The 93,625-nt window shown below is 63.5% G+C and carries 83 protein-coding genes, 1 tRNA gene and 2 pseudogenes (1 of these 86 only partly in view); 62 read left to right on the plus strand and 24 right to left on the minus strand.

Annotated elements, in window-relative coordinates:
• The 3 genes from NCS03_RS06330 to def all read left to right on the plus strand — a co-directional run.
• A protein-coding gene (locus NCS03_RS06330; protein ID WP_250528939.1) for a cell division protein ZipA C-terminal FtsZ-binding domain-containing protein crosses the window boundary here: on the plus strand, nt 1-1,085 show its 3' portion. Its footprint begins 175 nt before the window's first position; 1,085 of the gene's 1,260 nt are visible here — the last part of the coding sequence; the start codon falls outside the window, past its left edge; the stop codon is at nt 1,083-1,085.
• Nucleotides 1,086-1,277: 192 nt separating this feature from the next.
• Nucleotides 1,278-3,356 (plus strand): NAD-dependent DNA ligase LigA, encoded by a 2,079-nt coding sequence (gene ligA / locus NCS03_RS06335; RefSeq protein WP_034471993.1) that lies wholly within the window; start codon nt 1,278-1,280, stop codon nt 3,354-3,356.
• On the plus strand, nt 3,353-3,886 hold the full coding sequence (gene def, locus NCS03_RS06340) for a peptide deformylase (protein WP_034471991.1): 534 nt from the start codon (nt 3,353-3,355) through the stop codon (nt 3,884-3,886). The genes ligA and def overlap by 4 nt, the downstream gene beginning before the upstream one ends.
• Nucleotides 3,887-3,958: 72 nt before the next feature.
• Here the strand turns inward: def and NCS03_RS06345 are convergent, their stop codons facing one another.
• The 4 genes from NCS03_RS06345 to map all read right to left on the minus strand — a co-directional run bounded on the left by NCS03_RS06345 (nt 3,959) and on the right by map (nt 9,749).
• Nucleotides 3,959-4,195, minus strand: coding sequence for a hypothetical protein (locus tag NCS03_RS06345; protein WP_008350092.1), 237 nt, complete (start codon nt 4,193-4,195; stop codon nt 3,959-3,961).
• Between the two features lie 216 nt (nt 4,196-4,411).
• On the minus strand, nt 4,412-6,283 hold the full coding sequence (locus tag NCS03_RS06350; RefSeq protein ID WP_250528940.1) for a pseudouridine synthase: 1,872 nt from the start codon (nt 6,281-6,283) through the stop codon (nt 4,412-4,414).
• A gap of 6 nt (nt 6,284-6,289) precedes the next feature.
• Complete coding sequence (locus tag NCS03_RS06355) at nt 6,290-8,875, minus strand: [protein-PII] uridylyltransferase (protein WP_250528941.1); 2,586 nt, start codon at nt 8,873-8,875, stop codon at nt 6,290-6,292.
• A gap of 64 nt (nt 8,876-8,939) precedes the next feature.
• Nucleotides 8,940-9,749: a type I methionyl aminopeptidase gene (gene map, locus NCS03_RS06360; protein ID WP_008350089.1), complete on the minus strand. Its 810-nt coding sequence runs from the start codon at nt 9,747-9,749 to the stop codon at nt 8,940-8,942.
• Nucleotides 9,750-10,133: 384 nt separating this feature from the next.
• Here map and rpsB point away from each other — a divergent pair, with 384 nt between their 5' ends.
• The 16 genes from rpsB (at nt 10,134) to NCS03_RS06440 (ending at nt 26,084) form a co-directional block, all read left to right on the plus strand.
• A complete protein-coding gene (rpsB, locus tag NCS03_RS06365) occupies nt 10,134-10,886 on the plus strand; it encodes a 30S ribosomal protein S2 (RefSeq protein WP_008350088.1) in 753 nt (250 codons plus the stop codon).
• 140 nt (nt 10,887-11,026) lie between these two features.
• A complete protein-coding gene (tsf, locus tag NCS03_RS06370) occupies nt 11,027-11,908 on the plus strand; it encodes a translation elongation factor Ts (protein WP_008350087.1) in 882 nt (293 codons plus the stop codon).
• Nucleotides 11,909-12,159: 251 nt separating this feature from the next.
• Entirely contained in the window at nt 12,160-12,873 is a 714-nt protein-coding gene (gene pyrH, locus NCS03_RS06375) for a UMP kinase (protein WP_008350086.1), read from the plus strand.
• Nucleotides 12,874-12,967: 94 nt separating this feature from the next.
• On the plus strand, nt 12,968-13,528 hold the full coding sequence (gene frr, locus NCS03_RS06380; protein ID WP_250528942.1) for a ribosome recycling factor: 561 nt from the start codon (nt 12,968-12,970) through the stop codon (nt 13,526-13,528).
• Between the two features lie 83 nt (nt 13,529-13,611).
• Entirely contained in the window at nt 13,612-14,394 is a 783-nt protein-coding gene (gene uppS / locus NCS03_RS06385) for a polyprenyl diphosphate synthase (RefSeq protein WP_034471985.1), read from the plus strand.
• Nucleotides 14,388-15,200, plus strand: a complete 813-nt coding sequence (locus NCS03_RS06390) for a phosphatidate cytidylyltransferase (protein ID WP_034471983.1) — start codon at nt 14,388-14,390, stop codon at nt 15,198-15,200. Before uppS ends, NCS03_RS06390 begins: the two co-directional genes overlap by 7 nt.
• A gap of 18 nt (nt 15,201-15,218) precedes the next feature.
• Nucleotides 15,219-16,436, plus strand: coding sequence for a 1-deoxy-D-xylulose-5-phosphate reductoisomerase (locus NCS03_RS06395; protein WP_250528943.1), 1,218 nt, complete (start codon nt 15,219-15,221; stop codon nt 16,434-16,436).
• Between the two features lie 7 nt (nt 16,437-16,443).
• The gene (rseP, locus tag NCS03_RS06400; protein WP_008350079.1) at nt 16,444-17,826 is read left to right on the plus strand and encodes an RIP metalloprotease RseP; all 1,383 of its coding nucleotides are present in this window, start codon (nt 16,444-16,446) and stop codon (nt 17,824-17,826) included.
• A gap of 77 nt (nt 17,827-17,903) precedes the next feature.
• Nucleotides 17,904-20,216 carry an outer membrane protein assembly factor BamA gene (gene bamA, locus NCS03_RS06405; protein ID WP_008350077.1) on the plus strand — a complete coding sequence of 771 codons (2,313 nt, stop codon included), beginning with the start codon at nt 17,904-17,906 and terminating at the stop codon, nt 20,214-20,216.
• 106 nt (nt 20,217-20,322) lie between these two features.
• The gene (locus NCS03_RS06410) at nt 20,323-20,829 is read left to right on the plus strand and encodes an OmpH/Skp family outer membrane protein (protein WP_008350075.1); all 507 of its coding nucleotides are present in this window, start codon (nt 20,323-20,325) and stop codon (nt 20,827-20,829) included.
• A 28-nt stretch (nt 20,830-20,857) separates the two neighbouring features.
• Entirely contained in the window at nt 20,858-21,949 is a 1,092-nt protein-coding gene (gene lpxD, locus NCS03_RS06415; RefSeq protein WP_034472149.1) for a UDP-3-O-(3-hydroxymyristoyl)glucosamine N-acyltransferase, read from the plus strand.
• A 147-nt stretch (nt 21,950-22,096) separates the two neighbouring features.
• On the plus strand, nt 22,097-22,555 hold the full coding sequence (gene fabZ / locus NCS03_RS06420; protein ID WP_008350071.1) for a 3-hydroxyacyl-ACP dehydratase FabZ: 459 nt from the start codon (nt 22,097-22,099) through the stop codon (nt 22,553-22,555).
• Between the two features lie 64 nt (nt 22,556-22,619).
• Entirely contained in the window at nt 22,620-23,408 is a 789-nt protein-coding gene (gene lpxA / locus NCS03_RS06425; protein WP_008350069.1) for an acyl-ACP--UDP-N-acetylglucosamine O-acyltransferase, read from the plus strand.
• An 11-nt stretch (nt 23,409-23,419) separates the two neighbouring features.
• Nucleotides 23,420-24,586 (plus strand): lipid-A-disaccharide synthase, encoded by a 1,167-nt coding sequence (gene lpxB / locus NCS03_RS06430; protein ID WP_008350067.1) that lies wholly within the window; start codon nt 23,420-23,422, stop codon nt 24,584-24,586.
• A complete protein-coding gene (gene rnhB, locus NCS03_RS06435) occupies nt 24,586-25,290 on the plus strand; it encodes a ribonuclease HII (protein WP_008350066.1) in 705 nt (234 codons plus the stop codon). The genes lpxB and rnhB overlap by 1 nt, the downstream gene beginning before the upstream one ends.
• Before the next feature lie 17 nt (nt 25,291-25,307).
• Nucleotides 25,308-26,084 carry a TrmH family RNA methyltransferase gene (locus NCS03_RS06440; protein ID WP_008350064.1) on the plus strand — a complete coding sequence of 259 codons (777 nt, stop codon included), beginning with the start codon at nt 25,308-25,310 and terminating at the stop codon, nt 26,082-26,084.
• Between the two features lie 6 nt (nt 26,085-26,090).
• On the opposite strand, the gene ppsR is transcribed toward NCS03_RS06440, so the two are convergent.
• On the minus strand, nt 26,091-26,909 hold the full coding sequence (gene ppsR / locus NCS03_RS06445; protein WP_008350062.1) for a posphoenolpyruvate synthetase regulatory kinase/phosphorylase PpsR: 819 nt from the start codon (nt 26,907-26,909) through the stop codon (nt 26,091-26,093).
• Between the two features lie 504 nt (nt 26,910-27,413).
• Between ppsR and ppsA the strand changes: the two genes are divergently transcribed.
• The 3 genes from ppsA to NCS03_RS06460 all read left to right on the plus strand — a co-directional run bounded on the left by ppsA (nt 27,414) and on the right by NCS03_RS06460 (nt 31,311).
• On the plus strand, nt 27,414-29,831 hold the full coding sequence (gene ppsA, locus NCS03_RS06450) for a phosphoenolpyruvate synthase (RefSeq protein ID WP_244808026.1): 2,418 nt from the start codon (nt 27,414-27,416) through the stop codon (nt 29,829-29,831).
• A 96-nt stretch (nt 29,832-29,927) separates the two neighbouring features.
• Nucleotides 29,928-30,359 (plus strand): NfeD family protein, encoded by a 432-nt coding sequence (locus tag NCS03_RS06455; protein WP_008350058.1) that lies wholly within the window; start codon nt 29,928-29,930, stop codon nt 30,357-30,359.
• A 25-nt stretch (nt 30,360-30,384) separates the two neighbouring features.
• Nucleotides 30,385-31,311: an SPFH domain-containing protein gene (locus NCS03_RS06460; RefSeq protein WP_008350056.1), complete on the plus strand. Its 927-nt coding sequence runs from the start codon at nt 30,385-30,387 to the stop codon at nt 31,309-31,311.
• A gap of 44 nt (nt 31,312-31,355) precedes the next feature.
• Here the strand turns inward: NCS03_RS06460 and smpB are convergent, their stop codons facing one another.
• Entirely contained in the window at nt 31,356-31,805 is a 450-nt protein-coding gene (gene smpB / locus NCS03_RS06465) for an SsrA-binding protein SmpB (RefSeq protein WP_008350055.1), read from the minus strand.
• Between the two features lie 119 nt (nt 31,806-31,924).
• Between smpB and NCS03_RS06470 the strand changes: the two genes are divergently transcribed.
• On the plus strand, nt 31,925-32,362 hold the full coding sequence (locus tag NCS03_RS06470; protein ID WP_008350053.1) for a type II toxin-antitoxin system RatA family toxin: 438 nt from the start codon (nt 31,925-31,927) through the stop codon (nt 32,360-32,362).
• Entirely contained in the window at nt 32,359-32,682 is a 324-nt protein-coding gene (locus NCS03_RS06475) for an RnfH family protein (RefSeq protein WP_008350051.1), read from the plus strand. The genes NCS03_RS06470 and NCS03_RS06475 overlap by 4 nt, the downstream gene beginning before the upstream one ends.
• A 6-nt stretch (nt 32,683-32,688) precedes the next feature.
• Here the strand turns inward: NCS03_RS06475 and NCS03_RS06480 are convergent, their stop codons facing one another.
• Nucleotides 32,689-33,648, minus strand: coding sequence for a DMT family transporter (locus tag NCS03_RS06480; protein WP_250528944.1), 960 nt, complete (start codon nt 33,646-33,648; stop codon nt 32,689-32,691).
• Between the two features lie 212 nt (nt 33,649-33,860).
• Between NCS03_RS06480 and guaB the strand changes: the two genes are divergently transcribed.
• The 23 genes from guaB to ltaE all read left to right on the plus strand — a co-directional run bounded on the left by guaB (nt 33,861) and on the right by ltaE (nt 58,331).
• Nucleotides 33,861-35,321 carry an IMP dehydrogenase gene (gene guaB, locus NCS03_RS06485; protein WP_008350049.1) on the plus strand — a complete coding sequence of 487 codons (1,461 nt, stop codon included), beginning with the start codon at nt 33,861-33,863 and terminating at the stop codon, nt 35,319-35,321.
• Between the two features lie 15 nt (nt 35,322-35,336).
• Entirely contained in the window at nt 35,337-36,137 is an 801-nt protein-coding gene (locus tag NCS03_RS06490) for a hypothetical protein (RefSeq protein ID WP_250528945.1), read from the plus strand.
• Between the two features lie 165 nt (nt 36,138-36,302).
• The gene (guaA, locus tag NCS03_RS06495) at nt 36,303-37,886 is read left to right on the plus strand and encodes a glutamine-hydrolyzing GMP synthase (RefSeq protein WP_008350045.1); all 1,584 of its coding nucleotides are present in this window, start codon (nt 36,303-36,305) and stop codon (nt 37,884-37,886) included.
• A 23-nt stretch (nt 37,887-37,909) separates the two neighbouring features.
• Nucleotides 37,910-38,470 carry an RNA 2',3'-cyclic phosphodiesterase gene (gene thpR / locus NCS03_RS06500; RefSeq protein WP_034473566.1) on the plus strand — a complete coding sequence of 187 codons (561 nt, stop codon included), beginning with the start codon at nt 37,910-37,912 and terminating at the stop codon, nt 38,468-38,470.
• Nucleotides 38,471-38,561: 91 nt separating this feature from the next.
• A complete protein-coding gene (gene ddpX, locus NCS03_RS06505; protein WP_250528946.1) occupies nt 38,562-39,125 on the plus strand; it encodes a D-alanyl-D-alanine dipeptidase in 564 nt (187 codons plus the stop codon).
• 13 nt (nt 39,126-39,138) lie between these two features.
• Entirely contained in the window at nt 39,139-40,722 is a 1,584-nt protein-coding gene (locus NCS03_RS06510; protein ID WP_008350038.1) for an ABC transporter substrate-binding protein, read from the plus strand.
• Nucleotides 40,723-40,793: 71 nt separating this feature from the next.
• The gene (locus tag NCS03_RS06515) at nt 40,794-41,768 is read left to right on the plus strand and encodes an ABC transporter permease (protein WP_235366356.1); all 975 of its coding nucleotides are present in this window, start codon (nt 40,794-40,796) and stop codon (nt 41,766-41,768) included.
• Nucleotides 41,769-41,787: 19 nt separating this feature from the next.
• Nucleotides 41,788-42,699: a nickel transporter permease gene (gene nikC / locus NCS03_RS06520; RefSeq protein WP_250528947.1), complete on the plus strand. Its 912-nt coding sequence runs from the start codon at nt 41,788-41,790 to the stop codon at nt 42,697-42,699.
• Nucleotide 42,700: 1 nt separating this feature from the next.
• Nucleotides 42,701-43,561, plus strand: coding sequence for an ABC transporter ATP-binding protein (locus NCS03_RS06525; RefSeq protein ID WP_244808030.1), 861 nt, complete (start codon nt 42,701-42,703; stop codon nt 43,559-43,561).
• Entirely contained in the window at nt 43,558-44,289 is a 732-nt protein-coding gene (locus NCS03_RS06530) for an ABC transporter ATP-binding protein (protein ID WP_008350032.1), read from the plus strand. Before NCS03_RS06525 ends, NCS03_RS06530 begins: the two co-directional genes overlap by 4 nt.
• 277 nt (nt 44,290-44,566) lie before the next feature.
• Complete coding sequence (locus NCS03_RS06535) at nt 44,567-44,959, plus strand: DnaJ family domain-containing protein (RefSeq protein WP_033537251.1); 393 nt, start codon at nt 44,567-44,569, stop codon at nt 44,957-44,959.
• Complete coding sequence (gene tadA, locus NCS03_RS06540; RefSeq protein WP_502801514.1) at nt 44,956-45,537, plus strand: tRNA adenosine(34) deaminase TadA; 582 nt, start codon at nt 44,956-44,958, stop codon at nt 45,535-45,537. Before NCS03_RS06535 ends, tadA begins: the two co-directional genes overlap by 4 nt.
• An 8-nt stretch (nt 45,538-45,545) precedes the next feature.
• Nucleotides 45,546-46,469, plus strand: a complete 924-nt coding sequence (gene ldcA, locus NCS03_RS06545; RefSeq protein ID WP_250528963.1) for a muramoyltetrapeptide carboxypeptidase — start codon at nt 45,546-45,548, stop codon at nt 46,467-46,469.
• A gap of 296 nt (nt 46,470-46,765) precedes the next feature.
• On the plus strand, nt 46,766-47,512 hold the full coding sequence (locus NCS03_RS06550; protein ID WP_034473574.1) for a GntR family transcriptional regulator: 747 nt from the start codon (nt 46,766-46,768) through the stop codon (nt 47,510-47,512).
• A gap of 364 nt (nt 47,513-47,876) precedes the next feature.
• Complete coding sequence (locus NCS03_RS06555) at nt 47,877-49,364, plus strand: NCS1 family nucleobase:cation symporter-1 (RefSeq protein WP_175979998.1); 1,488 nt, start codon at nt 47,877-47,879, stop codon at nt 49,362-49,364.
• A gap of 50 nt (nt 49,365-49,414) precedes the next feature.
• On the plus strand, nt 49,415-50,152 hold the full coding sequence (locus NCS03_RS06560; protein ID WP_008350020.1) for an aspartate/glutamate racemase family protein: 738 nt from the start codon (nt 49,415-49,417) through the stop codon (nt 50,150-50,152).
• 131 nt (nt 50,153-50,283) lie between these two features.
• Nucleotides 50,284-51,234, plus strand: a complete 951-nt coding sequence (gene puuE / locus NCS03_RS06565; RefSeq protein WP_250528948.1) for an allantoinase PuuE — start codon at nt 50,284-50,286, stop codon at nt 51,232-51,234.
• A complete protein-coding gene (gene uraD, locus NCS03_RS06570; RefSeq protein WP_008350016.1) occupies nt 51,231-51,755 on the plus strand; it encodes a 2-oxo-4-hydroxy-4-carboxy-5-ureidoimidazoline decarboxylase in 525 nt (174 codons plus the stop codon). Before puuE ends, uraD begins: the two co-directional genes overlap by 4 nt.
• Nucleotides 51,756-51,798: 43 nt before the next feature.
• Complete coding sequence (gene alc / locus NCS03_RS06575; protein ID WP_250528949.1) at nt 51,799-52,809, plus strand: allantoicase; 1,011 nt, start codon at nt 51,799-51,801, stop codon at nt 52,807-52,809.
• Nucleotides 52,809-53,312, plus strand: coding sequence for an ureidoglycolate lyase (locus tag NCS03_RS06580; RefSeq protein WP_033537260.1), 504 nt, complete (start codon nt 52,809-52,811; stop codon nt 53,310-53,312). The genes alc and NCS03_RS06580 overlap by 1 nt, the downstream gene beginning before the upstream one ends.
• 222 nt (nt 53,313-53,534) lie before the next feature.
• Nucleotides 53,535-55,247: a GMC family oxidoreductase gene (locus NCS03_RS06585; RefSeq protein WP_250528950.1), complete on the plus strand. Its 1,713-nt coding sequence runs from the start codon at nt 53,535-53,537 to the stop codon at nt 55,245-55,247.
• Between the two features lie 18 nt (nt 55,248-55,265).
• Nucleotides 55,266-57,200 carry an alkyl/aryl-sulfatase gene (locus NCS03_RS06590; protein ID WP_250528951.1) on the plus strand — a complete coding sequence of 645 codons (1,935 nt, stop codon included), beginning with the start codon at nt 55,266-55,268 and terminating at the stop codon, nt 57,198-57,200.
• Nucleotides 57,201-57,326: 126 nt separating this feature from the next.
• Nucleotides 57,327-58,331: a low-specificity L-threonine aldolase gene (gene ltaE / locus NCS03_RS06595; RefSeq protein ID WP_008350005.1), complete on the plus strand. Its 1,005-nt coding sequence runs from the start codon at nt 57,327-57,329 to the stop codon at nt 58,329-58,331.
• A 65-nt stretch (nt 58,332-58,396) separates the two neighbouring features.
• Here ltaE and NCS03_RS06600 read toward each other — a convergent pair whose 3' ends face one another.
• Together NCS03_RS06600 and uraH are read right to left on the minus strand one after the other, a co-directional pair.
• Nucleotides 58,397-59,590, minus strand: a complete 1,194-nt coding sequence (locus NCS03_RS06600) for a urate hydroxylase PuuD (protein WP_008350004.1) — start codon at nt 59,588-59,590, stop codon at nt 58,397-58,399.
• Nucleotides 59,591-59,652: 62 nt separating this feature from the next.
• Complete coding sequence (gene uraH, locus NCS03_RS06605) at nt 59,653-60,006, minus strand: hydroxyisourate hydrolase (protein WP_008350002.1); 354 nt, start codon at nt 60,004-60,006, stop codon at nt 59,653-59,655.
• A 463-nt stretch (nt 60,007-60,469) separates the two neighbouring features.
• Between uraH and NCS03_RS06610 the strand changes: the two genes are divergently transcribed.
• Nucleotides 60,470-61,840 carry an 8-oxoguanine deaminase gene (locus NCS03_RS06610; RefSeq protein ID WP_033537253.1) on the plus strand — a complete coding sequence of 457 codons (1,371 nt, stop codon included), beginning with the start codon at nt 60,470-60,472 and terminating at the stop codon, nt 61,838-61,840.
• Between the two features lie 109 nt (nt 61,841-61,949).
• Here the strand turns inward: NCS03_RS06610 and NCS03_RS06615 are convergent, their stop codons facing one another.
• Nucleotides 61,950-62,882, minus strand: a complete 933-nt coding sequence (locus NCS03_RS06615; RefSeq protein WP_008349998.1) for a LysR substrate-binding domain-containing protein — start codon at nt 62,880-62,882, stop codon at nt 61,950-61,952.
• Nucleotides 62,883-63,153: 271 nt separating this feature from the next.
• Here NCS03_RS06615 and NCS03_RS06620 point away from each other — a divergent pair, with 271 nt between their 5' ends.
• From NCS03_RS06620 to NCS03_RS06635, 4 genes are all read left to right on the plus strand, one after another.
• The gene (locus NCS03_RS06620; protein ID WP_250528952.1) at nt 63,154-64,728 is read left to right on the plus strand and encodes an ABC transporter ATP-binding protein; all 1,575 of its coding nucleotides are present in this window, start codon (nt 63,154-63,156) and stop codon (nt 64,726-64,728) included.
• Between the two features lie 7 nt (nt 64,729-64,735).
• Nucleotides 64,736-65,842, plus strand: coding sequence for an ABC transporter permease (locus NCS03_RS06625; protein WP_008349994.1), 1,107 nt, complete (start codon nt 64,736-64,738; stop codon nt 65,840-65,842).
• Between the two features lie 16 nt (nt 65,843-65,858).
• Nucleotides 65,859-66,788 carry an ABC transporter permease gene (locus NCS03_RS06630; protein ID WP_008349992.1) on the plus strand — a complete coding sequence of 310 codons (930 nt, stop codon included), beginning with the start codon at nt 65,859-65,861 and terminating at the stop codon, nt 66,786-66,788.
• Between the two features lie 112 nt (nt 66,789-66,900).
• On the plus strand, nt 66,901-67,986 hold the full coding sequence (locus NCS03_RS06635) for a BMP family ABC transporter substrate-binding protein (protein WP_008349990.1): 1,086 nt from the start codon (nt 66,901-66,903) through the stop codon (nt 67,984-67,986).
• Nucleotides 67,987-68,071: 85 nt separating this feature from the next.
• Here the strand turns inward: NCS03_RS06635 and NCS03_RS06640 are convergent, their stop codons facing one another.
• The 4 genes from NCS03_RS06640 to NCS03_RS06655 all read right to left on the minus strand — a co-directional run bounded on the left by NCS03_RS06640 (nt 68,072) and on the right by NCS03_RS06655 (nt 71,321).
• Complete coding sequence (locus NCS03_RS06640) at nt 68,072-68,278, minus strand: dodecin (RefSeq protein WP_008349988.1); 207 nt, start codon at nt 68,276-68,278, stop codon at nt 68,072-68,074.
• Nucleotides 68,279-68,513: 235 nt separating this feature from the next.
• On the minus strand, nt 68,514-69,005 hold the full coding sequence (locus NCS03_RS06645) for a hypothetical protein (protein WP_008349986.1): 492 nt from the start codon (nt 69,003-69,005) through the stop codon (nt 68,514-68,516).
• Nucleotides 69,006-69,327: 322 nt separating this feature from the next.
• Nucleotides 69,328-69,771, minus strand: a complete 444-nt coding sequence (gene mscL / locus NCS03_RS06650; RefSeq protein ID WP_008349984.1) for a large conductance mechanosensitive channel protein MscL — start codon at nt 69,769-69,771, stop codon at nt 69,328-69,330.
• 164 nt (nt 69,772-69,935) lie between these two features.
• Complete coding sequence (locus tag NCS03_RS06655) at nt 69,936-71,321, minus strand: DUF2252 domain-containing protein (protein ID WP_175980003.1); 1,386 nt, start codon at nt 71,319-71,321, stop codon at nt 69,936-69,938.
• A gap of 257 nt (nt 71,322-71,578) precedes the next feature.
• On the opposite strand from NCS03_RS06655, the gene glgX reads away from it, so the two are divergent.
• A complete protein-coding gene (gene glgX, locus NCS03_RS06660; protein ID WP_008349981.1) occupies nt 71,579-73,777 on the plus strand; it encodes a glycogen debranching protein GlgX in 2,199 nt (732 codons plus the stop codon).
• 344 nt (nt 73,778-74,121) lie between these two features.
• Here the strand turns inward: glgX and NCS03_RS06665 are convergent, their stop codons facing one another.
• The 3 genes from NCS03_RS06665 to NCS03_RS06675 all read right to left on the minus strand — a co-directional run bounded on the left by NCS03_RS06665 (nt 74,122) and on the right by NCS03_RS06675 (nt 76,756).
• A complete protein-coding gene (locus NCS03_RS06665; RefSeq protein WP_033537254.1) occupies nt 74,122-75,324 on the minus strand; it encodes a tetratricopeptide repeat protein in 1,203 nt (400 codons plus the stop codon).
• Between the two features lie 124 nt (nt 75,325-75,448).
• Nucleotides 75,449-76,129, minus strand: coding sequence for a PspA/IM30 family protein (locus NCS03_RS06670; RefSeq protein ID WP_034473631.1), 681 nt, complete (start codon nt 76,127-76,129; stop codon nt 75,449-75,451).
• 219 nt (nt 76,130-76,348) lie between these two features.
• Nucleotides 76,349-76,756, minus strand: a complete 408-nt coding sequence (locus tag NCS03_RS06675; protein ID WP_008349975.1) for a plasmid mobilization protein — start codon at nt 76,754-76,756, stop codon at nt 76,349-76,351.
• Between the two features lie 495 nt (nt 76,757-77,251).
• On the opposite strand from NCS03_RS06675, the gene NCS03_RS06680 reads away from it, so the two are divergent.
• Complete coding sequence (locus tag NCS03_RS06680; RefSeq protein WP_175980005.1) at nt 77,252-79,801, plus strand: penicillin-binding protein 1A; 2,550 nt, start codon at nt 77,252-77,254, stop codon at nt 79,799-79,801.
• Nucleotides 79,802-79,861: 60 nt separating this feature from the next.
• Here NCS03_RS06680 and NCS03_RS06685 read toward each other — a convergent pair whose 3' ends face one another.
• The 3 genes from NCS03_RS06685 to NCS03_RS06695 form a co-directional block, all read right to left on the minus strand.
• Complete coding sequence (locus NCS03_RS06685; RefSeq protein ID WP_008349971.1) at nt 79,862-80,293, minus strand: copper chaperone PCu(A)C; 432 nt, start codon at nt 80,291-80,293, stop codon at nt 79,862-79,864.
• A 7-nt stretch (nt 80,294-80,300) separates the two neighbouring features.
• A complete protein-coding gene (locus NCS03_RS06690; protein ID WP_250528953.1) occupies nt 80,301-80,663 on the minus strand; it encodes a copper resistance CopC family protein in 363 nt (120 codons plus the stop codon).
• A 71-nt stretch (nt 80,664-80,734) separates the two neighbouring features.
• A complete protein-coding gene (locus NCS03_RS06695) occupies nt 80,735-81,115 on the minus strand; it encodes a DUF2946 domain-containing protein (RefSeq protein ID WP_250528954.1) in 381 nt (126 codons plus the stop codon).
• A 146-nt stretch (nt 81,116-81,261) separates the two neighbouring features.
• Between NCS03_RS06695 and NCS03_RS06700 the strand changes: the two genes are divergently transcribed.
• Nucleotides 81,262-81,338 (plus strand) — tRNA-Met (locus NCS03_RS06700).
• Between the two features lie 271 nt (nt 81,339-81,609).
• Here the strand turns inward: NCS03_RS06700 and tssE are convergent.
• The 4 genes from tssE to tssC form a co-directional block, all read right to left on the minus strand.
• A complete protein-coding gene (tssE, locus tag NCS03_RS06705; RefSeq protein ID WP_200889159.1) occupies nt 81,610-82,038 on the minus strand; it encodes a type VI secretion system baseplate subunit TssE in 429 nt (142 codons plus the stop codon).
• 36 nt (nt 82,039-82,074) lie between these two features.
• Nucleotides 82,075-82,734, minus strand: a complete 660-nt coding sequence (locus tag NCS03_RS06710) for a DotU/TssL family secretion system protein (protein ID WP_244808039.1) — start codon at nt 82,732-82,734, stop codon at nt 82,075-82,077.
• Nucleotides 82,735-82,739: 5 nt separating this feature from the next.
• Entirely contained in the window at nt 82,740-84,086 is a 1,347-nt protein-coding gene (gene tssK / locus NCS03_RS06715; protein WP_175980007.1) for a type VI secretion system baseplate subunit TssK, read from the minus strand.
• Between the two features lie 64 nt (nt 84,087-84,150).
• Nucleotides 84,151-85,539 carry a type VI secretion system contractile sheath large subunit gene (gene tssC / locus NCS03_RS06720; RefSeq protein ID WP_284504305.1) on the minus strand — a complete coding sequence of 463 codons (1,389 nt, stop codon included), beginning with the start codon at nt 85,537-85,539 and terminating at the stop codon, nt 84,151-84,153.
• Between the two features lie 278 nt (nt 85,540-85,817).
• On the opposite strand from tssC, the gene NCS03_RS06725 reads away from it, so the two are divergent.
• The 7 genes and pseudogenes from NCS03_RS06725 to NCS03_RS06755 all read left to right on the plus strand — a co-directional run.
• Nucleotides 85,818-86,624, plus strand: coding sequence for a contractile injection system protein, VgrG/Pvc8 family (locus NCS03_RS06725; protein WP_250528956.1), 807 nt, complete (start codon nt 85,818-85,820; stop codon nt 86,622-86,624).
• Nucleotides 86,621-86,767 (plus strand): hypothetical protein, encoded by a 147-nt coding sequence (locus tag NCS03_RS06730; RefSeq protein ID WP_250528957.1) that lies wholly within the window; start codon nt 86,621-86,623, stop codon nt 86,765-86,767. Before NCS03_RS06725 ends, NCS03_RS06730 begins: the two co-directional genes overlap by 4 nt.
• Before the next feature lie 11 nt (nt 86,768-86,778).
• Entirely contained in the window at nt 86,779-89,547 is a 2,769-nt protein-coding gene (locus NCS03_RS06735; RefSeq protein WP_250528958.1) for an ImcF-related family protein, read from the plus strand.
• Between the two features lie 88 nt (nt 89,548-89,635).
• Nucleotides 89,636-90,215, plus strand: a pseudogene (locus NCS03_RS31260) (type VI secretion system protein TssA); the annotation flags it as partial.
• Between the two features lie 303 nt (nt 90,216-90,518).
• Nucleotides 90,519-92,339, plus strand: a complete 1,821-nt coding sequence (gene tssF, locus NCS03_RS06745; protein WP_250528960.1) for a type VI secretion system baseplate subunit TssF — start codon at nt 90,519-90,521, stop codon at nt 92,337-92,339.
• 26 nt (nt 92,340-92,365) lie between these two features.
• Nucleotides 92,366-93,382, plus strand: a complete 1,017-nt coding sequence (tssG, locus tag NCS03_RS06750; protein WP_250528964.1) for a type VI secretion system baseplate subunit TssG — start codon at nt 92,366-92,368, stop codon at nt 93,380-93,382.
• 22 nt (nt 93,383-93,404) lie between these two features.
• Nucleotides 93,405-93,625: pseudogene (locus NCS03_RS06755) on the plus strand (hypothetical protein); the annotation flags it as partial.

Raw genomic sequence — 93,625 nt, forward strand, 5'->3', positions numbered from 1 at the left:
AGCCCGTGCGTCAGTCGCGGCGCGAGCCCGTAGCGGGCGGCGCCGATGGCGCCGATGCCGAACCGCGCGATACGCGTGTCGAGCCGAGCTTCGGCACGGCGAACGAGTCGACGGCGGCGGCTCCCGTCGCGCCTGCCGATACCGCCGTCGATCTCCAGGCCGAGGCGACGTCCGCCACTGGCGCGTCCGAGGAAGCGCCAAGTGCCACCGAAGACGAGCGCACCGAACCGGTGATGCCCGCCGCGACGACGATTTCGCAGGCGCCGCCGGCGGTCGTCGATCGCCGCATCGATTGTGTCGTGCCGATTCGCCTCGCCGCGCCGGTTGCGGGCGATCGCGTGATTCCGCTTGCGCAGCGCCTGCGCCGCGCGGGCACGAAGCCCGTGACGATCGAAGGCAAGGCCGAAGGCGACAGCGCGTGGGAGTTGCCGCGAAACGGCGTGCGCTACGAGGAGTTGCGCGCGGCCGCCCAGCTCGCGAACCGCAGCGGCCCGCTCAACGAACTCGAATTCTCGGAGTTCGTGACCGGCGTGCAGCGGCTTGCCGACGCCATCGACGGCGCGCCCGAATTCCCCGACATGATGGAAACCGTCGGCATGGCGCGCGAGCTGGACGCGTTTGCCGCGCAATGCGACGCGCAGCTCTCGATCAACATCCTCTCCGACGGCGCGCCGTGGTCCGCGAACTACGTGCAGGCGGTGGCGTCGCAAGACGGCCTTTTGCTCTCGCGCGACGGCACACGCTTCGTCAAACTCGACGCGAAGCAGAATCCGGTCTTCATGCTCCAGTTCGGCGACACGAACTTCCTGCGCGACGACCTCACCTACAAGGGCGGCCAGATGATCACGCTGGTGCTCGACGTGCCCGTCGCCGACGAAGACATCCTGCCGTTCCGCCTGATGTGCGATTACGCGAAGTCGCTGTCGGAGCGTATCGGCGCGCGTGTCGTCGACGACCAGCGCCGGCCCTTGCCGGAGTCCGCGCTGCTCGCCATCGAGAAGCAGTTGATGACGCTCTACGCGAAGCTGGAGCAGGCGGGCATTCCGGCCGGCTCGCCCGCGACGCGGCGTCTTTTCAGCCAGTAACTTTTTGCTGCGCGCAGTCGGCAAGGCGCTCGCTTGCCAGGAGAATCGCGCCCCAGCCGGGGCGCTTTTCTTTGCGTGCGCGCCGCCGCACCGACGCCCGCACTTAGGCCGTTTGGCCGAGGCCACGATTTACCGATCTTCTGAGACAATCGAACGGTCGGTTGACTGACTTACCTACTTTCTCGAAGCCGCATGTCCGCAAAATCAAAAGCCGAATCCGCCGCGACCGCGAAGTCGGGCGCCGCCGTGCCCAGCGCCGCTCGTCCGGCCGAGCGCGCGGCGTGGCTGCGTTCGGAACTGGAACGCGCGAACTACGCGTATTACGTACTGGATCAGCCGGATCTGCCCGACGCCGAGTACGACACGCTCTTCAAGGAACTTCAGGGCATCGAGACCGAGCATCCGGATCTGATCACGCCGGATTCGCCGACGCAGCGCGTGGGCGGCGAAGTCGCCGAAGGATTCACGCCGGTCGTCCATGACGTGCCGATGCTTTCGCTCAACAACGGCTTCGCGGACGAGGACATCGCCGCATTCGACAAGCGCGTGTCCGACGCGCTGGGCCACGCGAGCGTCGAATATGCGTGCGAGCTCAAGTTCGATGGCCTCGCCATTTCCCTGCGTTACGAGGACGGCCATTTCGTGCAGGCCGCGACGCGCGGCGACGGCGCGACGGGCGAGGACGTGACGGCGAACGTACGCACCATCCGCTCGATTCCGCTCACGCTGAAGGGCAAGAACGTGCCGAAACGGCTCGACGTGCGCGGCGAAGTGCTGATGTTCAAGCGCGATTTCGAGCGCCTGAATGCGCGTCAGCGCGAAGCGGGCCAGCGCGAGTTCGCGAATCCGCGCAACGCGGCGGCGGGCGGCTTGCGTCAGCTCGATCCGAAGATGACCGCGCAGCGTTCGCTGTCGTTCTTCGCTTATGGCATCGGCGTGCTCGAAGGCGCGGAGATGCCCGCGACGCACGCCGCGTTGCTCGACTGGTACAAGGAAATGGGCTTGCCGGTGAATGCGGAGCGCGCCGTGGTCGAAGGCGCCGACGGTTTGCTCGCCTTCTTCCACCGGATCGGCGAGAAGCGCGAGAAGCTGCCGTACGACATCGACGGCGTCGTCTACAAGGTCGACCGCCGCGACGAGCAGGATAAGCTCGGCTTCGTGTCGCGCGCGCCGCGTTTCGCGCTAGCGCACAAATTCCCGGCGCAGGAAGCGCTGACGCAACTGCTCGCCATCGACGTGCAGGTCGGTCGGACGGGCGCGATCACGCCGGTCGCGCGTCTCGCGCCGGTGTTCGTCGGCGGTGCGACGGTCACGAACGCGACGTTGCACAACGAGGACGAAGTGCGGCGCAAGGACATCCGCATCGGCGATACCGTCACGGTGCGCCGCGCGGGCGACGTGATCCCCGAAGTCGTCGGCGCCATTCTTGAGCGCCGTCCCGCCGACGCGCGCGAATTCGTCATGCCGACGGAGTGCCCCGTCTGCGGCTCGAAGATCGAGCGCCTGCCGGACGAGGCGATCGCGCGCTGCACGGGCGGGTTGTTCTGTCCCGCTCAGCGCAAGCAGGCACTGTGGCACTTCGCGCAGCGCCGCGCGCTCGATATCGACGGGCTAGGTGAGAAGATCATCGATCAACTCGTCGAGCAGAATCTCGTGCGTACGCCCGCGGATCTGTTTAATCTCGGCTTTTCGACGCTCGCGGCGCTCGACCGTTTCGCCGACAAATCCGCGCAGAACCTGATCGATTCGCTCGAAAAAGCGAGGAAGACGACGCTCGCGCGCTTCATCTATGCGCTCGGCATCCGGCACGTGGGCGAATCGACGGCGAAGGATCTCGCGAAGCATTTCGGCTCGCTCGATCCGATCATGGCTGCTTCGGTCGAAGAGCTGCTCGAAGTCAACGATGTCGGGCCGATCGTCGCCGAGGCCATCCACAATTTCTTCAGCGAAGAACACAACAAGCATGTGATCGAGCAGTTGCGCGTCAAGGTGTCGTGGCCGGAAGGGCCGCCCGCGCCGAAAGCGCCGCAGGGCGTGCTGGCCGGCAAGACCGTCGTGCTGACGGGCACGCTGCCCACGCTATCGCGCGAGGAAGCGAAGGAAATGCTGGAGTCGGCGGGTGCGAAGGTTGCCGGTTCCGTATCGAAAAAGACCGACTACGTCGTGGCGGGCGCGGAAGCGGGCAGCAAGCTCGCCAAGGCGGAGGAACTCGGGGTTCCTGTTCTCGACGAAGAGGCCATGCGTAAGCTTTTGGAAGGAGTCACTCCATGATTCGCGAAATCCTGAAGATGGGCGATCCGCGGCTTTTGCGTATCGCGCAGCCGGTCGAGCATTTCGACACGCCCGAACTGCACGCGCTCGTGCAGGATATGTTCGATACGATGCGCGACGCCAACGGCGCGGGGCTCGCCGCGCCGCAGATCGGCGTCGATCTGCAGGTGGTGATCTTCGGCTTCGGGCAGAACGAGCGTTATCCGGACGCGCCGTCGGTGCCGGAGACGGTGCTCATCAATCCGATCATCGCGCCGAACGGACACGACATGGAGGAGGGTTGGGAAGGCTGTCTGTCCGTGCCGGGTTTGCGCGGCGCGGTGCAGCGTTTCTCGATGATCCGCTATCAGGGTTTCGATCAGTACGGCAAAGCCATCGAACGCCTCGCCGAGGGCTTTCACGCGCGCGTCGTGCAGCACGAGTGCGACCATCTGATCGGCAAGCTCTATCCGATGCGTATCACCGACTTTTCGAAGTTCGGCTTCACCGAAGTGCTGTTTCCGGGTCTCGATCCCGCGCGCGACGACTGACGCCGCGCGGTTGGAATCGCAACGAATCAGCCTGAATACGGAGAGCCGCTTTCGCGAGAAGCGGCTTTTTCTTTACGCCAACGTTTTCGGATTGCCGCTGACGTCGGGTTGACGAAACAGCGCGACATGCTCCGGATTCGCGGATGCCTGCAGGCGTCCGTCGGGCAGACGGGCGATCACCATTTCACCCACGCCGGGGCTCGTCACGACGACTTCGTCGCGCAGGGCGAGGAGGGCTTCGAGCCGTCGCCGGCCACTCACGATCTCCAGACCGGTTCCCGTCTCACGAACGATGATCTCAACTGACATGGCGATTCTCCATCAATGCCGTTCAATGCTGCTGATCCTGCTGTCTGGTTTATCGGATCGATGACTTATTTTCTTTAGCCAAAAAGCCGCCAAAAATGAAACGGCACGACCGGAATTGCGTCGTGCCGTTTTTTCTGCTGGAACGTCGCATTTTTGCGACGCAATACGGCGCCGCGCGAACGTTCGATCGACGTGCGCGCGAACTGCTCGGTTTGCTCAGAAAGTCTCGTTCGGGCCGAGATAGCGCCACTGGCCGGGGGGCAGCGCGCCGAGCGTCACGTGGCCCATGCGAATGCGCTTCAGACCGACCACTTCCAGTCCGACGAGCTCGCACATGCGGCGGATCTGCCGCTTCTTGCCTTCGCGGAGCACGAAGCGCAGTTGTTCGCCGTTTTGCCAGCTCACCTGCGCGGTCTTGAGCGGCACGCCGTCGAGTTCGAGGCCGTGACGCAGGAGCGCGAGTTTTTCGGCGGGGAAATGCTGATCGACATCGACCGTATGCTCGCCGAAGCGCACGCGCACGAGGTATTCCTTGTCGACTTCCGAGTGGCCGCCGATCAGTTGTTTCGCGATGCGGCCGTCCTGCGTGAGCACGAGAAGTCCCGTCGAGTCGATGTCCAGGCGGCCCGCCGGCGCGAGCGTACGCAGATGGCTCGGCGCGAAGCGCACACCCGAGTGGTCCTCGTTCCAGTGATTGGCCGGGTTGATGAGCGTGACCGCGGGCTCGTAGCCGTCTTCCGCCTGACCCGAGACGTAGCCGACCGGCTTGTGCAGCAGGATCGTGACGAGGCGCGCCTGCGCGGAATGCGCCGCGGGCAGGATTTCGATGTTCTGCGTCGGACGGATGCGCGTGCCGAGCGTGTCGATGACTTCGCCGTCGACGAGCACCCAGCCTTTCTCGATCCATTCGTCGGCTTCACGGCGCGAGCAGAGGCCGAGCTCCGACATCACTTTCGACAGGCGCACGAGGCCGTCGTGGTGATCGCGATGCTTCGGCGCGGACTCCGCGACGGGCGCGGCGGGCTTCGTCGCAGGTTTCGCCGCTGGCTTGCGCGTATCGCCGCGATCGTCGCGTCTGGCGTACGGACGGTCGTTCTCGTCGCGCCGTGCGGGACGCGCTCCGGGCGCGCGATCGTCGCGTGACTTGCGCGGATCGCGTTCGTTGAAAGCGGGACGCGAATCGTCGCCGCGCGGTTTGAAGGGACGACGTTCATCGGCGCCCGATGCGCGTTCGCCACGCGGCGGCCTGTCGTCGAACGACTTGCGCGGACCACGTTCACCGAAAGCGGGACGCGAATCGTCGCCGCGCGGTTTGAAGGGACGACGTTCATCGGCGCCCGACGCGCGTTCGCCACGCGGCGGCCTGTCGTCGAACGACCTGCGCGGACCACGCTCGCCAAACGCCGGACGCGAATCGTCACCACGCGGTTTGAACGGGCGACGTTCATCGCTACCCGATGTGCGTTCGCCACGCGGCGGCCTGTCGTCGAACGACTTGCGCGGACCACGCTCGCCAAACGCCGGACGCGAATCATCGCCACGCGGTTTGAACGGACGACGTTCATCGCCGCCCGACGTGCGTTCGCCACGCGGCGGCCTGTCGTCGAACGACTTGCGCGGACCACGTTCACCGAAGGCGGGACGCGAATCGTCACCACGCGGTTTGAACGGACGACGTTCATCGCCACCCGACGGACGCTCGCCACGGGCAGGCGGACGACCCTCGAACGACTTGCGCGGACCACGTTCACCGAACGCGGGACGCGAATCATCGCCACGCGGTTTGAACGGACGACGTTCATCGCCACCCGACGGACGCTCGCCACGCGCAGGCGGACGACCCTCGAACGACTTGCGCGGACCGCGTTCACCGAACGCCGGACGCGAATCGTCACCACGCGGCTTGAAAGCACGCGGCTCACGCGGCGCGTCGCTGCGCTTGTCGGCCGGCTGGCCCGATCGCTTCGGATGCGCCTCGTCCGGCGACGGTGCGCGAACGGGCTTGCGCCCGGTGGTCGTGCCGGCTCGAACCGGCGAACGCGTTGCCGAGGTCGGACGCGGATGTTTGGCTGTCAGTTTGACGCGCATAAAGTCTCAGGCTGCGATCGCGCGCAGCAGTTCGGTTTCCACCTGGATCTGGGTGCGGTTGTTCGACAGGCTCTTGCCGTCGAGCAGAAACACGTCTTCGACGCGTTCGCCGAGCGTGTTGATCCGTGCCGCCTGCACGCCGATCCGGTGTTGCGCCAGAACGCGCGCGATCGAATAAAGAAGGCCCTGCCGGTCGTTCGCCGACACGGACAGGATGTAGTACTGGCCGCGATCGTCGGGACGCAAGTCCACGCGCGGCGTGATCGGAAACGTACGCACGAGCCGCGACACGCGGCCCTTCGACGGTTCCGGGAGAATACGCTCGTCCGTGAGCAGCGTGGCCAGTTGCTGCTCGACGAGATTGGCGATGTCGCGATAACTGCCGTCGTGGTCCGGATGGGCCACGAGGAAGTTGTCGAGCGCATAGCCGTGGCGGGTCGTCGTCACGCGCGCATCGAGCACGGAAAGCCCGTTCTTGTCGAAATACGCGCAGATGCCGGCGAAAAGATCCGGCCGATCCTTCAGATAGACGAGCACCTGCAGCGCGGCGCCGATGGGCGAGGGCCGCGCCCGCACGATCGGCTCCTCGCTCGCGACGTGCCGATAGAGCACGCGCGTCTGCCACGCGATGTCGGCCGGATCGTGACGCAGGAAATAGCCGACGTCGAGCTGATCCCAAAGCCGCTTCTGCGCGCCTTCGGGAACCGTTTCGAGCCGCAGCAGCGCGAGCGCCGCTTCCTGCCGCGATTTGAGTTCCGAATGCGCGTCGGTCTGCGCACCGCCGAGCACGGCTTGCGTCGCGCGGAAGAGATCTTCCAGCAGCTTGCCCTTCCAGTTGTTCCAGACTTTCGGACTCGTGCCGCGGATATCGGCGACGGTCAGCAGATACAGCGCCGTGAGCCGGCGTTCCGTCTTCACGACGGAGGCGAACTGCTTGATGACGTCCGGGTCGCTCGTGTCCTGCTTCTGCGCGACCTGGCTCATCGTCAGATGCTGCTGCACGAGCCACACGACGAGCTCAGTGTCTTCCTCGCCGATGTCGTGTTCGCGGCAGAAGCGCCGGGCATCGGCCATGCCGAGCGTCGAATGATCGCCGCCGCGGCCTTTCGCGATATCGTGAAAGAGCGCCGCGACGTACAGCACCCACGGGCGCTCGAAATTGCCCATCAGCTGGCTGCAGAACGGATATTCGTGCGCGTGCTCGGCGATCGCGAAGCGCCGCAGATTGCGCAGCACCATCAGGATGTGCTGATCGACCGTGTAGACGTGATAGAGATCGTGCTGCATCTGTCCGACGATGCGCCGGAAGTTCAGCAGATAGCGCCCGAGCACGCTCGTCTGGTTCATCAGGCGAAACGCGTGCGTGATGCCTTCGGGCTGCTTGAGGATCTCCATGAACAGCCGGCGATTTTCCGGGTCGCGCCGCCAGTCGCGGTTCATCAGATCGCGCGCGTTGTAGATCGCCCGCAGCGTGCGCGCCGAAAATCCCTTGATGCCGCGCGTTTGTTCGTACAGCAGAAACGCTTCGAGAATGGCGTGCGGCTCGCGCTCGAAGACATCGTCGCGGGCGATTTCCAGCATGCCTTGCTTCTCGACGAAACGCCCGTTGACGACGCGCGTGATGCCGCTCGTCGACGGAAAAAGCTGCGCTTCGACGTTCTGGATCAGGATGGTCGCGAGCTGCGTGACGGCTTTCGCCGCCCAGTAATAACGGCGCATCAACTGCTCGCTCGCGCGCTTGGCGGCGGTCGCCTTGAAGCCGAAGCTTTCCGCGAGCGGCGTCTGCAGGTCGAAGACGAGAATGTCCTGACGGCGCTTCGCGATGACGTGCAGCCGCGCGCGCAGCGCCTTCAGGAAGCCTTCGTTGCGGCGCAGTTCGCGCGCTTCGCGTTCGGTGATGAGCCCGCGCGTGTCGAGTTCGCGCCAGCTGCTGCCGAAACCCGCTCCGCGCGCAATCCAGAGAATCAGTTGCAGATCGCGCAGGCCGCCGGGACTTTCCTTGATGTTCGGCTCGAGGCTGTAGGGCGTGTCCTGAAACTTCGCGTGCCGCTGGCGCATTTCCAGCACCTTCGCCTGGAAGAACGCGCGCGGATCGAGCGTCTCGTGGTAGCGCGCCGAGAAGCGCTGAAAAAGTTGCGTATCGCCGCAGATGCGCCGCGCTTCGAGCAGCGACGTCTGCACGGTGATGTCGTTGCCCGCCTCGGCGATGCATTGCTCCACCGAGCGCACGCTGCTGCCGATATCGAGCCCGAGATCCCACGCCATGCCGATGAAGCGCTCGACGCGGCCGTTGAGCTCCGCGTCGCTGCCGTGCGGCGATGCGTCGGGCAGCAGGACGAGAATGTCGACGTCGGAGTAGGGCGCGAGCTCGCCGCGTCCGTAGCCGCCGACCGCAACGAGCGCCGCGCTGTCCGGCATGTCGCAGGCGGACCACGCGCCTTTGAGGGCGTCGTCGGTGGCGCGGGCGAGCGCGCGCATCAGCGGTTCGACGTTCGAGCCGGACTGAAAGCGTTCGATGAGCGCCGCCTTCGCCGCCTTGTAGGCGGCGCGCAACGATTCACAGGGCGTGGCGACAGCGGCGGTGACGCTCATGGATCGACCAAAAAGGAGGTGGGGGCGCGCCGGCGGGAAAGCGGGCGCGCGGGGAGACGGAGAATCAGGCCGTTGCCGCGATCAGCTGCGACGGCGCCTGCGTGCCCGCCGAGACGGTCAGCACTTCGTAGCCCGTCGGCGTGACGAGCACCGTGTGCTCCCATTGCGCCGAGAGGCTGCGGTCGCGCGTCTTGACGGTCCACTGATCCGGCATGGTGCGGATTTCGCGGCGGCCGGCGTTGATCATCGGTTCGACGGTGAAGATCATGCCCGCCTCCAGTTCGATGCCCGTGCCCGCGCGGCCGTAATGCAGCACCTGCGGCTCCTCGTGGAACACCTGGCCGATGCCGTGGCCGCAATATTCGCGCACGACGCTGTAGCCTTGCGACTCCGCGTGCTTCTGGATCGCCGCGCCGATATCGCCGAGATGCGCGCCAGGGCGCACCTGATCGATGCCGAGCCACATGCAGTCGAACGTGGTCTGCACGAGGCGCTTCGCCAGAATCGAGCCCTCGCCGACGATGAACATGCGGCTCGTGTCGCCGAAATATCCGTTCTTGATGACGGTGATGTCGATATTGAGCGCGTCGCCGTTCTTCAGCACTTTCTCGCCGGGGATGCCGTGACAGATCACGTCGTTCACGGAAATGCACGTGGCCTTCGGGTACGGCGGATAGCCGGGCGGCTGATAATTGAGCGGTGCGGGAACGGTGCCTTGTTCCTTCACCATATATTCGTGGCAAAGGCGATCGAGTTCTTCGGTGGTCACGCCGGGAACGATATGCGGCGTGATGAAATCGAGCACTTCGCTGGCGAGCCGGCAGGCGACGCGCATCTGTGCGATATCGTGTTCGTTTTTCAGCGTAATGGACATGACTTGGCCCGGAATGCGTCAATGCGGCAGTGAGCCGCGAAAGCGGCATTATCGCACCTTAGGAAATGCGCCGCACCCGGATAGTTCGAGGCGGGCGGCCGCGAAACACGAAACGCGCGCGCAATTCGGATCGGTCGTGCTGCTTGAGCCGACCAATCCTCACATGCTATACTCGCATGCTAAGTCGTAATCCATATTGTCGTCACGATTTCATAAGACAATCGTGTCTGCAGGTGTGAAACGCGACTTAGTGTTAGTTGTTCCAGTCTGTTCAAGTCGATACGCAAGCCGGCGCACCCAGGGTGTCCGGCGTCCGGAAAGCAAAGATAACCGGGCGCGGGATGCGGCAGCCGGCTTAAGACCCAACCCTCGCGGAGAATTTTCATGGCAGTCACGATGCGTCAAATGCTGGAAGCCGGTGTCCACTTCGGTCACCAAACCCGCTTCTGGAATCCGAAGATGGCCCCGTACATCTTCGGTCATCGCAACAAGATTCACATCATCAACCTCGAAAAGACCCTGCCGCTCTACAACGACGCGCTGAAGTACGTGCGCCAGTTGGCAGCGAATCGCGGCACGATCCTTTTCGTCGGCACGAAGCGTCAGTCGCGCGACACGATCGCGCAGGAAGCAGCGCGCGCCGGCATGCCTTTCGTCAACGCCCGCTGGCTCGGCGGCATGATGACCAACTTCAAGACGCTGAAGGTTTCGATCAAGCGCCTGAAGGACATGGAAGCAGCGCTGGAATCGGGTGAAACCGAGCGGATGAGCAAGAAGGAAGCGCTTCTGTTCGAGCGCGAAATGGTCAAGCTGCAAAAGTCGATCGGCGGCGTCAAGGACATGGGCGGCATTCCGGACGCGATGTTCGTCATCGACGTCGGCTACCACAAGATTGCTGTCACCGAAGCGAAGAAGCTCGGCATTCCGGTCATCGCCGTGGTCGACACGAACCACTCGCCGGAAGGCATCGACTACGTGATCCCGGGTAACGACGACGCATCCAAGGCCGTCGCGCTGTACGCTCAGGGCGTCGCTGACGCGATCCTCGAAGGCCGCGCGAACGCGGTGAACGACGTTGTGCAAGCTGTCCGTAACGGCGAAGGCGACGAGTTCGTCGAGGTCAACGCAGAGGCGTAATCGAGCCCTGTGGCCGACAAAAAAGGGGGCTTTGCGAAAGGCCCCTTTTTTTTAGTCGGCGCGATAGAAATGCCAATTTTCCTGCCGTGGGCGGGCTGTAAAGCCGGCGGCACGTATCAAACAGACTCAAGGAGCGAATGATGGCGGCAATTACCGCAAGCATGGTGGCAGAACTGCGCGCGAAGACCGATGCGCCGATGATGGAATGCAAGAAGGCGCTGACGGAAGCCGACGGCGACATGGCGCGCGCGGAAGAGTTGCTGCGCGTGAAGCTCGGCAACAAGGCGAGCAAGGCGGCATCGCGCGTGACGGCTGAAGGCATCGTGACGGCGCACGTCGAAGGCGGCGTGGGCGCGCTCGTCGAGCTGAACTGCGAAACCGACTTTGTCGCGAAGAACGACGACTTCCTGGCTTTCGGCAAGACGATTGCTGAACTGGTCGCGAAGAACAACCCGGCCGACGTGGCCGCGCTGTCGGCGCTGCCGCTCGAAAGCTCGACGGTCGACGCAGTGCGTCTGGCGCTCGTCGGCAAGATCGGCGAGAACCTGTCGATCCGCCGCTTCGTGCGCTTCGACTCCGCGAACAAGGTTGCGTCGTACCTGCACGGCACGCGCATCGGCGTTCTGGTCGAATTCACGGGCGCTGACGAGCAAGTCGGCAAGGACGTCGCGATGCACGTCGCCGCGATGAAGCCGGTTTCGCTGTCGTCGGACGAAGTGCCGGCCGATCTGATCGCCAAGGAGCGCAGCATCGCCGAGCAGAAGGCTGCCGAGTCGGGCAAGCCGGCCGAGATCGTCGCGAAGATGGTCGACGGCTCGATCCAGAAGTACCTGAAGGAAGTGTCGCTGCTGAACCAGCCGTTCGTGAAGAACGATAAGCAGACGATCGAGCAGTACCTGAAGGCGGCCGGCGCATCGGTGCAGAAGTTCGCGCTGTTCGTGGTTGGCGAGGGCATCGAGAAGCGTCAGGACGACTTCGCGGCCGAAGTGGCGGCGCAAGTCGCGGCGGCCAAGCAGTCCTAAGGCACGCTAAGGCTCGTTTAAGACGCGTGTGCTGTCATGGCGCGGCCGCGCGTCGGGCCCGCAGTACCGCGGCGGATCGTCCCGCCGCAAGAATTCAGCGATCCGGTTCGCACGAAGAGCGGGCGCGGCAGACCAGGGAAAACCCTGATCTGCCGCGCCCGCCGCCCGATCCGGCCCGCTTGCGGTAAGTAATGTTTCACCCCTACAGTTCTACGTTGTTGCAACCCTCCTCGGCGCGATCGGAACCTCATATGCCCACAGCCTACAAACGCGTACTCCTCAAGCTCTCCGGCGAAGCCCTGATGGGCGACGATGCTTTCGGCATCAATCGCGCAACAATCGAAAGGATGGTGGCGGATGTCGCGGAGGTGGTGCGGATCGGGACGCAACTGGCCGTCGTGATCGGCGGCGGCAACATCTTCCGCGGTGTCGCGGGCGGCGCGGCCGGCATGGACCGGGCGACGGCCGACTACATGGGGATGCTCGCCACGATGATGAACGCGCTCGCGCTGCAAGACGCGATGCGCCACGCGGGCATCGAAGCGCGCGTGCAATCCGCGTTGCGCATGGATCAGGTGGTCGAGCCGTACATCCGCCCCCGCGCGATCCGTCAACTGGAAGAGGGCAAGGTCGTGATCTTCGCGGCCGGCACGGGCAACCCGTTCTTCACGACGGATACGGCCGCCGCGCTGCGCGGCTCGGAAATCGGCGCCGAAGTGGTGTTGAAGGCGACGAAGGTCGATGGCGTATACTCCGCCGACCCGAAGAAGGACCCGCATGCGACGCGTTACAGCACGATCAGCTTCGACGAGGCGATCGGCAAGAATCTTCAGGTGATGGACGCCACCGCGTTCGCACTGTGCCGCGACCAGAAGCTGCCGATTCGCGTGTTCTCGATCACGAAGCCGGGCGCATTGAAGCGCATCGTGCAGGGCGACGACGAAGGGACGCTCGTCCACGTGTAAACTCTCGCGGTATCAGGCGCCGCGCAGCGGGGCGGCAAGCCTCGCGCGACCGAGCGCCGCTATCGCCGGTAAAACTTAGGTTTGGAGGTTCAAAATGAGTGTGGCTGACATCAAGAAGAGCGTCGACCAGAAGATGCAGCGGTCGATCGAAGCGTTCAAGGCCGATCTCGCCAAGATCCGTACGGGCCGCGCCCACACCGGGCTGCTCGACCACATCCAGGTCGACTACTACGGTTCGAACGTGCCCATTTCGCAAGTCGCGAACATGACGCTCGTCGATGCCCGTACGATCGGCGTGCAGCCGTGGGAAAAGAAGATGCTCGCGGTGATCGAGAAGGCGATCCGCGAATCGGATCTCGGCCTGAACCCTGCCACGCAGGGCGACCTGATCCGCGTGCCGATGCCCGCGCTGACCGAAGAGCGCCGTCGCGAACTCACGAAGGTCGTGAAGAGCGAAGGCGAGACCGCCAAGGTCGCCGTGCGCAATCTGCGCCGCGATGCGAACGATCAACTGAAGAAACTCGTGAAGGACAAGGAGATTTCGGAAGACGACGAGCGCCGTGCGAGCGACGAAGTGCAGAAGTTCACCGACAAGTTCGTCGCCGAAATCGACAAGCTCGTTCAGACCAAAGAATCCGAAATCATGACGGTGTGAGGCCGTAGAGACGGTCCTGCCAAGCCCGGACGTGCAAGCTCCGGGCTGGCTCTCACTTCTTCAGATTCCCAGATTCAGCGGCCATGACCTATACCAGCTCCACCGTTGCCGTGCCCGATGTCGCGGCTGTCCCGCGTCACGTCGCGATCATCATGGACGGCAATGGCCGATGGGCGACCGAGCGGCGTCTGCCGCGCGTCGCCGGTCATACGCGCGGCGTCGATGCGGTCCGCGCGACCGTCGAAAGCTGCGCGCGGCGCGGCGTCGAATTCGTCACGCTCTTCGCGTTCAGTTCCGAGAACTGGCGCCGTCCGACCGACGAAGTGTCCTTCCTGATGCGCCTGTTCGTGACCGCGCTCGAACGCGAGATCGGCAAGCTGCATGCGAACGGCATTCGTCTGCGCGTCGTCGGCGACATTTCCATGTTCGACGACCGCATCCGCGCGCTCATCCAACGCGCCGAAACCAAGACAGCCCGCAATACGCGACTCACGCTGACCATCGCTGCCAATTACGGCGGGCGCTGGGACATCATGCAGGCGACGAAGAAGCTCATCGCGGAGTCTCTCGAGTCGGGCGTGCCCGCGCGCGTGGACGACGAATCGTTCGCCGAACATCTCGCGATGGCCTACGCGCCGGAGCCGGATCTGTTCATCCGCACGGGCGGCGAGCAGCGCATCAGCAACTTCCTGCTGTGGCAGCTCGCTTACACCGAGTTCTACTTCACCGACACCTACTGGCCCGACTTCGACGCCGACGCCCTGGACCGCGCGATCGCGTCCTACGGTGACCGCGAACGCCGCTTCGGGCGCACCAGCGCGCAACTCGCTTCCCAATCGCAGAAGGCCGACACCCTTTCATGCTAAGAACCCGTGTCATCACGGCAATCGTCCTGCTCGCCGTACTCGTGCCGATCACGCTGTTTGCGCCGATCGGCGCATTCGGAGCGTTGATCGGGTTCGTCGTCGTGTTCGCGGCGTGGGAATGGGGACGGCTCCTCAAGCTGAACGGGGCGGGGCCGGTCGCCTACGCGCTCGTCGCGGGCATCGCGCTCGTTCTGAGCACGTTCCTCGGGATCAAAGCCACGCCGCTCTACCAGATGGCCGGTATTTTCTGGGTGCTGGCGGGGCCTTACGCATTGCTTCGCAAGCCCACGCTGGCCGCGCACGCCTGGCGCGCGTTCCTGCTTTTCGCCGGAATCGTCGTGTTTCTGGCCTGCTGGCACGCGGTCGTCGACGCGCGCACGCGAGGCGTATCCTTCGTGCTATCGCTTCTGCTAGTAGTCTGGCTGGCTGATATAGGCGCATACTTCGCCGGAAAAGCGCTCGGCCGCCATAAGCTCGCCCCGTCGATCAGCCCGGGCAAGACCTGGGAGGGCGCCATCGGCGGGTGGCTCGCCGTTATCGTCATCGGCGCGCTCGCCGCCGCCACCGGCTTTTATGCGCCCACCGTATTCACCGCCTTCGTCGGACAGCTCGGCTGGGATCGCGCGTTCGTCGCGCTTTCCGTGCTGGTCGCGTTCAGCGTCGTCGGCGATCTGTTCGAGTCGCTGCTCAAGCGCCAGGCGGGTGTCAAGGACTCGAGCGGCCTTCTGCCGGGTCACGGCGGCGTCCTCGACCGCATCGACGCATTGTTGCCTGTATTGCCGATCGCATTGCTCATGCTTGGCTGATCGGCTAGAGAAGAATTTATGCAAACACGTCTCACACTGCTCGGCTCCACGGGCTCGATCGGCGATAGCACGCTCGACGTCGTGGCGCGGCATGCGGACCGTTTCTCGGTCTACGCGCTCACCGCTCACCGCAACGGCGACAAACTCGTCGCGCAATGTCTGAAGTTTCAGCCCGAAGTGGCGGTCGTCGGCGACGCCGAAACCGCCGTACGCGTCGCGGCTGCGTTGCGCGCGCAGGGTTGCAAGACCGAAGTGACGCACGGGCCCGAGGCGCTCGTCGAAGTCGCGCGCGCGGCGCAGTGCGATACGGTCGTCGCGGCCATCGTCGGCGCGGCGGGCCTGGCGCCCACGCTCGCCGCCGCACGCGCCGGCAAGCGCATCCTTCTCGCGAACAAGGAAGCGCTCGTGATGTCCGGCCAGATTTTCATGGATGCGGTGCGCGACAACGGCGCGATCCTGCTGCCGGTCGACAGCGAGCACAACGCGGTGTTCCAGTGCCTGCCGCCTTGCGCAGACAAGGAAGCGAAGCTGCACGGCGGCGTCTCGAAGATCATCCTGACGGCGTCCGGCGGTCCTTTCCGCACGCGCGAGCCCGCGACGCTCGTGAACGTCACGCCCGAAGAGGCCGTGAAGCATCCGAACTGGGCGATGGGCCGCAAGATCTCGGTCGATTCCGCGACGATGATGAACAAGGGCCTCGAAGTCATCGAGGCGCACTGGCTCTTCAATCTGCCCGGCTCGCGCATCGAGGTGCTGATCCATCCGCAGAGCGTGATTCATTCGATGGTGTCCTATGCCGACGGCTCGGTGCTCGCGCAACTCGGCAATCCGGACATGCGTACGCCGATCGCGCATGCACTGGCGTATCCTGAGCGTGTCGATTCGGGCGTCGCGCCGCTCGATCTCGCGCAGATCGCGACGCTCACATTCGAAAAACCCGACTTCTCGCGCTTCCCGTGTCTCGCGCTGGCGATTGCCGCGCTGGAAGCAGGCGGCATCGCGAGCGCGGCGTTGAACGCGGCCAATGAAATCGCCGTCGAGGCGTTCCTCGATCGCCGCATCGGCTTCATGGCGATCGGCGACGTGGTGGATCGCGTGCTGAACGCGCTGCCGAATACGAGCGCCGCGACCTTGGCCGACGTTCTCGCCGCGGATGCCGACGCGCGCCGTCTGGCGTCCCGTTTCGTCGCAGAGCTCACCGCGAGCGCGCCGGGCGCCGAACCCATCGCCCATTGAGGCCGTCATGAACTTTCTGACCGAAATCGTCGCCTTCGTTGTCGCGATAGGCGTACTCGTCGTCGTCCACGAATTCGGTCACTACAGCGTCGCGCGACTGTGCGGCGTGAAAGTGCTGCGGTTCTCGGTCGGCTTCGGCAAGCCGCTCGTGCGATGGGTCAGCAAGAAGACGGGCGTCGAATGGACGATCGCCGCGCTGCCGCTCGGCGGCTACGTGAAGATGCTCGACGAACGCGAGGTCGATCCCGAGAGCGGCACGACCATTCCCGCTGAAGACCTGCCGCGCGCGTTCAACCGTCAGAACGTGGGCAAGCGCATCGCGATCGTCGCGGCGGGGCCGATCGCCAATTTCCTGCTCGCAATCGTGCTGTTTTCCGCCGTGTTCGCGGGCGGCGTGACCGAGCCGGCGGCGATCGTTTCGCAGCCCGCTTCCGATACGGCGGCGGCGCAAGCGGGCTTCGAAGGCGGCGAAACGATTCTCTCGATGCGTGACGCGGAAGGCGGCGAGACGCATCCGATCCGCTCATGGTCCGACTTGCGCTGGAAGATGCTCGACGCATCGTTCGATCATCGGCGCATCGTGCTGACGGCGAAGACGCACGACGGCACCTTCGACTTTCCGGTGACGGTCACGGGCATCACCGATTCCGAAGCCGATCAGGATTTCATGGACAAGCTCGGCTTCACGCCGGGCGGCGGCACGCTGACGGTCGCGGGCGTCGAGGCGGGCAGCGCGGCGCAGAAGAGCGGGCTGAAGGCGGGCGACATGCTGCGCGCGATCGACGGCCGCAGCGTCGACAACGCGACGAGCTTCATCGACTACGTGAAGGCGCACGGCGGCAAGCCGGTGACGCTCGTGGTCGAGCGCAACGGCCAGCGCGATTCCGTGCAGATCGTGCCGGACGTGAAGCGCGATGCGTCGACGGGCAAGGACATCGGGCGTATCGGCGCCGCGCTCGCGAATCAACTGCCGACGGTGGATGTGCGCTACGGGCCGCTCGAAAGTCTGCGCCTCGGCGTGAACCGCACGTGGGACATCAGCGTGTACTCGCTGCGCATGTTCGGGCGGATGATCACCGGCGAGGCGTCGCTCAAGAATCTGTCAGGGCCGGTCACGATTGCCGACTACGCGGGCAAGAGCGCAAGGCTCGGTGCGACGGCCTTCATTTCGTTTCTGGCACTCGTGAGCATCAGCCTCGGAGTGTTGAACTTGTTACCGATTCCGGTATTGGACGGTGGGCATCTGTTATATTATTTGGTTGAGGCTGTTACCGGCAAGGCAGTATCCGATCGCTGGCAGCTTGTTCTGCAAAGGGCGGGCCTGGTCTGCATCGTCGCTCTGTCGATGATCGCGCTGTTCAATGACCTCGCGCGTCTGATTCGTTTTTGATCCACTTTGACAATTTCTGGCGGCGTCTTTCGAGCGACCGCCGGAACGAATGCAGCTTTAAATACTGGGGAAGCACGTTGTTCAAACCTCATCGCTTTGTTCCTAAGACGGCTGTGGCCGCGGCGCTCGCCGCAACGGGCATGGCGGCGCACGCCACCACGCCGTTCGTCGTGCAGGATATTCGGATCGACGGTCTCCAACGCATCGAGCCTGGCTCCGTGTTCGCTTATCTGCCGATCAAGCAAGGCGACACCTTCACCGACGACAAGGCCTCCGAAGCGATTCGCGCACTCTACGCAACGGGTTTCTTCAACGACGTTCAGATTGCCACCGAAGGCAACGTGGTGATCGTTCAGGTGCAGGAACGCCCGGCGATTTCGGCCATCGATTTCGCGGGCCTGCACGAGTTCGACAAGGACAACCTCACGAAGGCGCTGCGTTCCGTCGGCCTGTCGCAAGGCCGCTCGTACGACAAGGCGCTCGTCGACAAGGCGGAGCAGGAGCTCAAGCGCCAATACCTGACGCGCGGCTACTACGCCGCGGAAGTCACGACCACCGTGACGCCGGTCGACCGCAATCGCGTGCAGATTCTGTTCTCCGTCGCGGAAGGTCCGAGCGCGAAGATTCGCCAGATCAACTTCGTCGGCAACAAGGCGTTCAGTTCCAGTACGCTGCTCGGCGAAATGCAGCTTTCCACGCCGAACTGGTTCTCGTGGTACACGAAGAGCGATCTCTACGCGAAGGAAAAGCTCACGGGCGACCTCGAGAACGTGCGCTCGTACTATCTGAACCGCGGCTACCTCGAGTTCGCGATCGACTCCACGCAGGTGTCGATCTCGCCGGACAAGAAGGACATGTATCTGACGATCGCCGTGCACGAAGGCGAGCCGTACAAGATCAGCAGCATCACGCTTTCGGGCAATCTGCTCGACCGTCAGGCCGAGCTCAACAAGCTCATCAAGATCAAACCGGGCGAGCGCTTCTCGGCCGAAAAGCTGCAGTCGACGACCAAGGCGATCGTCGACAAGCTCGGCGAATACGGCTACGCGTTCGCGCAGGTCAACGCGCAGCCGCAGATCGATCAGGCGAACCACACCGTGGCGCTCACGCTGCAAGTCGATCCGAGCCGTCGGGTGTATGTGCGGCGCGTGAACATCGTCGGCAATACGCGCACGCGCGACGAAGTGGTGCGCCGCGAAATGCGCCAGCTCGAAAGCTCGTGGTTCGATTCGAGCCGCCTGGCGCTGTCGAAGGACCGTATCAACCGTCTCGGCTACTTCACCGACGTGGACGTCACTACGACGCCCGTGGAAGGCACGAACGACCAGGTCGACGTCGACGTGAAGGTGGCCGAAAAGCCGACCGGCGCGATCACGCTGGGCGCGGGCTTCTCGTCGACGGACAAGGTGGTGCTCTCGGCGGGCGTGTCGCAGGACAACGTGTTCGGCTCGGGCACGAGTCTCGCGGTCAACGTGAACACCGCGAAAACCTATCGCACGCTGACCGTGACGCAGGTCGATCCGTACTTCACGATCGACGGCATCAAGCGCATCACCGACGCTTACTACCGTACGTATCAGCCGCTGTATTACTCGACGGATTCGAGCTTCAAGATCATCACGATGGGCGCGGACACGAAGTTCGGCATCCCGTTCTCGGAGCAGGACACGGTGTTCTTCGGCGTCGGAGCCGAACAGAACACGATGGACGTGGACAGCAACACGCCGCAGTCCTACAAGAACTACGTGAACGAGTTCGGCCGTGTCGTGAACAACTACCCGCTGACCGCGGGCTGGTCGCGAGACAATCGCGACAGCGCGCTCGTCCCGAGCCGCGGCTACTACATCCAGTCGAACGCAGAATACGGCACGCCGCTCGGCAACACGACGTACGCGAAGTTCGATGCGCAGTTCCAGTATTACTACTCGTTCGCGCGCGGTTTCGTGCTCGGCTTCAATCTGCAGGGCGGCTACGGCAAGGGCCTGCAAGGGCAGACGTACCCGATCTTCAAGAACTACTACGCGGGTGGTATCGGTTCGGTGCGCGGTTACTCGCCGAGCTCGCTGGGTCCGCGCGACGCGAAAACCAACGACCCGATCGGCGGCTCGCGCATGGCGGTCGGCAATATCGAGCTGACGTTCCCGCTGCCGGGAACGGGCTACGATCGTACGCTGCGCGTGTTCACCTTCCTCGATGCCGGTAACGTCTGGGGCGATCCGGGTCAAGGCGGTACGAGCGGCGGTGCAAACGGCTTGCGCTACGGTTACGGTCTGGGTCTCGCGTGGATCTCGCCGATCGGCCCGCTCAAGCTGAGCCTCGGCTTCCCGCTGCAGAAGCATGAGGGCGACCAGTATCAGAAGTTCCAGTTCCAGATCGGTACGGCGTTCTAAGCAGCCCGCCGATGAACGCGAACTTCATTTTTTTCGACGTAACGTGAGGAACACTTTGGGAACCGGTAAGCATTCGAAACATAGGGCGCTGGCGCTTGCGTTGTCGATGGTTCTCGGCCTGGGCACGGCGATGTCCGCCAGTGCTCAGGAAGCGCGCATCGCGGCGGTCAATTCGGACCGCATCTTGCGCGAATCGTCCGCGGCGAAGGCCGCCCAGTCGAAGCTCGAGCAGGAATTCTCCAAGCGCGACAAGGCGCTGCAGGACATGGCGCAGCGCCTGAAGGCGATGTCGGACAACATCGACAAGAACGGTGCCTCGATGTCGCCGACCGACCGCGCGGCCCGTCAGCGCGATCTGGCGCAGCTCGACGCGGACTTCCAGCGCAAGCAGCGCGAGTTCCGCGAGGACCTGAACCAGCGCCGTAACGAGGAACTCGCGGCGGTGCTGGACCGCGCGAACAAGGTGATCAAGCAGATCGCCGAGCAGCAGCACTACGATCTGATCGTGCAGGAAGCGGTGTACGTGAGCCCGCGCATCGACATTACGGATCAGGTGCTCAAGGCGCTGGCGGCGGGCGCGACCGGCACGGGTTCGCTCACGAACCCGAACTGACGAGGACTGAGACGAGATGGCATCAGGCATGACGGTCACCCTCGGCGAGCTGGTGAAACGCTTCGGCGGCGAGGTGGTCGGCGACGGCGCGCACGCGGTCGGCAGTCTCGCGCCGCTCGACAAGGCGGGCCCCGCGCAGCTCGCGTTTCTCGCGAATCAGAAGTATCTGCCGCAAGTCGAGACGACGCGCGCCGGCGCCGTGCTGATTTCCCCGGCCGACCTCGACAAGGTGACGAATCGCGCGGGCAGTAATTTCATCGTCACGCCGAATCCTTACGCTTATTTCGCTCGCGTGGCTCAGGCGTTCATCGACTTGGCGACGCCCAAGGCCAAGCCTGGCGTGCATCCGAGCGCCTACATCGATCCGGACGCGAAGGTTGCGGCGAGCGCCGTGATCGGCCCTCACGTGACGGTTGAGGCGGGCGCGGTCGTCGGCGAGCGCGTGAAGCTGGATGCGGGCGTAGTCGTCGGGCGCGGCGTTACGCTAGGCGACGACGTTCATCTGTATCCGAACGTCACCGTTTATCACGGCTGCAAGCTCGGCGCGCGCGTGATCGTGCACGCGGGCGCGGTGATCGGTGCGGACGGTTTCGGCTTCGCTCCGGATTTCGTCGGCGAGGGCGATGCGCGCACCGGAAGCTGGGTGAAGATTCCGCAGGTTGGCGCGGTGGATATCGCCGACGACGTGGAAATCGGCGCCAACACGACGATCGATCGCGGCGCGATGGCGGACACCGTCATCGAGGAATGCGTGAAGATCGATAATCTCGTGCAGATCGGCCACAACTGCCGCATCGGCGCGTACACGGTCATCGCCGGCTGCGCGGGCATCGCGGGCAGCACGAGCATCGGCAAGCATTGCATGATCGGCGGCGCGGTGGGCATCGCGGGGCACGTGACGCTCGCGGACTACGTGATCGTCACCGCGCAATCCGGCGTGTCGAAGTCGCTCCTGAAGCCCGGCATGTACACGAGCGCGTTTCCGGCCGTGCCGCATGCAGACTGGAACAAGAGCGCGGCGATCATGCGCAATCTGGACAAGATGCGCGAGCGCATCAAGGCGCTCGAGACCGCGCTCGCCGATTCAGGCAAGCGCGACGAGACGAGCGGCGGCGCATAAGCGCCGGGCTCGTTCGAACGAAGAACGAACCACAAGCAAGAGCGGGCCGGTTCAAGCCGCCGAAGCGAGCTGGCAATCCCGGGCGGGCGTCCGATACGGCCCGCCATCCAAATTTCCGCGCCCGACGCGCGCGTGAGCAGAACGACCATGAGCACAGAAAAAATCAATCTCGACATCCACAAGATTCTCACGCTGCTGCCGCATCGCTATCCGATCCTGCTCGTGGACCGCGTGCTCGAACTCGAGCCGCACAAGAGCATCAAAGCGATCAAGAACGTGACGATCAACGAGCCGTATTTCCAGGGCCACTTCCCGACGCGCCCGGTGATGCCCGGCGTGCTGATTCTCGAAGCGCTCGCGCAGACGGCCGCGCTTCTGACGTTCGCGGAAGAGCCGCACGATCCGTCCAACACGCTCTATTACTTCGTCGGCATCGACGGCGCGCGCTTCAAGCGCGTGGTGGAGCCGGGCGATCAGCTCGTTCTCAACGTCACGTTCGAGCGGTACATGCGGGGCATCTGGAAGTTCAAGGCGCGCGCCGAAGTGGACGGCGTGACCGCCGCCGAAGCCGAGCTCATGTGTACCGTCAAGAGCACGGACGCCTGAGCGCCTTCGCGTTCACACCGCGTTCAACGTAACAAGCAGCACGAACAGCATAGGCGAAAAGCGCATGAGCAAGATTCACCCAACCGCGATCATCGAGCCGGGCGCTCAGCTCGACGAGTCCGTCGAAGTCGGGCCGTACGCGATCGTCGGTTCGCACGTCGTGATCGGCGCGGGCACGACCATTGGCTCGCACAGCGTGATCGAGGGCCACACCACGATCGGCCGCGATAACCGCATCGGCCATTACGCGTCGATCGGCGGCCGTCCGCAGGACATGAAGTACAAGGGCGAGCCGACGCGCCTCGAAATCGGCGACCGCAACACCATCCGCGAATTCACGACGCTGCACACGGGCACGGCGCAGGATCAGGGCCTCACGTCGATCGGCAGCGACTGCTGGATCATGGCGTACGTGCACGTCGGTCACGACTGCCGGCTCGGCGACAACGTCATCATGTCGAGCAACGCGCAACTGGCGGGACATGTCATCGTCGGAGACCACGCGATCGTCGGCGGCATGTCGGGCGTGCATCAGTTCGTGCGCATCGGCGCGCATTCCATGCTGGGCGGCGCATCGGCGCTCGTGCAGGACGTGCCGCCGTTCGTCATCGCGGCAGGCAACAAGGCGGAGCCGCACGGCATCAACGTCGAGGGTCTCCGCCGCCGCGGCTTCACGCCCGACGCCATTTCGGCGCTGCGCTCCGCGTATCGCATCGTCTACAAGAGCGGCCTGTCGCTCGAAGAGGCGAAAGCGCAGCTGAAGGAGCTGAGCACGGCAGGCGGCGAGGGCGATGCGCCCGTCAAGGCATTCTCCGATTTCATCGCGGCGTCGCAGCGCGGCATCATCCGCTGACACGCTGTCCGATGACCCTGATCACCAACCCGCCACGCATCGCGATGGTCGCGGGCGAGCCGTCCGGCGACCTGCTCGCGGCATCGCTGCTCAAAGGCCTGCGGCGCACGCTGCCCGAAGGCACGCGCTATAGCGGCATCGGCGGTCCCCGCATGACGGCCGAGGGCTTCGAAGCGCATTGGCCGATGGACAAGCTGACCGTGCGCGGCTATGTCGAAGCGCTGAAGCACATTCCCGAGATTCTCGGCATCCGCAACGAGATCAAGCGTCAGTTGCTTGCCGAGCCGCCGTCGGTTTTCATCGGTGTGGACGCGCCCGATTTCAACTTCGGCCTCGAGCAGCCGCTGCGCGAAGCGGGCATTCCGACCGTGCATTTCGTCTGTCCGTCCATCTGGGCGTGGCGCGGCGGCCGCATCAAGAAGATCGTGAAAGCGGTCGATCACATGCTGTGCGTGTTTCCGTTCGAAACGGCGCTGATGGAAAAGGCGGGCGTCGCCGCGAGCTACGTCGGCCATCCGCTCGCCGATGACATTCCGCTCGAGCCGGACGTCGCGGGCGCGCGCCGCGAACTCGGCATCGCGGAAGGCGGTCCGGTGATCGCGGTCCTGCCGGGCAGCCGTCGCTCGGAGATTTCGCTGATCGGCCCGACCTTCTTCGACGCGATGGAACTGATGCAGCTTCGCGAGCCCAACGTGCGCTTCCTGATGCCTGCGGCGAATCCGGCGTTGCGCGAACTGCTGCGGCCGCTCGTGGACGCGCATCCGCATCTGTCGCTGACGATCACGGACGGCAACGCCCAGCGCGCGATGACCGCCGCCGATGCGATCCTCGTGAAAAGCGGCACGGTGACGCTCGAAGCGGCGCTGCTCAAGAAGCCGATGGTCATCTCGTACAAGGTGCCTTGGCTGACGGGTCAGATCATGAAGCGTCAGGGTTATCTGCCGTATGTCGGCTTGCCGAACATTCTGGCGGGCCGCTTCGTCGTGCCGGAAATCCTGCAGCACTTCGCGACGCCCGAAGCGCTCGCCGACGCCACGCTGAAACAGTTGAACGACGACGCCAACCGCCGTACCCTGACGGAAATATTCACCGACATGCACATCGCGCTGCGCCAGAATACGTCGCAGAAAGCGGCCGAGGCCGTCGCGCGGGTGCTCGACACGCGGAGGCCGCGGTAATGGCCGCTAGACGATCGGCGCAAGCCGGACTCGATTTCAGCTCACCGTTCGACGTCGTTTGTGGCGTCGACGAGGCCGGGCGCGGTCCGCTGGCCGGTCCGGTCGTGGCGGCGGCGGTCATCTTCGATCCGGCGAAGCCGCGCATCAACGGCCTCGACGATTCGAAGGCGCTCTCTGCCAAAAGGCGCGAAGAGCTGTACGAGAAGATCGTCGATCGCGCGCTCGCGTACTGCATCGCGTCGGCGAGCGTCGAGGAAATCGACACCATCAACATCCTGCATGCGAGCATGCTGGCGATGAAGCGCGCGGTGGAAGGCCTCTCAGTCGCGCCGACGCTCGTGAAAGTCGATGGCAATCGCTGCCCGACCTTGTCCATCCGCAGCGAAGCCGTGATCGGCGGCGATGCGCTCGTCAAGCAGATCTCGGCGGCGTCGATTCTCGCAAAGGTCACGCGTGATCGCATGCTGGTCGATCTGCACGAACTTTTTCCGATGTACGGCTTCGCCACGCATTCCGGCTACGGCACGCCGCAGCATCTGAAGGCGCTGCGCGAACATGGGCCGTGCGAGCATCATCGGCGGTCGTTCGCGCCGGTGCGCGAGGCGCACGCGCTCGTGTTCGGTTCGGTGTTGCCCGAGATCGCTCCCGAAGTGCTTCAGGTCGCATCGACGATCGAAGACGATCCCGACGCGCTCGCCTTCTGAGCGTCAACCGAATCAACGTGAAATCCATCACTTCGCGGGACAACCCGCTCTACAAGCGCATGAAGGCGCTCGCCGGGTCGACGGCGCAGCAGCGCAGAAGCGGCCACGCGCTGCTCGAAGGCCTGCATCTGGCGTCAGCGTATCTCGACGCGGCGGGCCAGCCGGAAACGTGCGTCGTCACCGAAGGCGCGCTCACGCACGAGGAAGCGCGCGAGATCGTCGCGCGCATCGAAGAGAAGCGCGTCGTCGTGTTGCCGGATGCGCTTTTCGGGCAGTTGTCGAGCGTCGTTCACGGCGTGGGCATGCTATTGCTCGTCGAAAAGATCGATGCAGAATTGCCCGCGCGCGTCGCACAAACCTGCGTGATTCTCGATGGCGTTCAGGACGCCGGCAATGTCGGCTCGATTCTGCGCAGCGCGGCGGCGGCGGGCATCACGCGCGTATTCTGCGCGCCGGGCACGGCATACGCGTGGTCATCGAAAGTGCTGCGCTCGGGCATGGGCGCGCATTTTCTGCTGGATATTTTCGAGGACGTCGAACCGGCCGATCTCATCGCGCGACTCGACGCACCCGTGACGATCACCGATTCGCACGGTGCCGTCGCGCTCTACGATTGCGACCTGTCGGGCGCGCTCGCCTGGGTGTTCGGCAACGAAGGCGCGGGCGTGTCGCAAATCTGGCGCGATGCGGTGACGCATCGCGTGACGATTCCGCAGCCGGGCGGCATGGAATCGCTGAACGTGGCGGCCGCGGCGGCGATCTGTCTCTTCGAGCAGTGCCGCCAGCAGCGCTGACAGCCGTCAATAGTAGGAAGGCCGCTCCGGCTTGACCTCCTGCAGGATCGTCGTGGCGATTTCCTCGATCGACTTGTGCGTCGACGAAAGCCACTTGATGCCTTCGCGCTTCATCATCATTTCCGCCTCGTTGATCTCGTAGCGGCAGTTTTCGAGTGCGGCGTACTTGCTGCCCGGACGGCGTTCGTTACGGATCTCGGCCAGCCGCTGCGGATCGATCGACAAACCGAACATCTTCGTCCGATGCTCGAGCAGCGGCGTCGGCAGCTTGCCGCGCTCGAAATCTTCGGGAATCAGCGGATAGTTCGCCGCCTTCACGCCGTACTGCATCGCGAGATAAAGGCTCGTCGGCGTTTTGCCGCTGCGCGATACGCCGACGAGAATGACGTCCGCGTCGGCGAGATTGCGGTTCGACTGGCCGTCGTCGTGGGCGAGCGAGAAATTGATCGCCTCGATGCGATTCTTGTATTCCTCCGTGTCGGCGTTCTGGTGCACGCGGCCCATCGCGTGCGTCGATTTCATTTCCAGTTCGTGCTCGAGCGGCTCGATGAAGGTCTGGAACATGTCGAGCACGAGCGCGTTGCAGCCCTTGACCACTTCATTCGATGCGCTGTCGACGAGCGTCGTGAACACGATCGGCCGGCGGCCATCGAGCGCGACGACTTCGTTGATCTTCTCGACGGTCGCGTAGGCCTTGTCGATCGAGTCGACGAACGGCACGCGCACGAGCCGGAATTTTTGATCGAACTGGGCGAGGATCGAATGCGCGAAGGTTTCGGCAGTGATCCCGGTCCCGTCGGAAACGATGAATACGGAAGGCGGCATCGGCGAAAGAGGGAACGAGTTGGGGCGACGATGCTCAAACGCTGAACCGTGGCTAGCGCGAAAGCACGGACGCCGTAAAAACCTGTGTTAAGGTAGCTGACCGCTGGCAGGCAGTGAACCGGGCGTGAGCGCCGGGGTGTGGGTGAGCCCACGATCAGGCGTTAAAGACCTCGATTTTGCCGTGGAACGACTGCCCGGCCGAAACAATTTTGAAATACGGCAAGGTAGAATAGCGGCAACCTGTTCGATAAGCAATTGCGGAGAAATTGAATCGGATTTTCGTCAAATCGCGGTCGTTTCGTGGCATTTCGTTACGTCAGTCCACGTTTTCGAGCAGATTTCAGACGTACCCCGCTTCTTTTTGACGTGCCCCGGTTCTCGCGGGCGCGTGTCCCCGAAGGTTTATCAAACAGGTTGTACGAGATGCGAGCGCGCTTCCAATGAGCGCGCTCGCATATGAGCCCACTCGTGCGATCGTGAATTCCATCCACCTTAGGGGCTTGTATGACTAACGCAGTCAATGTTGCGAAAGATGTCGCAAAGGATCAGGCGTATGTAGTTCCATTCGAGCAGTTGCGAATGACCGACGTGGAAATCGTCGGCGGCAAGAATGCGTCGCTCGGCGAAATGATCAGCCAGCTTTCCGAAGCCGGCGTTCGCGTGCCGACGGGTTTCGCCACGACTGCGCTCGCATTCCGCGACTTCCTCCATCACAACAATCTGACGGACCGCATCGCCAAACGTCTCGAGACGCTCGATGTCGACGACGTCAAGGCGCTCGCCGAAGCCGGCAAGGAAATCCGTCAGTGGATCGTCGACGCGCCGATGCAGCCGCGCCTCGAAGACGAAATCCGCCGCGGTTTCGAAGTCCTTCAAGCCAGCTCGCCCGAAGAGCTTTCGTTTGCCGTGCGCTCGTCGGCGACGGCCGAGGACTTGCCGGACGCATCCTTCGCGGGCCAGCAGGAAAGCTATCTGAACGTGGTCGGCATCGAGGACGTGCTCGATCGCATGAAGCACGTGTTTGCGTCGCTTTATAACGACCGCGCCATTTCCTATCGCGTCCACAAGGGCTTCACGCATGCGGAAGTCGCGTTGTCGGCGGGCGTGCAGCGCATGGTGCGCTCCGACGTCGGCGCGGCCGGCGTGATGTTCACCATCGACACGGAATCGGGCTTCAAGGAAACCGTCTTCATCACGTCGAGCTACGGCCTGGGCGAAACCGTCGTGCAAGGCGCGGTGAATCCGGACGAGTTCCACGTCTTCAAAACGACGCTCGAACAGGGCAAATACCCGATCATCCGCCGCTCGATCGGCTCGAAGCTCATCAAGATGGAATTCACGAAGCCGGGCGAGCCGGGCCGCGTGAAGACCGTCGACGTGCCGCACGAACAGCGCAACCGCTTCTCGATCACCGACGAAGACGTGATCGAGCTCGCGAAGTACGCGGTCATCATCGAGAAGCACTATCAGCGTCCGATGGACATCGAGTGGGGCAAGGACGGCCGCGACGGCAAGCTGTTCATCCTCCAGGCGCGCCCGGAGACGGTGAAGAGCCAGGCGTCGGGCAAGGCCGAAATGCGCTTCAAGCTGAAGGGGCAGTCGAACGTGCTGGCGACCGGCCGCGCGATCGGCCAGAAGATCGGCGCGGGCCCCGTGCGCGTGATTCACGATCCGTCGGAAATGGAACGCGTGCAGCCGGGCGACGTGCTCGTCGCCGACATGACGGACCCTAACTGGGAACCGGTGATGAAGCGCGCATCGGCCATCGTGACCAATCGCGGCGGCCGTACGTGCCACGCGGCGATCATCGCGCGTGAGCTGGGCGTGCCGGCGGTTGTCGGCTGCGGCGACGCAACGGACATCCTGAAGGACGGCGCGCTCGTCACGGTGTCGTGCGCGGAAGGCGACGAAGGCAAGATCTACGACGGCCTGCTCGAAACCGAAGTGACCGAAGTGCAGCGCGGCGAACTGCCGAAGATTCCGGTCAAGATCATGATGAACGTCGGCAATCCGCAACTCGCGTTCGACTTCGCGCAGTTGCCGAACGCGGGCGTCGGCCTGGCGCGACTCGAGTTCATCATCAACAACAACATCGGCGTGCATCCGAAGGCGATTCTGGAGTACCCGAACGTCGATGCCGATCTGAAGAAGGCGGTTGAAAGCGTCGCGCGCGGCCATGCATCGCCGAAAGCGTTCTACGTCGACAAGCTGACCGAAGGCATCGCCACGATTGCAGCGGCGTTCTATCCGAAGCCCGTCATCGTGCGTCTGTCGGACTTCAAGTCGAACGAGTACAAGAAGCTGATCGGCGGTTCGCGCTACGAGCCGGATGAAGAAAATCCGATGCTCGGTTTCCGTGGCGCGTCGCGCTATATCGCGGAAGACTTCGCCGAGGCGTTCCACATGGAATGCATCGCGCTGAAGAAGGTCCGCGAGGAAATGGGCCTGGACAACGTGCAGATCATGGTGCCGTTCGTGCGTACGCTGAAGCAGGCGGATCGCGTGGTCGAGCTGCTGAAGAAGTTCGGTCTCGAACGCGGCAAGAACGACCTGAAGCTCGTGATGATGTGCGAAGTGCCGTCCAACGCGATTCTCGCCGAGCAGTTCCTGGAGCGCTTCGACGGCTTCTCGATCGGTTCGAACGACCTGACGCAGTTGACGCTGGGCCTCGATCGCGACTCGGGCATGGAGTTGCTCGCGGCGGACTTCGACGAGCGCGACGAAGCGGTGCAGTTCATGCTGAAGCGCGCGATCGAGACGTGCCTGAAGCTGAACAAGTACGTCGGCATTTGCGGTCAGGGCCCGTCGGACCACCCTGATCTCGCCGAGTGGCTCGCGAAGCAGGGCATCGAGTCGATGTCGCTTAATCCGGACACGATCATCGATACGTGGCAGCAGCTCGCGAAGACCTTGTCAAAATAAGTCGATGTCACACCTTTCCACTTGCTTTCGGATTGGTGCAGCGTGATATAAAAACACCCCGGACTTTTCCGGGGTGTTTTCGTTTGGAGACCGATGATGGAAACGGGCGGGTTGATCTGGTGGGTCGCTGCGGGCGCGCTGATCGTCGCGGAATTGTTTACCGGAACGTTCTATCTGCTCATGATCGCGCTCGGGATGATCGCGGGCGGCGTCGCTCATGTGCTCGGCGCGTTGCCGCACGTACAGATGGGCGCGGCCGCGGTCATCGCGCTGATCGCGGTGGCGGTGCTGCGGCGCTCGCGCTTCGTCAGCTGGAAGCGGCGTGACGACGCCTCGCGCGATGCGGCCGTGAATCTCGATATCGGCGCGACCCTGGAAGTCGATCAATGGCATCACGGCCACGCGCGCGCAATGTATCGCGGCGCGCAGTGGGATGTCGAGCTCGCACCGGGCGAAACGGAGGGCGCACGGCTTTATCGCATCACGGCGCTCGACGGCAATCGCCTGATCGTCGCGGCCAAGCGGTAGTCCTATAAGGAGAAAAATAATGTCAATGTACTTTGCGCTCATCGTGCTCGTCATCGCGATCGTCATCGTGTCGAAAACGGTCAAGATCGTCCCTCAGCAACACGCATGGATCATGGAACGCCTCGGCCGCTATCATGCAACGCTCACGCCGGGCCTCAACATCGTGCTGCCGTTCATCGATCGCATCGCCTACAAGCACATGCTGAAGGAGATTCCGCTCGAAGTGCCGAGCCAAGTCTGTATCACGCGCGACAACACGCAGCTTCAAGTCGATGGCGTGCTGTACTTCCAGGTCACGGATGCGATGAAGGCTTCGTACGGATCGAGCAACTTCGTGTTCGCGATCACGCAACTGTCGCAGACGACGTTGCGTTCGGTCATCGGCAAGCTGGAGCTCGACAAGACGTTCGAGGAGCGCGACTTCATCAACCAGAGCATCGTGAATGCGCTCGACGAAGCCGCGTCGAACTGGGGCGTGAAAGTGCTGCGCTATGAAATCAAGGATCTCACGCCGCCGAAGGAAATCCTTCACGCGATGCAGGCGCAGATCACCGCCGAGCGCGAAAAGCGCGCGCTGATCGCCGCGTCCGAAGGACGCAAGCAGGAGCAGATCAATCTGGCATCGGGCGCGCGCGAGGCCGCGATCCAGAAGTCGGAAGGCGAACGGCAGGCGGCGATCAATCAGGCGCAGGGCGAAGCCGCCGCGATTCTCGCGGTGGCGGAAGCGAACGCGCAAGCCATCGAGAAGATCGGCACTGCAATTCAGACAGCGGGCGGCATGGAAGCGGTGAATCTGAAGGTTGCGGAGCAGTATGTCGGCGCGTTCGGCAATCTCGCGAAGCAGGGCAACACGCTGATCGTGCCGGGCAACATGTCCGACATGAGCACGATGATCGCGTCCGCGTTGTCGATCGTGAAAGGCGAGGGCAGCGGCATAATCAGGAAGAGCTGAAGCAATCGGGGGCGCTAAAAAGCGCCCCCGATTCGTTTCACGGTTTAACGCGAGGCGGTTCGCATCAGACGCCCGCGTTCGCGTTCCCAGTCGCGCTTCTTTTCGGTCTCGCGTTTGTCGTGCAACTTCTTGCCCTTCGCGAGGCCGATTTCACATTTCACGCGGCCATCCTTGTAGTGGAAGTTGAGCGGCACGAGCGTGTGCCCGCGCTGCTCGACCTTGCCGATGAGCTTGTCGATCTGTTCGCGGTGGAGGAGCAGCTTGCGCGTGCGCACCGGATCGAGGTTAGCGAATTTCGATGCTTCGGGCAGCGGGCTGATATGCGTGCCGATCAGAAAGAGCTCGCCGTTCTTGATCACGACGTAGCCTTCCTTGATCTGCGCGCGCCCGGCGCGAAGCGCCTTGACTTCCCAGCCCTCGAGCACGAGACCGGCCTCGTAGCGCTCTTCGACGAAGTAATCGAAGAAGGCTTTTCTGTTGTCGATGATGCTCATGAATGGAAAGTGCCCAACTCGTTTAAAATCCTGATTTTAGCAGCGCGCCGGCATGCGTTCGATCCGATGCCTCGTTCTCTTGCGCGTTGCCGCCCAATTCAGCCACCGCTGCGCCCTATATGGCAGACGTCCAGAAAACCGTATTGATCCGCCATTCAGCGGAAGAAATGTTCGACCTCGTCACCGATGTCGCCGACTACCCCAATTTCCTGCCTTGGTGCGGCGGCGTCGAAATCGGCCGCCACGACGAGAACGGCATGGAAGCGAAGATCGACATCAGCTTCAAGGGCATCAAGCAGCATTTCGCGACGCGCAATGTGCAAAAGCGTCCGACCAATATCGATATGGAGTTCCTGAGCGGCCCTTTCAAGAAATTCACCGGATATTGGCACTTTACGCCGCTGCGCGCGGACGCCTGCAAGATCGAATTCGCGCTGCATTACGAATTCTCGAACGTGATTCTGGAGAAGATCATCGGGCCGGTGTTCAGCCATATCGCCAACACGTTCGTCGATTCCTTCGTGAAGCGCGCGGACCAGCGCTACGGCAAGCCATGATGCATATCGATGTCTGCTACGGCCTGCCCGATGGCGCGTTCCTGAAGCGCGTCGACCTGCCCGAGGGCGCGACGGTGCGCGATGCGATCGACGCAAGCGGCGTGCTGCTCGCGCATCGCGACATCGATCTGACGACGCAGAAGGTCGGCGTGTTCGGCAAGCCGAAGCCGCTCGACGCGGCGCTCGCCGATTTCGACCGCGTCGAGATTTATCGGCCGCTGAAGGTGGATCCGAAGGCCGCGCGCCAGCGCCGCGTGGACAAGGCGCGCAAGGCGGGTTCGATCGAAGGGCGCAAGTGGCAGTCGAAGGATTCGCGCTGAGCGAATTCAATGCGCGGGCGCTTCTTTCGCCGCGGCGGGCGCCGGCTCCAGCGTGTGCTGCCTGACCGACCAGATTACGCCGGCGAGCAGCAGCACGATCGCGAGCACTTCGGGCGAGCGCGGCCAGCGGCCGTCGTAGACGAAGGCGTAGAGCAGGGCGAAGAGCGTCTCGAACACGATCATCTGCCCTGACAGCGTGAGCGGCAGGCGCTTCGCTGCCGCGTTCCACAGCATGTTGCCGAGCCACGAGCCGCCGGTGGCCAGCGCAAAAGAAACGGTCCAGAACAGATGCCAGCGCGACGCGGGGACGCTCGCCTGCACCGTGCCCGCGGGCAGCATCCAGACGATCGCGCCGAGCGCGACGCCGAGCAGACCCGTCACGATGCCCCACAGGATGGACCACTCGTTGCCGTCGAAATGGCGATTCGATCGCAGATACCGCGCGTTGACGACCGCGTACCACGTCCAAGAAGCGAGCGCCCCGAGCGCGCATCCGAGTCCGGCGAGGCGCGTGAGCACGCTCGTCGCGTGATCGGCGTCGCTGAATACATCGAGATTGATGCACGCGATGCCCGCCAGCACGAGCAGGAGCGGCCCGATGAGCCTTTTCAGGTCGACCGCGCCGCGATCCCGCCGTCCGGCGAGCGTGACGGTCACGGGGAGAATGCCGACGATCAGCGACGAAGGCGCGACGCCCACGAGCTGCACCGCGCTCGCGAGCAGCATGTAGTACAGCAGGTTGCCGACCAGCGCGAGCTTCGCGAGCGCGATGAAATCGGCGCGCGTGAGCTTGGCCGCGAGGCGCCGGGCGAACGGCAGCGCCACCGCGAGCGAAACCGCGCCGTACATCAGATAGCGCCCGACGGAGAGCGTCAGCGGCGAAAAATCCGGCAAGAGCCGTGGCGCGAGAAAGATGAAACCCCAGATCGCTCCCGCCGCCATTCCGTACATCACACCGCGCTGCATCGTCCGACTCCTGCCGAAATTTCAACTGACGGCGCGAAGCGTAGCATGTGGCCCCGGGCGGCCGTCTTGTCTAAAACTGCAACAACGCGGGCGCCCGGCAGACGGGCGAAAGCGGTCCGGAATTTGCGTCAGAATGGGCTAAGCTGCTGTTCGGGCAGTGAAAATGCAGGGAACTATCGGTATAATCTGCTTTTGCGCCCATAGGATTTGCCATGCGTCTGATCCAGAAAGCACTCACGTTCGATGACGTGCTCCTCGTGCCCGCCTTCTCCAGCGTTCTCCCGCGCGACACCAGCCTGAAATCCCAGCTGACTCGCAATATTTCCCTGAACATGCCTCTCGTGTCCGCCGCCATGGACACGGTCACCGAAGGCCGGCTCGCCATCGCGATGGCGCAGATGGGCGGCATCGGCATCGTCCACAAGAATCTCACCGCCAAGGAACAGGCCCGCGAAGTCGCGAAAGTGAAGCGCTTCGAATCGGGCGTCGTGCGCGATCCGATCACGATTCCGCCGCAAATGCGCGTGCGCGACGTCATCGCGCTGACGCAGCAGCACGGCATTTCGGGTTTCCCGGTGGTCGAAGGCGCGCAACTGATCGGCATCGTCACCAATCGCGACCTGCGCTTCGAAGAACGGCTCGATGAGCCGGTGCGCAACATCATGACGCCGCGCGAACGCCTCGTGACGGTCAAGGAAGGCACGTCGCTCGCCGAGGCGAAGGCGCTGATGCACAGCCATCGCCTGGAGCGCGTGCTCGTGGTGAACGACGCGTTCGAGCTGCGCGGCCTGATGACGGTGAAGGACATCACCAAGCAGACCGAAAACCCGGACGCCTGCAAGGACGAAGACGGCAAGCTGCGTGTGGGCGCGGCCGTGGGCGTCGGTCCGGACAATGAAGAGCGCGTCGAGCTGCTCGCGCAGGCGGGCGTCGACGTGATCGTCGTCGATACCGCGCACGGCCATAGCCAGGGCGTGCTGGAGCGCGTGCGCTGGGTCAAGCAGAATTATCCGCACGTGCAGGTCATCGGCGGCAATATCGCGACGGCGGCGGCAGCCAAGTCGCTCGTCGAGTACGGCGCGGACGCGGTGAAGGTCGGTATCGGCCCGGGCTCGATCTGCACGACGCGGATCGTGGCGGGCGTCGGCGTGCCGCAGATCACGGCGATCGCGAATGTTTCCGAAGCACTGCGCGGCACCGGCGTGCCGGTCATCGCGGACGGCGGCGTGCGCTTCTCGGGCGACGTGTCGAAGGCGCTCGCGGCGGGCGCGAACGTCGTCATGATGGGCAGCATGCTCGCGGGCACCGAAGAATCGCCGGGCGACGTGTTCCTGTATCAGGGCCGCCAGTACAAGTCGTACCGCGGCATGGGTTCGGTCGGCGCGATGAAGGACGGCGCGGCGGACCGCTACTTCCAGGACAACTCGGCGAACATCGACAAGCTCGTGCCGGAAGGTATCGAAGGCCGTGTGGCCTACAAGGGCTCGGTCAACGCGATCCTGTTCCAGATCGTCGGCGGCGTGCGCGCGAGCATGGGCTACTGCGGTTGCCGCACGATTTCCGAACTGCACGAGAAGGCGGAATTCGTTCAGATCACGGCGGCCGGCATGCGCGAATCGCATGTGCATGACGTGCAGATCACGAAGGAAGCGCCCAACTATCACGTCGACTAATCGAGCGGACTGATCATGAAACCGTTGCTGCGGGTCGTGCTCGTCATCAATGCCCTGATTTTTCTGGCGTTCGGCCTGTTGTTTCTGCTGACGCCGTGGGCGGGCCTGTACGGCGCGCTGCAACTGGATTCGATCCGCGTTCAGCCGGCGTTCGCCGGGCAGTTGCTCGGTATCGCGCTCATCGGGCTGTCGTGGCTTGCGTTTCACGCAGCCGTCGATGGCGCGTTGACGGCTCGCGCCGCGCGCGTGTCGGGACACGTGCAGTGGCTGTCGGGGGTGGTGGTGCTGGTCTGGCTGCTCGGACTGCATTCGCCTCAGATCGATGGCTTCGGGCAGATCAGCGCGGCCGTCGTGGGCGCCGTGCTGCTGGTGCTCGGTCTGGGCAGCGTGAGACTGTCGTCGGCGGTGCGTCGGCGCGAGCGCGCGGCGGCGGCCGGCGCGGTATCAGCGCAGCGCGCGGAAAAGAAGGCGGCGCAAAAGCGTGACGAGTTTTCCGCGAGCAACGCGGCATCGTCGGCGCGCGCCGAATCGGTCGATCTCGCGGCGCGTCCCGCAGCGCGCGCACCGGGCGCGACGGCCATCGATCCGGTATCGGGCCGCACGCTCGATCCCGTCTCGCCGGCCGGCGCGGTTCGCGCGCACCCGGACGGCGCGGTCGATCCCGTTACCGGCGGCACGCTCGATCCGCTGACGGGCCGCGCGGTCGATCCGGTCACCGGCAAGCGCATCGAGCCCGTCATCAGCGGCGAGATCGATCCGGCGACGGGTCGAAGAGCCGATCCGCTCGCGCCCGACGCGGGCCGCGCGCCTCGCTGAAGGCGTGAAGCGCATGCTACGAGCCACGCACGCGCAGCAACGGAAACACGCAGGACAAGCACGGTCGGCCTTTGCGCCGGCCGTCGATTTATTTGCAGACCGGGGCGCGAGGCCGCGCTCCGGCAGCACCGACATCATTCGTTCACTTAGCCTTTGGCCGCAGCCATGCACGACAAAATCCTGATTCTCGATTTCGGCTCCCAAGTCACCCAGCTGATCGCGCGGCGCATCCGCGAGTCGCACGTCTACTCGGAAATCCATCCGTACGACGTCGACGAGACGTTCATCCGCGAATTCGCGCCGAAGGGCATCATCCTGTCCGGCGGCCCGAACTCCGTCACCGAGGCGAAGTCGCCGCGCGCCCCGCAGATCGTCTTCGATCTCGGCGTGCCGGTGCTCGGCATCTGCTACGGCATGCAGACGATGGCCGATCAGCTCGGCGGCAAGGTCGAACTCGGCAACGTGCGCGAATTCGGCTATGCGGAAGTTCAGGCGCTGAATCACACGGGCTTTCTGGAAGGCATTCAGGATTTCGCCAGCGACAAGGGCGAGTCGATGCTCAAGGTTTGGATGAGCCACGGCGACAAGGTCGTCGATCTGCCGGCGGGTTTCAAGCTGATGGCCTCGACGCCGTCGTGCCCGATCGCCGCGATGGCCGACGACGACCGGCGCTTCTACGGCCTGCAATGGCATCCGGAAGTCACGCATACGGTGCAGGGCCGCGCGATGCTCGACCGTTTCGTGCTGGAGCTGTGCGGCGCGAAGGCCGATTGGGAGATGGGCCATTACATCGACGAGGCGGTCGAGAATATCCGCGCGCAGGTCGGCAATGAGCATGTGATTCTCGGCTTGTCGGGCGGCGTGGATTCGTCGGTGGCGGCGGCGCTTTTGCATCGCGCGATCGGCGACCAGCTGACGTGCGTGTTCGTCGATCACGGCTTGCTGCGTCAGAACGAGGCGGAGCAGGTCATGTCGACGTTCGCGGATCACCTGGGCGTGAAGGTGATTCACGTCGATGCCAGCGAGGAATTCCTGCAGAAGCTTGCGGGCGTGACCGATCCGGAGGCGAAGCGCAAGATCATCGGCGCGGAGTTCGTCGAAGTGTTCCACAACGAATCGGACAAGCTCACCGATGCCAAGTGGCTCGCGCAGGGCACGATTTATCCGGACGTGATCGAATCGGCGGGCAAGGGCAAGAAGGGCGCGCATACGATCAAGAGCCATCACAACGTCGGCGGTTTGCCGGAGACGCTGAACTTGAAGCTGCTCGAACCGCTGCGCGAGCTTTTCAAGGACGAAGTGCGCGAACTCGGCGTGAAGCTCGGTCTGCCGCCCGCGATGGTGTATCGCCATCCGTTCCCCGGTCCGGGTCTCGGCGTGCGGATTCTCGGCGAAGTGAAGCGCGAATTCGCGGACCTGCTGCGTCGCGCCGATGCCATTTTTATCGAGACGCTGCGCAACACCATCGACAAGGAAACGGGCAAGTCGTGGTACGACCTGACGAGCCAGGCGTTCGCGGTGTTCCTGCCGGTCAAGAGCGTCGGCGTGATGGGCGACGGGCGCACCTATGAATACGTCGTCGCGCTGCGCGCCGTGCAGACGCTCGACTTCATGACCGCGCATTGGGCGCATCTGCCGCATGATCTGCTCGGGCATGTTTCCAATCGCATCATCAACGAAGTGCGCGGGATCAATCGGGTGGTGTATGACATCTCTGGCAAGCCGCCTGCGACAATTGAGTGGGAGTGAGCCGCGTCTGATTGCGAGGGGGCATGACTGATTCCGCGTCCGATCGCCCCACCGACTCGCTCTTCTTCGCGATCTATCCGGACGCAGTCGCCGCCGCGCGCATCGCCGAACTGGCGGCGCGGCTGCGTATCGAGCACACGCTGAAGGCGAGGGCGATTCCCGCCGATCGCCTTCACGTCACCCTGCATTATCTCGGCGCCTTCGCAGGCGTTCCCGCCGATGTGGCCGCGCACGCTTGCGCCGCAGCATCCCGAATCGCGTTGCCGCCCGTCGATGTGACGCTCGACCGTATCGAAAGCTTTTCCGGCCGTCGCGCGAGACGCCCGCTCGTCGTTTCCGGCGATGTCACCGAGCCGCTCGACGCGCTCGAACGAACGCTCGGCACGGCGCTGGAAGCGGCAGGCATCGCACTGAAGCGGCATCCCCGTTTCACGCCTCATGTGACCTTGCTCTACGACGAACACCGCGTCGCGCGTGAGCGCATCGAACCCATCGCATGGACCGTGCGTGAGTTCGCGCTCGTGCGCAGCCGGCTCGGCAAATCGCAACACGAAGTCCTCGCGCGCTGGCCGCTCGTGCCGTGAATCGGCGGAACCACGCGCAATAAAAGGTTTCGCGGATTTTTCTAACGCGTTAAGGTGCGTGTATCGGAATGAATCGAGACGAAGCGCTTACATGACCCGATCCCGCCTGCTGCACATCACGCCCGAAACCCACCACGTCCAGATCGATCTCGTCTACGCGACCGATCGCAATTTCACCGGCAAGCCCATCTACAAGGCGCAGCACTGCCTGCTGCTCGAGCCCGCCGAAGCGGCATTGCGTAAAGCCGTCGATATCGCGACGAGCATCGGCATGACGCTCAGGATCTTCGACGCCTATCGTCCGCCGCAAGCGCAGAAAGTGCTGTGGGATTTCCTGCCCGATCCGACCTTCATCGCCGAACTCGGACGCGGCTCGAACCATAGCCGCGGCACGGCGGTGGACCTGACGCTCGTCGATCGTGACGGCAACGAGCTCGACATGGGCACCGGTTTCGATGCGATGGTCGCCGAATCCGAGCACTTTCACTTCGGCTTGCCAGAGCATGTGCAGCGCAATCGCACGCTGCTGCTGGGCGTCATGCACGGCGCGGGCTTCACGCACATCAAAAGCGAGTGGTGGCATTACGAATTGCCCGGCTCGCGCGAACTTGCTCTGATCGACAACGAAGAATGCGGCCCGCTGCGGCTCATATAATCGGGGATTCGACATGAAACTGACTGCACTGATCACGGCGCTGATGCTCACGTTGATGAGCGCGCCGCCGGCAAGCGCCGCGACGCCGAAAGACATGTTCGTCATGGCCACGTTGCTCGATGAATTCACGTCGCTCGATCCCGGCGAAATCTACGAACTGGTGCCGGAGGAATACGTCGCGAACACGTATGACCGTCTGGTGCGCGTCGATCTGAAGGATCCGTCGAAATTCAATGGCGATGTCGCCGAATCGTGGACGGTGAGTCAGGACGGCCTCACGTTCACGTTCAAGATCCGGCCGGGACTCAAGTTCCATTCCGGCAATACGCTCACCGCCGATGACGTCGCGTGGTCGATCCAGCGCACCGCGCTGCTCGACAAGGGCGCGGCGGCGGTGCTTGCGGGCATCGGGCTGACGAAGGCGAACGCGTTGCAGAACGTGAAGAAGATCGACGATACGACCGTCTCGATCACGACGGATCAGCGCTATGCGCCGACCTTCGTGCTCAACGTGCTCGGTTCGTGGCCGGCGTCGGTGGTGGATCGCAAGCTCGTCGAATCGCACGCGAAGGGCAACGACTACGGCAACGAGTGGCTGAAGACCAACGAAGCCGGTTCGGGCGCGTACAAGCTCGTGAAATGGACCGCGAACGACAGCATCGTGCTGCAACGCTTCGACGGCTATCGCATTCCGCTCGCGATGAAGCGCATCGTGCTGCGTCACGTCACGGAAGCGGCGAGCCAGCGTCTGATGATCCAGAACGGCGACATCGACGTCGCGCGCGACCTCTCGCCCGACGATCTCGACACGCTCTCGAAGAACGGCGTCATCAAGGCGACGGCCGTGCCGCAAGCGACACTCATGTATCTCGGGCTCAACAACAAGAATCCGAATCTCGCGAAGCCGGAAGTCTGGGAAGCGATGAAGTGGCTCATCGACTATCAGGGCATTCAGAAGAACGTGATCCGCACGACCTACAAGGTTCACGAAGCGTTTCTCCCCGAAGGCTTTCTCGGCGCGCTGAACGAAAACCCGTATCACCAGGATGTCGCGAAGGCGAAGGCGCTGCTCGCGAAAGCGGGCTTGTCCAACGGCTTCACGGTGAAGATGGACGTGCGCAACGATTATCCGTACAGCGAGATCGCGCAAGCCGTGCAGGCGAATCTCGCGCTCGCCAACATCAAGGTGCAACTCGTGCCGAGCGACAACAAGCAGACGCTCGGACGATATCGCGCGCGGGCCCACGATATCTACATCGGCGAGTGGTCGGCGGATTACATCGATCCGCACAGTAACGCGCAGGGCTTCGTGTGGAATCCGGACAACTCGGATGCATCGAGCTACAAGATGCTCGCGTGGCGCAACGCGTGGGACATTCCGCAACTGACGAAGGAAACCAACGCGGCGCTCGCCGAAAGCGATACGAAAAAGCGCGCGCAGCTGTACGAGAAGATGCAGCGTGAAGTGCTCGCGAAATCGCCGTTCGTCATCATGTTCCAAAAGGTGTCGCAGGTGGCGGCGCGGCCCGGCGTGACCGGTCTCGAAGTCGGGCCGATCAACGATCTCGTGTCGTATCGCAACATCAAGAAGCAGTGAACACGGTCACGCTCATCGGCTCGCGGCGCGGCGGCGCGCGCATCGCGTTGGCGCTCGCGCGCTGGATCGCGATGCTCGCCATCACGTTCACGGGCTTGCTCGCGATCACGTTTTTCATAGGCCGCAAGATTCCGATCGATCCGGTGCTCGCGATTCTCGGCGATCGCGCGTCCGCGACGGCTTATGCCGCCGCGCGTCTGCGGCTCGGTCTCGACAAGCCGCTCATCGAGCAATTCCTGATCTACGCGCGCGACGTGCTGCACGGCAATCTCGGCATTTCGCTGTTGACGGCAAATCCGGTCATCGACGACATCAAGCGCGTCTTTCCCGCGACGCTCGAACTCGCGACGCTCTCGACCTTCATCGGCATCGCGATCGGCGTGCCGCTCGGCGTCGCGGCGGCGGTGAAGCACAATCGCATCGTCGATCACATCGCGCGCGTGATCGGGCTCGCCGGAAGCTCCGTGCCGGTGTTCTGGCTCGCGCTGATGGGCCTGCTGCTCTTTTACGCGCGGCTGCATTGGGTGTCCGGGCCGGGACGCATCGATCCGCTTTACGACGGCATGGTCGATACCCGCACGGGCAGTTTGCTCATCGATTCGCTCATCGCCGGCGAATGGGATGTCTTCGAGAACGCGTTCTCGCATATCGCGCTGCCGGCGAGCGTGCTCGCGTTCTATTCGATCGCGTATCTGTCGCGGATGACGCGCTCGTTCATGCTCGAACAACTGAGCCAGGAATACGTGACGACCGCGCGCGCGAAAGGGCTGCCCGAGCGCCGCGTGATCTGGCGGCACGCGTTCGGCAATATTGCGGTGCCGCTGCTGACGGTGATCGCGCTCGCATACAGCTATCTGCTCGAAGGCTCGGTGCTGACGGAGATCGTGTTCGCGTGGCCGGGCATCGGCTCGTATCTGACGGGCGCGCTGTTGAACGCCGACATGAACGCCGTGCTCGGCAGCACGCTCGTGATCGGCGCGACGTTCATCGCGCTCAATCTGTTGACCGACGCGCTGTATCGCGTGTTCGATCCGCGTGCGCGCTGACATGGAGGATCTTGCGCAGATGAAACAGCCGCGAACGGGCTCGCGCGCGTGGATCCTGACCGATACGCCCGCGTCGACGCGTCAAGCCGCGCTCGGGCGCGCGTATCGGCGCTGGCGGCGGTTCTCGTCGAATCCGTTGAGCATGCTCGGACTCGCGATCCTGCTGCTGCTGATCGTAGTCGCGGCGTTCGGGCCGATGCTCGTCACGCAGGATCCGTTGCAGCAGGTGCTCGCCGAACGTCTGACGCCGCCCGGCGCGGCGCACTGGTTCGGCACCGATCAACTCGGCCGCGACATCCTTTCGCGGCTCGTGCACGGCTCGCGCCTGACGCTCGCGATCGCGATGCTCGTCGTCGTGCTCGTGGTGCCGGTCGGGCTTTTGATGGGCACGGTGGCGGGTTATTGCGGCGGCATCGTCGATACGGTGCTGATGCGCTTGACCGACGTCGCGCTCGCATTTCCGAAGATCGTGCTCGCGCTCGCGTTCGCCGCCGCGCTCGGGCCGGGCGTGCTCAATGCGGTGATCGCGCTGTCGATAACCGCGTGGCCGCCGTATGCGCGTCTCGCGCGCGCGGAGTCGCTGCGGCTCGCGCAGGCCGATTACATCCATATGGCGCGTCTGCAAGGCGCTTCGCATCTGCGCATTCTGCTGCGGTATATCGTGCCGCTGTGCTCGTCGTCGGTGATCGTGCGCGCGACGCTCGACATGGCCGGCATCATTCTCGCCGTCGCCGGTCTCGGCTTTCTCGGACTGGGCGCGCAGCCGCCGAGCCCGGAATGGGGTTACATGGTCGCGGCGGGCCGCAACGTGCTGCTCGACGCGTGGTGGGTCGCGACGATTCCCGGCCTCGCGATCCTCGCGGTGAGCCTCGCCTTCAACCTGCTCGGCGACGGTCTGCGCGACGTCTTCGATCCGCGTCACGGAGGCTGACATGCCCGATGCACTGGCTGAAATCGACGGACTGGACGTGGCCTTCGCGAGCCATGACGGCGTGCTCATGCCCGCCGTGCGCGGCGTATCGCTGACGGTGCGGCGCGGCGAGCGGCTCGGCATCGTCGGCGAATCGGGATCGGGAAAATCGCTGACGGGGCGCGCGCTGCTCGGACTGCTGCCGCCCGAGGCGAAATGGTCGGCTAAGGCGCTGCGTTTCGAAGGGCAGGACCTGCTCGCGATGCGCCCGAAAGCGCGCCGCCGCCTGTGCGGCACGCGCATGAGCATGATCCTGCAGGATCCGAAATTTTCGCTGAACCCGGTGATGACCGTCGCGCAGCAGATGCGCGAAACCTTTGTGCGGCAGGGCGTGAAAGAAGGCCGGCGCGCGTTGCGCGAGCGCATCGTCGCGGCGCTGGAAGCGGTGCATATCCGCGATCCGCAGCGTGTCGCGGATGCGTATCCGCACGAACTGTCCGGCGGCATGGGCCAGCGCGTGATGATCGCGATGATGGTCTCGGCCGGCCCGCGCCTTCTGATCGCCGACGAACCCACGAGCGCGCTCGATGTCCTCGTATCGATGCAGGTGCTTGCCGTGCTCGACGAGATGATCGCGCGCCACGACACCGGCCTCGTGTTCATCAGTCACGATTTGCCGCTCGTGATGTCGTTCTGCGACCGCGTCGCGGTGATGTACGGCGGTCGCGTCGTCGAGACGTGCGCGGCGCGCGATCTCGTTCACGCGACGCATCCGTACACGCGCGGGCTGCTCGAAGCGAATCCGCCGCTCGAGAATCCGCCCGACGAGTTGCCGACGCTGCGCCGCGACCCCGCGTGGCTCGATGAAGGCATCGCGCGATGATCGAAATCGAGCGCGCGCTCATCCGCTTCAAGACGAAGAGCGGTCACGTCGACGCCGTGCGCGACGTTTCGCTGCGCGTGGAAGAGGGCGAGGTTTTCGGACTCGTCGGCGAATCGGGCAGCGGCAAGTCGACGTTGTTGCGCGCGCTCGCCGGGCTGACGCCGCTGTCGGGCGGCAGGATAAGCATCGGATCGCGCCCTGGAAGCCGCGACGTGCAGATGGTGTTCCAGGACCCGTACGGCGCGCTGCATCCGCGCTTCACCGTCGACAAGACCTTGCGCGAGCCGCTCGCGATCAACGGCATCGGCGACGAAGACACGCGCATTCTCGCCGCGCTCGCCGAAGTCGGGCTCGGTCCGGCGTATCGATTCCGCTATCCGCATCAGTTGTCGGGCGGGCAGCGCCAGCGCGTGTCGATCGCGCGCGCGTTGATCGTCGAGCCGCGCGTGCTGCTGCTCGACGAGCCGACCTCCGCGCTCGATGTCTCCGTCCAGGCGGAAATCCTGAACCTGCTGCGCCGCCTGCATCGCGAACGCAAGCTGACGATGATCCTCGTGAGCCACAATCTCGCCGTGATCGGCTTTCTTTGCCAGCGCGTCGCGGTCATGCGCAACGGCGAAATCGTCGAGCAACTGGGCGTCGATGCCGTGCGTTCGCGCGACGTTACGCACGAGTACACGCGCCGGCTTCTGCTCGCGACTGAAGGCTACACACGACAGAACGCGTAGTCGTCGTACAAGCACAATCGTCATGACGCGGTCAATGGATGTTGCGCGAACGACGCATAAGCACGGCGATAAGCCCGGTATACGACGACGCGCGGCGGGCCGGCTTGTCTTCGACGAAACCGGTGCCGCCGCCGCTGATAGAATGTGCGCTGGATTGTCGAGACGTGCCGAACAACGCGCGAGCGTGGTTTTCCGGCTGCCTTCCGACTTCGAGCTAACCAACGGAAATCGTGACAGACCGCGCCCGTTCGCGGGTGAAAACCGGTCGTAATCCCCGATGAAATTGCTAGATGCTTTGGTCGAACAGCGGATCAACGAAGCCGCTGCGCGTGGCGAGTTCAACAACCTGCCGGGCGCGGGCGCACCGCTTCACTTCGACGACGACACCCTCGTGCCCGAGGAAGTGCGCGTCGCCAATCGAATCCTCAAGAATGCGGGCTTCGTCCCGCCGGCAGTCGAACAGCTTCGCGCGCTGCGCGGGCTTCAGGAAGAGTTCGACAAGGTGACGGACCCCGCGGCCCGTTGCCAGCTGCAAGCCAAGATGCTCGCGCTCGACATGGCGCTCGAGTCGCTGCGCGGCGGCGGCTGCGTGCCGCATGAATATCGCCGGCGCATCGCGGAGCGTTTGTCCGAGCGCGCGCAGTCGCGCGTGGCGGTGGACGTCAAGTGACCGGCCTGCCGGATGCGGCCGATCCCGCGCCCAGCGCTCAAATCGCCGATCCTGCCAGCGAACGCGATCGCCGCTTCATGGCGCTCGCGCAACGCGCCGCCGACGAAGCCCGTCGCGCGGGCGAAGTGCCCGTCGGCGCGGTCATCGTGCTCGGCGACGAAGTCATCGCCACCGGCTTCAATTATCCGATTCGCGGACACGATCCGTCCGCGCATGCCGAGATGGCCGCGCTGCGCGCCGCCGCCCAATCGCTCCAGAACTACCGCTTGCCGGGCTGCGAGCTCTACGTGACGCTCGAACCTTGCCTGATGTGCGCGGGCGCGATCATGCACGCGCGCATCTCGCGCGTCGTCTACGGCGCCACGGACCCGAAAACGGGCGCGTGCGGCAGTGTCGTCGACATGTTCGCGAATGCGCAGCTCAATCACCACACCACCGTGACGGGCGGCGTGCTCGCGGATGAATGCGGGCATGCGCTCAAGAATTTTTTCGCCGAGCGCCGCCGCCTCGCGCGCGACGAACGCGATGCGCGCCGCGCGCGCGAAGCCGGGCAACCCGCCGCCGATTCATCTGATTGAATAACAACATCGTGAAATCACGCACCATCGACCTCGTTGCGCCCTCTGGCTATCCACACGATGCGGCGGCCGTCGAGCGCGGCATCGGACGGTTGCGCAGGGAAGGGCATCGGCTCGAAAACGTCGACGCGACGCGCCGACGCTTCCAGCGCTTCGGCGGCACCGATGCGGAACGCGCCGCCGATCTCAATCGTCTTGCGGATGCATCGCGCCCGTTACCTGACATCGTACTTGCCGTGCGGGGCGGATACGGCGCGTCGCGCATCCTGCACGGCCTCGACTACACCGGGCTGCGCAGGCTCGCGGATCAGCCGGTGGCGATCGTCGGCCACAGCGATTTCACCGCGATTCAGTGCGCGCTGTTCGCGCACGCCGGTGTGAAAAGCTTCGGCGGACCGATGTTCGCGGGCGATTTCGGCGCCGAGCAGGTCAGTTCGTTCACGATGCAGCACTTCTGGAACGCGATCTCGCGACCGAGTTTCACCATCACGAGCCATACGCCGCAGCAACAGACCGTCGACGCGACCGGCATGCTGTGGGGCGGCAATCTCGCGATTCTGGCGTCGCTCGTCGGCACGCCGTATCTGCCGCCGGTCGAGGGCGGAATCCTGTACATCGAGGATGTCAACGAGCATCCGTTTCGCATCGAGCGGATGATTTATCAGCTGTATCAGGCGGGCGTGCTCGGTCGGCAGCAGGCGATCGTGATGGGGGAGTTCTCCGGCGGCCGTCTGTCGGACTACGACAACGGCTATTCGCTCGACGCGATGATCGAGCAGGTGAGGTCGGTGACGGGCATTCCGGTGGTGACAGGATTGCAGTTCGGACACGTCGAAAATCTGCTGACGCTGCCTTTCGGTGCGGCGGCGCACCTTATCGCGAGCGAGCGGGGCTTCACGCTGAAACTTTCCGATTACCCGCATCTGGCTTGAGTCCGCGTGGCAAGGCGCTCAAGCGAGCGCCTTATTTTTAGCTCGTCCCTGCAACTAACTGTCGGTTCATGCACCGTCCGCGACAACTGCGTGCACCACGGCGGCGCTCAAATTGTCGACAAAAAAGAGGCGGCAATGCTGACAAAAACTTGTGGAATCTACTGCGAAGCCCGCCAATATTGGGCCTCAGCAAAACGCGGTACTCGAAAAACGCGCGGTAACCGATAATTTTAAAAATGAATTGTTGACAATCTTTATGTCGATTCTAAGATGCTTAACATGCAAGCGAGCACATCATGTCCGACACCAAGCGTAGTGCTGCATCGAATGTTTCGGATTCCGCTCCCAACGGGGCGAACGCCGAGTCGATCGCCGAGAACATCCGCGCCGCGATCCTCGAGCATCGGCTGGCGCCGGGCGCGAAGCTGACCGAAGCGCAGTTATGCGAGGTGTTCGCCGTGAAGCGCGGCACCGTCCGCCAGGCGCTCGCGCAACTGTCGAACGAACGGCTCGTCGATCTGGAGCCGAATCGCGGGGCGTTCGTCGCGAGTCCGTCGTTGCAGGAAGTGCATGAGGTGTTCGAAATGCGCCGCATCATCGAATTGGCCGTGGTGGACCGAATTGCGCAAGGGCACGGCCTGCGTCGGCTGAAGTCGATCAGCGCGACGATCGGAAAAGAGCGCCGCGCTTTCGAAAGCCACGATTTTTCGTCGTGGATCCGGCTCTCCGGCGAGTTTCACACCGAACTCGCGGCGCTTACCGGCAACACGGTGCTGTGCGAATGCCTGTCGGGACTCGTCGCGCGTTCGACGCTGATCTCGGCGCTGTATGAATCGCTCGGCAAGAGTTCGTGCTCGTTCGAAGATCACGAAGCGATTCTCGCCGCGCTCGATGCAGGCGATGCAGCGAAAGCCGGCGTGTTGATGGCGCAACATCTGCGCGACGTCGAACTGAAGATGCTGGAGCGGCCGGCACGCGGCGCGGTCGATCTGAAGGAAGTGTTCATGAAGCCCGCCGAGCGCGAACGAGCGCTCGATATGTAAGGCAGACAGACGGCAGATCGGACTATCTGCCATCGGCTGAATCAAGCAGGACTAAATAACTGGAGACCGTGCCTCGCGCTTCGCGCGAAGGCGCGTGGAGAGTCGCACGCTTTGAAAATCCGTAGCGTGTATCGCACCGAACAGGACGCTCGTGTGAGCGTGAAATGAAAGCCGCCGCAGGGCGGGCGTGCCGGGCCGATGCCTCGCGCGCTCTCGGCCTCATGCCCGAAGGCGAAAACGCAAATCCGAAGAATGCCGCGCGGGATGGAGACATCCGACACGTCAGCGAAGGCATCCGATCGAAGCTTGAACCCCGAGCATTTGCAGTTTTCTCATCACGCAAGCAGCCAATGAAGGAGACGTCATGGCCCAGTTCAGTGCATCCGGCAGCTCAACCCTGCCGCCGCTCGACAACGAGTATGAAGAGCAACATCTGCCCGCCGGTTACAGCGACCGGCTTTACAACGAGGACCTCGCCCCGCTCAAGAATCAGACCTGGGGCGCGTACAACATCTTCGCGTTCTGGATGTCGGACGTGCACAGCGTCGGCGGTTATGTGTTCGCCGGAAGTCTCTTCGCGCTCGGCCTGACGAGCTGGCAGGTGCTGGTATCGCTGCTGATCGGCATTGGGCTCGTGAACGTGCTGTGCAATCTGATCGCCAAACCGAGCCAGGTGGCGGGCGTGCCGTATCCCGTCGCGTGCCGCGCCACGTTCGGCGTGCTCGGCGCGAACATTCCGGCCGTGATCCGCGGGCTCATTGCGGTGGCGTGGTACGGCATTCAGACATATTTGGCGTCGAGCGCGCTCGTCATCGTCGTGCTGAAGTTCGTGCCGTCGCTGATGCCTTATGCCGACGTCCACAAGTACGGCTTCGTCGGGCTTTCGGCGCTCGGCTGGGCGGGCTTCATGCTGCTTTGGGTGCTGCAGGCCGTCGTGTTCTGGCGCGGCATGGAGATGATCAAGAAGTTCATCGACTTCGCCGGTCCCGCCGTCTACGTCGTGATGTTCATTCTCGCCGGCTATATGGTGTGGCGCGCGGGCATCGACAATATCGGCCTGAACCTCGGCGGGGTGAAGTATCACGGCACGGAAGTGATTCCCGTGATGATCACCGCGATCGCGCTCGTCGTTTCGTACTTCTCCGGCCCGATGCTCAACTTCGGCGACTTCTCGCGCTACGGCAAGAGCTTTCGCAGCGTGAAGCGCGGCAATTTCTGGGGCCTGCCGGTCAACTTCCTGGCGTTCTCGGTCGTGACCGTCATCACGACTGCGGCGACGCTGCCGGTCTTCGGCCAGCTCATCACGGATCCGGTGGAAACCGTCGGCCGCATCGACCATCCGTCTGCTGTGATTCTCGGCGCGCTGACCTTCACGATCGCGACCATCGGCATCAACATCGTCGCGAACTTCGTGTCGCCGGCCTTCGACTTCTCGAACGTCGCGCCGAAGCTCATCAGCTGGCGCATGGGCGGCATGATGGCGGCGGTCGCGTCGATCTTCATCACGCCGTGGAACCTGTTCAACAACCCGGCCGTGATCCACTACACGCTGGATATTCTCGGCAGCTTCATCGGACCGCTGTATGGCGTGCTGATCCTCGACTTCTATCTCGTGAAACGCGGCAAGCTGGTGGTCGACGATCTCTACACGGTGTCGGAACAGGGCAAGTACTGGTACACGAAGGGCGTGAACCGCCGCGCGGTGATGGCGCTCGTGCCGGCCGCCGTGCTCGCGACGCTCTGCGTGATGGTGCCGGCGCTCGAAGCCGCTGCGAACTTCTCGTGGTTCATCGGTGCGGGACTCGGCGCGGTGTTCTATTACTTCCTCGCGGATCGCAAGCGCGGAGTCTAAAACGATAGCTGGAACCTGAGAGAATTTCCAAAGGCAGTGTGGAGACAGCAATGCGCATCAAACTGATCAACCCCAACACGACGCAGCGCATGACCGACTCGATGGGCCGCTGCGCCCGCGAGGTCGCCGCGCCCGGCACGGAGATCGTCGCCGTCAGCCCGACGATGGGCCCGCCGTCCATCGAAGGCTATTACGACGAGGCGGTCGCGTCGCTCGGTCTGCTCGCCGAAGTGGAAGCGGGCGAAAAGCAGGGCTTCGACGGCTATGTGATCGCGTGCTTCGGCGATCCGGCCCTTTACGCCGCGCGCGAACTGGCGCGCGGCCCGGTGATCGGCATCGCGGAGGCGGCGATGCATGCGGCGAGCGTCATCGCGCCGGGATTTTCCGTCGTCACGACGTTGCAGCGTACCGTCGGCATGGCTTGGCATCTGGCGGAGCGCTACGGCATGGAGCGCTTCTGCAAGAACGTCCGCGCGACAGACGTCCCCGTGCTCGAACTGGATGTGCCGGGGTCGCCGGCGCGTCGGACGATCATCGACGAATGCCGGCGCGCGCTCGACGAAGACGGCTCGGACGCCATCGTGCTCGGCTGCGCGGGCATGGCGGAGTTCTGCCGCGAAGTGGAGGACGCGATCGGCGCGCCGGTGGTTGAGGGCGTGACGGCCGCGGTGAAATGGGCGGAGGCGCTCATCGCGCTGAAGCTGCACACGGCGAAACGCGGCGACTACGCGCGCCCGCTCGCGAAACGGTACGACGGCGTGCTGTCGGATTTCAGCCCGCGCCGATAGCCTTTTCGCCGGACACATACCGATGACGTGACCCGGATTATGCGCCCTGATGTATGGGCGCGTCCGGGTCTTTTAGCTACACTGAATCGTCGACAATCCCGTTTTTTCAACGCTTGAGCAGAACGCCAGCCATGTCACTCGATCCGAACTACCCACGCGATTTGATCGGCTACGGCCGCCACCCGGTGCAGGCGAACTGGCCGGGACGGGCGCGCGTCGCCGTGCAATTCGTGCTCAATTACGAAGAAGGCGGCGAGAATTGCGTGCTGCACGGCGATCCGGGCTCCGAGCAGTTCCTGTCGGAGATCGTGGGCGCGGCGGCGTATCCGTCGCGTCACATGAGCATGGAGTCGATCTACGAATACGGTTCGCGCGCGGGCGTGTGGCGCATCCTGCGCGAGTTCGAGAAGCGCAGCATGCCGCTGACGATCTTCGGCGTCGGCATGGCGATCGAGCGGCATCCCGAAGTGGCGAAGGCGTTCGTCGAACTGGGGCATGAAATCGCGTGTCACGGCTATCGGTGGATTCACTATCAGGACATGTCGCCGGAGAGGGAAGCCGAACACATGCGCCTCGGCATGGAAGCGATCGAGCGCGTGACGGGCGTGCGGCCGCTCGGCTGGTATACCGGGCGCGATAGCCCGAATACGCATCGGCTGGTCGCGGAATACGGCGGTTTCCTCTACGACTCCGACTATTACGGCGACGACCTGCCGTTCTGGACCGAAGTCGAAGTGACGGGCGGCGAGAAGAAGCCGCATCTGATCGTGCCGTACACGCTCGACACCAACGACATGCGCTTCGCGACGCCGCAAGGCTTCAACACGGGCGATCACTTCTTCACGTACCTGAAAGACGCCTTCGACGTGCTCTACGAAGAAGGCGACGACGCGCCGAAGATGCTGTCCATCGGCATGCACTGCCGCTTGCTCGGCCGGCCGGGGCGCTTTCGTGGCCTGCAGAAATTCCTCGATCACATCGAGAAGCATGATCGCGTGTGGGTTACGCGGCGTGTCGACATCGCGCGTCACTGGCGCGAGCAACATCCTTTCGAAAAAGCTAACAACGGGACGGCGGCATGAAGGCGATGCACTACACACTCGACCAACTCAACACCATGCCCGCCGACACGTTCGTGACGGTGCTCGCGGGCATTTTCGAGCACTCGCCGTGGGTGCCGGAAAGAGCGGCGCAACAGCGCCCGTTCAAGGACATCGACGCGCTGCATCGCGCGATGTCGCAGATCGTCGAAGAGGCCGGCGAAGACAGGCAGCTCGCGCTCATCAACGCGCACCCGGAGCTCGCGGGCAAAGCGGCGGTGCGCGGCGAGCTGACCGCCGAATCGACGCGCGAACAAAGCGGCGCGGGCCTGAATCTGTGCACGCAGGAAGAGTTCGACAGGCTTCAGTCGCTGAACGCGCAGTATCGCGAGAAATTCGGGTTTCCGTTCATTCTCGCGGTGCGCGGCTATGACCGTCACGGCATCATCGCGAACTTCGAAGCGCGCGTGAATCACGACCGCGCCGAAGAATTGCGCACGAGTCTCGACCAGATTTACCGGATCGCGGGCTTCAGGTTGAACGACCTGATTCAAGCGGCGTAATCCGCAAACAACCGTAAACGAACGAAAAGAAGGACAGAAACAAATGGCAATCCCGACACTCGATCCCAATGCGCCCGACTTCACGCGCCGCTATGTGAACCTGGCGGACCCGCGTCTGGGCGCGCAGGCACTCGAGGCGAGCGACGATTTCTTCGCGCCGAAGGAACGCATGCTGAATCCCGAGCCGGCGGTGTTCATTCCCGGCAAGTACGACGATCACGGCAAGTGGATGGACGGCTGGGAAACGCGCCGCAAGCGCACGACGGGCTATGACTGGTGCATCGTCAAGCTCGCGCGTCCGGGCGTCATCAAGGGCATCGATGTCGACACGAGCCACTTCACCGGCAACTTCCCGCCGGCGGCGTCGATCGAAGGGGCGCATGTCGCCGACGGCGCACCGAATCAGTCGACGCAATGGACGGAAATCGTCCCGTCGACGACGCTGCAGGGCAACAGCCATCACTATCTCGAAGTCGAGGTCCAGCGGCCGTTCACGCATCTGCGCGTGAACATCTATCCGGATGGCGGCATCGCGCGTCTGCGGGTCTATGGCCAGCCGCAACTCGACTGGAGCAACGCGGACAAGCATGCGCTCGTCGATCTCGCCGCGATGGAAAACGGCGCGTACATGGTCGGCACGAACAATCAGCACTTCGGTCTCGCATCGACCTTGCTGATGCCGGGCCGCGGCGTGAACATGGGCGACGGGTGGGAAACGCGCCGGCGTCGCGAGCCGGGCAACGACTGGTGTATCGTCGCGCTGGCGCAGCCGGGCATCATCAAGAAGGTCGAAGTGGATACCGCGCACTTCAAGGGCAATTTCCCCGACCGCTGCTCGCTTCAGGCGGCATACGTGAAGGGCGGCACGGACAGCTCGCTCGTCACGCAGGCGATGTTCTGGCCGGTGCTGCTCGGCGAACAGAAACTGCAGATGGACAAGCAGCATTTTTTCGAGTCCGAACTCGCCGCGCTCGGCCCCGTGACGCACGTGCGCTTCAATATTTATCCTGACGGCGGCGTGTCGCGTCTTCGTCTCCTCGGAACCCTTGCATGATGAAGAAACTCGCTATCGAACCGTTGACGCGCGCAGCGTTCAAGCCTTATGGCGATGTCATCGAACTCGATGGCGCCAAGCAGATTCCAATCAACCTCGGCACCACGATCCGCTTCCACGATCTGTGCAACGTCGACGTGACGGACGGCGGCGGCCACGCGATCGTCAATCTGTTTCGCGGCCAGCCGCGCACGCTGCCGTTCGAATGCAAGATGATGGAGCGTCATCCGCTCGGCAGCCAGGCGTTCATTCCGCTCGATGACCGGCCGTATCTCGTCGTCGTCGCGCCCGCAGGCGATCTCGACGAATCGAAGATCCGCGCCTTCGTCACGCGCGGCTGGCAGGGTGTGAACTATGCGAAAGGCGTGTGGCATCACCCGCTGCTCGCGCTGGGGAAGGTGAGCGATTACATCGTCGTCGATCGCGGCGGCGGCGAAGGGCACAACCTCAACGAGCAGGATCTGAAGGAATCGCTCTGGCTGACCGAAGACGCGCTGCGATAGGCGCATCGAAAGCAGCACCCGCGCAGTGACGAAAGACCGGAACGCACCTCCGGTCTTTTTTTTCGTCACAGCGCCGCCCACACCACCCGATATCGTCGCCTTCCCACCCGAAATCTCCGTTGAACGGGACAGACCCGCCCCTTACCCTTGACGGACGGCTTGCATCCGGCCAGCGTCCGCCTCGGGACCGTCCGGTGCCGCACTAATAAATACGGAGACAGCATGAGCGATTCGGCCAGGAGGCGCGCGAGCGTAAGCGGTAACGATCAGTATGACTACATAGTGGTCGGGGCAGGATCGGCGGGATGCGCGGTCGCGAGCCGCCTTGCCGACCAGCAAGGGGTCACGGTCGCATTGCTGGAGACCGGCCCGGACGATCATCACTACACGGTGTGGGCGCCCGTCGGCGTGGCGAAGCTGGCGGTGAAGGAAAATGTGCGCAACTACGGTTATCACACGCTGCCGCAACCGTCGCTGAACAACCGGGTGTCGTTTCAGCCGCGCGGCCGCGGACTCGGCGGCAGCTCGTCGATCAACGGCATGCTGTATGTCCGCGGTCATCGCAACGATTACGATCGATGGGCGCAACTCGGATGCCGCGGCTGGAGCTACGAAGAAGTCCTTCCGTACTTCCGCAAGGCCGAGTCGAACGGCCGCATCCGCAATGGTCTCGACGACGCCTTCCACGGCGCGCAAGGCCCGCTGCACGTCTGCGATCAGCGCACGCTCAATCCGTTCAGCCAGCGCTTCATCGACGCCGCGTTGCAGGCGGGCATGCGGCTCAATCACGATTTCAACGGGCAGCATCAGGAAGGCGTCGGGCTATATCAGGTCACGCAGTACAACGGCGAGCGCTGGAACACCGCGCGCGCGTATCTGCATCGCGGCGACGCAGCCGATGCATCGCTCTGCGGCGGCCGCGACTCGCTTTCGGTGATGACCGGCACGATCGCGCTGCGCATCGAGTTCGACGGCAAGCGGGCGACCGGCGTGCGCGTCGTGCGCGATGGCGTCGAGCGCAGCCTGCGTGCGCGTCGCGAGGTCATCGTGTGCGCGGGCGCGTTCAATTCGCCGCAACTGCTTCTGGCATCGGGAATCGGCCCGGCCGCGCATCTGCGCGAGATGGGTATCGATGTCGTGCACGATCTGCCGGGCGTCGGCGAGAACCTGCAGGATCACATCGACATCACGATCAAGAAGGCCGTGCCGACCGCCGATCTCTACGGCTACTCGTGGCGCAACATCGCGCGCATGATTCCGGAGCTGATGCGCTACAGGCGCGACCGCACGGGCATGTTCGCATCGAACATCATCGAGGCGGGCGGCTTCACGCGCAGCCGCGAAGGGCTCGCGGAACCCGATCTGCAGTTCGCGTTCATTCTCGCGCTCGTGGGCAGCCGTGGCGACGGCGCGGGCAGGAAAGCGCCGCCGGGATACAGCTGTCACGCGACCAACCTGCGCCCGAAAAGCCGTGGCGTGCTTCGCCTCAAGTCGCGCGACATGCGCGACGCGCCGCTCATCGATCCGCGCTATCTGAGCGTGGAATCCGACATGGACAACCTCGTGACCGGCGTGCGGCTCATTCGCCGGATTTTCTCGCAGCCCGCGCTTGCGCAAGCGGGCGGGCGCGAGCTCATCACCGACGATTTCGGCCCCGGCGAGGGCGATGAGCGCGCCATTCGCGCTTACATCCGCCAGCATGCGGACACGCTCTTTCATCCGGTCGGGACATGCAAGATGGGCGTCGATGAACTCGCGGTCGTCGACCCCGACCTGCGCGTGCGCGGCATCGATGGTCTGCGCGTGGCCGACGCCTCGGTCATGCCGACGATCATCGGCGGCAACACGAACGCGCCGACCATCATGATCGCGGAGAAGGCCGCGGATCTCATTCGTGCCGCCGTCTCCACCGAGACGCGCGTCGAGGCAATCTAATTCAGCAGGGAACATCGCATGCAAAACGGTGACACACAGGCGCTGCCGAAACCTTATCCGCCGTCGCTGCCGGCGACCGCGGCGACGCGCGCGGAGCACGAGCGCGCGCTGCACGAACTGCCTCCCGACGATCCCGACGAGGAAGCGGACGCGCGGCGCGGATTCATCGGCACGGTGCCGGACGCCGAGGTGCGCGGCGCATATGGCCAGCTCGTCTGGAGCCTCGCGGACTACGCCTTTCTGAACGAGCCCGAGGCGCCCGACACCGCGCATCCGTCGCTGTGGCGTCACGCCCGCATCAATTCGCTGCACGGCCTTTTCAAGGTGACGGAGCGCATTTATCAGGTGCGGGGTTTCGACGTCTCGAACGTCACGTTCATCGAGGGCGACAGCGGGCTCATCGTCATCGATCCGCTGACATGCAAGGAAACCGCCGAGGCCGCGCTCGCGCTCTATTGCGCGCATCGGCCGAAGCGTCCGGTCGTGGCCGTCATCTACAGCCATAGCCACGCGGATCATTTCGGCGGCGTGCGCGGCGTCACGAATGACGCGGATGTGCAGGCCGGGCGCACGGCGATCATCGCGCCGGCCGGGTTCATGGAAGAGGCGGTTTCGGAAAACGTGATGGCCGGCCCGGCGATGGCGCGCCGCGCGCAGTTCCAGTTCGGCCACACGCTCGCGCGCAACGCGTGCTGCCAGATCGATGCCGGCATGGGCAAGACCATGCCGCGCGGCACGATCACGCTGATTCCGCCGACGCAGCTCATTCGGGAGCCGCTGGAGACGCATGTCATCGACGGCGTCGAGATCGTTTTCCAGCTGACGCCGGAAAGCGAAGCGCCCGCCGAAATGCATTTTTACTTCCCGCAGGAGCGCGCGCTCAATCTCGCGGAGAACGGCACGCGCTCGCTGCACAATCTGTGTCCGCTGCGCGGCGCGAACGTGCGCAATGCGCAACGCTGGGCGCGCTATCTGGGCGAATCGCTGGAGCGCTTCGGACGCCACGCGGATGTCGTGTTCGCGCAGCACAACTGGCCGACTTGGGGCCGCGAGCGTATCGCCGGATATCTCGAAGCACAGCGCGATCTTTACAAGTATCTGCACGATCAGACCGTACGCATGATGAATCGCGGCATGAACGCGGCCGAGATCGCGGAGGTCATGCGCCTTCCCGATTCGCTTCACGCGCTGTGGCACGCGCGCGGCTATTACGGCACGGTGTCGCACAACGTGAAGGCCATCTATCAGCAGTATCTGAGCTGGTACGACGGCAATCCGTCGAATCTGCACGCGCTGCCGCCGGAACTGGCGGCGCCGCGCTACGTCGAGTACATGGGCGGCGCGGATGCCGTGCTCGAACGCGCGCGCCGGGACTTCGGCAAGGGCGAATATCGCTGGGTCGCTCAGGTGATGAATCATCTCGTGTTCGCGCAGCCGCAGTTGCTCGAAGCGCGCGCACTGGGCGCGGCGGCGCTGGAGCAGATGGGCTATCAGGCCGAATCGGCGACGTGGCGCAATGCGTTCCTTCTGGGTGCGCGCGAGTTGCGGGAAGGGCATCGCGCGGCGACGCAGTTCGCGAGCCGCAGCCGCGACATGGTGTGCGCGATCACCGAAGACATGTTCTTCGACTATCTGGCGGTGCGTATCGACGGGCTGAAGGCACAGAATCTGACTGCGCGCTTCGACTGGCGTTTCAGCGATGTCGACAAGCGCTTCTCCGTGAATCTGCAGCACGGCGCGCTGACGTGGTCTGCGCTGCCGTCTGCGTTGCCGCCGCACGCGCAGATCGACATGACGCGCGAGACGCTGAATCTGATCCTCTGCGGCGAAACCGGCTTCGCGGGCGCACTGCGCGAAGGTCAGATCCGCGTCACGGGCGATCTCGACGCGTTCAAGTCGCTGCTCGGCGCGCTCGAACAGGTCGACAACGACTTCAACGTCGTGGAACCGTAAGCGGCGCGTCGTTATCGCGTATCGAAAGGCCGGTGCGGGCGCGCCGGCCTTTCGCGTTTCGGGGCGCGCTCTTTATCGAACGGCTAAGATAGTCGGCCCAGACGAGCCTGAAACAAGGAACCACGCATGATCGATCTTCGCAGCGACACCGTCACCCGTCCCAGTCAGCCGATGCTCGCCGCGATGACCGCGGCCAAAGTCGGCGACGATGTCTGGGGCGACGACCCGACCGTCATCGAATTGCAAGGCAGGCTCGCGGAGCGCACGGGCAAGGAAGCGGGCCTGTTCTTTCCGAGCGGCACGCAGAGCAACCTCGCGGCGTTGATGGCGCATTGCGCGCGCGGCGACGAATACATCGTCGGCCAGCAGGCGCACACGTACAAGTACGAAGGCGGCGGCGCGGCGGTGCTCGGCAGCATCCAGCCGCAGCCGATCGAAAACGCGCCCGACGGCGCCTTGCCGCTCGACAAGATCGCGGCGGCGATCAAGCCGATCGACAATCACTTCGCGCGCACGCGTCTGCTCGCGCTCGAAAACACCATCGGCGGGAAGGTGCTGCCGGCGTCTTATGTCGCGGAGGCGACGCAACTCGCGCGCAGTCGCGGTCTGTCGACGCATCTCGACGGCGCGCGCGTATTCAATGCGGCGGTGGCATCGGACAAACCAGTCGGCGAACTGTGCGCGCCGTTCGACTCGGTTTCCGTCTGCTTCTCGAAGGGGCTGGGCGCGCCGGTCGGTTCGGTGCTGGTCGGATCGAAGGCATTGATCGATGTCGCGAGCCGCTGGCGCAAGGTGCTCGGCGGCGGCATGCGCCAGTCGGGCGTGCTGGCGGCGGCGTGTCTGTATGCGCTCGATCATCACGTCGATGGCCTCGCGCAAGACCACGACAACGCCGCGCATCTCGCCGCCGGCCTCGCACAGATCGATGGCATCAAGATTCAGTCGCACGCGACGAACATGGTCTTCGCGCAGATTCCCGAGGCGCATTGCGCGCGGCTCGAAGCCTTTCTGAAGGAGCGCGGCATCCTCACGCAGATGCTCTATGCGTCGCGCTTCGTCACGCATCGCGATGTGTCGCGCGCCGATATCGACACGGTCGTTCGCGCGGTGAAGGATTACTTCGCACGTTGAAGGTCGAATGAAAAATGCCCCGCTTCCGAACGAAGCGGGGCATTTCATTGCGCGCAGCGGCAAGCTTATTCGACAGCGCCGCCTGCAAACCACGCCGCCACCTTCTGACGCTCCGCATCCGTCATTTGCGTGACGTTGCCGAGCGGCATCGCCTTCAGCGTCACGGCCTGCTGATGCACGCGCTGCGCATTCTGCTTGATTTCCGCGGGCGTATCGAGCAGGACGCCGGCGGGTGCGCTGCCCATCATCGTCGGATGCGCGGAGTGGCACGTCGCGCAACGCTGCTGGATGATCGGCTGAATGTCGGAGACCTTGATCGTCGGCGCGCCTGCGGCCTGGGCGACGGGCACCGAAGGTGCGGGCATCGTCCACGCGAACGCGCCGAGCACCAGCACGAGACCCGCGACCGGCATGTACCACAGCACCTGGCCGCGATGGCGCATCACGAAGAACTGGCGAATCAGCGCCCCCGCCAGCATGATGAGCACGAGGATCAGCCAGTTGTACTTGTGCGTGTAGGTCATCGCGTAGTGGTTCGACAGCATCGCGAACACCACCGGCAACGTGAAGTACGTGTTGTGCACGGAGCGCTGCTTACCGCGCTTGCCGTAGATCGCGTTCGGCGTTTCGCCCTTGAGCATCGCGGCGACCATCTTGCGCTGGCCCGGAATGATGACGAAGAACACGTTCGCCGACATGATCGTCGCGATCATCGCGCCGGTGATCAGATACGCCGCGCGGCCCGCGAACACATGGCACGCGATGAACGCAGCGATCAGCACATAGATGCCGACGCAGATGCCGAGCAGCTTGTCGTTGGTGCCGAGCACGCGGCACAGCGTGTCGTACACGATCCAGCCGGCCATCAGAAAGCCGAGCGCGGCCGATACGGCGACCACCGGACCCATGTCGAGCACGCTCTTGTCGATGAGATACGTGCTCGGCGCCATCAGATACAGCACGAAGAAGAGGCCGAAGCCCGACATCCACGTCGTGTACGACGGCCAGAACGACCAGTGCAGGTTTTCCGGCATGTCCTGCGGCGCGACGGAATACTTCTGCATGTGATAGAAACCGCCGCCGTGAACGTGCCAGAAATCGCCGAACACGCCGCGCCGGCGCGCGTTCGGGTCGGTTGGCGGTTTCAAACTGTTGTCCAGCGCGACGAAATAGAACGATTCGCCGATCCACGCGATCGCGACGATGACGTGCAGACAGCGCAATACGAGATTGAGCCAGTCGGTGACAAAGCCTTCCATGTACTCCTCCACTACCGATTCGTTATGTGCTTGTGGGGTTCAAGCGATGTTTTGGCTGCCGCTCAGCTTCCGCGATAGGTGCTGTACGCCCACGGCGACACGAGCAGCGGAACGTGATAGTGCGACGAAGCATCCGCGATGCCGAAGCGCAGCACGACGCGATCGACGAAGCGCGGCTCGGGCACTTTCACGCCGAGCGCGGCGAAGTAGTCGCCTGCGTGGAACACGAGTTCGTATTCGCCGGTTTCGAAGTCGGCGCCTTCGAGCAGCGGCGCATCGGCGCGGCCGTCGTCGTTCGTGTGGATGGTCTTGATCGCGCGGCGGGCGTCGCCGTTGAGCGCGAATAGCTCGACTTTGAGGTTCGCGCCCGGGCGGCCGTGCGCGGTGTCGAGGACGTGGGTAGTGAGCTTGCCCATTCGCAGTTTCCTTGAGTTGTGCGAGATCCGGCTTTGCGCATCGATCCGAAATTCGGCACCTGATTACTCGAGGTGCGTCTGCGGCGGATCGAGGCTCCACGTCAGTGGCTACATACCCGTCGGCGTTTCAGATGCGCGCCGTGTACAGCATTGTAGGAATTCGAGACGCGCTGTGCGGCCGCGATAGGAAAGATAATGCCTGACGCATGACAGCGTCGCGTAAGCAAGACGCACGCGCTCGGAATCGCTTTTTGCCGATGCTACCCGCGCCAATAATCGGGAATATATTGCCGCCGTGAAGATGACTATGACTGCCGCTTGATTGCGTCCGATTTTTTGGCTGCGGACAGTAGCGGTGCGCGCAATATCCATGGATATTTGCCGCGTCCCGAAGACGGCGGCAGACGCTGGGTAACCGGGGCTTTTCACTGGTTTCCCAACTGTCTCTGGAGAGAGTTAGCTTATGCCACGCAGTCTTCTGGTCAAGAACGCCCACATGCTCGTCACGATGGACGAAGCGCGCCGCGAAATCGCCGATGGCGGCATGTATATCGAGGGCAATCGCATCGTGCAGGTCGGGCCGACGAGCGAACTTCCGCAATCCGCCGACGACGTACTCGACATGCGCGGTCATCTCGTGATTCCGGGCCTCGTCAACACGCACCATCACATGTATCAGAGCCTCACGCGCGCGATTCCCGCCGCGCAGAACGCCGAGCTTTTCGGCTGGCTCACGAATCTCTACAGGATCTGGGCGCATCTGACGCCCGAAATGATCCATGTCTCGACCCAGACCGCGATGGCCGAACTGCTGCTGTCCGGATGCACGACGTCGAGCGATCATTTGTATATCTATCCGAACGGCAGCCGGCTCGACGACAGCATCGCGGCGGCGCGCGAGATCGGCATGCGGTTTCACGCGGCGCGCGGGAGCATGAGCGTCGGACAAAAGGATGGCGGCTTGCCGCCCGATTCGGTCGTCGAAAAGGAGGATGCGATTCTGAAGGATTCGCAACGCCTGATCGAGACGTATCACGACGAAGGCCGTTACGCGATGCTGCGCGTGGTGGTCGCGCCTTGTTCGCCGTTTTCGGTGAGCCGCGAATTGATGCGCGATGCGGCGCTGCTCGCGCGCGAATACGGCGTGTCGCTGCACACGCATCTGGCCGAGAACGTGAACGACGTCGCGTATAGCCGCGAGAAATTCGGCATGACGCCGGCGGAATATGCGGAGGATCTCGGCTGGGTCGGGCATGACGTGTGGCACGCGCACTGCGTGCAGCTCGACAAGGCGGGCATCGAGCTTTTTGCGCGCACAGGGACGGGTGTCGCGCATTGCCCGTGCTCGAACATGCGGCTCGCGTCCGGGATCGCGCCGATTCGCGCGATGCGCGATGCGGGCGTGCCGGTGGGTATCGGCGTGGATGGGTCGGCGTCGAACGATGGCGCGCAGATGGTCGCGGAAGTGCGGCAGGCTTTGCTCCTGCAACGCGTTGGGTTCGGGCCGGATGCGATGACTGCGCGCGAGGCGCTGGAAATTGCGACGCTCGGGGGCGCGAGGGTGCTCAATCGCGATGATATCGGGGCGCTTGCGCCGGGCATGGCGGCGGATTTTGTGTCCTTCGACCTCTCGCAGGTCGCGTTTGCCGGGGGGCTTTCTGATCCTGTCGCTGCGTTGGTGTTCTGTGCTCCGTCGCAGGTGTCGACCAGTGTTATCGACGGGAAGATCGTGGTGAAGGATGGGGTGCTTGCGACGGTGGATCTAGGCGCGGTCGTGGAGCGCCACAATCGTCTGGCGCGGGACTTGGTTCAGGCTGCTTCTTCGGGCTCTTGATCTTTCTTGGGGCGTTGCGTGAAACCTGTGTTCGCGTCGGTCTTTTCGCACCGGGGCAACGCTAATAGACCGACGCGAACACAGGTTTCACGAACGAGCAAGGAAAGCGTTAAGGCTGATCGATCAACGACCGCGTCGCCTCGGCGACGAGCCCCCGCAACCATCGCACTTCATCCGAATAATGACACCGCTCATGCCACAACTGGTAATACTGCATCGGCGGAAAATCGAGCGGCGCGGGCACGACTGCCAGCGGCAAGAACCGCGCGTAATGGTCCGCGAACAGCCGCGTCGTCGTAAACACGAGATCCGACTTGATCAACACGTAAGGCGCGAGATTGAAGTACGGCAACGTAACGACGACATGACGCTTCAACCGTTCCCGCGCGAGATGCACGTCGATCGCGCCGCGCTGCCCGACGGAATAGGGCGTCGGCGCGAGATGCGGCGCGTTCAGGTACTGATCGAGCGTAAGCCCGCCGCGCTTCGCGAAAGGATGCGTATTGCTGACGAGACACACGATCTTGTCGACGAACAGATTGGAAAGATGCAACTGTTCGGGCGGCTCCGGCCAGTTGCCGACGACGATATCGAGTTTGCCGTCCTCCAGCGCGAGTTCGTAATCGAACGCCGGACCGAGCGAATGAAATTCGAGCGTGGCGTTCGGCGCGGCCTGCCTGAAGCGCTCGACGACAGTCGGCACGAACAGCACGTTCAGATAATCCGGACAGCCGATCCGATAGCACCGCACCGAAGTGGACGGGTCGAAATTATGCTGCTGAACCTTGATGCGCTCGATTTCACGCAGCGCGTTCTGCGTCGGTTCGAGCAGGCGCAGGCCATATTCGGTCGGCACCATGCCGGACTTGCCGCGCACGAGAAGCGGGTCGCCGGTGATGTCGCGCAAGCGCCGCAAGGCAGCGCTGATGGCGGGTTGCGACTGATTGAGCTTGACGGCCGCACGCGTCACGCTGCGTTCCATCAGGAGGGTATGCAAGACGCGCAATAAGTAAGTATCGATCGCCTCGCGTTGCTGACTCATGTTATCTCCACTATATGTTTTGGCTGATCGACGCAGGGGTGCGACATATCGTTTTTAATATGTTGCAAAAAATTCGTCAAGATGTGAGTTACCCGCGATGCCTGGGTTTGCGGGGCGCAACACATAATTTTGAGTTATCGACTTAGCGTCTCGATTTCTGTAAATTCTGCCCGCGATATGAGTTCGTGCGACATCACGCTGTCTTGCGCTCTCGAGCGGTAACTTTTTCCAGCCCGGCCTGCTCGGTGGCCGGGCGCATCTCTGGATCTCAATGGGCGACGCCATCTCCACGTCGACGACGCCACCGCGCCTGGCGTTGTCCGGAATCAGCAAGCAGTATCCGTCGGTCAAGGCGAACGACGGCGTGAATCTCGTCGTCATGCCGGGCGAAATCCACGCCGTGCTCGGCGAGAACGGCGCGGGCAAATCCACGCTGATGAAAATCATCTACGGCGCGGTGCGCCCGGATGAAGGCGAGATCCGCTGGCAGGGCGAGGCGGTCGAGATCGGCAGCCCGGCCGCCGCGCGCAAACTCGGCATCGGCATGGTCTTTCAGCACTTTTCGCTGTTCGAGACGCTGACCGTCGCCGAAAACATCGCGCTCGCGCTCGACGAAAAGTTCGACATGAAGGCGCTCGGCAAGCGCATCCGCGATGTGTCTAAGGACTATGGCCTCGATGTCGATCCGCAGCGCCACGTCCACAGCCTGACCGTCGGCGAACGGCAGCGCGTCGAGATCGTGCGATGCCTCCTGCAGAATCCGCGGCTGCTCATCATGGACGAGCCGACGTCCGTCCTTACGCCGCAAGCCGTGCAGAAGCTTTTCAAGGTGCTGCGCCGCCTCGCGTCCGAGGGCTGCAGCATTCTCTACATCAGCCACAAGCTCGACGAAATACAGTCGCTGTGCGAAAACGCCACCGTGATGCGCGGCGGTCGCGTGACCGGCAACGTCGATCCGCGCAAGGAGACGCATGCGTCGCTCGCGCAACTGATGGTGGGCCATTCGCTGCCCGACTACACGCGCCGCGAACACAATCCCGGCGACGTGCGCCTTGCGGTGAAAAATCTGTCGGTCGCGAGTCCGGACCCGTTCGGCACGTCGCTCGACAACGTCTCGTTCGGGGTGCACGCGGGCGAGATTTTCGGGATCGCGGGCGTGTCGGGGAACGGACAGGCGGAGTTGCTCGCGGCGCTATCGGGCGAAATCCGCGATAAACACGTCGCCGCCGATGCCGTGTCGATCTGCGGCAAGCCCGCCGCGCGTCTCACCGCGGGCGGCCGCCGGCGGCTCGGCTTCGCGTTCGTGCCGGAGGAGCGGCTCGGCCGCGGCGCGGTCCCGGCGATGTCGCTCACCGATAACGGCCTGCTCACCGCGCATCGCGAAAACATGGTGCGCGGCGGCTGGATCAAGGCGGGCACGGTCAAGGCATTCGCGGAACGCTGCATCAAGTCGTTCGACGTGCGTTGCGGCGGCAGCGATGCGCTCGCGCAAAGTCTCTCCGGCGGCAACTTGCAGAAATTCATCGTCGGACGCGAGATTCTGCAGGAGCCGAAAGTGCTCGTGGTCGCGCAGCCGACTTGGGGCGTCGATGTCGGCGCGGCGGGTTTCATCCGCCAGCAACTGCTCGATCTGTCCGCGCGCGGCGTCGCGATTCTCGTGATTTCGGAAGAACTGGAAGAACTCTTCGATATCTGCGACCGGCTCGCCGTCATCGCGCGCGGCAAGCTCTCGCCGGTGCGCAAGACGAGCGAAACCAATGCGGAGGAGATCGGCCTCTTCATGGCCGGCCTCTTCGAAGGCAAGCCCGCGCCCGCCGTCGAATCCGACTCTCTTCAGAAGCACTAAAAGAACGATGATCTTCCCTTATCGACTCGAAGCGCGTCCGGCGCCCTCGCGCGTCATGCAGCTCGCGGTGCCGGTGGTCGCCGCCGTCGCGACGCTCGTCATCGGCTTTCTGATTTTCAGCCTCGTCGGACAGGATCCGCTGCGCGCGATGCATGCGTTCTTCATCGAGCCGCTCTCCAGCATCAACGGCTGGTCGGAGCTCGTGCTCAAGGCGTCGCCGCTGTGCCTGATCGGGCTCGGGCTCGCGGTCGGCTATCGCGCGAACGTGTGGAACATCGGCGCGGAAGGGCAGATGCTGCTCGGCGGCATCGTCGCGGGCGGCATCGCGGTCCATGTCGGCGATGCTTCCGGCTGGTGGACGCTGCCGCTGATGATGGTGGGCGGCATCGTCGGCGGAATGGTGTGGGCGGGCATTCCCGCGCTGCTCAAGAGCCGCTTCAACACGAACGAAATCCTGACGAGCCTGATGCTCACCTACGTCGCGACGCAGTTGCTCATCTATCTCGTGAGCGGTCCGTGGCGCGATCCGGAAGGCATGAACTTCCCGATCTCGGCGATGTTCGGCGACGACGCGCTCTTCCCGCGTCTCTACGGCGACTGGCACTGGACATGGCTGAAGGGCACGCGCATCAACGCGTCGGTGTTTCTGACGGCGATCGCGATTCCCTGCGTGTGGCTCTTCATGCGCAAGAGCTTCGCGGGCTTCCGGATGAACGTCGGCGGTCTCGCGCCGCTCGCCGCGCGCTACGCCGGGTTCTCCGACAAGAAGACGATCTGGACCTCGCTCCTGCTTTCCGGCGGCCTCGCGGGTCTCGCGGGCATGGGCGAAGTGGCCGGTCCGATCGGCCAGCTTCAGGCGGGCTGGTCGCCGGGCTACGGCTTCACGGCGATCATCGTCGTGTTCGTGGGGCGTCTGCATCCGGTCGGCATCGTGCTCGCCAGTCTGCTGATGGCGCTGCTTTATCTCGGCGGCGAAGCGGTGCAGACGTCGCTGCAATTGCCGCAAGCGCTCGCGGGCGTGTTTCAGGGCTTGCTGCTGTTCTGCCTGCTCGGTTGCGATCTGTTCGTGAATTTCCGCATCAAGCGCAGGACGCCTGCACATCACGCCGCTTAACGAGGTCGAGAAAAACATGGACATCAATCAAGCCAGCAATCTCGCTTCGAGCGCCGTGATCGCCGCCATCCCGCTGATGTACGCGGGCGCGGGCGAACTCGTCGCGGAAAAATCCGGCGTACTGAATCTCGGCGTCGAAGGCATGATGCTGATGGGCGCCGTCACCGGCTACGCCGTCACCGCGATCACGGGCAGCCCGTGGCTCGGCATCGTCGCGTCGGTGTTCGCCGGGCTCGCGATGGCGCTGCTCTTCGGCTTTCTCACCATCACGATGCTCGCGAATCAGGTCGCGACGGGCCTCTCGCTGACCATCTTCGGCATCGGCTTTTCGGCGTATGTCGGCAAGCCCTATACGTCGGCGGCGGTACGCTCGACCATCGACGTGATGCCGATTCCCGGGCTGTCGAGCATTCCGGTGCTCGGCCCGGCGATCTTCTCGCTCACGCCGCTCGGCTATCTCGCGTTCATCATGTTCGCGGTGATCGGCTGGTTCCTCTACAAGACGCGGGCGGGGCTCGTGCTGCGCTCGGTCGGCGAATCGCCGGCGGTCGCGCATTCGGTCGGCTTTCCGGTCGTCGGCGTGCGCTACGGCGCGACGCTCTTCGGCGGCGCGATGGCCGGCATCGCGGGCGGCTATTACTCGATCGTCTATCTGCACGTCTGGCAAGAGCAACTGACGTCGGGGCGCGGCTGGATCGCGCTCGCGCTCGTCGTGTTCGCGACGTGGCGCCCGGGCCGGCTGCTCATCGGCGCGTTGCTGTTCGGCGCGGTGATGGCGCTGCAGTTCTACGCGCAGGCGATCGGCGTCCCGGTGCCGACGCAATTTCTCGCGATGCTGCCGTATATCGCGACGATCGTCGTGCTCGTGCTCATCTCGCGTAACCCGAACACGATCAGGCTCAACGCGCCCGCATCGCTCGGCAAGCCGTTCTTCGCGGCGAGCTGATGCCGCTGTTGTTCGCGTGCAGCATCGCGGTTCCGTTCTCATTTTTGACCGACCACACTGATGCGGGCCAAAGCAATTCGTTTGACACACAACATCGACCAGGAGAATCACAATGAATAAACCATGGCTGAAGGCGATCACCGCTACGGTCGCACTGTCCGCCACCGTCGCGGCCTTGAGCGCGCAGGCGGCGGATGCGCCGGGCGTCGCGTTCGTCTATCTCGGCAATCCGGGCGATGCAGGCTGGACCTTCGCGCACGACGCCGGCAGCAAGGAGGCCGAAGCGAAGTACGGCAGCAAGATCAAGATCACGCGCGTCGAGAACGTGCCGGAATCGGCGGACTCGGAACGCGTGTTCCGCGATCTCGCGAACAAGGGCAACAAGGTCATCTTCGCGACGAGCTTCGGCTATCAGGATTTCGCGCTGAAGGTCGCGAAGGATTTTCCGGACACCATTTTCCTGACGGCCACCGGCTTCAAGAAGGCGAAGAACTTCGGCACGTATGACGTGCGCATGTATCAGGGCGCGTATCTCGCGGGCGTCGCCGCGGGCTACGTGACGAAGACGAACACGCTCGGCTTCGTCGCGTCGGTGCCGATCCCGGAAGTGGTGCGCAACATCAACGCGTACACAATGGGCGCGCGCTCCGTGAACCCGAAGGTCCACACGAAGGTCATCTGGATCAATAGCTGGTTCGATCCGGGCAAGGAAAAGCAGGCAGCCGAAACGCTGATCGGCCAGGGTGCCGACGTCCTGCTGCAGAACACCGATTCGAACGCGACGCTCAACACCGCCGCCGAGAAGAAAGTCTTCGCGTTCGGCTGGGATTCGAACATGAAGAAGTTCGGCCCGAGCGCGCATTTGGGCTCGGTCGTCGCGCATTGGGGCGTGTATTACAACGACGTGATCCAGAAGGTGATCGACGGCAAGTGGAAGAACGATCCGGTATGGCTCGGCATTCCGCAGAAGGCCGTGGATCTCGAAGACCTGAATACCGGCGCGATTCCCGCGAAGGCAGTGCAGGCGATCTCCGCGAAGCGTGACGAGTTGCACGCAGGCAAGTGGGATGTGTTCAGCGGTCCGATCAAGGATCAGTCGGGCGCGGAGAAGGTGCCGGCCGGCAAGACGCTGACCGACCCGGAACTGCAGCGCATCAACTGGTACGTCGAAGGCGTGGACGGCTCGCTGCCGAAGTAAGCGCGCATCGTTCGCTCGCCGCAATGTAAAACCGCGCTTCGTTGCAAAACGAAGCGCGGTTTTTTCATGCGATGAGCCACGCGCATCAATCGATACGCAGTCCCACCTTGATCGTCACCTGCCAGTGCAGGATCTTGCCGTCCTCGATGTGCCCGCGCGTTTCCACCACTTCGAACCAGTGCATGTTGCGCAGCGTTTTCGACGCCTTCTCGAGCGCGACGCGCACGGCGTCATCGCTCGACTGCGGCGACGAGCCGGTCAGTTCGATCTGCTTGTAGACGTGTTCCGACATGGTGTTCTCCTTGTAGTGTGGTGGATCGGTCAGAGCGATGCGACGCGTGGCGTCGCAAGATGCTTCGAATACCGATGCAGCAAGGCACGCGCCATCACGCTTTCGCGCGTGGCTTCCATTAAAGGACAGGAACGCGTGCGGGAGTAGTCGGGGTTTGCGCGAAGCGCGCTCGGCGCACGAGCCTCGTCAGCGAGGCCCGCGTGCATCGGCAGAAACCAGGGAGGTCCGCGCAGGATCAGCGCAGCGGTCGCGAAGCGGCGTCGCCTGCGTCCTGACGGCGCGTGCCGCGACGCCTGCGCGCCGAAACCGTCGCGCCGAATTCGCTCAGGATCTGGGCGCGGGCGCGGCTCGCGAATACAAGGAAACCGAAACCGTTCCCCTCGTACCAGTAACCGCCGTTCTCGAGTCCGTCGAGCGGCTGTTCGAGCGCGTTGGTGATGGATTCGACACAACGCCTGTGCAGCTCGTCGATCGCCGGGTAGGGCGGCTGGGCGCCTCGCACGCTGCACAGAAGGACATCGAGTCCCGGCAACACATGTGCGTACAGCACCGGTTCATCCTGGGCGCGAGCCCTGGCGATCTTGGTGTCTAGCTGACCAAATGGCTTGAAATGCCGAAGCACGGCGAGAAAAGACTCGTCGCCATCAGCCTTCACGCGCTTACGCTTTTTCGGGAAGGACATAAAAACTCGCCTGAAAAAGAATTGCAAGAAACGCAGCGTCCTCATGCGGCCACTCCCGTCTTGCGCGCCGCACGTCGATCTTTTATAGCGCATCGATGTGATTAGGTCACGGTGAATCGGGCCATTCGTTTTTAGCAACGGCAAGAGCCGCTGCTCCTTCCTGGCGCACGATTCGTGCCGACGACCGTTTGGCGGCCCGCTTGGCTTCCCTCAGAGCATCTATCTCAATAATAGTCCTGCTGCACCCCACGCGAACAGCTTTCATGAAGAAAAAAGCGGGTGGGCGCACCAAGGGGATAGGGTGGCCAATCAGGCAGACCCGCCCGCGCCGTGCGGGTTCCGCTGCGATGCGAGCGGGTTTGCCCGGCTAGACGCGCGGTGCGTTCTTGAGTTCGTCGCGAATCTCGCGCAGCAGCAGCACGTCTTCGGGCGTCGCGGGCGGCGGCGCGGCTTCGGCCGGCTTGCGCAGATTGTTGATGAACTTGACCATCAGAAAGATGATGAACGCGAGAATGATGAAGTTGATCAGCGTGGTGATGAACGAGCCATAGCCGAATACGGCGACGCCCGCGGTCTGCAAGTCCTTGTACGAATCGGGATTGCCTTTGAACGTTGGCGGTATCGGCCCGAGCCGGACGAACAGGTTCGAAAAGTCCAGGCCGCCGGTGGCGAGGCCGACCACCGGCATGATCAGATCTTTGACGACGGAATTGACGATCGTCGAGAATGCGCCGCCGATGATGACGCCGACCGCGAGGTCCATGACGTTGCCCTTCAGGGCGAAGTTCTTGAATTCTTCGATCATGCTCATGCGCGGCTTCCTCCAGTGTGCGTTAGACGGTTGTGCGGGCCAAGGCGGCAGCAAGGGCTATGCCGTTGGAACCCGCGCGAAACGCCGGGCGCGGCGCGTTTCGTTGCGGGCACCGACAATGATAGTCAATTCGATTGCGGCTCGCGCGGGGCGCCGGAATTCGGTCAGGCCGACGGCACGCGCCCCACGCTGATCGCCGCGCAAAAAGCCGCGTGATCCGCGACCGTCTGCGCGCCATAGCGCTCGGCCCACATCGCGTAGGCGGCGTCGAGCCGGTCGGAGTTGCCGCAATACCCGGCGATGAGCGCGGCATCGCCGGTGCGCGCGTGGGCGCGGGCGAGCAGGAGGCCGAGGCACCACGCGTAAAAGTCGAAGGTCGCGCCGTGCAGCCAGTCGACGGGAATCGAGCCGCGGATCTGCTTCATCTGGCGCACGTAGAAGTCGCGGCCGGAAATGGTCGTCCAGCCGAGCAGCGCATCCGATGAACTCTGCATCAGACGCTGACCGTGCACGACCCGCCGTCCCTGATGGCGATACGGCTCCGGGAGCGGCGGCACGAACGGCGCGGCGGCCGGCACGATGCCTTCCTTCACCTGAATGAAGAGCGGATCGCCGAGCGCGCGGCCGAGCATCAGCACGAGATACGCGCGCGTGCCGACGCTGCCCACGCCGACGACGCGATGCGCGACATCCACGACGTCGTAGCGTTCGAGCATCATGCGCCATTCGCCGGCCAGCGTTTCCAGATAAGCCTTCAGGCCATCGATCACATGATTTTTCTCGGCGGCGTCGAGCGCGGTCAGGATCGGCGGATCGGCCTTGAAGCGATAGCTTTTGCCGACGGGCTCCGCGACTTTCGCGAGCATCGTCGCGTGCGAGCGCTTCATCGCGCGTTCAACGGTTTTCTCTATGGTCGCCTTCTCGTCGGAATCGAGCTTCGTGGGCGCGTCCATGTGCAGCGCGCTCGCGTAGGAGCGCATCTGCCAGAGATCGTAGGGGCTTACTTGCCAGAGTCCGGCCATCGTCGTGCGATACGCGGCGCACGCCGAACGCACGGCGCTTTCGCGCCCGGCGGCATCGACGCCATTTTCGCGCGCCGCGACGTTGATGCTCGCGGTCAGACGCTTCAAGTCCCATTCCCACGGGCCGACGAGCGTTTCGTCGAAATCGTTCAGATCGAACACGACGTCCTGGCGCGGCGTGCGAAAAAGGCCGAAATTATTGACGTGCGCGTCGCCGTCGATGATGACGTTGTGGCCGATCGAAGGCGACTTCGCCAGATCCCACGCCATCACCGTCGCGGAGCCGCGCAGGAACGCGAACGGCGACTCGGCCATGCGCTGCATCCGCAGCGGAATGAGCCGCTCCTGCCGGCCCGCGTTGCCCGCGAGCACGCGTTCGACGGGATCGGGCCGGTCCGGCTCGGGCGACCAGGCGCCGTGCGCGTCGAACGGAACCGCGTCGCGCAGTGAACGGCCCATGGCGCGGCTTTGCTCGGCCGCGCCGTTGATGGGTGTATTCGTCGAAGCGGAACCAGGGCGGGTGGACAAGGCGCGTTCTCCTTCGGCGATAAAAGGGCGTGTCGAGCGTTCGTCGAACGCAGAGCATTCGGCGCTCCCGGCGGGAAGGTTTTACACGCGCAGCGCATGACGCGGGTGCGTCTCGATGGCGCGAACCGCATGAAGCAAGCTGCACGCCGGGCCGGGCCACGGGCACGGGATATGCTCTTTACGATCGGCTTGAAGCCGCGCAATGCCAACGCACGATCCCGACGCACTTCGCGTCAATCTTTCGAACACATCATCTCATGCCCAACGAAATCCGCATTGCCGAAGGCTCCCCGTTTCCGCTCGGCGCAACCTGGGACGGACAGGGCGTGAATTTCGCGCTGTTTTCCGCGAACGCGACCAAAGTCGAGCTGTGTCTCTTCGATGAGAAGGGCGAAAAGGAAACGCAGCGCATCGAACTGCCCGAATACACCGATGAAGTCTGGCACGTCTACGTTCACGGCCTGCAACCCGGCGCGGTCTATGGCTATCGCGTGCATGGACCGTACGAGCCCGAAGCCGGACATCGCTTCAATCCCAACAAGCTGCTGCTCGATCCGTACGCGAAGGCGCACGTCGGCGAACTGAAGTGGGACCCGGCCGTGTTCGGCTATACGCTCAACGCCGAAGGCGACGATCTCACCTTCGACGAACGCGACAGCGCGCCCTTCATGCAGAAGTGCCAGGTCGTCGATCAGGACTTCTCGTGGACGCATGCGACGCGCGTGCGCGTGCCGTGGGAGCACACGATCTTCTACGAGACGCACGTGCGCGGCTACACGAAGCTGCATCCGGCGATTCCGGAGCACATGCGCGGCACTTTCGAGGGGCTCGGACAGAAGGAAGTGGTCGATTACATCAAGAGCCTGGGCGTGACGTCGGTCGAGCTTTTGCCGATCCACGCGTTCGTCAACGACAGTTATCTGCTCGACAAGGGCCTCACGAATTACTGGGGTTACAACACGATCGGCTTTTTCGCCGCCGATCCGCGCTACTTCGCGCGCGGGCCGGGCGTCGTCGCCGAGTTCAAGGAAATGGTCGACCGGCTGCACGAGGCCGGCCTCGAAGTCATCCTCGACGTCGTGTACAACCACACCGCCGAAGGCAACGAACGCGGGCCGACGCTGTCGTTTCGCGGCATCGACAATGCGTCGTACTACCGGCTGATGCCCGAGGAATCGCGCTATTACATCAACGATACCGGCACCGGCAATACGCTCAACCTGTCGCATCCGCGCGTCCTGCAGATGGTCACCGACAGCCTGCGCTACTGGGTGACGGAGATGAACGTCGATGGCTTTCGCTTCGATCTCGCGACGATTCTCGGCCGCGAGCCCTACGGCTTCGACGAGGGCGGCGGCTTCCTCGACAGTTGCCGGCAAGACCCGATTCTCTCGAGCGTGAAGCTCATCGCGGAACCGTGGGATTGCGGTCCGGGCGGCTATCAGGTGGGCGGCTTTCCGCCGGGCTGGGCGGAATGGAACGATCGTTACCGGGACACCGTGCGCGAATTCTGGAAGGGCGACGAAGGCGTGTCGCCTGAGCTCGGCAAGCGCATCACCGCATCGGGCGACAAGTTCAACAAGCGCGGGCGCCGTCCGTGGGCGAGCGTGAACTTCATCACCGCGCATGACGGCTTCACGCTGAACGATCTCGTCTCGTACAACGAGAAGCACAACGAGGCAAACGGCGAGGACAACAAGGACGGCCATTCGGACAACAAATCGTGGAACTGCGGCGTCGAAGGTCCGACCGACGACCCCGAGATTCGCGCGCTGCGCGAGCGCCAGAAGCGCAACATGCTCGCGACGCTGCTGTTTTCGCAAGGCACGCCGATGCTGCTCGCCGGCGACGAATTCGGCCGCACGCAGAAGGGCAACAACAACGCGTATTGCCAGGACAACGACATCAGCTGGGTGAACTGGGACATCGACGACGATGGCCGCGCGCTCACCGAATTCGTGCGTAAGCTGACGACGCTGCGTCACACGCTGCCGGTGCTCAGGCGCCAGCGCTTTCTGACCGGCGAATACAACGAGGACCTGCAGGTCGCCGACGTCCGGTGGCTCGGCACGACCGGCGACGAACTCACGCAGGAGCAATGGGACGATCCGAACATGCGCTGCTTCGGCGTGGTGATGGACGGGCGCGCGCAGGCGACGGGCATCCGCAAGCCGGCATCGGATGCGACGCTGCTGCTCATCGTCAACGCGTATCACGACGTGGTCGATTTCACGCTGCCCGACATTCCGGGCCCCGACGAGTGGATCTGTCTCATCGACACCAACGCGCCGATTCGCGAGGAATTGCCGGAGTTCGGCGCGGACGATGTGTATCAGGTGACGGGCCGCTCGCTGCTCTTGTTTGCGCTTCAGCCGCGCGGCGCGACCAAGCGCATTTTCAAGCGGCTGGAAGAAGCGCTGACGGACGAAGTCCCGCCTGAAGGCGAGGCGAGTTGAGGCTCGCGTCGGCGGGGTCCGGCGCGCGAGCGGTTATCATCTGGTTTTTGCGATAGCGACAGTAGGCGGCGGGAGCCGCCTTCTTTTTTCCACGATGGCCGTATCTTTCACGCATGAACGCGCGCCTCTTCAAGGCCGCGTGGCGCCGACGGCATGATCCTGCATGCCATCCTGCGCGTCGCGAGCTGGGATCAGCTCGAGCGCATCTGGGAATTCATCGTCGGCTTCTTCAAGTTTCTCTGGGGCCTGCTGCGCTTCCTCGGCGGCGGTTGATGCGCTGATCTTCACGACGAAACGAAAAGGGCTCCGCGAAACGGAGCCCTTGTTTTTCGTACGCGAGCAGATCAGGAATCGCGCCAGCTGTCGTCGTTGCTGCCGAGGTCGAGGTTTCCGCCCCCGCCGCCATCGTTCCAGTCGTTGGAGCCGTTGCCGAAATCGAGGCCGCCGCCGTTGTCGTTGCCGAAGTCGAGACCGCCGTTATCGTTCTGCGGCGGACGATCGACGGGGACTTCACGCTCGATCACGCGATCGCGCCCATGCGAGAGCGCCTCGCCCAGCAGCACGCCGGTAAGCAATCCGCCCATGCCGCCGCCGAACCCGCCGCCGCCTTGCTGGATGATGACGGGCGGCTGCTGCCCTTGCTGCGGCGGATACGGCCCTTGCTGCGGATACTGCGGCTGGCCGCGTCCGAAACGCTCGGCTTCCTGCGCATATGGCGAGCCGTTCGGTGCGCCGGCTTGCGCATAGTTGTTCGCGTTCGGATCGGGCCGGCCTTCGGCGCGGGCCTTCAGGCTTGCAACCTGATTCTCCAGATCTTCGATCGCATACGGCGGTACCGGATTCTTCGAGTTCGACAGCGATTCGACCATCTCGCGCAACTGCGTTTCCGCGCCTTCGACGTCCTTCAGCAGCGCTTCATGGCCCGGCGCGGTGGAGAGCCGCACGTCTAGTTTGAGCGTGCGCACTTCGTTGAGCAGTTCGGTTGCGCGCTTGATCTGCGAACGGCGATCGTTCTCGGCCTGACCGTCGTCGCGTGAGCGCGCACGGCGCAAGCCCCAGCGCAGCACGAGCGCGATCGCCGCGATCAGGATCGCCAAACCGATCCACGCGCCCATGCCGATGCCGTGCGTCTGCGGCACGGGCGCGGCTTGTTGCTGATTGAAGGGATTCTGCGCGCTCGACGTAGTCGCGCCGTTGTCCGATCGCGGCGAGATGCTCGCGCGCGTCGCATCGGCCTGAATGCGGGCCTGCGTGGCCGCGAAGCGCGACGGATCGGTGAAGCTCAATGCGGGATCGAGCGATTTCGCTTGTTGCAGATGCGAAAGGGCGTCGCTGTAACGGCCTTCGCGGTCGAGAACCTGCGCGTAGAGATAATGCGCGTGCGCGTTCTTCGGATGCGCCTCAAGCACTTCGCTCAGTTGCGAGTCGGCCTTTTGCCAGTTGCCCTGCGTCATCGACTGCTCGACCTGCTGCGCGGTCGGCAACGCGAACGCGAGCGGGGATGCGAGCGACAGCGACAACGCCAGAGCCGTCAAGAACTTTTTCATGATGCGGGCCGGACGCGATGAACGTCCGTCTCCTGTCGATGCAATCGTGTACTGCTCAAGGTAACGCATATTCGTGCGACGCGTGGCTTGCCCGGCGGCTCGCCACGCATGCACTCGCCAGCACTTATTGCGCCGGCGGATTCAACTGCTTCTTCAGCGCTTCGAGACGGTCTTCGACGGAAGGCCCGCGATTGAGCGCGGCGAGCTTGTCGTCGAGCGCCTTGCCGGACTTCTGGTCCGCCGAATTCAGGCGCGCATCCGAGCGGGCGTTGGCGAGCTGAACCTTGTCTTCGAGCTTCTGAAAGTCCTCCGAAAGATTCTTTCCGCCAATGCCGCCCAGCGCCGTGGCCGCGGTGTCCTTCGCCTGCGCGATCTGCTGCTTCGCCTGAAGGATGTTCGAGCGCGCGTTCAGATCGTTGCGGCGCTGACGCATGTCCGTGATCTGCTGCTTCAGATGATCGACCGAAGGCACCAGCGTCTGCAGTTCCGCGGCGAGCGCGTCGCGTTCGGTTTCGGCGTTCGCCTGCGCCGCGAGGGCTTCGCGCGCGAGGCTTTCATCGCCGGACTGCAGCGCGCGCTTCGCGCCGTCTTCGTACTTCTTCGCCTTGTCGGCGGCGGCGTCGCGCTTGCTTTGCTGCGTCGCGACCTGCGCTTCGATCTCGATGAGCGAGTTTTCCGCCTTCGCGATGCTGTCGTCGAGTTCGCGCACGATCTGGCGAGCGTCGCGCGAAGGGTCCTGCATGGTGTCGGCGGCGTCGTTCAAGAGGCCTTTGACCGTGCGCGTGATGGAATCGAAAAGCGACATGTATTTCTCCTGGAGGAAGACGGCGGCGTTCACTCGATCCACGCGCCGCGCGGCTCGAATGTGAGGCGCAATGCGCGGGATTGCAAGCGCACGCGAGCTTCGCGTGCACGCCGGGTTTACCCGCTCATTAGATCATGCCGCGGCTTAACCGGGACTTAACGGAAGGTTAAGGAGTGTAACGGCGCGCCTTGCCGGAAAAGGCAGGCAGGGCGCCGGTGGCTAGCGCTCGGTGTGCGTGTCGTCGGTCAGCGAGGCGTCGTCGCCCTCATCGGCGTCATGCTCGAGTGCGTCTTCGGATGCGGGGGGCTCGGGATGCGCCTGCGCAAGCGTGCGCGCCTGCGCTGCGCGTTTGGTCGCGCTTGCGGCGGCATCGCGGGCTTCGCGTGCGGCGGCTTTCGCAGCGACGCTCTTCAGCGCGGCGTTGAGCGCATCGGGCGCTTTGGGCGCGCGCAGCCGATCGACGATGCCCGCGACCTTGATCTGCTCGCTCGTCGCGTTGAAGTTCAGCACGGCGCGCCGCATGAGCTCGCTCACGCTGATGCCGAGGGAGTCCGCTGTATTGCTGATGGCCAGCTTCTGCGCGGGAGTCACGAAAACAACGATGCGTTCGCTGGGTTTGGTCGTCATGGGCGGCTCACAAACAGTAAGGCGATCGTAACCGGACTAAGGGGACGACCGCGGCTTCGGTTCATCAAACTGCACGACATCGTTATTGCAGGCTCGCGAGAGCCGTTTCGGGAACCCGCGATCCATTCATCCATCATATCGGTTTGCGCGCGGCCGTGCGTGTGAATGGCCTCGCATCACACGCGATGAGCGTTGCGCAAAAACGGCGCGCGATCAACGACTTGTGCATTTTCTCATACGGTTGTCCACAAGGCTCTCAACACTTTCTGTGGGTAACACAACATTGGCGCGCATCTGGCGGGCTCGCGGCAATTTACTTACAAAAAAATCCTGCGCATTTTGTGGTGGCCCGCGCGAATTCTTTAAAATGCGCTGTTACCTCCGGCCGGATCCGGCCTGCACATTTGCTCGTCCCGTCTTGGCAGTCGCGTCGTTTTTCGGCGCATCGCAGCGCGGCAGCGGGCGCGCTTCATGGCGCGCCGAACGAACCCAGTCATGCCTATCATCAAACGACCCGACTCCTCGAATTCCTCGCGCTACGATCGCGAACCCCGCTGGAACGACTCACGCAACGACTCACGCAATGACTCGGGCGGCCGCGACGGCGGCGGGCGCAACGGCGGTGGCGGCCGCAATGGCCGCAACGATCGCAATGACCGCGGCGGCCGGGGCCGCTCTCCGCTCGCACGCATCGCGCTCTGGTTCGCGGGACTCGCGGCCATCGGCGTGGTGATCGGCGCGCTCATCGTCGGTTATGCGCTCGTCGTCATGGGGCCGAATCTGCCGTCGCTCAATGCGCTCATCGACTATCGTCCGAAGGTGCCGCTGCGCGTCTATACGGCCGATCACGTGCTGATCGGCGAGTTCGGCGAAGAGCGCCGCAGCCTCGTGCGCTTTCAGGACATTCCCGATCAGATGAAGAAGGCGGTGCTCGCAATCGAGGATTACCGCTTCTACGATCACGGCGGCGTCGACTTCGTCGGCATCCTGCGCGCGGGCGTGACCGATCTGATGCACGGCGGCGCATCGCAAGGCGCGAGCACGATCACGATGCAGGTCGCGCGCAACTTCTTCCTGTCGAGCGAGAAAACCTATACGCGCAAGATCTACGAGATGCTGCTCGCGTACAAGATCGAGAGCGCGCTCACGAAGGATCAGATTCTCGAGCTGTACATGAACCAGATCTATCTGGGCGAGCGCGCGTACGGTTTTTCGGCTGCTGCGCGCGTGTACTTCGGCAAGGACCTGAAGGACATCACGCTTGCCGAAGCGGCGATGCTCGCGGGCCTGCCGAAAGCGCCGTCGGCGTATAACCCGGTCGTCAATCCGAAGCGCGCGAAGGTGCGTCAGCAGTACATCCTGAAGCGCATGCTCGATTTGAACTTCATCACGCGCGAACAGTTCGCTCAGGCGAGCGCCGAGGAAATTCACACGAAGTCCTCGGGCACCGAATACGGCGTGCATGCGGAATACGTCGCGGAAATGGTCCGGCAGATGATGTACGCCCAATACAAGGAAGAGACCTACACGCGCGGCCTCACGGTGACGACGACCATCGATTCCGCCGATCAGGACGCCGCGTATAAAGCCGTGCGCAAGGGCGTGATGGACTATGAGCGCCGGCATGGCTATCGCGGGCCGGAGGGCAATGTCAATCTGCCGTCGAACGCGGATGACCGCGCCGAGGCGATCGAAGACGCGCTCGTCGATCATCCGGACAACGGCGAGCTCGTCGCGGCGGTGGTCACGGCCGCGAGCCCGAAGCAGGTGAGCGCACAGTTCGTCGGCGGCGATACTGCGACGATCGCGGGCGACGGCCTGCGCTTCGTGGCGGCCGCGCTGCGCAACAACGCATCGAAGGCGCTCGCGATCAAGCCGGGCTCGATCGTGCGTCTCACGAAGGACGGCAAGGGCAACTGGCAGATCACGCAGTTGCCGCAGGTCGAAGGCGCACTGGTTTCGATGACGCCGCAGGACGGCGCGATCCGCGCGCTCGTCGGCGGCTTCGACTTCAACAAGAACAAGTTCAATCACGTTACGCAGGCATGGCGTCAGCCGGGTTCAAGCTTCAAGCCGTTCATCTATTCGGCGGCGCTCGACAAGGGTCTCGGACCGGCGACCATCATCAACGACGCGCCGCTGTATTTCCCCGCGGCGGGCGGCGGCGATGCGTGGGAGCCGAAGGACGATGACCAGCCCGACGGCCCGATGTCGATGCGCGTCGGCCTGCAGAAGTCGAAGAACCTCGTGTCGATCCGCATCCTCTCGTATATCGGCACGGGCTACGCGCAGGACTTCGTCACGCAGAAGTTCGGCTTCGACAAGGACAAGACGCCGCCTTATCTGCCGCTCGCGCTCGGCGCGGGTCTCGTCACGCCGTTGCAGTTGAGCGGTGCGTACTCGGTGTTCGCGAACGGCGGCTATCGCATTAATCCGTATCTGATCGCCGAGGTCGCCGATGCGCGCGGCACCGTGATCTCGCGCGCCAATCCGCTGATCGCGGGGAGCAACGCGCCGCAGACGCTCGAGCCGCGCAACGCGTACATCATGAACAGCCTGCTGCATACCGTCGCGACGCAGGGCACGGGCTCGGGCACCAACGTGTTGAAGCGCAACGATCTGCAAGGCAAGACCGGCACGACCAACGACGCAAAGGATGGCTGGTTCGCGGGCTATCAGAAGCAGCTCGTCGCGGTCGCGTGGATGGGCTACGACCAGCCGAAGACGCTCGGCAGCCGCGAGTTCGGCGCGCAGCTCGCGTTGCCGATCTGGGTCGAGTACATGGGACGCGCGCTGCGTGGCATTCCGCAGGAGCAGATGGAGCGGCCGGACGGCATCACCACGGTCGATGGCGAACTCTTTTACGCCGACCGGACGCCGGGCGCGGGATTCGTCGCGAGCATCGGGCTGGATAACGCCAATCCGATGGCGGGCGACGCCACCACGATGGGCGGCGTGGGTCCGGCGGGCATGCAGGCGCCGCCCGCGCCGCAGGTTACGACCGACGAGCGCAAGCAGATCATGGATCTGTTCAGCAAGCACTAGCGATAAAAAAGCGCGCCGGACTTCACAATCCGGCGCGCTTTTTTTTGGGGGGCGCGAAACTCAGTGGCCGACCGTCGCTGCCGACTTCACGTCACAGTTCACCTTGAGCGTCGACTTGTCCGCGAACGATAGCGTGAGCGGAATCGTCGAGCCGACCTTGAGCGGCTTGCCGGGCTCTTCGAGCATCAGGTGATAGCCCTTCGGCGCGAAGTTCAAGGTGCCGTGCGCGGGGACATCGACGGAATCGACGGCCGACATCGTCGCCGTGCCGTTCTTGCTTTCCGACTTGTGCATCATCGTCATGCCGAACGCGGGCGTTTCCGCGGCCGTGAGGGTCGCGGGTTTGTCGCCGTTGTTGGCGACGGTGAAGTAGCCCGATGACGGCAGGTTCGGCGGCATCGCACGAACCCAGCAATCGCGGGCCTCGAGCGTCGCGGCCTGAGCGAACGATGCGCAGACGAGCGCGCTCGCGAGTACAGCGATTTTTTTCATTGTGTCCTCACTTGACGGTGAAGTTGTAGTGGCCTTGCGTGCGATGCCCGTCGGCCGCGAACGCGCTCCATTGGACCTTGTAGACGCCCGGCGCGAGATCGGGGAGCGCGACGCTCATGTGCTTTTTGTCGCGTGCATCGACTGTGGATTTCTCGGTGTTGACTTGCGTGCCCTGCGCATTGGTGACGATGAGCTTGCTGAAGGTCGGTTCGAGCGCTTCGCCGAAGTCGATCGCAACTTCGTGCGGGGCGCTGACGGTCGCGCCGGGGCCGGGTTGTTGCAGCTTCGGCAATGCATGCGCGAATGCGAGTTGCACGGAGCCGATGAACGCGAGCGCGAGTGCGCTGCGCATCAACGATGATGAAAGCATGATGTGTCCTTGCGTGCCCGAAACCGTTGGGGTTTCAGGCGATGAACGAAGCCTGTGTTTGCCGATGCGAATCAGGCGAAGGCGGGCGGGGCGCGCGGTTGTGCGGCGGTAAGCGATGCTCGGCGAGGCGCGTCGGTGCGATGATTTGCGACGAAGGTTTCGCGCGGCGGGAGAAGGGCGGCCGCGCGATGCGGCGATACGGTCGGCGTGGGCGCGTGCGCGATGAGATTGCAATAAGCGCAGGCCTGCAGATGATCGACGGTGTCATGCTTTTGCGGATGCGTGTCGCGCGATGCCTGGGCATCGGTTGCGCACACGGACGCGAGCAACGATTCGATGCGCGCATGTTCGAGCGTTTGCGATGCGACGGGCGCGAGCGAGAGCAGCAGGATCGCGCATATCGCAGCGAACCCGCCGATCTTCCCGATGATGCCCCGACGCAAGTGATGCATGCCGATACATGGACGATGATGAACGAGCGATTATGCCATGCGCGTTTGTAGGCGCTTCGCGAGGGTGGGACGCATCGATTGATTGTTTTAGCGAATAGGGTGTTGCGGCAAAGTAAGCGATGACATATAATCTTTTCTTCGACGGACGCGGGGTGGAGCAGTCTGGCAGCTCGTCGGGCTCATAACCCGAAGGTCGCAGGTTCAAATCCTGCCCCCGCAACCAATATCGGCAAGCCGTCACACCATCAAACCCGCCTTTGAGCGGGTTTTTTGTTGTCTGTCTTTTCAATGCAAATACGCCTTGTCAATCGCGCGGCCAGAACCGCGCTCGTGCGCGCCCGAGTCGCATCAAGGGTCAGCGAAAGGCCTGCGGCTTCTACCACCCGTTCGCCAACTAAAGGCCTGATGCGTGCAGCGCTCGGACGCGCGATCAGAAATGAATCGCTCCTTGCGGAAGCCACGACATCGATTCGAGGGGAACCTCAGTCGAACGCTCATTCATCGCGCGCCTGCTGAAGCATCCTCAACCGCGTCCTGCCATCCGGCATGAAGTCCGTGCCGAAGCGCACAAGCCCCTCGCGTCGTAGGTGACACGCCATCGTGAAGCTCAATAGCATGCCCGGCTCGGGCTTGTTGATCTCGATGTCGATCGCCCTCAGGCGTGGCTCGTACTCGAGCAACGTCGACTCGATCTCGGTTTTCAACTTATGCGCGGAAGCCGGCAAGTGCCGGTATATCTCGGACAGATCGTCGAGCCCATACCCGGGCAAATGCGCGAGCGCCTTGCGACGGCTGTTGAGAATCCGCTGGATGTTGTCCCGCACCGAATAGAAAGTCTGCTCTTCGGGCGAGTGATCGATGATCGCCGTTCCGTCCGCGAAGTGTCCGGTGATCCGCTCAAAGAGGCCGGGTCCCGCGCGCATCATCGTTTGACCTCGTGTTTCATGCCTGCGCTCCTTTCATTGCGTCATGCGGGCAACGGACGCATCCAGCCACGCATTGATTCCAAACCAGATCAGCCCGACCACTACGCAAGCGACTGCGATGCCGGCGAGCGGAGAGATTCGCTGCGTCCACGCACGCATAATTGGCGCTTTGACGATGACGGAGCCATCATCCTTCTGCTGCCTCTGCTCGACACGAAGCTGAGCATCGATGGCCCGTCGGAGGCGAATTTTCGCGTCGTCGCCTTCGAGGGCGAGTCTCCCCGTGAAACCGAGATCCAGCACCGCGCCGAAGATCGCGAGCAGCGCAAGCACCGGCCTGGGGTCTCGCAGCCGCTCTCGGATTCGCCGCACGAGTTCTTCGCCGGCATCGTTGGTCTCGAACTTCTCCAACTGCAACGGTCGGCGTTCCCAGTCCTCGCGTTCATCGCCTCTTAGACTGTTCAAGGCCGCTTCGTCGAGCAGCGCGCACTGGGCGTATCGGGCGTCCTCGATCACGTCTTGCGGATACCCTCGTGCTTTGAGTTCGGCAGTCAGGGCATCGATTTGAGCTTTGCACGTCGTTTTCAAATCGTCCGCAGACTTCTCTATGCTTTCGTCGGCAAAATCCGCGACCGTGAGCGCCGTGTCGCGCAGCGCCACCGGCAGCAGATCGATGTCGACATTCAATGTCATGCTGTTCACGTCGGTAGCACCGCATAAAGTTCGAGCGAAACATCGGGAATTGAGGCAGGCACGTAGAACCGACACGCGCGCGCATCGATCATGCGTTTGAAAGCCGGGTGCGATGCATCGAGCGCGAAGTACTGGTTCTCGATGCGTACCGGAATCGCCGCGGGCAGACGCGCCATGGGTTTGATCGGAATGCCGGAGAGCGCCGAATTGACGATCTGTTCGACTTCATCGGGCGCGCCCGCCTTGCAGAGTCTCGGGAACTGCTCGATGAGTGCATGAGCGGGCAGCGCGGCCTGCACCGAGAGGTAGTAATCCGCATCCTCGACGAGCCGCTCGTCTTCGATCTGGCCGGTCCAGACCGTGCCGCGCACGCGCTCTAGTGCGATCGGCACCACGCGCGATGGGATGACCGTATCGAGCAAATTGCGAATGAGCGACTCCAGCTCCGCGAACACGGGCTCCGGTGCGCGATGGTCGTAGGCGGGGAGCGCCTGCAACGTCTCCGTCGTGGAGAAAGTCAGAAGCGAACCCGCCAGCCGCGAAAGCAGCGCATAGAGCCGCTCCGGATGCTGATTCGGTGCCTGCACCAGCCGCGCGAGTTCCGGCCAGGACGAGTTCACGCTGTGCAGCAGCCAGAAGAGCGAGACGTCGGCGACCGCGTAGTCGGCGATCTGGTCCGAACGTTCGCGCCGGCGCACCGCCAGGCTCGCGCTCTTCGCGCTGAGGATTTCCGACAGGCGCTTCATGCGTGTCGTCAACATCGTATGGGCCGACAAGAACAGGCACGGCGGCACGAAGGCCGCATCGAGTTCGAAGCGTCCCTGCGCATTGCGGATAAAGCGCGCAACCGGGCACGTCACGTAATCGCCGCCCGCCTCGAAATCGAACAGCAAAGAGACGGCGTGGCGTTCGACGCTGATTTCTTCCTTACCTTCGCCGTACAAATCAGCGACGTGCAGATACTCCCGCACGAACCGGCGTGGCCGGGCGGGTTTCGCCCCAGGCTCGATGCAGTTGCCGCCTTGCGCATCGACGAGCGCCACACCCGCGAGCACCGTTATCGCATCGTATTGCGAGCCGACTTCATCGAGACTGCGCGCGGCCGGGAGCCAGTCGGACGTGTCGCTGTCGATGAGCGTCCCATCGGGCAAGCGCAGTACCAGCTTGGTGAACTGCACACGATCGATGCCCAGCGCCTGTTTGTCGACTGCCACGTCGATCACGCCCCAAGGATCGGGGCTCGCCATCTCGGCGATGCGCGCGTTCGCGAACTGCTCCCACAACGCTTGTTGCTGGAAGTGCTGCGGCGTCATAAAGACGCCTTGTGCCCATAGGGGTCTCGTTATTTTCATAAGGTTGAAGGTCTTGTTGTCGCCGGGAGCGCGTTTCGACACGCTTCCGCCGGATTGAACGGGTTCAATTCTTCGCCCTGGGCATCTGCGAAGTGAGCGAGAGACCGATGTCCATGCCCTCGATCTGGAAATGCGGCACGATAAAGAGCTTCATGCGAAAGAACCCCGGGTTGTCCTCGATGTCTTCCACCTCCACGCGCGCCTCGCGCAGCGGGTGCGAGGCCTGCAAGTCGTCGCCAGGCGCGGTCATTTCGGTGACGAGCGTCTTGACCCAGGTGTTGAGCTCGAGCTCCAGCAGCCGCCGGTCCTTGGTCGTACCGATGTTCTCGCGCTGGATCATCTTCAGATGATGCGCGATTCGCGAGAGCAGAAAGATGTAAGGCAAGCGGGCATTGACGCGGCTGTTGGCGCTCGCTTCCTTGGTGTCGAAGTCCTCGGGCTTCTGAACGGAGTGCGCGGAGTAGAAGCACGCGTCATCGTGATTTTGGAAATGCGACAGCGCGATCAGACCGATATGAGCGAACTCGAACTCACGCGTCTCGGGCACGAGTGCATCGGTGCGAATCTTGGCGAGATTGCCGGCGCCGAGCGCGTACAGTTGCGTGGGCAGGTTCTCGACGATCCCGCCCGCGCGCGGCCCGCGGATCTGGATGCACCAGCCGTTGCGCACGAAGCTTCGCACGAGATTGGTGGCGAAAGCGAACGACGCGTTCGCCCAGAGATATCCGGCGCCATTCGAATGGTTCACCGCCTCGGTGTAGTTGAATGAGCGCACCGGTGTCGTATCAGCACCGTACGGAAGACGCGCCAGAAAGCGCGGCAGCGTCAGACCCAGATAACGCGCATCGTCGGTCTTGCGCAGACTGTTCCATCGAAAATATTCGGCGCGTTCGAAATGGCCGCGCAGGTCGCGAATTGCGACGACATCTTCCATTGATGCCTTGCCGAAGAATTCAGGCGACACCCCGCCGATGAACGGCATGTGTGCGGCGGCGGACACTTTCGAAATGTCGCGCAACAGCGCCATATCCTGCGGGCTGCGATCGAATGCGTAGTTTGAGATCAGAGCAGCGATCGGCTGGCCCCCCGGTGTGTCGTATTCCTCGGTGTAGGTGTGTCGGAACAGGCCGCCCTGAACGACGTCGGGTGCGTCTTCGAAATCCCGCCGCAGCGTTTCCTTGTCGACGTCGAGCACTTCGATGTGCACATTCTTGCGAAAGTCTGTGTGGTCGACCAGAAACTTCAAGCCCCGCCAGGCCGCTTCGAGCCGCTGGAAGTCGGGGTGATGCAGGATCGCATCGAGTTGATCGCCGAGCCGTTGATCGACACTCGCGATCTCCATGTCGATGTGCAATTTGGATGATCGCTGCGGCGCGGAGGCAGATCGATCGGACGCGTCAATGACCGCGTGCGAAGTGAGGTGTCGAGAATCGGACGGAATATGCACCAACATGCTTGAATATGCTTTAAGCGCGGTAACGAGAGCAATCGCCTAGAGACGAGACCGCGTGCCGTTAATTCGATGAGGCGGCAACGTATATCACGTGCGAACGTGAGAAGCTATCGCGCTTTGAGAAAGATCAGGAATACGGATAACTAAGACATTTCCTCCTTACAGATCGATTGCCAATGAGCTATGGTCCGATGCCAATGGCGCATCCATGCGAAGACTGATCACCGCTTGCTTTCTGGCAAGCATCGATAGCATTGCAGAGAAAGGAGTGTATGACCATGTCCAGCTTATTGGACGCAGCAGAGCGGATCACGAGCCTGGTGACGGGGCGTCAGTCGCAGCACCTTGAAGTGCCGAGCGCAGACAGTGCGGCGCTCCTGTCAGTGACGGCGCATCATATCTCGGAGAAGATGGGCGAGCCAGTGGTCTTGACGGTCCTCGTCTCCCACCCCCGTGCCATTTCCCGTCGCGACTATCTGAACCAGGACGCGAGCTTTTCGCTGACCGCCGATGACGGTACCACGCGTAAGTGGTCTGGGTTCATCTCGTCATTCTCAAAGATCAAGACGACAAACGACTTCGTGAGCTATGAGATTGTTGTCAAATCTCATCTCGCGCGCCTGCAGGGCATTCGCGACACCAAAATCTATCAGCACAAGACGATCCCTCAAATCCTCGAGGCGATCTTGGTTCGTCACAAGTTCAAACCGCACCAGTACCTTTTTCGGTTGCGGGGCGTGTATCTTGACGACGACCAGTACGATCCAATGGATAAATCGGCTGCAACAGATGACCGGATCGGCACCATTGAAATCGTGGCCGGCCGTACCAAGTCGTCGCCGAGTTTTCCGGTCCGCAAGACATTCAAGATTGGGCCTGCGTGTGACAACGGCGACGGTACGGTGCCGGTACGGTCTGGGAGTGCGCCTAAGGGGTTCGCGAAGGCATGCATTGGATTCAGCGGAATTGATCACGAGGGCGCATACAACCCGAAACCCCAACCGCATCCGGCACAATTTTTTGCGCTATGGGCCATAGTCCGGATCGTCGGCAATGTGAAGGGTACAACGATGGAATACACGTGATGCGCGCGATTGGAGCAGTACTGATCGCGGTCGCGATGCTGACGAGCGCATGCGAAAAGAAGACATTGGACCTGATGGAGCAGGAAAAAAAAGTCGTGGTGAATATGACAACAGATTTGAAACCTCGTTGCGTGGGGCGCTAAACCAAGCTGCAATGCAGGGAACGACGCAGGCAAGTGTGTCGGCCGTTCCTGAGAAACGAAACGCTGCAGGTACGTTAAATCCGCTTCATCGTGTTCTGCGGGAGCGCAATGGCCTTCGTTGGCGCTTTCGCCAGTCTTGGCTATTGCTTGTCGGACAGGAGGCGGTAGTCACCCGTCTGCTGCCGGAGCTGACGAAGTCTGGATGGTCGATCAAAGATGGAGTTGTTTTGTTGTGGGGCGAAGTCTCGTCCGACGGACAGATCGACGAACAAAGGCTACGTGAGATTCGACGGATGCGGCGCGGGCGTCCCGTCGACGCAATCGTACTTGCAATCGACGGTGCGGTGCCGCTACCGACTGCATCAGGAGGCGGAACGGGTTGGGGGACGACGCTTGCTGGAATCGCTCGGAAATCGCGCTGGTCGGCGCCGATTTACCTGCTTGATCTCGATGGCAGCGATAGCGCAAGAGCCGTCACGCCCGTGATGGGCTGCGAGTTCGTGGATTCGGGCGATCAGGCCGCGATCGAAGCCGCTTTGCTGACTCTGCGCGATCGGCTCGCGGATCTCGGCGCGAAGCGGATCGGACAAAACCGCCGAGACCGCTTCGCATCCGAACTTTCGAAGCGTCTTGGTACGCGCGCCTCAGCGTTGGCGCAGTGGATCGCCGATCTTTCGACTTGGCAGCGCCACCCGCTGCCGGTGGTAGGCGCGTTCTTCGCGCCGTGGCCGGTTACCGATGCAAAAGAAGATGGTGCGGCACACGGCATCAACCTTTTACTGTGGCGACATTTTGCGGAAGCCACTCGACAACGCAAGGGCCGTCGAACGGGCCTGCATCCGGTGACGGTATTCTCCGTCGCGGCGCTTGGCGCGCTCGGCCTCTGGAGTGCGGGCATGGTGCTCTCGGGCATCTCCAACGCCCACCAGATCGTGCAGACCCACGAAGCGCTCGCCGCGCTTAAAACGCCCGACACCGCCGCTCGCCTGCGCGCACTTCGCGCCCTTCAGCAACGCATAGAGTTCTACGAATACCGCACGCAGCATCACGCACCGCTCTTCTCCCGCTTCGGCCTGAACCACGACCGCGAAGCGCTCGCAGCGCTCTGGACGCCCTACGCCCGCGAAAGCCGTGCGCTGCTTGCCGCCCCGATACAACAGGACCTCGAGGCGCGGTTGGTCGATCTCGGCCAGATGCCGACCACGCAGGTCGACGATCAACTCACGCACGTAGCACAGGACGGTCAAGGGGCGCTCAAAACATATCTGATGATGGCCGATCCGCAGCGTGCGGACGCAGGCTTCCTCACCCAACAACTTCCTAAGTTCTGGAACACCGCCGCCAGTCTCACGGCCGGCGAGAAGATCGACCTGTCGGAGCATCTGCTCGGCTTTTGGGCGGATCATCTAAAGTCGCATCCCGACTGGCGAATCCAGCCGCGCCAGGACCTAGTCGCCGTCGCGCGTCAGACGTTGCTCGCGGTGATTGGGGTGAAAAACTCCGAGGACACCGTCTACCAGAACGTACTCGCCTCGGTCGGTCACAAATATCCGGACCAGACGCTTGCCACGCTTACCGCCGGCACCGACACTCGCGGCCTGTTCCGCACGGCCTCCGCGGTGCCGGGCGTGTACACGCGTCAGGCGTGGGAAGGCTCGATCGAAAACGCCATCGACGATGCCGCCAAACACAACGGCGTGGCGGGCGATTGGGTGTTGGGCAATGTCAGTCAGGGCAACAAGACATCATCGGCGCAAACGCCCGAAGCGCTGCGCACCGCCTTGCGCGCCCGTTATTTCGCCGACTACGCCGAGCACTGGCAGTCGTTCATGAACAGCCTGCGCTGTGATTCGGCGACGACGTTGCCCGCAGCCATCGTCGCAAACTGGAACCGCTCGTTCGCGGGACGCTATCCGTTCGCGAGTACCGTCAACGACGCCTCGCTGCCGGAACTCGCGCGTTTTCTGCGTCCGCAAGGCGGGCTCATCGACACGTTCCTCGCCACGCAACTCGCGGGCGTGATCCAGTTACAGGGCGACCAATGGGTGCCGGTGCCAGCCGCCACCGGTACAAGCAGCGCCGCATGCGCCGTCGATCCGGCGTTCCTGAAGGCGATCAATACGCTGCAACGCATCGCGGCCCATCTGCTCGCTCAGGGCGAGCCGTCGTACCGGTTCGAACTGAAGCCAGTGCCGACCCCGGGCATCACCGATACGCTGCTCACGATCGACGCGCAAAAGCTGCATTACTACAACCAGATGGAAACGTGGAGCGGCATGGCGTGGCCGACGAGCGACCCGCAAAGCGCCGGCACGCGTCTGGAGTGGCAAACCGAAACGGCGGGCACCAACAAGCGCTTCGAATTTGCCGGTCGCTGGGCGTTCGTTCGAATGCTGGAGCGCGCGCATGTCGAGCCGATCGACACGGCGACGTATCAGGTGACGTGGCAGGCGAAGGCGCAATTCGAGGACACGCGCACCAAGTTTGCGAAGACGAACGAAGCAATCGATCAGGACGCGCTCAACGCGCACGGCCCATCTGCACCGGCGCCCGCCGACATGGCGTATCCGCTCACCTACATGCTGCGCACGGATGTGGGCAAGGGGCCGCTGGAGCTGCTGGATCTGCGCGGCTTCACGTTGCCCACGCGCATCTTCGTGAAGCGCGAGACGGCCGGGCGCAATACGAAGACCGATGGCCCGCCGCCGCTGCCCAAGGCCGCGATCGAGGCGGCCAAGCAAGCTGAAACGCCGTTACCCAATGGCCGAGGAACGCTATAAATTCGAGCGTCCGGACCTTGCTCCGGTGGCCCCACGCTGATTCGCCGATACGCTTGGCAAAAGCGGTCAATCCACACATTGAATTCTTATGTTCACCCATCTACTCAACGCGCTGTTCGGCGCACGCAAGCCGTCCGATCGCGCGATCGAAGCGCTGCCGCAATGGGACGACTGGCTCCTGCCGATTCGCGCCGATGCGCCCGTCGGTGACTACCCCGGTTACGACGACGATTTTCTCGCCATCAAGGATGAAGTCGCCAAGCTCTCGAATGTCGATGACGCGCTGATCATCGACGCGGCTGAGTGGCTCATCAAGTCCCGCGCGAAGGATGTGCGGCTCGCGGTGTATTACGTCTATGGCCGTCTGCGCCGCGAGGGCGCGGAAGGCCTCGCCGCCGGTTTCGAAATGCTCGCGGCGCTGGTCGAGCGTTTCGACGACACGCTCTTGCCCGCGCGCGCCGGTTCGCGTCGTGCGGCGTTCGAATGGCTGTGCGGCAGCACCTTCGCCGATCGGCTCGATGCCGTGCAGGGATTCAACGGGCCGCTGCTCGAACGCGCGCTGTCGGCGCTGGCGTTGATCACCGACCGCATCGAGTCGTGGCCGGAAGATGCGCGTCCGGTGCTCGCGCCTTTGTTCGGGCGTTTCGAAGGTCGCATTGAGTCACCATCCGATAATGATGCGACATCGACGTCGTCGAATACGGCGAGCGAGCGGAGCGCGCCGACACGGCGCTGCATCTGCTCGGCGCACTCGATGCAGACATCGAACGTTTCCAGATCAACCGCTGGGAGCCGGCACTGGCGTTCGAAGCGAAACACCATCTGCTGCGCATTCCCAAGAGCCGTTTCAACCGCAAGGATGCCCACAAAGTGGTGTCGTCGGCGCATCGACAGCCTCACTGCCGATCTGACCACAATCGACGCCGCCCGCGCGGTGGCGCTGACTTAAGAAGAACAAGGAAATCACCACGATGTCGTCCCCGACCAAGGACAACGAAATCCTGCGCTATTACGAAGCGGAAATGCGTTATCTGCGCGAGGCAGGCAAGGAATTCGCCCGGGCGTTTCCCGATCGCGCACGAGAACTCGATATCGACCGCATCGGCGAGCGCGATCCGCACGTCGAACGCCTGTTCGAAGGCTTCGCGTTCCTGATGGGCCGCTTGCGTCACAAGCTCGACGATGAACTGCCGGAACTCACCGAAGGCTTGGTCAGCATGCTTTGGCCGCACTATCTTCGGATGATCCCTTCGTTGTCGATTCTGGAGCTCACTCCAAACGCGGGCGCGATGCAAAAGCACGAAGTCGTCGAAGCTGGGCTCGAAGCGACATCCGATCCGATCGCCACCGGCCTGAACGGGACCGACAAGGCGCAAATCGAATGCGTCTATCGCACCACGCAGCCGGTCGATCTATATCCGCTGACGCTTTCAGAAGCCGGCGCCTATGCGCGTGAGGATGGCCGCTCGGTCATTCGCTTTCGTTTCGCGATCCAGCCGCAAACGCAGCGCGACCGCCTGCGCGTGCCACGGCTGCGCTTCTACCTGAACGCGGACCGCCCGGTGGCGCACGCGCTATATGCGGCGTTGACCGCCAAACCGATCGCCTTGCAGTTTCGCGTGCCAGGGTTCCCGGAAGAGCGTCCGGGCATGCCCCAATCGATGGAAGGCTTGCGCCTTGCACCGGCGGGCTTCGCCACCGACGAGCGCCTGTGGCCGAAGGCCGATAACGCGTTTGGCGGCTATCAACTGCTGCTCGAATACTTCACGTTCCCCGAGAAGTTCATGTTCGTCGATTTGCTGGGGCTCGACATGGCGGCGATCCCGAAGTCGGCATTCTCGTTCGATGTCGAAGTGGTGCTGGACAAACCCTATCCCGACGACATGCGCTTCACCGAAGAGAACGTTCGGCTGTACTGCACGCCGGTCATCAACCTGTTTCCAATTGCGGCCGACCCCGTTACGGTCACGCAATTCGACACGGAATACCGCGTACGGGCGCGCGAGCAGTATGGGTCGCTCGTCGACATCTATTCAGTCGATACCGTCGAAGGCTTCGAGAAGGGCCGGCGCTTCGAATATGCGCCGTTCGCGGCGTTCAAGCATCGCGGCGGGATGCTTCGGCACGAGCTTCCGGAGCGCTATTTCCACACGCGCATGCGGCGCGGCCCCTCCGGTCGCTTCGATACGTGGCTCGTATTGGGCGGCCAGGCTTGGGAGAAAGCGCAGACGTTGCCGAAGGAGACGCTTTCGGTGACGGTGACGGTGACGGGCACCAACGGCATGCTGCCGCGCAAGGCGCTGCGCGAGGCGGGCATCACGCGCATGCGTGGCGGTTTTACGAACGTGGGCGCGGTGCGCAACCTGACTGCGCCGACATTGCCGGTGTATCCGCCAACAGGCGATCGCTTCCAGTGGCGAGTGCTGTCGCATCTCGCGCCGAATTATCTCTCGCTGCTCAACGCGGAAATTCTGCGTGGCTCGCTCGGGCTCTATGACTGGACCGAGGGCGAACTTAATCGCCGGCGTATCGATGCGATCACGGACGTGCGCCATCGTCCGCTACGAAAGCTCGTCAAGGGTGGACTGATGCGCGGGGTCGAAGTGAGCGTGACACTCGACAGCACGCGCTTCGCGGGCGACGGAGATCTGGACATGTTCGGCGGCATGCTGAATCGCTTCCTTGCGCTCTACGCGACGCTGAATCTCTATACGAAGCTGGTCGTCATCTCCCAGCCGTCGGGCGCGCGCATCGAGTGGCCGGAGACGAAGGGCGAAGGAGCGCCGTTTTGAACGCGCCGGAGAAGGTATTTGGCGCAATGAATCCTGGGGCCGAGCGAACGCTGCTGCAAACGCTGCTCGATGAAGCGGCACGGATGAACTTCTATCGTTTTTGCGAGCTGATCGAGCTGGCCGCACCCGATGCCGCACCCATCGGTACGACCGATTCACCGATGACCGAGCCGGTGCGGTTCCGTTCGCGTGGACGGCTTGGTTTTCCGAGCCGTGAGATCGATAGCGTCGAATATGACGACGACCACCCTGATGCACCGCCGACCGTACGCACGACCTTCCTTGGCCTTTACGGCGTGGACGCACGTATGCCGTCTTACTTCGTCGACGAGGTGGCGCAGAACCGCGATGGCGCCGAGCCGCTCTCGGCGTTTCTGGATCTATTCCACCACCGCATTCTGACGCAGCACTATCGCGTGTGGCGCAAGTATCGCTATCCGGTCGGCTATCGTGAGGGCGGCAGCGATGCGGTGTCGCGGTGTCTTTTGAGCTTCGCCGGGCTGGGATTCAGCGCGAAGCCGCATGCGGTCCCATCAAGAATCGATCCGCGCAAGCTGATGTCGATGCTGGGCATCACCGCGCAGAAGACACGCACGGCGGAAGGGCTCGCTCGCGTGCTGCAGCACGCGGTGCCGGACGCGTCGATTGCGGTCGAGGAGTTCCATCCGGTCTGGCGCGAGGTCAACGACTATGAACCGGCGGCCCTCGGCGAGCAGTGTCTGCTGGGGCGCGGGTTCTACGATCGCTCGAACGCGGTACGCGTGATCATCACGCCGGATACACGCGAGACGGTGCTCGATCTGACGCCAGGCGGGCATGCGCATCGGGAGGTGATGGCGCTGTTGCGCTTCTATCTGGGCTACGAGGCCGAGGCGCATCTGGAGATGCACGTTCGGCCCGAATTGATGCCCGATCCGGTGCTGAAGCCGAAGCAAACCAGTCTGGGATTGACGACGCAACTGTTCGACCGCTCGGCCCCGACGGACGAGCCTGCGCGCACTACGCGCGTGCATCTGGGGCGCTGGGATGGCGCAGCCGAATAAATCAAGCAGGGCAGGACCGACCATGCATCACTACAACTCGAATGCTTCCATCACGGGCCGCCTGATGCGAAGCGCAACGACCGCACTCGCCACGGCCAGTCTGCTCTCGATCGCCGGCTGCGGCGCATGGCAGGCCACCAAGGACAGCACGGTAAGCGCAGCCGAGTGGCTCTTCACCACGCAAGTCAAGTCGATGAACGTCGAACTGAACGGTCGCGCCGCGTTGAACGAGAACGCGACCGG

Source organism: Caballeronia sp. ATUFL_F1_KS4A (genome assembly GCF_023630905.1).
Taxonomy (GTDB): Bacteria; Pseudomonadota; Gammaproteobacteria; order Burkholderiales; family Burkholderiaceae; genus Caballeronia; species Caballeronia zhejiangensis.

What these genes read in the sequence shown, in the direction of transcription:
- NCS03_RS06490 (WP_250528945.1), top strand. Translation starts at nt 35,337, where the DNA reads ATGAAACCGTTGCTGCGGGTCGTGCTCGTCATCAATGCCCTGATTTTT.
- NCS03_RS06480 (WP_250528944.1), bottom strand. Translation starts at nt 33,648, where the DNA reads ATGCAGCGCGGTGTGATGTACGGAATGGCGGCGGGAGCGATCTGGGGT.
- pyrH (WP_008350086.1), top strand. Translation starts at nt 12,160, where the DNA reads ATGCCCACAGCCTACAAACGCGTACTCCTCAAGCTCTCCGGCGAAGCC.
- NCS03_RS06535 (WP_033537251.1), top strand. Translation starts at nt 44,567, where the DNA reads ATGAAATTGCTAGATGCTTTGGTCGAACAGCGGATCAACGAAGCCGCT.
- rpsB (WP_008350088.1), top strand. Translation starts at nt 10,134, where the DNA reads ATGGCAGTCACGATGCGTCAAATGCTGGAAGCCGGTGTCCACTTCGGT.
- NCS03_RS06695 (WP_250528954.1), bottom strand. Translation starts at nt 81,115, where the DNA reads ATGCATCACTTGCGTCGGGGCATCATCGGGAAGATCGGCGGGTTCGCT.
- NCS03_RS06525 (WP_244808030.1), top strand. Translation starts at nt 42,701, where the DNA reads ATGCCCGATGCACTGGCTGAAATCGACGGACTGGACGTGGCCTTCGCG.
- NCS03_RS06670 (WP_034473631.1), bottom strand. Translation starts at nt 76,129, where the DNA reads ATGTCGCTTTTCGATTCCATCACGCGCACGGTCAAAGGCCTCTTGAAC.
- ddpX (WP_250528946.1), top strand. Translation starts at nt 38,562, where the DNA reads ATGACCCGATCCCGCCTGCTGCACATCACGCCCGAAACCCACCACGTC.
- NCS03_RS06510 (WP_008350038.1), top strand. Translation starts at nt 39,139, where the DNA reads ATGAAACTGACTGCACTGATCACGGCGCTGATGCTCACGTTGATGAGC.
- rseP (WP_008350079.1), top strand. Translation starts at nt 16,444, where the DNA reads ATGAACTTTCTGACCGAAATCGTCGCCTTCGTTGTCGCGATAGGCGTA.
- NCS03_RS06610 (WP_033537253.1), top strand. Translation starts at nt 60,470, where the DNA reads ATGCCACGCAGTCTTCTGGTCAAGAACGCCCACATGCTCGTCACGATG.
- NCS03_RS06665 (WP_033537254.1), bottom strand. Translation starts at nt 75,324, where the DNA reads ATGAAAAAGTTCTTGACGGCTCTGGCGTTGTCGCTGTCGCTCGCATCC.
- NCS03_RS06530 (WP_008350032.1), top strand. Translation starts at nt 43,558, where the DNA reads ATGATCGAAATCGAGCGCGCGCTCATCCGCTTCAAGACGAAGAGCGGT.
- frr (WP_250528942.1), top strand. Translation starts at nt 12,968, where the DNA reads ATGAGTGTGGCTGACATCAAGAAGAGCGTCGACCAGAAGATGCAGCGG.
- NCS03_RS06350 (WP_250528940.1), bottom strand. Translation starts at nt 6,283, where the DNA reads ATGCGCGTCAAACTGACAGCCAAACATCCGCGTCCGACCTCGGCAACG.
- NCS03_RS06455 (WP_008350058.1), top strand. Translation starts at nt 29,928, where the DNA reads ATGGAAACGGGCGGGTTGATCTGGTGGGTCGCTGCGGGCGCGCTGATC.
- lpxD (WP_034472149.1), top strand. Translation starts at nt 20,858, where the DNA reads ATGACGGTCACCCTCGGCGAGCTGGTGAAACGCTTCGGCGGCGAGGTG.
- NCS03_RS06580 (WP_033537260.1), top strand. Translation starts at nt 52,809, where the DNA reads ATGAAGAAACTCGCTATCGAACCGTTGACGCGCGCAGCGTTCAAGCCT.
- NCS03_RS06630 (WP_008349992.1), top strand. Translation starts at nt 65,859, where the DNA reads ATGGACATCAATCAAGCCAGCAATCTCGCTTCGAGCGCCGTGATCGCC.
- NCS03_RS06725 (WP_250528956.1), top strand. Translation starts at nt 85,818, where the DNA reads ATGTCCAGCTTATTGGACGCAGCAGAGCGGATCACGAGCCTGGTGACG.
- puuE (WP_250528948.1), top strand. Translation starts at nt 50,284, where the DNA reads ATGTCACTCGATCCGAACTACCCACGCGATTTGATCGGCTACGGCCGC.
- tssE (WP_200889159.1), bottom strand. Translation starts at nt 82,038, where the DNA reads ATGCGCGCGGGACCCGGCCTCTTTGAGCGGATCACCGGACACTTCGCG.
- NCS03_RS06550 (WP_034473574.1), top strand. Translation starts at nt 46,766, where the DNA reads ATGTCCGACACCAAGCGTAGTGCTGCATCGAATGTTTCGGATTCCGCT.
- NCS03_RS06345 (WP_008350092.1), bottom strand. Translation starts at nt 4,195, where the DNA reads ATGTCAGTTGAGATCATCGTTCGTGAGACGGGAACCGGTCTGGAGATC.
- NCS03_RS06615 (WP_008349998.1), bottom strand. Translation starts at nt 62,882, where the DNA reads ATGAGTCAGCAACGCGAGGCGATCGATACTTACTTATTGCGCGTCTTG.
- NCS03_RS06645 (WP_008349986.1), bottom strand. Translation starts at nt 69,005, where the DNA reads ATGAGGACGCTGCGTTTCTTGCAATTCTTTTTCAGGCGAGTTTTTATG.
- NCS03_RS06475 (WP_008350051.1), top strand. Translation starts at nt 32,359, where the DNA reads ATGATGCATATCGATGTCTGCTACGGCCTGCCCGATGGCGCGTTCCTG.
- rnhB (WP_008350066.1), top strand. Translation starts at nt 24,586, where the DNA reads ATGGCCGCTAGACGATCGGCGCAAGCCGGACTCGATTTCAGCTCACCG.
- NCS03_RS06515 (WP_235366356.1), top strand. Translation starts at nt 40,794, where the DNA reads ATGCTCGCCATCACGTTCACGGGCTTGCTCGCGATCACGTTTTTCATA.
- lpxB (WP_008350067.1), top strand. Translation starts at nt 23,420, where the DNA reads ATGACCCTGATCACCAACCCGCCACGCATCGCGATGGTCGCGGGCGAG.
- NCS03_RS06640 (WP_008349988.1), bottom strand. Translation starts at nt 68,278, where the DNA reads ATGTCGGAACACGTCTACAAGCAGATCGAACTGACCGGCTCGTCGCCG.
- NCS03_RS06625 (WP_008349994.1), top strand. Translation starts at nt 64,736, where the DNA reads ATGATCTTCCCTTATCGACTCGAAGCGCGTCCGGCGCCCTCGCGCGTC.
- NCS03_RS06460 (WP_008350056.1), top strand. Translation starts at nt 30,385, where the DNA reads ATGTACTTTGCGCTCATCGTGCTCGTCATCGCGATCGTCATCGTGTCG.
- smpB (WP_008350055.1), bottom strand. Translation starts at nt 31,805, where the DNA reads ATGAGCATCATCGACAACAGAAAAGCCTTCTTCGATTACTTCGTCGAA.
- NCS03_RS06590 (WP_250528951.1), top strand. Translation starts at nt 55,266, where the DNA reads ATGCAAAACGGTGACACACAGGCGCTGCCGAAACCTTATCCGCCGTCG.
- NCS03_RS06395 (WP_250528943.1), top strand. Translation starts at nt 15,219, where the DNA reads ATGCAAACACGTCTCACACTGCTCGGCTCCACGGGCTCGATCGGCGAT.
- NCS03_RS06735 (WP_250528958.1), top strand. Translation starts at nt 86,779, where the DNA reads ATGCAGGGAACGACGCAGGCAAGTGTGTCGGCCGTTCCTGAGAAACGA.
- NCS03_RS06710 (WP_244808039.1), bottom strand. Translation starts at nt 82,734, where the DNA reads ATGACATTGAATGTCGACATCGATCTGCTGCCGGTGGCGCTGCGCGAC.
- NCS03_RS06600 (WP_008350004.1), bottom strand. Translation starts at nt 59,590, where the DNA reads ATGGAAGGCTTTGTCACCGACTGGCTCAATCTCGTATTGCGCTGTCTG.
- ligA (WP_034471993.1), top strand. Translation starts at nt 1,278, where the DNA reads ATGTCCGCAAAATCAAAAGCCGAATCCGCCGCGACCGCGAAGTCGGGC.
- NCS03_RS06620 (WP_250528952.1), top strand. Translation starts at nt 63,154, where the DNA reads ATGGGCGACGCCATCTCCACGTCGACGACGCCACCGCGCCTGGCGTTG.
- tssK (WP_175980007.1), bottom strand. Translation starts at nt 84,086, where the DNA reads ATGAAAATAACGAGACCCCTATGGGCACAAGGCGTCTTTATGACGCCG.
- tssG (WP_250528964.1), top strand. Translation starts at nt 92,366, where the DNA reads ATGAATCCTGGGGCCGAGCGAACGCTGCTGCAAACGCTGCTCGATGAA.
- NCS03_RS06555 (WP_175979998.1), top strand. Translation starts at nt 47,877, where the DNA reads ATGGCCCAGTTCAGTGCATCCGGCAGCTCAACCCTGCCGCCGCTCGAC.
- lpxA (WP_008350069.1), top strand. Translation starts at nt 22,620, where the DNA reads ATGAGCAAGATTCACCCAACCGCGATCATCGAGCCGGGCGCTCAGCTC.
- tssC (WP_284504305.1), bottom strand. Translation starts at nt 85,539, where the DNA reads ATGTTGGTGCATATTCCGTCCGATTCTCGACACCTCACTTCGCACGCG.
- NCS03_RS06585 (WP_250528950.1), top strand. Translation starts at nt 53,535, where the DNA reads ATGAGCGATTCGGCCAGGAGGCGCGCGAGCGTAAGCGGTAACGATCAG.
- thpR (WP_034473566.1), top strand. Translation starts at nt 37,910, where the DNA reads ATGACTGATTCCGCGTCCGATCGCCCCACCGACTCGCTCTTCTTCGCG.
- NCS03_RS06675 (WP_008349975.1), bottom strand. Translation starts at nt 76,756, where the DNA reads ATGACGACCAAACCCAGCGAACGCATCGTTGTTTTCGTGACTCCCGCG.
- glgX (WP_008349981.1), top strand. Translation starts at nt 71,579, where the DNA reads ATGCCCAACGAAATCCGCATTGCCGAAGGCTCCCCGTTTCCGCTCGGC.
- ltaE (WP_008350005.1), top strand. Translation starts at nt 57,327, where the DNA reads ATGATCGATCTTCGCAGCGACACCGTCACCCGTCCCAGTCAGCCGATG.
- NCS03_RS06690 (WP_250528953.1), bottom strand. Translation starts at nt 80,663, where the DNA reads ATGCTTTCATCATCGTTGATGCGCAGCGCACTCGCGCTCGCGTTCATC.
- ppsR (WP_008350062.1), bottom strand. Translation starts at nt 26,909, where the DNA reads ATGCCGCCTTCCGTATTCATCGTTTCCGACGGGACCGGGATCACTGCC.
- NCS03_RS06635 (WP_008349990.1), top strand. Translation starts at nt 66,901, where the DNA reads ATGAATAAACCATGGCTGAAGGCGATCACCGCTACGGTCGCACTGTCC.
- NCS03_RS06410 (WP_008350075.1), top strand. Translation starts at nt 20,323, where the DNA reads ATGGTTCTCGGCCTGGGCACGGCGATGTCCGCCAGTGCTCAGGAAGCG.
- guaB (WP_008350049.1), top strand. Translation starts at nt 33,861, where the DNA reads ATGCGTCTGATCCAGAAAGCACTCACGTTCGATGACGTGCTCCTCGTG.
- def (WP_034471991.1), top strand. Translation starts at nt 3,353, where the DNA reads ATGATTCGCGAAATCCTGAAGATGGGCGATCCGCGGCTTTTGCGTATC.
- tssF (WP_250528960.1), top strand. Translation starts at nt 90,519, where the DNA reads ATGTCGTCCCCGACCAAGGACAACGAAATCCTGCGCTATTACGAAGCG.
- ppsA (WP_244808026.1), top strand. Translation starts at nt 27,414, where the DNA reads ATGACTAACGCAGTCAATGTTGCGAAAGATGTCGCAAAGGATCAGGCG.
- NCS03_RS06355 (WP_250528941.1), bottom strand. Translation starts at nt 8,875, where the DNA reads ATGAGCGTCACCGCCGCTGTCGCCACGCCCTGTGAATCGTTGCGCGCC.
- alc (WP_250528949.1), top strand. Translation starts at nt 51,799, where the DNA reads ATGGCAATCCCGACACTCGATCCCAATGCGCCCGACTTCACGCGCCGC.
- map (WP_008350089.1), bottom strand. Translation starts at nt 9,749, where the DNA reads ATGTCCATTACGCTGAAAAACGAACACGATATCGCACAGATGCGCGTC.
- uraD (WP_008350016.1), top strand. Translation starts at nt 51,231, where the DNA reads ATGAAGGCGATGCACTACACACTCGACCAACTCAACACCATGCCCGCC.
- uraH (WP_008350002.1), bottom strand. Translation starts at nt 60,006, where the DNA reads ATGGGCAAGCTCACTACCCACGTCCTCGACACCGCGCACGGCCGCCCG.
- fabZ (WP_008350071.1), top strand. Translation starts at nt 22,097, where the DNA reads ATGAGCACAGAAAAAATCAATCTCGACATCCACAAGATTCTCACGCTG.
- NCS03_RS06685 (WP_008349971.1), bottom strand. Translation starts at nt 80,293, where the DNA reads ATGAAAAAAATCGCTGTACTCGCGAGCGCGCTCGTCTGCGCATCGTTC.
- guaA (WP_008350045.1), top strand. Translation starts at nt 36,303, where the DNA reads ATGCACGACAAAATCCTGATTCTCGATTTCGGCTCCCAAGTCACCCAG.
- NCS03_RS06390 (WP_034471983.1), top strand. Translation starts at nt 14,388, where the DNA reads ATGCTAAGAACCCGTGTCATCACGGCAATCGTCCTGCTCGCCGTACTC.
- mscL (WP_008349984.1), bottom strand. Translation starts at nt 69,771, where the DNA reads ATGAGCATGATCGAAGAATTCAAGAACTTCGCCCTGAAGGGCAACGTC.
- uppS (WP_034471985.1), top strand. Translation starts at nt 13,612, where the DNA reads ATGACCTATACCAGCTCCACCGTTGCCGTGCCCGATGTCGCGGCTGTC.
- nikC (WP_250528947.1), top strand. Translation starts at nt 41,788, where the DNA reads ATGAAACAGCCGCGAACGGGCTCGCGCGCGTGGATCCTGACCGATACG.
- NCS03_RS06680 (WP_175980005.1), top strand. Translation starts at nt 77,252, where the DNA reads ATGCCTATCATCAAACGACCCGACTCCTCGAATTCCTCGCGCTACGAT.
- NCS03_RS06470 (WP_008350053.1), top strand. Translation starts at nt 31,925, where the DNA reads ATGGCAGACGTCCAGAAAACCGTATTGATCCGCCATTCAGCGGAAGAA.
- tsf (WP_008350087.1), top strand. Translation starts at nt 11,027, where the DNA reads ATGGCGGCAATTACCGCAAGCATGGTGGCAGAACTGCGCGCGAAGACC.
- NCS03_RS06560 (WP_008350020.1), top strand. Translation starts at nt 49,415, where the DNA reads ATGCGCATCAAACTGATCAACCCCAACACGACGCAGCGCATGACCGAC.